Annotated in this window: 98 protein-coding genes, 1 other RNA gene and 1 pseudogene (2 of these 100 only partly in view); 32 read left to right on the top strand and 68 right to left on the bottom strand. The window is 57.6% G+C overall.

The features are described 5' to 3' along the window. The 7 genes from ETAA8_RS19310 to ETAA8_RS19340 form a co-directional block, all read left to right on the top strand. A protein-coding gene (locus tag ETAA8_RS19310) for a HEAT repeat domain-containing protein (RefSeq protein ID WP_145091978.1) crosses the window boundary here: on the top strand, positions 1-1,412 show its 3' portion. Its footprint begins 850 nt before the window's first position; the window shows 1,412 of its 2,262 coding nt (coding positions 851-2,262); its start codon lies off the left edge, out of view; the stop codon is at positions 1,410-1,412. After that, positions 1,412-2,251 (top strand): CheR family methyltransferase, encoded by an 840-nt coding sequence (locus ETAA8_RS19315; protein WP_145091981.1) that lies wholly within the window; start codon positions 1,412-1,414, stop codon positions 2,249-2,251. The genes ETAA8_RS19310 and ETAA8_RS19315 overlap by 1 nt, the downstream gene beginning before the upstream one ends. A gap of 20 nt (positions 2,252-2,271) precedes the next feature. Further along, entirely contained in the window at positions 2,272-3,342 is a 1,071-nt protein-coding gene (cheB, locus tag ETAA8_RS19320; protein ID WP_145091984.1) for a chemotaxis-specific protein-glutamate methyltransferase CheB, read from the top strand. Continuing rightward, positions 3,342-3,719, top strand: a complete 378-nt coding sequence (locus tag ETAA8_RS19325; protein WP_145091987.1) for a response regulator — start codon at positions 3,342-3,344, stop codon at positions 3,717-3,719. Before cheB ends, ETAA8_RS19325 begins: the two co-directional genes overlap by 1 nt. After that, a complete protein-coding gene (locus ETAA8_RS19330; protein WP_145091990.1) occupies positions 3,710-4,348 on the top strand; it encodes a chemotaxis protein CheC in 639 nt (212 codons plus the stop codon). The genes ETAA8_RS19325 and ETAA8_RS19330 overlap by 10 nt, the downstream gene beginning before the upstream one ends. A gap of 40 nt (positions 4,349-4,388) precedes the next feature. Next, entirely contained in the window at positions 4,389-5,948 is a 1,560-nt protein-coding gene (locus ETAA8_RS19335; RefSeq protein ID WP_145091993.1) for a hybrid sensor histidine kinase/response regulator, read from the top strand. An 819-nt stretch (positions 5,949-6,767) separates the two neighbouring features. Continuing rightward, positions 6,768-7,751 (top strand): universal stress protein, encoded by a 984-nt coding sequence (locus tag ETAA8_RS19340; RefSeq protein WP_145091996.1) that lies wholly within the window; start codon positions 6,768-6,770, stop codon positions 7,749-7,751. Between the two features lie 137 nt (positions 7,752-7,888). Here ETAA8_RS19340 and ETAA8_RS19345 read toward each other — a convergent pair whose 3' ends face one another. Continuing rightward, positions 7,889-8,377, bottom strand: coding sequence for a macro domain-containing protein (locus ETAA8_RS19345; protein WP_145091999.1), 489 nt, complete (start codon positions 8,375-8,377; stop codon positions 7,889-7,891). 752 nt (positions 8,378-9,129) lie between these two features. Here ETAA8_RS19345 and ETAA8_RS19350 point away from each other — a divergent pair. The 3 genes from ETAA8_RS19350 to ETAA8_RS19360 all read left to right on the top strand — a co-directional run bounded on the left by ETAA8_RS19350 (position 9,130) and on the right by ETAA8_RS19360 (position 12,774). Continuing rightward, complete coding sequence (locus ETAA8_RS19350; protein ID WP_145092002.1) at positions 9,130-9,804, top strand: zinc metalloprotease; 675 nt, start codon at positions 9,130-9,132, stop codon at positions 9,802-9,804. 937 nt (positions 9,805-10,741) lie between these two features. After that, complete coding sequence (locus ETAA8_RS19355) at positions 10,742-11,134, top strand: Imm50 family immunity protein (RefSeq protein WP_145092005.1); 393 nt, start codon at positions 10,742-10,744, stop codon at positions 11,132-11,134. A gap of 110 nt (positions 11,135-11,244) precedes the next feature. Next, entirely contained in the window at positions 11,245-12,774 is a 1,530-nt protein-coding gene (locus tag ETAA8_RS19360) for a WD40 repeat domain-containing protein (protein WP_202921095.1), read from the top strand. Positions 12,775-13,439: 665 nt separating this feature from the next. On the opposite strand, the gene ETAA8_RS34745 is transcribed toward ETAA8_RS19360, so the two are convergent. Further along, a complete protein-coding gene (locus ETAA8_RS34745; RefSeq protein ID WP_202921096.1) occupies positions 13,440-13,586 on the bottom strand; it encodes a hypothetical protein in 147 nt (48 codons plus the stop codon). A 217-nt stretch (positions 13,587-13,803) separates the two neighbouring features. On the opposite strand from ETAA8_RS34745, the gene ETAA8_RS35935 reads away from it, so the two are divergent. Both ETAA8_RS35935 and ETAA8_RS35640 read left to right on the top strand, forming a co-directional pair. After that, positions 13,804-14,154 carry a GNAT family N-acetyltransferase gene (locus tag ETAA8_RS35935; protein WP_202921097.1) on the top strand — a complete coding sequence of 117 codons (351 nt, stop codon included), beginning with the start codon at positions 13,804-13,806 and terminating at the stop codon, positions 14,152-14,154. Further along, positions 14,051-14,404 carry a GNAT family N-acetyltransferase gene (locus tag ETAA8_RS35640; protein ID WP_202921098.1) on the top strand — a complete coding sequence of 118 codons (354 nt, stop codon included), beginning with the start codon at positions 14,051-14,053 and terminating at the stop codon, positions 14,402-14,404. Before ETAA8_RS35935 ends, ETAA8_RS35640 begins: the two co-directional genes overlap by 104 nt. 73 nt (positions 14,405-14,477) lie before the next feature. Here ETAA8_RS35640 and ETAA8_RS19370 read toward each other — a convergent pair whose 3' ends face one another. Beyond that, positions 14,478-15,446 carry an alpha/beta hydrolase gene (locus ETAA8_RS19370; RefSeq protein WP_145092007.1) on the bottom strand — a complete coding sequence of 323 codons (969 nt, stop codon included), beginning with the start codon at positions 15,444-15,446 and terminating at the stop codon, positions 14,478-14,480. 687 nt (positions 15,447-16,133) lie between these two features. On the opposite strand from ETAA8_RS19370, the gene ETAA8_RS19375 reads away from it, so the two are divergent. After that, on the top strand, positions 16,134-16,595 hold the full coding sequence (locus ETAA8_RS19375; protein WP_202921099.1) for a GNAT family N-acetyltransferase: 462 nt from the start codon (positions 16,134-16,136) through the stop codon (positions 16,593-16,595). A 155-nt stretch (positions 16,596-16,750) separates the two neighbouring features. On the opposite strand, the gene ETAA8_RS19380 is transcribed toward ETAA8_RS19375, so the two are convergent. The 7 genes from ETAA8_RS19380 to ETAA8_RS34760 all read right to left on the bottom strand — a co-directional run bounded on the left by ETAA8_RS19380 (position 16,751) and on the right by ETAA8_RS34760 (position 26,724). Continuing rightward, entirely contained in the window at positions 16,751-19,924 is a 3,174-nt protein-coding gene (locus ETAA8_RS19380; protein ID WP_145092013.1) for a type I restriction endonuclease subunit R, read from the bottom strand. 18 nt (positions 19,925-19,942) lie between these two features. Next, positions 19,943-21,190, bottom strand: coding sequence for a phospholipase D-like domain-containing protein (locus tag ETAA8_RS19385; RefSeq protein WP_145092016.1), 1,248 nt, complete (start codon positions 21,188-21,190; stop codon positions 19,943-19,945). Between the two features lie 39 nt (positions 21,191-21,229). After that, the gene (locus tag ETAA8_RS19390) at positions 21,230-22,582 is read right to left on the bottom strand and encodes a hypothetical protein (protein WP_145092019.1); all 1,353 of its coding nucleotides are present in this window, start codon (positions 22,580-22,582) and stop codon (positions 21,230-21,232) included. Positions 22,583-23,019: 437 nt separating this feature from the next. Then, entirely contained in the window at positions 23,020-24,297 is a 1,278-nt protein-coding gene (locus ETAA8_RS19395) for a restriction endonuclease subunit S (protein WP_238397425.1), read from the bottom strand. A gap of 43 nt (positions 24,298-24,340) precedes the next feature. Beyond that, positions 24,341-25,906, bottom strand: coding sequence for a class I SAM-dependent DNA methyltransferase (locus tag ETAA8_RS19400; RefSeq protein ID WP_145092025.1), 1,566 nt, complete (start codon positions 25,904-25,906; stop codon positions 24,341-24,343). A gap of 305 nt (positions 25,907-26,211) precedes the next feature. Next, positions 26,212-26,442 (bottom strand): hypothetical protein, encoded by a 231-nt coding sequence (locus ETAA8_RS19405; protein WP_145092028.1) that lies wholly within the window; start codon positions 26,440-26,442, stop codon positions 26,212-26,214. A gap of 105 nt (positions 26,443-26,547) precedes the next feature. After that, entirely contained in the window at positions 26,548-26,724 is a 177-nt protein-coding gene (locus tag ETAA8_RS34760; RefSeq protein WP_202921100.1) for a hypothetical protein, read from the bottom strand. Between the two features lie 143 nt (positions 26,725-26,867). On the opposite strand from ETAA8_RS34760, the gene ETAA8_RS19410 reads away from it, so the two are divergent. Further along, positions 26,868-30,278, top strand: coding sequence for a DUF4132 domain-containing protein (locus tag ETAA8_RS19410; protein WP_145092030.1), 3,411 nt, complete (start codon positions 26,868-26,870; stop codon positions 30,276-30,278). A gap of 49 nt (positions 30,279-30,327) precedes the next feature. Continuing rightward, complete coding sequence (locus ETAA8_RS19415) at positions 30,328-30,738, top strand: hypothetical protein (RefSeq protein WP_145092033.1); 411 nt, start codon at positions 30,328-30,330, stop codon at positions 30,736-30,738. 86 nt (positions 30,739-30,824) lie between these two features. Here the strand turns inward: ETAA8_RS19415 and ETAA8_RS19420 are convergent, their stop codons facing one another. The 3 genes from ETAA8_RS19420 to ETAA8_RS19430 are packed head-to-tail and all read right to left on the bottom strand — an operon-like array spanning position 30,825 to position 33,261. Continuing rightward, positions 30,825-31,217 (bottom strand): hypothetical protein, encoded by a 393-nt coding sequence (locus ETAA8_RS19420; RefSeq protein WP_145092036.1) that lies wholly within the window; start codon positions 31,215-31,217, stop codon positions 30,825-30,827. Then, the gene (locus tag ETAA8_RS19425) at positions 31,214-32,770 is read right to left on the bottom strand and encodes a recombinase family protein (protein ID WP_145092039.1); all 1,557 of its coding nucleotides are present in this window, start codon (positions 32,768-32,770) and stop codon (positions 31,214-31,216) included. Before ETAA8_RS19425 ends, ETAA8_RS19420 begins: the two co-directional genes overlap by 4 nt. Beyond that, a complete protein-coding gene (locus tag ETAA8_RS19430) occupies positions 32,767-33,261 on the bottom strand; it encodes a DUF2924 domain-containing protein (RefSeq protein WP_145092042.1) in 495 nt (164 codons plus the stop codon). Before ETAA8_RS19430 ends, ETAA8_RS19425 begins: the two co-directional genes overlap by 4 nt. A gap of 495 nt (positions 33,262-33,756) precedes the next feature. Here ETAA8_RS19430 and lexA point away from each other — a divergent pair, with 495 nt between their 5' ends. The 6 genes from lexA (at position 33,757) to ETAA8_RS19460 (ending at position 39,352) form a co-directional block, all read left to right on the top strand. After that, a complete protein-coding gene (gene lexA / locus ETAA8_RS19435) occupies positions 33,757-34,413 on the top strand; it encodes a transcriptional repressor LexA (protein ID WP_145092045.1) in 657 nt (218 codons plus the stop codon). A gap of 1 nt (position 34,414) precedes the next feature. Beyond that, a complete protein-coding gene (locus ETAA8_RS19440) occupies positions 34,415-35,638 on the top strand; it encodes a hypothetical protein (RefSeq protein ID WP_145092048.1) in 1,224 nt (407 codons plus the stop codon). Beyond that, positions 35,571-36,524, top strand: a complete 954-nt coding sequence (locus tag ETAA8_RS19445; protein WP_145092050.1) for a hypothetical protein — start codon at positions 35,571-35,573, stop codon at positions 36,522-36,524. Before ETAA8_RS19440 ends, ETAA8_RS19445 begins: the two co-directional genes overlap by 68 nt. Positions 36,525-36,708: 184 nt before the next feature. Next, complete coding sequence (locus tag ETAA8_RS19450; protein WP_145092053.1) at positions 36,709-37,308, top strand: sigma-70 RNA polymerase sigma factor region 4 domain-containing protein; 600 nt, start codon at positions 36,709-36,711, stop codon at positions 37,306-37,308. 76 nt (positions 37,309-37,384) lie between these two features. Then, positions 37,385-37,681, top strand: coding sequence for a hypothetical protein (locus ETAA8_RS19455; protein ID WP_145092056.1), 297 nt, complete (start codon positions 37,385-37,387; stop codon positions 37,679-37,681). Between the two features lie 78 nt (positions 37,682-37,759). Then, positions 37,760-39,352, top strand: coding sequence for an AAA family ATPase (locus ETAA8_RS19460; RefSeq protein WP_145092059.1), 1,593 nt, complete (start codon positions 37,760-37,762; stop codon positions 39,350-39,352). Between the two features lie 1,363 nt (positions 39,353-40,715). Here ETAA8_RS19460 and ETAA8_RS19465 read toward each other — a convergent pair. The 3 genes from ETAA8_RS19465 to ETAA8_RS19475 all read right to left on the bottom strand — a co-directional run bounded on the left by ETAA8_RS19465 (position 40,716) and on the right by ETAA8_RS19475 (position 41,525). Continuing rightward, entirely contained in the window at positions 40,716-41,195 is a 480-nt protein-coding gene (locus tag ETAA8_RS19465) for a winged helix-turn-helix domain-containing protein (RefSeq protein ID WP_202921101.1), read from the bottom strand. A gap of 23 nt (positions 41,196-41,218) precedes the next feature. Continuing rightward, positions 41,219-41,283, bottom strand: an RNA gene (locus ETAA8_RS19470) — hammerhead ribozyme type II. Next, entirely contained in the window at positions 41,283-41,525 is a 243-nt protein-coding gene (locus tag ETAA8_RS19475; protein WP_145092065.1) for a hypothetical protein, read from the bottom strand. Before ETAA8_RS19475 ends, ETAA8_RS19470 begins: the two co-directional genes overlap by 1 nt. 181 nt (positions 41,526-41,706) lie before the next feature. Here ETAA8_RS19475 and ETAA8_RS19480 point away from each other — a divergent pair, with 181 nt between their 5' ends. Next, positions 41,707-43,848, top strand: a complete 2,142-nt coding sequence (locus ETAA8_RS19480) for a terminase gpA endonuclease subunit (RefSeq protein WP_145092068.1) — start codon at positions 41,707-41,709, stop codon at positions 43,846-43,848. A 115-nt stretch (positions 43,849-43,963) separates the two neighbouring features. Here ETAA8_RS19480 and ETAA8_RS19485 read toward each other — a convergent pair whose 3' ends face one another. From ETAA8_RS19485 to ETAA8_RS19535, 11 genes are all read right to left on the bottom strand, one after another. Continuing rightward, positions 43,964-46,318: an arylsulfatase gene (locus tag ETAA8_RS19485; RefSeq protein ID WP_202921102.1), complete on the bottom strand. Its 2,355-nt coding sequence runs from the start codon at positions 46,316-46,318 to the stop codon at positions 43,964-43,966. Between the two features lie 9 nt (positions 46,319-46,327). After that, positions 46,328-48,733: an arylsulfatase gene (locus ETAA8_RS19490; RefSeq protein ID WP_202921103.1), complete on the bottom strand. Its 2,406-nt coding sequence runs from the start codon at positions 48,731-48,733 to the stop codon at positions 46,328-46,330. A gap of 52 nt (positions 48,734-48,785) precedes the next feature. Then, the gene (locus ETAA8_RS19495) at positions 48,786-50,429 is read right to left on the bottom strand and encodes a haloacid dehalogenase-like hydrolase (RefSeq protein ID WP_145092071.1); all 1,644 of its coding nucleotides are present in this window, start codon (positions 50,427-50,429) and stop codon (positions 48,786-48,788) included. A gap of 78 nt (positions 50,430-50,507) precedes the next feature. Then, entirely contained in the window at positions 50,508-52,109 is a 1,602-nt protein-coding gene (locus ETAA8_RS19500; protein WP_145092074.1) for an arylsulfatase, read from the bottom strand. A gap of 29 nt (positions 52,110-52,138) precedes the next feature. Then, a complete protein-coding gene (gene aqpZ, locus ETAA8_RS19505) occupies positions 52,139-52,843 on the bottom strand; it encodes an aquaporin Z (protein ID WP_145092077.1) in 705 nt (234 codons plus the stop codon). A gap of 62 nt (positions 52,844-52,905) precedes the next feature. Beyond that, positions 52,906-54,294, bottom strand: coding sequence for a hypothetical protein (locus ETAA8_RS19510; protein WP_145092104.1), 1,389 nt, complete (start codon positions 54,292-54,294; stop codon positions 52,906-52,908). Positions 54,295-54,296: 2 nt separating this feature from the next. Continuing rightward, entirely contained in the window at positions 54,297-54,905 is a 609-nt protein-coding gene (locus tag ETAA8_RS19515; protein WP_145092107.1) for a hypothetical protein, read from the bottom strand. Between the two features lie 40 nt (positions 54,906-54,945). Continuing rightward, positions 54,946-55,332: a response regulator gene (locus tag ETAA8_RS19520; protein WP_145092110.1), complete on the bottom strand. Its 387-nt coding sequence runs from the start codon at positions 55,330-55,332 to the stop codon at positions 54,946-54,948. A 198-nt stretch (positions 55,333-55,530) separates the two neighbouring features. Continuing rightward, positions 55,531-56,169 (bottom strand): response regulator, encoded by a 639-nt coding sequence (locus ETAA8_RS19525; protein ID WP_145092113.1) that lies wholly within the window; start codon positions 56,167-56,169, stop codon positions 55,531-55,533. Further along, positions 56,166-57,998 (bottom strand): sensor histidine kinase, encoded by a 1,833-nt coding sequence (locus ETAA8_RS19530; protein WP_145092116.1) that lies wholly within the window; start codon positions 57,996-57,998, stop codon positions 56,166-56,168. The genes ETAA8_RS19525 and ETAA8_RS19530 overlap by 4 nt, the downstream gene beginning before the upstream one ends. A 422-nt stretch (positions 57,999-58,420) precedes the next feature. Beyond that, positions 58,421-60,331 (bottom strand): pyruvate kinase, encoded by a 1,911-nt coding sequence (locus tag ETAA8_RS19535; protein WP_145092119.1) that lies wholly within the window; start codon positions 60,329-60,331, stop codon positions 58,421-58,423. A gap of 542 nt (positions 60,332-60,873) precedes the next feature. On the opposite strand from ETAA8_RS19535, the gene ETAA8_RS19540 reads away from it, so the two are divergent. From ETAA8_RS19540 to ETAA8_RS19555, 4 genes are all read left to right on the top strand, one after another. Beyond that, entirely contained in the window at positions 60,874-62,280 is a 1,407-nt protein-coding gene (locus tag ETAA8_RS19540; RefSeq protein WP_145092122.1) for a sulfatase, read from the top strand. A gap of 229 nt (positions 62,281-62,509) precedes the next feature. Beyond that, positions 62,510-63,919, top strand: a complete 1,410-nt coding sequence (locus ETAA8_RS19545; protein WP_145092125.1) for a transposase — start codon at positions 62,510-62,512, stop codon at positions 63,917-63,919. A 269-nt stretch (positions 63,920-64,188) separates the two neighbouring features. Next, positions 64,189-64,590, top strand: a complete 402-nt coding sequence (locus ETAA8_RS19550) for an ATP-binding protein (protein WP_145092127.1) — start codon at positions 64,189-64,191, stop codon at positions 64,588-64,590. Positions 64,591-65,386: 796 nt separating this feature from the next. Continuing rightward, positions 65,387-67,768, top strand: coding sequence for an arylsulfatase (locus tag ETAA8_RS19555; protein WP_145092130.1), 2,382 nt, complete (start codon positions 65,387-65,389; stop codon positions 67,766-67,768). A 337-nt stretch (positions 67,769-68,105) separates the two neighbouring features. Here the strand turns inward: ETAA8_RS19555 and ETAA8_RS19560 are convergent, their stop codons facing one another. The 12 genes from ETAA8_RS19560 to ETAA8_RS19615 form a co-directional block, all read right to left on the bottom strand. Continuing rightward, the gene (locus ETAA8_RS19560; RefSeq protein WP_145092131.1) at positions 68,106-69,296 is read right to left on the bottom strand and encodes a hypothetical protein; all 1,191 of its coding nucleotides are present in this window, start codon (positions 69,294-69,296) and stop codon (positions 68,106-68,108) included. A gap of 27 nt (positions 69,297-69,323) precedes the next feature. Beyond that, positions 69,324-70,745: a DUF2252 domain-containing protein gene (locus ETAA8_RS19565; protein WP_202921104.1), complete on the bottom strand. Its 1,422-nt coding sequence runs from the start codon at positions 70,743-70,745 to the stop codon at positions 69,324-69,326. Between the two features lie 60 nt (positions 70,746-70,805). Beyond that, on the bottom strand, positions 70,806-72,497 hold the full coding sequence (locus tag ETAA8_RS19570) for an FAD-dependent oxidoreductase (RefSeq protein WP_145092134.1): 1,692 nt from the start codon (positions 72,495-72,497) through the stop codon (positions 70,806-70,808). Further along, the gene (locus ETAA8_RS19575) at positions 72,494-72,823 is read right to left on the bottom strand and encodes a hypothetical protein (protein WP_145092137.1); all 330 of its coding nucleotides are present in this window, start codon (positions 72,821-72,823) and stop codon (positions 72,494-72,496) included. The genes ETAA8_RS19570 and ETAA8_RS19575 overlap by 4 nt, the downstream gene beginning before the upstream one ends. Positions 72,824-72,912: 89 nt before the next feature. Further along, positions 72,913-73,245, bottom strand: coding sequence for a rhodanese-like domain-containing protein (locus ETAA8_RS19580; RefSeq protein ID WP_145092141.1), 333 nt, complete (start codon positions 73,243-73,245; stop codon positions 72,913-72,915). A gap of 69 nt (positions 73,246-73,314) precedes the next feature. Next, entirely contained in the window at positions 73,315-74,139 is an 825-nt protein-coding gene (locus tag ETAA8_RS19585; RefSeq protein WP_145092143.1) for a carboxymuconolactone decarboxylase family protein, read from the bottom strand. Positions 74,140-74,168: 29 nt separating this feature from the next. Beyond that, complete coding sequence (locus ETAA8_RS19590; RefSeq protein ID WP_145092146.1) at positions 74,169-74,828, bottom strand: rhodanese-like domain-containing protein; 660 nt, start codon at positions 74,826-74,828, stop codon at positions 74,169-74,171. A gap of 30 nt (positions 74,829-74,858) precedes the next feature. Then, the gene (locus tag ETAA8_RS19595; RefSeq protein WP_145092149.1) at positions 74,859-75,542 is read right to left on the bottom strand and encodes a hypothetical protein; all 684 of its coding nucleotides are present in this window, start codon (positions 75,540-75,542) and stop codon (positions 74,859-74,861) included. A gap of 82 nt (positions 75,543-75,624) precedes the next feature. After that, positions 75,625-76,023, bottom strand: a complete 399-nt coding sequence (locus ETAA8_RS19600) for a cupin domain-containing protein (protein ID WP_145092152.1) — start codon at positions 76,021-76,023, stop codon at positions 75,625-75,627. A 227-nt stretch (positions 76,024-76,250) separates the two neighbouring features. Further along, on the bottom strand, positions 76,251-76,895 hold the full coding sequence (locus ETAA8_RS19605; RefSeq protein WP_145092155.1) for a response regulator: 645 nt from the start codon (positions 76,893-76,895) through the stop codon (positions 76,251-76,253). After that, a complete protein-coding gene (locus ETAA8_RS19610) occupies positions 76,892-78,274 on the bottom strand; it encodes a GAF domain-containing sensor histidine kinase (protein ID WP_145092158.1) in 1,383 nt (460 codons plus the stop codon). Before ETAA8_RS19610 ends, ETAA8_RS19605 begins: the two co-directional genes overlap by 4 nt. 421 nt (positions 78,275-78,695) lie before the next feature. Further along, a complete protein-coding gene (locus ETAA8_RS19615) occupies positions 78,696-79,769 on the bottom strand; it encodes an integrase core domain-containing protein (protein WP_145092161.1) in 1,074 nt (357 codons plus the stop codon). 416 nt (positions 79,770-80,185) lie between these two features. Between ETAA8_RS19615 and ETAA8_RS34765 the strand changes: the two genes are divergently transcribed. Next, positions 80,186-80,731 carry a hypothetical protein gene (locus ETAA8_RS34765; RefSeq protein ID WP_202921105.1) on the top strand — a complete coding sequence of 182 codons (546 nt, stop codon included), beginning with the start codon at positions 80,186-80,188 and terminating at the stop codon, positions 80,729-80,731. 751 nt (positions 80,732-81,482) lie between these two features. Here ETAA8_RS34765 and ETAA8_RS19625 read toward each other — a convergent pair. From ETAA8_RS19625 to ETAA8_RS19690, 13 genes are all read right to left on the bottom strand, one after another. Further along, a complete protein-coding gene (locus ETAA8_RS19625; protein ID WP_145092164.1) occupies positions 81,483-82,286 on the bottom strand; it encodes an SGNH/GDSL hydrolase family protein in 804 nt (267 codons plus the stop codon). Between the two features lie 3 nt (positions 82,287-82,289). Then, positions 82,290-83,684: a DUF1552 domain-containing protein gene (locus ETAA8_RS19630; protein ID WP_202921106.1), complete on the bottom strand. Its 1,395-nt coding sequence runs from the start codon at positions 83,682-83,684 to the stop codon at positions 82,290-82,292. A gap of 4 nt (positions 83,685-83,688) precedes the next feature. After that, a complete protein-coding gene (locus tag ETAA8_RS19635; protein ID WP_145092170.1) occupies positions 83,689-86,298 on the bottom strand; it encodes a DUF1592 domain-containing protein in 2,610 nt (869 codons plus the stop codon). Positions 86,299-86,778: 480 nt separating this feature from the next. Further along, positions 86,779-87,672, bottom strand: a complete 894-nt coding sequence (locus tag ETAA8_RS19640) for an alpha/beta hydrolase (protein WP_145092173.1) — start codon at positions 87,670-87,672, stop codon at positions 86,779-86,781. Between the two features lie 59 nt (positions 87,673-87,731). Further along, positions 87,732-88,397 (bottom strand): SGNH/GDSL hydrolase family protein, encoded by a 666-nt coding sequence (locus ETAA8_RS19645; RefSeq protein WP_145092176.1) that lies wholly within the window; start codon positions 88,395-88,397, stop codon positions 87,732-87,734. Between the two features lie 73 nt (positions 88,398-88,470). Beyond that, the gene (locus tag ETAA8_RS19650) at positions 88,471-89,709 is read right to left on the bottom strand and encodes a sialate O-acetylesterase (protein ID WP_145092179.1); all 1,239 of its coding nucleotides are present in this window, start codon (positions 89,707-89,709) and stop codon (positions 88,471-88,473) included. A 126-nt stretch (positions 89,710-89,835) separates the two neighbouring features. Then, complete coding sequence (locus ETAA8_RS19655) at positions 89,836-91,359, bottom strand: arylsulfatase (RefSeq protein WP_202921107.1); 1,524 nt, start codon at positions 91,357-91,359, stop codon at positions 89,836-89,838. Between the two features lie 93 nt (positions 91,360-91,452). Then, entirely contained in the window at positions 91,453-92,919 is a 1,467-nt protein-coding gene (locus tag ETAA8_RS19660) for an arylsulfatase (RefSeq protein WP_145092182.1), read from the bottom strand. Between the two features lie 518 nt (positions 92,920-93,437). After that, positions 93,438-94,877, bottom strand: coding sequence for a sulfatase (locus ETAA8_RS19670; RefSeq protein ID WP_145092188.1), 1,440 nt, complete (start codon positions 94,875-94,877; stop codon positions 93,438-93,440). A 72-nt stretch (positions 94,878-94,949) separates the two neighbouring features. After that, entirely contained in the window at positions 94,950-96,380 is a 1,431-nt protein-coding gene (locus tag ETAA8_RS19675) for a sialate O-acetylesterase (RefSeq protein WP_145092191.1), read from the bottom strand. Between the two features lie 153 nt (positions 96,381-96,533). After that, positions 96,534-98,087, bottom strand: coding sequence for a sialate O-acetylesterase (locus ETAA8_RS19680; RefSeq protein WP_238397426.1), 1,554 nt, complete (start codon positions 98,085-98,087; stop codon positions 96,534-96,536). Between the two features lie 53 nt (positions 98,088-98,140). Further along, entirely contained in the window at positions 98,141-98,683 is a 543-nt protein-coding gene (locus ETAA8_RS19685; protein WP_145092194.1) for a cysteine hydrolase family protein, read from the bottom strand. A gap of 131 nt (positions 98,684-98,814) precedes the next feature. After that, entirely contained in the window at positions 98,815-99,294 is a 480-nt protein-coding gene (locus ETAA8_RS19690; protein ID WP_145092197.1) for a TspO/MBR family protein, read from the bottom strand. Positions 99,295-99,487: 193 nt separating this feature from the next. Between ETAA8_RS19690 and ETAA8_RS19695 the strand changes: the two genes are divergently transcribed. Beyond that, complete coding sequence (locus ETAA8_RS19695; protein ID WP_145092199.1) at positions 99,488-100,987, top strand: FAD-dependent oxidoreductase; 1,500 nt, start codon at positions 99,488-99,490, stop codon at positions 100,985-100,987. 292 nt (positions 100,988-101,279) lie between these two features. Here ETAA8_RS19695 and ETAA8_RS35940 read toward each other — a convergent pair whose 3' ends face one another. From ETAA8_RS35940 to ETAA8_RS19750, 12 genes are all read right to left on the bottom strand, one after another. Further along, positions 101,280-101,504 carry a putative signal transducing protein gene (locus ETAA8_RS35940; RefSeq protein ID WP_145092203.1) on the bottom strand — a complete coding sequence of 75 codons (225 nt, stop codon included), beginning with the start codon at positions 101,502-101,504 and terminating at the stop codon, positions 101,280-101,282. A 296-nt stretch (positions 101,505-101,800) separates the two neighbouring features. After that, positions 101,801-102,232 (bottom strand): alpha/beta hydrolase family protein, encoded by a 432-nt coding sequence (locus tag ETAA8_RS34770; protein WP_202921108.1) that lies wholly within the window; start codon positions 102,230-102,232, stop codon positions 101,801-101,803. After that, positions 102,205-102,633: an alpha/beta hydrolase gene (locus ETAA8_RS34775; protein WP_202921109.1), complete on the bottom strand. Its 429-nt coding sequence runs from the start codon at positions 102,631-102,633 to the stop codon at positions 102,205-102,207. Before ETAA8_RS34775 ends, ETAA8_RS34770 begins: the two co-directional genes overlap by 28 nt. A gap of 63 nt (positions 102,634-102,696) precedes the next feature. Beyond that, complete coding sequence (locus ETAA8_RS19710; RefSeq protein WP_202921110.1) at positions 102,697-103,521, bottom strand: tRNA(His) guanylyltransferase Thg1 family protein; 825 nt, start codon at positions 103,519-103,521, stop codon at positions 102,697-102,699. Further along, on the bottom strand, positions 103,466-103,912 hold the full coding sequence (locus ETAA8_RS19715; RefSeq protein ID WP_145092206.1) for an AAA family ATPase: 447 nt from the start codon (positions 103,910-103,912) through the stop codon (positions 103,466-103,468). Before ETAA8_RS19715 ends, ETAA8_RS19710 begins: the two co-directional genes overlap by 56 nt. Before the next feature lie 104 nt (positions 103,913-104,016). Next, positions 104,017-104,109 carry an SEC-C metal-binding domain-containing protein gene (locus tag ETAA8_RS35355; protein ID WP_315851575.1) on the bottom strand — a complete coding sequence of 31 codons (93 nt, stop codon included), beginning with the start codon at positions 104,107-104,109 and terminating at the stop codon, positions 104,017-104,019. 183 nt (positions 104,110-104,292) lie between these two features. Then, complete coding sequence (locus tag ETAA8_RS19725; protein ID WP_145092209.1) at positions 104,293-104,754, bottom strand: TfoX/Sxy family protein; 462 nt, start codon at positions 104,752-104,754, stop codon at positions 104,293-104,295. Positions 104,755-104,760: 6 nt separating this feature from the next. Continuing rightward, the gene (locus ETAA8_RS19730; protein WP_145092212.1) at positions 104,761-105,357 is read right to left on the bottom strand and encodes a methyltransferase family protein; all 597 of its coding nucleotides are present in this window, start codon (positions 105,355-105,357) and stop codon (positions 104,761-104,763) included. Next, complete coding sequence (locus ETAA8_RS19735) at positions 105,357-106,106, bottom strand: oxygen-binding di-iron domain-containing protein (RefSeq protein WP_145092215.1); 750 nt, start codon at positions 106,104-106,106, stop codon at positions 105,357-105,359. Before ETAA8_RS19735 ends, ETAA8_RS19730 begins: the two co-directional genes overlap by 1 nt. A 19-nt stretch (positions 106,107-106,125) precedes the next feature. Continuing rightward, positions 106,126-107,943, bottom strand: coding sequence for an alpha/beta hydrolase family protein (locus ETAA8_RS19740; RefSeq protein ID WP_145092218.1), 1,818 nt, complete (start codon positions 107,941-107,943; stop codon positions 106,126-106,128). Next, complete coding sequence (locus tag ETAA8_RS19745; RefSeq protein WP_238397428.1) at positions 107,940-108,500, bottom strand: DUF1653 domain-containing protein; 561 nt, start codon at positions 108,498-108,500, stop codon at positions 107,940-107,942. Before ETAA8_RS19745 ends, ETAA8_RS19740 begins: the two co-directional genes overlap by 4 nt. Next, positions 108,497-108,946, bottom strand: a complete 450-nt coding sequence (locus ETAA8_RS19750; protein ID WP_145092221.1) for a hypothetical protein — start codon at positions 108,944-108,946, stop codon at positions 108,497-108,499. The genes ETAA8_RS19745 and ETAA8_RS19750 overlap by 4 nt, the downstream gene beginning before the upstream one ends. On the opposite strand from ETAA8_RS19750, the gene ETAA8_RS19755 reads away from it, so the two are divergent. Further along, complete coding sequence (locus ETAA8_RS19755; RefSeq protein WP_202921111.1) at positions 108,929-109,621, top strand: class I SAM-dependent methyltransferase; 693 nt, start codon at positions 108,929-108,931, stop codon at positions 109,619-109,621. The genes ETAA8_RS19750 and ETAA8_RS19755 overlap by 18 nt on opposite strands. A 136-nt stretch (positions 109,622-109,757) precedes the next feature. Here the strand turns inward: ETAA8_RS19755 and ETAA8_RS19760 are convergent, their stop codons facing one another. Then, positions 109,758-110,057, bottom strand: coding sequence for a GYD domain-containing protein (locus ETAA8_RS19760; protein ID WP_145092224.1), 300 nt, complete (start codon positions 110,055-110,057; stop codon positions 109,758-109,760). A gap of 168 nt (positions 110,058-110,225) precedes the next feature. Here ETAA8_RS19760 and ETAA8_RS19765 point away from each other — a divergent pair, with 168 nt between their 5' ends. Then, on the top strand, positions 110,226-111,536 hold the full coding sequence (locus ETAA8_RS19765) for an outer membrane protein assembly factor BamB family protein (protein WP_145092226.1): 1,311 nt from the start codon (positions 110,226-110,228) through the stop codon (positions 111,534-111,536). A gap of 23 nt (positions 111,537-111,559) precedes the next feature. On the opposite strand, the pseudogene ETAA8_RS35945 reads toward ETAA8_RS19765, so the two are convergent. Further along, a pseudogene (locus ETAA8_RS35945) lies at positions 111,560-111,778 on the bottom strand (TspO/MBR family protein); the annotation flags it as partial. 136 nt (positions 111,779-111,914) lie between these two features. On the opposite strand from ETAA8_RS35945, the gene ETAA8_RS19775 reads away from it, so the two are divergent. Together ETAA8_RS19775 and ETAA8_RS19780 are read left to right on the top strand one after the other, a co-directional pair. After that, positions 111,915-113,306 carry a sulfatase family protein gene (locus ETAA8_RS19775; protein ID WP_145092229.1) on the top strand — a complete coding sequence of 464 codons (1,392 nt, stop codon included), beginning with the start codon at positions 111,915-111,917 and terminating at the stop codon, positions 113,304-113,306. Between the two features lie 15 nt (positions 113,307-113,321). Continuing rightward, positions 113,322-114,239: a ThuA domain-containing protein gene (locus ETAA8_RS19780; RefSeq protein WP_145092231.1), complete on the top strand. Its 918-nt coding sequence runs from the start codon at positions 113,322-113,324 to the stop codon at positions 114,237-114,239. A 59-nt stretch (positions 114,240-114,298) separates the two neighbouring features. On the opposite strand, the gene ETAA8_RS19785 is transcribed toward ETAA8_RS19780, so the two are convergent. Together ETAA8_RS19785 and rbsK are read right to left on the bottom strand one after the other, a co-directional pair. Next, positions 114,299-115,204, bottom strand: coding sequence for an aldo/keto reductase (locus ETAA8_RS19785; protein ID WP_145092234.1), 906 nt, complete (start codon positions 115,202-115,204; stop codon positions 114,299-114,301). Between the two features lie 24 nt (positions 115,205-115,228). Next, positions 115,229-115,343, bottom strand: partial view of a ribokinase gene (gene rbsK / locus ETAA8_RS19790; protein WP_145092236.1) — the 3' portion only. It continues 818 nt past the right edge of the window; only the last 115 of its 933 coding nucleotides appear in the window; its start codon lies off the right edge, out of view — the gene reads right to left on this strand; its stop codon occupies positions 115,229-115,231.

A 115,343-nucleotide genomic window follows, 5' to 3' on the forward strand; every position in this document is an offset into this window, starting at 1 on the left:
CAAGTTTAGTGCGTTGGCTCGACATTCCCGCTGCCTATGAGGCCGCATTGCAAGCTCTCGCTCGGCGGCATTCGGCAGCGACGACTTTGCTGAAGCAAAGATTGGAGCGAAAGGGCGAGACGCTCGAACCTTCGTTCGTAAAACTATTGGGCAAACTGGGCGATCGTTCTTTCACTCCGGGCCTGCTTCGTTTGCTCGCCGCAACTGACGAAGATATTGTCAACGCCACTCTCGAAGCGCTCACGCACATTCGTGATCTCGAATCGTATGCTCCAGCGAAGAAACTGCTTGGCCATCCGAGTTTGGTAGTACGCAGCGCCGCGGTGGAACTGATCAATTCCTTAGGGCATGACGCATTGCCTGCTGAGCTGACTCAACTGCTGCACGACGCCAACCCATTGGTGCGCGAATCGGCGGTTAGAGTAGCCGCCTATTGTGGGGCGAGCGAATGCTTGCAGGCATTACTGGTGTGTTGTGATGACACGAACGAGCATGTTCGCCGTACGGCCGTTGCTCATCTTCCCTGTTTGGACAACGTTCGTATCTTGGAAGTCTTGAAACGAGTTGTGGCCAGCGATACTCCCGCAATTCGTGCCGCAGCTGTCGGTGCGCTCGCGGAGGTCGAGGATCCTCAAGTCATCGACTTACTCAAGCGATCGCTCACAGACACTGATGTCTGGGTCCGTTACAACGCGGTTGAATCGCTGACGCGAGTGGACACTCAGCGCGCTCTTGCGGATCAATTCAGCTCCCTGGCAATCAACGATCCGGGAATGCAGGTTCGCATTGCCGCCGCCAGCGCGTTGGGGCACTATGGTCGCGCGGGATACTCGCTGCTCGAACAAATGGCGGTACATCCGAACGCCGACTTATCGCAAGCCGCGCTTCTAGCACTCGGCGAAATTCGATGCCCTGAGCCTGCACAGGTGTTGATTAGTGCCCTAGATTCCGAGGACAGTCTTACCCGCATAACTGCCTGCCGGTCGCTGGGTCAGTCGGGACAAACCTGGGCTGTCTCACCGCTCGCCGAAGCTGCCAGTTCACCTGAACACCTCCTGTCGGAAGCGGCGATTTGTGCTCTGGGAAGACTGCATCAAGCAGAAAGTCTTGATGTCCTTCTGCGGTTGGCCAGCTATCCCAAACATCGGGCGGCGGTCGTCGCGGCGCTGACAGCTGTCAATTCTGACGAAATTCAGAATTTGGCCTCGCATTTGCCGTCCTTGCTGCTTGATGTCCGTCGCACCCTCATCGAAGCGCTAGTTCGCATCCGAACGCCCGCCGCAGTCGCAATTTTGGAGACCGCTGTGGAAGATGCGCAACCAGCGGTTCGGCAGGCAGCGGTGGCTGCACTCAGCCATATTGCCAGTGGACGTCCCTCACCTCCATTCCTGGTCGATGAAGGTGTGCGCTGATGTGGCCAGCAACGTTTCCGATCGATCTACCCCCCACCGTGTTCAAAATTCTTCGCGACCTGATTCATGATCACGCCGGCATCCATTTTGACGATGCGAAGCGCGGCATCCTCGCGGAGAAATTGTCGCCACGCGTAGTCGAGTGCGGGTTAACCACGTTTCTCGACTACTACTACTTGCTCAAATACGGGCCGGGCAGCGAGCAAGAATGGCCAGCCGTCACCGATGCGCTCTCAGTGCCAGAAACCTATTTTTGGCGGGAGATCGATCAGATTCAGGCGTTCGTCGAGCAATTGCTGCCCGCATATGTGAAGATGTTTCCTGGGCGAACGATTCGGATTTGGTGCGGGGCCTGCTGTACCGGAGAAGAACCGCTCACCATTGCCATGGCGCTGAACGAAACGGGCTGGTTCCAACGAGCCAGCTTTGAGATTTTCGCCAGCGATGCCAGTCCGGCGGCGATTGCCAAAGCTCGGCAGGGGATCTATCGCGACCGTTCTTTCCGCGCCTTATCTCCGGAACTAAAGGAGAAGTATTTTTTGGCGACAGCTGGCGGATGGCAGATAAACCCAGAATTGCACTCAGGAGTTCACTGGTCGGTTGCTAATCTCATCAAAAGCGCCGAGATTGCTCCGTTCGTTGAGTCACCATTCATCTTCTGCCGCAACGTATTCATCTACTTTTCGACCGAGATGATTGCCCGCACGGTCGATCAGTTCGCCTCACAGATGGCACGGCCGGGCTATTTATTCATCGGTGCTGCGGAATCGCTCCTCAAAGTCACTGATGAGTTCGATCTTCAACAGGTTGGCGATGCGTTTGTTTACACTTTGAACTGAACTGAGAAGTGAGAAATTCCTTGTCGCAAGTTTCTTCGCCAACCAGCCCACGCTCGCACATCATTCGCGTGCTCATCGTCGATGACTCTGCTTTTGTGCGTAAGTTCGTGAGGCAGATGCTGTCGCGCAGTCCCTTCATCGAAGTGGTCGGTGCTGCCCGCGATGGCCTCGAGGCGTTGGAACTTGTCGAGCAACTCAAGCCGGATGTGGTGACGCTCGATCTGAACATGCCGAGTGCCGATGGGCTCACATTTCTGCGCGCACAAATGGAGCGTGCCCCCCTTCCGGTAATCGTGGTTAGCATGGCCAGCAAGGATGGCCAGCAGGTGCTCGAAGCACTTGAGGCAGGCGCGATCGACGTCATTCAAAAGCCCACTGGTTTGGCGACCGAACGATTATTGGAGATCACCGAGGAATTGCTGGCGAAGGTTAAAGCGGCAGCCGCTACGCATCTGTTGAAGCGACCAGCGGTCGAAGCTGGCGCTCCGCTGGTTCCTTTGGCTAGTCGGATCACGAATCGCCAGGTTGATGTGGTCGTTTTGGGCGTTTCTACCGGCGGTCCGCAGGCGCTAAAGTACTTGATTCCCCGATTACCAAAGACGTTCCCCGTTCCGATCGCCATGGTTTTGCACATGCCCGTGGGATACACGGAGCTATTCGCCCGCAGTTTGCGTGATGTTTCCGAACTCGACGTGCGGGAAGCTCGGGAAGGTGACATCCTTCGCGCCGGCCAGGTACTACTGGCACCCGCAGGGTTTCATCTTTCGCTCTTGCGTAAGCCTACAGGTGAGGTAGCTTCTCACCTGGACTTGCTGCCAATTGATACGGCTCACCGCCCTGCTGTCGATGTCCTATTCAAATCTGCAGCCGACGTATATGGTGAAAGGACGCTCGGAATAGTGATGACCGGCATGGGTTCTGACGGCACTCCCGGCTCAGCCTGGATCAAGGCTGCAGGTGGCCGAATTATCGTCGAATCGGAAGAGAGTTGCGTGGTTTACGGGATGCCTCGGTCTGTGGTCGAAGCGGGCTTGTTCGATCGCAGCGTTCCCCTGGCAAAAATGGCTGCCACGATTCTGGAGATGCTGTAATGGCAAAAATTCTGATTGTCGACGACTCCAATTTGGCGCGTCGAACTACACGCAAAATCCTGGAGGAAGCGGGCCACACTGTGGTCGATGCGGAAGACGGCTTCACCGCGCTCGAACGTTACTTTATCGAGAAGCCAAACCTGGTGATGCTCGACGTGACGATGCGCGAAATGGACGGCATCGAGGTGCTTGGCCGCTTGCGGCAGATGGATGCGAATTGCCAAGCGATTATTGTGACGGCTGACATTCAAAGCTCGACTCGTCAGATGGCCGCCGATGGCGGCGCTGCTGGGTTTGTCGTCAAGCCAGTTACATCCGCTTCGTTGCTGGCGGCGGTAGAGACGGCTTTGCAAGGAGGGATTGCGCCGTGCAATTAACGCCGCTCCAGAAAGACGCCGTCACCGAACTGATCAACATTGCCTTTTCGCGCTCCGCTGCCTCTCTGTCTGACCTCACAAAAAGCCGCGTTGACCTGGAAGTTCCAGAGGTCAGCGTCCATGAAATTCACGAGGTTGTCGATGCACTTAGCAAGTTCGTGAGTGGCGATGTAGCAACCGTTCATCAGGTCTTCACTGGCCCAGTCGCTGGCGATGCCTTTCTGCTTTTGAATTTTGACGGCGCAGTGCAACTCGTCGATTTGCTGACGGGAGAACGAAGCCTCGGCGGCACGTTAGGCGCATCATCACGCGAGGTAATAACCGAGGTCGGTAACATTATCATGAATGCCTGCCTGGGGGTGTTCGGAAATCTGCTGCACGTTCGGTTCTCGTTTTCGATTCCTCGCTTGAGCCTTGATGTGCTCGCCGAGAAGGTGCAGTCGCTGGTCGTGGATGAGTCGGTTCCGCAACACGCACTCGTGGTCGGTGCTCGATTCAGGATGCGCGGAAGTGAAGTAACGGGCTGCCTGATCTTGGTACTAGGTATCGCTTCGTTTGCCCTGTTTCTGCAATCCGTTGAGAATTGGGCTGAGGCGGAGATGGGTGGCGCCGCTGGTATTGCTGTCTAGTCGAATTTTTTTCGGTGAGTCTTAAGAGTCTGGCATCGCGATGGAAGTCAACAATACACTCCTGAAGAACCTCGATCACTTGGGTTCGTGGGGGATTCTGACGACCGATGTTGACTCGAAAATCACCGGCTGGAATCGCTGGCTGGAAAAGCATACTGGCCAGAAGAGTGAGCAGGTCGTCGGGCGTACTCTGTTCGACGTCTTTCCTGAGTTGGTGATTCGCGGCCTGGACCGCTACTATTCTCAGGCTCTCACCGGCCAATCGGGAATTCTGTCACAGCGGTTTCATGCGTACCTGCTCCCGATGCCGCCCACGGTTGCATCAGCCTCGCTGATGAATATGCAGCAAACTGCAAAAATCAATCCGCTGATGGAAGGTGAGCGGATTATCGGCACTTTAACTCTGATTGAAGATGTCACCGAACGAGTTGCCACTGAATTTGAACTCCGTCAGCAAGCCCAAAGCTTGGAAGACGCCAATCGGCACAAAGACGAGTTCCTGGCCATGTTGGCCCACGAATTGCGCAATCCTTTGGCTCCAATTCGCAACGGCATTCGCCTGCTGGATCACGTCGCGACCGAGAGTAGCGAAGCTCGCGATACACGCCAGATGATCGAGCGGCAAGTCACGCACATGGCGCGCCTGATCGATGATCTGATGGACGTGTCCCGAATCGTCCGCGGTAAAGTGCGTCTGCAAAAAGAACCGTGCGATTTAGTGCAGATTCTGCGCGACGTCGCCCACGACTATGAGGCCATTCTCGCCGACAACGGCTTAACACTATTTGCCGAACTCCCCACCGAGCCTTGCTGGATGGAAGGCGATGTAACGCGACTGTCGCAGGTCATATCGAATCTGCTGCACAACGCGAACAAGTTTACGAACAAAGGGGGGAGAGTTTGGCTGAAAGCCAAGATCGATGCTGCTGCATCGTTAATAACCATTAGCGTGCAAGACGACGGCATCGGCATGAGCGCGGAAACTGTGGCCAAGGTCTTTGACACCTTCAGCCAGGCGGAAAGCAGCCTCGCGCGTAGCAAGGGAGGCCTTGGATTGGGTCTGGCGCTCGTCAAGGGTCTCGTCGAACTACACGAAGGTCGCGTTGAAGCATACAGTTCGGGGCTGGGGAAAGGTTCGGAGTTTCGCGTTCGCTTGCCACTGAAGAAGGCCGCGCCGCTCAAAACCCTTACTGCACCAGTACCAACAACAGAAAAGCTACAACCCAAACGTGTCTTGGTCATTGAAGACAACCGCGACACGGCCCTCAGCATGAAGATGCTTCTACGTCACATGGGCTTTGATGTGCAAATCGCCCATTCTGGACCCGATGGCGTTGAGTTGGCAAAGCGTATCCTGCCGGACGTCATCTTGTGCGATCTAGGCCTGCCCGAGCTTGACGGATTCGGCGTCGCCCGCACGTTGCGGAGTGACGCTGCCACGTGTGACATGCTCCTGATTGCACAAAGCGGCTACGGTCAAGAGAACGATATCCTGAAATCGCGAGAAGCGGGCTTTGACCTCCACCTCGTGAAGCCCATCGATTTTTTGCAACTCCAGGGCCTGATTACTTCGGCGGAAAACCGTCGTCTCAAAACCTAAACAGCAATCGCAGCCCCACTTGCGAGGAGTCGGCGATTGACCTCAAGCGGCCAACGATTGGTTTTCATCCCGTCAGCCAATAGTTTGAACGGTCTCCCGATCGTTGCGTCTCCCACGTACCGGTCGTTCGTTCCCACCGCTGTTCGCGTAAATCTTTGGTTAGAACCCTACAGAATCGAGTCGTGATGACCGATGGTGCAACCAGGATTTGGGACCTCGCCACGGGAAAGACAACAGTTGGTGCAAAGGCTGGCAGCTATCCTCAAAGGTCCGCGATCATCAGCCCGGACAATTTGCGTCTTGCGATTGCGTCGGGCGGTGCTTCGGTTGAAGGGAGGAACATCGAGGAGAGTTGCATCTCTATGACTTGAAAGACAGGCGGGGAGATAGCCGGGATCAAGCTCGGGGGTGACGGACACTTGATTGGATTTTCTCCAGACAGCCAGACGCTTCTCACTGTTGGCACCGAGTTTGTGTTCTATAGCTCCGAGACTGGCAGAACGATTCGCGCCCTCAAGGTATCGGATGAATGAGATTTGCATTTCGAGGAGGAACGAGTTGGACCGCCTGGTGCATGAGTGGTATTTGCCTTCCTTTCCGACTATCTGAAACTGCCCACCCGCGCACTGAGCCAGCGCGCGCTATTTTGACTCTGGGCGTGCGGATTCAGGCCTCCGTTAGGTCCGGAGGTTCGCAATCATCCGCGTTTGATGGCGAACGTCGACGGCATGGTGTTTGCTTCATCCAGATGCCAAGCGAAGCGGGGTTGTCCGCTGCCTGCAGTGTCGTCTTCACAAACGCTCATCGATACTTGGAACCATGTCAAACCATCTCCAGTTTCATAAGCTTCTAGTTGCTGTCGATTTCTCACCTGCGTCGTGTGCTGCGATACAGCAGGCGGTGTGGGTTGCAAAACAAACAGGTGCGGCGCTCACCCTGGTACACGTGCTGCCTAACATAAGAAAATCCATGCACTCGGCGTCAATCGACGCCAAACTCGACTTGCTGTACGGCGAAGGCAGCGTGTTCCATCGCGAAGTACTAAGCGCGGCCGAGTTGCGCCTGCAGCAATTGGCCGAGAAGGTCGCCGATCCCGATCTAGTGATCAAGCACAAGGTTTTGCTGGGGGAGCCTTTGGCTGAAATTTGCCGCATCACGCAGGTTGGAGAATACGACTTGGTGCTCGCCGGTGCTCATGCGATGACTGTCTGGCAAGAGCTCTTTGTCGGCAGCACCGCCAAAAGGCTCATTCACATCTGCCCAGCTCCTGTTTGGATCGTCCGGCCCGAGCACGTCAGTCAACCTGCTGCCATTCTAACGGCCACCGATTTCTCGCCCGTCAGTCGCCGCGCAGTCGATGTAGCCAGCAGCCTAGCTCACGTTGCAAAAGCCCCTCTGCACATGTTGCATGTCGTAGATTCAATGGATGTACCCGAAGATATCTTCAGCAAATTGTCTGAAGGGAAGTCACTTCGTAACGAGATTAACGAAGCCGCGAAACAGCGATTCGATGAGTTCATATCCGCACTCGGTGTCCAGGGTGATCTTAGGCCGCACCTGACTTGGGGCACGCCCTGGAAAGAAATCAATCGCATTTCCGATCAGCTACAAATCGACTTACTCGTTGTAGGCAGCATCGGCCGTAGTGGGATAACCGGCATGTTCATGGGCAATACTGCTGAGCGACTCCTCGCATGTTGCCGGAGTAGCTTATTGACCGTTAAGCCCGCGAACTTTCTTTGCCCCATTCCGCTCGGCGAAACGGTTACTGAAATTGCCGGCCAACCGGCCTTCATTGGTTGATGGTGGATTGCGTCCTTTTCGTCAAGCAGTCCGCTAAGAATAGATCTCGCAGGGTTGAAGTGATCGCCATTATTCTGACCACTTGCAACCGCGTTAGGTCTGCGTGAGCGGAGAAATGTTCGTTGAACCCGTGGCTACTACGCACCGACTTCAGTTGCCTGCACGCCCTTCTGACAATGTGTGTAAACGAACACCGAAATGGAGAGGTCGCCTAAATGGGTATGGATCAGCGGCAGCACTACCGTCCAGTCCAATCCACCTACTCCGGTCGCCAGTTTCGGCAACGCGACGCTTTTAATCTTTTCTTTTTCTAATTCATGCCGAAGCCTCTTCAGGCTGTGGTTCACATATGCGGTGGTGGCCCTGCCAGGCTTGGCACCGTGACCGTGTTCCCCCTCTTGGGTCAGCAAATTGAACACCTGCACTCCAGTTGCGTCCCAGAACCAAAACTCACCCGGCTTCGGATGAGTTTGATGAGCATAGTGGCGAAAGTCTTTGACCATAGTCGGCCACCTTTCGTGCAACGCGGCAGCTAGGCCATGGTCGAAGTGGTCGTTCGGAGCCACTCCATGGGCAATGGCTTGCGCTTTGGTCAACAGGATATCACCAGAGACTTCATGAATCATTTGGTTTCTCGATGGGGCACGACGAAGCTGATCGGTAGCAAAGTTGCTGGCAAGGGTTTTTGAGTCATTCCGATGTGCGGGTTCGCACACATCTGCCCAGTTCGCACGATTTAAATGACGAATATGCCTGCTTACCGACGTTCGCAATCGATGTGCCAACGAAGCTACAAAGCCTTCCGGATATAGCTCTTCAGCAACCCGCCCAGCCGCTGCGAGCAATGGATCTCATCCAGCGAGACGATCACGGCGTTTGCGGTCCTCTTCTTCCGTCTGACGACCAGTTCATTTTGGATCTCCCTGTGCGGTAGTTCCTTGCCCCCAGCTTCTGCGTGAGCTTCACGAGGCGGACGCGTTCCTTCAGCGTCACCCTGATGTATTTCGTCAACTTTGACCTGAGAATCTGTTTCTGTAGCTCCGCCTGCAAGGTTGCAGCAAGGGCCGCCCCACTCGGCCCAGAATCAACGAGCACGGCGACTGCTCGTATTCCGATCCTTGCCGCTCGCCCCCCTGGTGCTGACGGAGTGGGGCATTAACCTGGCCAGACGCGGCAGGCAGCAGGGTCGGGACGTGACCGCGGGGCGTTGACGGTGATGGGGCGCCGGGATACCGTGACGCCCACGGTGCACGCTTCCTTCTATGTCCGAGGCCCCCCTTATGGCCGCCGACACATCGGTCCCTTTTAACAAGCTGACGGACGATCCCATCGGCTTCGACATCTTGGAAGCCAACCCGACCGTGGCGACGGCTACTTCGTGGCGATCACGGCCGGGCACCCCGGCCACGCGCGGCTCAAGTTTAACCCGGTCGGCCGCCCAAACGAGCCGATTCAGGACTCGCTGAAGGTGCTGGTGTATGCACCGCTGGAGGTGTTGGTTTACGTCTACCTCGTGACCGACGGCCAGGGTCGCACCTCCGCCCTTTCATTCGCCGCCGTCGCCGGCCGGCTGAAAGACATCAACGAATTCCTAACCCCGCAAACGGGCATCTCGTTCCGGCTGAACCTCAACGAGCGGTTCACCGTCGCCGCCGACCTCGGCCAGCAGGTCACGACAGAACCCGAGGTGTGGGCGATACTCGACGAGTTGAACGCCAACGCGGACCGGTTCGCCCCGACCCTCGCTAACATCAGCCTCTATGTCGTGCAACGCTGGTCGGCACTCGACGAATGCGCTAGCGTAACCTGCACGAAGGACGTCCGTGGCCTGGCCGACCCGCGGTCGGACGTGACCGGCGAGCGCCGGTGCATCATGGAGGACGATACCAGCGTGAAGCGATACCTCACGAGGCTCGCCCACGAGTTGCGGCATACGCTGGGGGCCGAACACGATGACGACCACGGTGACGCCGCGTTGATGGCGTTCCGCAAGGGAGAGGACGGCCTGTACATCTACCCTAACACCGTGCGCGAAATCCGCGGGCTGCCATGAGCGGTGCGGCTCCGGTCCGCCGCTGGACATGGGAAGGCATTCGGCTCGCCTGGCCTAGTGGAGTTCGGGGTGACTCATGATGCATTTCGGCAACTTGGATCTGAGAATCTGGTTGTCGACCTTCGGATATTTGACCTGGCGGGCTAGTTCCTTCTGCGCGACGCCGGCAATCACGAGTTGCAAGGACTGAAAGATGTTGGGCTTCGAATTACATTGGGTTTGACGCAGCGAATGATGGGAGTGCGTTCTTTTTTGCACCCCGCCGGAACCGTCGGCCATCTGAAACCTAACTCGATCACACGTGAGTTTCGGTTAGCGGAATTCGACGACCTCGCGACGCTGAAACTTCTCACGATGGTTTGGTTAACAGCCCATCTTCACAGACGGCTTTCGAATCGTTCTCGAAGCTGTTAACCAGAGTTCAAATCTCGCGATTGGGGTATCCGGCCGAACTCTCCTCATAACTGCTTAACACAAAACCGCGTCCCATTCTGAGACGAAAAACAGAGAGCGCGGTTAGTAGGAGAGTCCCGACCAGGGAGCTTTTCTTTTTTCCCCGGAAACGGGATACCCTGCGGTTAACGCAGTTTGCCGGCCAGAGAGTCCCTCTAGCGGCTTGCGTTTACTAGAGAAACCGCAACGGGTTACGACGACGGCACGACTCTCTGCCAGTCGCAGAATTGGTCCTTCAATTCTACTTCGACCACTCTCCCGCCGCTACCTTTCTAAGAACTCTCTGCGCTCTCTTTCCGCAGGGCCGAACGGGTTAACAACCCGGTTGCTCTCGCACCCCGAAGGCAACCGGTTCGGAAATTTGTCCAAACCACCGCAGGAGAGTTTGCGATTGATACGAGTTCTTTCCCTTGGCCACCCCTCAGATTAACCTGACGGCTGTGCAAGAGAATAAGTAGTTAGGCGGCTCGACCCCTTACCCATCATGGCCTGGTACGACGAGTGCGATAATCCGAAAATCATCAGCGGTTACTATTCCACGCTGTTGCCGCTCAACCGCATTGACCTACACGAGGTCGTGCTTCATCGCGATGGCCCACTGCTCAAGTTGCGCGGCAATCTGCCAGTCTTTCCTGACCGACCAAGCAAGCGATGGCCAGAGCAAGCCAACACCGCTCAGGTCACGATTGCACTTTGGGGCGTTTCTAGCGTCAGCATCAGAGAGTGGGCGACTACTATTGAGGGCACTTTTGCGTTGGAGCGTCTCGGCCCGCAGCGGCTTTCGTTCAGCTTTTGTTCCGATGCCACTACGATTCGTGGCGAGTGCGACTCAGCACGTATTGATGAGATCACAGCATACATCAAGGGCGCGGCCTAACCATGCGCTGCAGCGAACCGGACCTTCGTTGTGAGTTCTGATAAATTGAGAGCCGGTCGGCACAGTGTCGGCCATCGAACATTGGTTCGTTTGGCAATTGGAGAAAGGTCATGAACGAATCCAGCCAGGGCGTGATCACTATCCGGAGGCCAAGAAGATTTGTTGCCGCCGCTTTGAGTGACTTCATCGTGCGAAGCGATGGCCAAAAAATAGGGCGGGTGGAGTGGGGAGCGCGAGCTGACTTCACCGTCGCTCCGGGGGAACACATGGTGGACGTATCGATGGACTGGGGCTGGTTGCGCCCGCAACGAGTCGTCGTCGATCCGGGTACCAGAACCGAGTTGATAATCAGCGGGCGGTCAGGCGCGGCCTGGAAGATATGCTTGCCGGCGTTTTTCGCAATCGTGATCGCCATCGCGTTTCTCGCGGTGTTGCGGCAGTTCACATCGTTCACCGACGCGAACTGGTTGCTGCGGTCGGCAGTGGGCTTCGGTGGCTTTGCCGTGATCTGCGCCGGTTATTGGTTCGTGACCCGAAAACTTGGCAGCGAATACTGGGATTACTGGGCTGCCTACACCCTGGAATTGGCGGGAGCGACCACGGCGAATGTGGAGCGAGGACGACGGCTGGCGGCGTGGCTGGGCGTGGCCTGCCTGGGACTGGTGCCGGTGTGGTCCCTGTCGGCACAAGAACCTAAGCTGCGGGCCACTCTCCAGGGGCATACCAATGCGGTTGTGTCCGTGGCATTCAGCCCGGATAGCAAGACCCTGGCATCGGCCAGCTATGATGGGACGCTGAAATTGTGGGACATGACCACAGGCAAGGAGCGAGCAACCCTGGGCGAGTACAAGGGCTGTCTCGGCTGTGTTGCGTTCTCCCCCGACGGGAAGACCCTGGCATCGGGGGCAATCGGATCGCCTGTTCCCTTACCCGATCTCAAGCAAGTCAAGTTGTGGGACGTGGCCACCGGCAAGGTACGCGCCACCCTCGAGGAGGATGCTTACTTCGTCCACTCCGTGGCATTCAGCCCGGATGGCAAGACCCTGGCATCGGTGAACGGCGACGTCACGCTCTGGGATTTGGCCACCAACAAAGAGCGAGCCACCCTCCAAGGGCATACCGAAGAGGATCAGACCACGAGCGAACCTGCCTACGGTGTCGAGTCCGTGGTGTTCAGCCCGGATGGCAAGACGCTGGCGGCGGCGAGCCATGACATGACCATCAAGGTCTGGGACGCGGCTACCGCCAAGCGGTCGACCCTTCAGGGACATACTCATGCGGTCTATTCCGTGGCCTTTAGCTCGGATAGCAAGACTTTGGCATCGGCGAGCGGCGACAAGACTGTCAGGCTTTGGGACTTGGCCACCAATAAGGAGCGGGCCATCCTCAAGGGCCATACCGAGTCCGTAGTATCCGTAGCGTTCAGCCCGGATGGCAAGATCCTGGCCTCAGCGAGCCACGACAAGACCGTCAAGTTATGGGATGTGGCCACCGGCACGGAGCGAGCCACCCTTCTAGGAACGGAGTCGGTAATGTTTGTGGCGTTCAGCCCGGACGGTCGGATGTTGGCTTCTGCCGGTGGGACGACCGCCAACGCACCGGGTGAGTTGAAGGTCTGGGACATCGCCAGCGGCATGTAGGCTGCGGGATAGTCCTTGTTCAATCGCGGGCGGAACAAGCCGCTGCAGCAGACCGGCCGGGGCTGTTGCAGTTCGGGAGCTGGTGCATGCCGGCCGCTCAACGATCTTCGTTTGCCGTATCAGAATCTCGCACTCAAAGCGTCGCTTTCGCCAGAAGAGAAGGAACGGTTGTACTCGGTGCTGTGCGTTATTTCGGCAGGCGGCGTCAGCCCCGAGTTGGCTTCAGCGCTCCCAGTGGGCAAAGGAATGCCGGATTTGGAATGTATAACCATGTTGTACCGCGAGGCCCGGCGGTCTAGCAGTCGCCCGTAGCTGATGGTGGCCAGTGTGAGGTGCTGCATCTGGCCAGGCCACGGTAAGCGTTCTAATTAACTGATAGCCGGTCGGCACGGTGCCGGCCATGGAACGTTGGTCCGTCGGCCGCCTGGATCTGTGAGATGAGATTCTACATCCTAGCCGGACTCGTCATATTCGCCTGGGGTTGCTCGGAACGTAATCCCTCGAATCCGCCAAGTCCCAAGACAGTCGTAGACGCCGCCCCCGACTCCAAAGAGGCCCGGTTTGTTTTCGTGGCGCCAGACGGATTTGAATGGAACGATAAACATGGCATTTGGTACAACAAACGCACAAGGATGAGCATTACGGTTGCCCATGCGCCTGGAGAGTCATTTCAAGCCGTAGTTGATGACTTTGTTGCGGATCGCATGTTGGCAACGAACATGGAGTTGCTCAGCAAAGACACTCGTGACGTTGATGGTCGAGCCACCCTTCTCGTACATGGCAATCGATTGAATGCGAAGTACCCGCAGCAATTTTCTACGGTCGCATACGGTACGAGAACGGGGTGCGCGCAGCTAACCGCGATCTATCCAAGAGACACGGCAGGGCACTTGAAGACCCAGATTGAGGATTCATTGCTTACCTCGCGGTATGAAGTTCCCGATTGACGGCGAATCAATCGTTGCACCGGATCGGTCGGCGCGTTGCTCCCCAATGGAAAGAAGTAAACCGTGAGGAAGACGAGCTCCGATGAATGCTACGTTCGAACTGTTGTCGCCACGTCTACGCCTGCGACGTCTCCAACGAGATGATGCCGCAGCAATTTTCCAATATCGGTCGTTGCCCGAGGTTGCACGCTTCCAGTCTCGGGAGTCGTTCACAGCCGATGACGCGGCAACCTTGATCGCGGCTCAGGAAGGTATCGCTCCGAATACACCCGGCACCTGGTTGCAACTACTGCTAACGCTAAAGGATCAGAAGACAGTTGTCGGCGACTGTGGGATCCACTTTCTCCCGGGCGACGACCGCCAGGTGGAATTGGGAATCACCCTGTCGCCCGAGTACCAAGGCCGAGTACCAAGGCCGAGGACTAGCGGCTGAGGCCATAGCGAACGTGCTGCGGTACCTCTTCGACTCGCTCGGTAAACATCGGGTGTGGGCCCTCACGGACGCCGAGAACGGTAAAGCAGGGAATTTGTTTCGGCGTTTGGGTGTTCGCCAGGAGGCGCACTTCGTCGAGAACATCTGGTACAAGGGGGCGTGGGGTAGCGAGTTTGTGTTCGCCATCCTGCGCCGCGAGTGGCTCGAACGGGCTGGGCTCGTGACGGCCGACGAGCGCAGCGCCGACTAACCCGCCGCTCAATGGCATTACGTTAGGCGCTGCAGATGAATTGGATCGCCAATTTGCTCACCATCTAGATGACCTATTTCTTAGCCGTCAATTTGCCGATCAGATACGAGTGGACGGTCGCGGGCTTCGCGTCGGGCGACTTGGGGTAGTTCAACTCGCACTCGACGCCGACGCTCTTGCACTTTTCTTGTAGCGGCAGGCCGTAGTTGGCCGAGTGGGTCGGGTCTTTCGTTTCTTTCCCCATCGCCGGCGCGGAGCCGTAAAAGAGAGCGACCGGCGGATCGTCGGCCGTCACAAGCGAGTACGGCGAATACTCTTGGATCCACGGCATTAGCTTTTCGCGCTCTTCGAGCCAAGTCGCGAACGCCGGCACTTTCTTGTCGCCGCCGCTCGGATAGAAGGCGTGGGCTCCATAAGTCCCGTTCGGCATCCACTCGCGAATTTGCTTGGGGTCGAGCGACGTCTGCGCTCCAACGACCGCAGCGCACGTCAACCGCGTTGATTCACGAGCCACGGGGTCGCTGCTTTTCGGGTCGGCCAGATCGTCGTGAAAAGCGAGCCATAAACTACTGCATGCTCCGGCGGAGCCACCAGTGGCACCAATTCGCTTCTTGTCGATATTCCACTCGGCCGCCTTGCTGCGGACGAATTGCAAGGCTCGGGCCGCATCGTGCAAGGGCGCTTTCACCGGCGGTGTTACGTCGCCAGCCTCTTGCACAAAACGATATTCGACCGACACGACGGAAATGCCCTCGGCGAGGTAAGTCTTGGCACCGAACGCGTTTTTTGAGCCGCCGCGCCACCCGCCGCCGTGGATGTAGAACACCACCGGCGTCGGCTCCTTCGACTCGGCCTTGTAAAAGTCGATCACCTGCTTCGGATGTTCGCCGTACGAAACGTTGGCCAGTGTCGGCGGATCGACCGGGGCCTTCGGTTTCTCGGCAGGCTTTTCTGCGGGCTTGTCGGCGGCACACAACGTGGTTGCCGGAAGCGTAGAAAGGGAGAACCCGAACACCAGGCCGAGAAGGAGAAGTCGGAACATAGTAGTTTCCCAAAAGAGGCGGGAGCGGCGACGCGACGACGTCTACGTTAGCCGCTACGAGCGCCACAATCCAGCATTGCCTGCCGTTCAAGGCCGTTCGGAATTCGCCGAGACGCTGCGGCTAACTGGAAGCACTTTACCGCCCCCGGTGCGCAAGGATTGCTGGATCAATTTTCAATTGACATTCGGAGCGTAACCCACCTAACCTTCGCTAACGGTCGTTTGGTCGCATCAATGAACGTGGCGAATATAAACCGGAGTGCGGCATATGTTCTTGATACTGCTGCTAACGGCTCTGTTAGCGGGTTCTGTTGCGCTCGGTTTGCTGTGGGGCGCATGCCTAGGACGCCGGGATTATTTTTCCTTTCCCATACTCATGGCGGCCCCGATTTTTTCAGGCGTATTGATTGTCGGGTGTTTGGCCGTAGTCTGGACAGCCGGCGAGCGCGAGCGTGTGATCAATCCACTCGACTGGAGAGGTCTAATCACCACAATCGTGGTGTATGGGAGTTTGTGTATGCTTGGCGGGGCCGTACCTGCTCTCCTGGGAAGCTCCGCAGGCCAGTTGGTAAAATTGTGGCTACTTCGCCGCTATGCGCTTAAGCAACCGACCGAAAGAGCGAAAACACACCAGTAAAAGTCAGCGCCGTCGAACCGGGCTCACAGGCGTAGGTGGGGAGGGGGATCGTGGGCGACATTCGCGATTACCTGCCGGACGATGAGTCGAACTGCTTAGACATCTTCGACAGCAACCGCCCGAAGTATTTCACCGGGCCGGAGCGTGATCTCTTCGCCGCCTTCCTTCGGCGGATGGATCAGCCGTACTTTGTGGCCGAGGTCGCAGGGAAGGTCCGCGGATGCGGCGGGTTCCGTGTCGATTACTTCGGCGTGGGCTACCTGGACTGGGGCATGGTCCACGCGAACTGGCACCGGCAGGGCTCGGGAGCGAACCTGCTCCGATGGCGTCTCGAACGGATTCGGCTGATCGCCCATGCGTGGTGCGTTTTGATTGACACCAGTCAGCACACCGCTCCGTTTTTCGCCCGGTTCGGCTTCGAGGCGTTTCGGGTGATCGCCGACGGGTATCAGCCGGGCCTGGACAAAGTGTTCATGCGGCTCGTCTGGGCACCAGGGCACGTCGAACCATGACCTGAGCCTGACCGGGGCCGCAGGTAGTCCCACATCACATGGTCCGTTGCTTGGCGTGAACCACTCGCGATCTCGTTAACAGGCGCAACGGGTTAACAACCCGGTTGCTCTCTGGGCATCGATCGAGACCTTCACGGAAAGTTCCAGTGCGTGCTCTATTCCGATGCCCAGTCAACGCAAAGCAGTTCCGCCTGCATAAGGACTGTTTTCACCGCCTCTTCCTGCAGGTCAGGTGGGTAGCCGAACCTATTCAAGATCCGCTTCACCATCACGCGGATTTTCGCGCGAGCGCTCTCGCGAAGCGTCCAGTCGATCGTGACGCTTTTCCGCACCTGCGTAATCAGTTCCGCCGCGATCACTTTCAGTTGGTCGTTGCCCATCGCCTGAACGGCTGACTCGTTCGCCGCCAGCGCGTCGTAGAAGGCTATTTCGTCGTCGCTCAGGCCCGTTTCCCGACCTGCTTTGGTCGCGGCGTCGAGTTCCTTCGCCAACTTGATAAGCTCGTCGATAACTTCCTGGGTTGCGATTGCCCGGTTGTGGTACGCGTTCAGCGTATTTCGCAGCTTCTCGCTGAAGAGCTGCGACTGAACGAGATTCCGCTTGGCGCGGACCTTTAGCTCGTCCTTCAGCAGCTTTTCCAGTAGCTCCGCGGCGACGTTCTTGTGCTTAAGATTGCGAACCTCCACAAGAAACTGATCCGACAGAATGCTAATGTCGGGCCGCGGAAGCCCGGCCGCGGTGAAGACGTCGATGACCTTGCCCTCGGTGATGATCGCTTTCGACACGAGCTGGCGGATGGCGGCGGCGAGCTGCTCCGGCGTCCTTTTGCTGCCGCCGGTGGTTTGTTTGTTCAGAGCAGCTGAAATCGCCTGGAAAAAGCTGACGTCGTCCCGCACAGCCACAGCTTCGTCGCTCGCGGCGCACAGCGCATAGGCACGCGACAGTTCCATCACGACCTGAACGAATCGGGATTTGCCGTTTTCCTGCTGCAGGATGTGCTCTTGGCCGGCGGGAATCAGAGAAAGCTGCTCGATCGGCGTCCCCGTTGACCACTTGGCCCAGTTAAACCCGTGCAACATGTCCGCGGCGATGCCATGCTTCTCAAGCATCACGGCGATCGCCTTCTTCGTATCGATGGTCGGCTCGCCTTTACCACCGCTCTCGGTATAGGTTGCGAGCGCCTGCTTGAGCTGATCGGCAAGTCCGAGGTAATCGACGACCAGGCCGCCGGGCTTGTCGCGGAACACGCGATTAACGCGAGCGATTGCCTGCATCAGCCCGTGGCCGTGCATCGGCTTGTCCGCGTACATCGTGTGCAAGCACGGCGCATCGAAGCCGGTGAGCCACATGTCGCGGACGATGACGATCCGGAACGGGTCTTTGCTGTCCTTGAACCGCGTCGCCAGCTTGCGGCGCCGGTCTTTGTTACGGATGTGCGGCTGCCAATCGGGGCCGTCCTCGGCGCTGCCAGTCATTACGATCTTTACAACGCAATCTTTGCCCTTCTCGGCTTCAACCTCGTCATCCTTGGCGCTCGCCCAATCCGGCCGGAGCTTGATGATCTGGTCGTACAGATCGACGCAGATGCGGCGGCTCATGCAAACGACCATGGCCTTGCCGTCCATCGCCTCCCAGCGTTTCTCGAAGTGAGCTACTAGGTCGGCGGCGATTAGCTTGAGCCGGTTGGGGTCGCCCACGAGCACTTCCAAGGCGGCCCACTTCGCCTTCAGCTTCTCGCGGTTGGTAAGTTCCTCGCCTTCGGTGATCTCCTCGAACTGCTCGTCGATCTTCGGCAGCTCAGAGGCATTCAGGGCCAGCTTGGCGATGCGGCTTTCGTAGTAAATCGGCACGGTCGCCTTGTCGGCCACGGCCCGTTGAATGTCGTACACGCTGATGTAGTTGCCGAACACCGCCCGGGTGTTGGCATCTTTCAGTTCGATCGGCGTACCCGTGAAACCAATAAACGACGCGTTGGGCAGGGCATCCCTCAGATTCGCGGCCAGGCCGTGTGCGACGTAGCTCGTACCATCCTTACGGTTGACTACGTGCGAGCCAAACTCGTACTGGCTGCGGTGAGCTTCGTCGGCGATGACGATGATGTTCTTGCGCTCAGAGAGGGCGTCAAATCGCTTGCCCTTGGTTTCCGGCACGAACTTTTGCACGGTGGTGAATATGACGCCGCCGCTGGCGACGGAGAGCAGTTCCCGTAACCGTTCCCGGCTTTCTGCCTGCACCGGCATTTGGCCCAGTAGATCGTGGCAGCGTTGGAATTGCCCGAAGAGTTGCTGATCCAGGTCGTTCCGGTCGGTAAGCACGACCAACGTGGGATTCTGCATCGCTGGGTGACGGACGACTCGGGCGGCATAAAACAGCATCGAAAAGCTCTTGCCGCTTCCTTGGGTGTGCCAGACGACGCCGGCCCGCTTGTCTCCAGGTTTTCCGCCAAGCGCACCGGCAGTCTTGCCCATGCCACTGGCGCGGATCGTCTCATCAACCGCGGCGTTGACCGCGTGATACTGGTGGTAGCCAGCAATCACCTTTTGAACCACGCCAGTGTCGGGGTCTTCATCAAAAACGATGAAGTGCTGCAGCATGTCGAGGAATCGGCGGCGCTCAAACACGCCGCGAATCATGACCTCCAACTCCAAAACCGATGCGGGCGACTCACCTTCACCTTCGATCGTCCGCCAAACCTTGAACCACTCCTGATTGGCGGTCAACGACCCAATCCGGGCCTGCAATCCATCGCTGGCGACCAGCACCGCGTTGTAATGCACCAGCGACGGTATTTCTGCCTTGTAAGTCTGCAGCTGTGCATAGGCGGACCAGATCGTGGCGTCTTCATCGGTGGCGTTTTTGAGCTCGATAATCGCCAGCGGCAGTCCGTTGATGAAGATCACTAAATCGGGCCGGCGATTCGCCTGCCCCTCGACGACGGTGAACTGGTTCACGACCAGCCAGTCATTTTTGCTGATGTCAGCAAAGTCGACTAACTTGACATGATCACCGGCAATCGTGCCGTCAGGTCGCGCGTACTCAACCTCAACTCCTTCCCGGAGCATTTTGTGGAAAGCCCGGTTCGTTTGCACGAGCGAAGGCTTTGCAACCAACAGAACCTTGCGGATAGCGTCCTCGCAAGCATCGCCCGGAATACTCGAGTTCAATCGGATAATCGCATCGCGTAGTCGACCTTCAAGCGTTACATGCCCGAACGACGACCGTTCAGCGGCGGGCTCGCCTGGTGCTAGTTGCCACCCATGGCCGACGGTATACCCAAGTTCCCGGAGCCAATCCAAGGTCACAGCTTCAATTGCGGATTCGTTTAGCATTGACTTGCCGCCTAGCTTCTAACGGAGCCGGTATTTCGCCCGAAGGATGAATGGATGGCGTTTTGCGTTGCTTGAGTAATCTTCGTCATCGAACTCCAACTGTACTAGTCGTTCAGGGCTTCCGATCTCTTGCTGGAGCTTCTGCATGTCGACTTCGCGTACCTCGTCTCCCTTGACTGAAATTTGCTGATCTCGCCCGATGATCGGAATATGCAACAGGTGGTTGCCCTGGACATGCTCGCGGCTAAAGAATCTAGCCATGTCAGGATCGACTTCAGTCCAATATTCTTTGCCGAGCACTGGTACTTCTATCGCTTTGGGCTTTTGCGAGAAGAAGCACTCCCTGCCGCTCGCGCGACCATCAATGAACAGGACCGCCTGGGTGGTCACGTCGGGGCCAGGTGGACCTGGTCTCGTAACTCGAAGCACGCCGCCGGATTCGATGATGTTCAGGTTCGCAGCAGCCCAAGCAGCGTCCGTGCCCGCGCGCCTTGCGGTGGGATTTCGCCCGGTTAGGTTTTGGCCCGTAAGGTAACCTGAAAGCGCGATGAGTGGATTCGCATTGACCCAACCGGACTGAAGGGAATGCGAAGGATAGATGAACAACCTAACGTCAGCCGGCGGTGCGAGAAGCGAGTCGAAATCCGCGGAATTGAGGCAAAGATGGACGCGCAACGGGAAGGTAAGCCCGTTAACGTCGTCAGCTTCTGCGTGAATTACAAGTACGTTTGCGCGTTCGACGTCGCCTGGCGGCGGCGCGTCGGGATCATAAAGCGTAGCTTGGTCACGGCAGGCAACTAGATGTGCAAATGCGTCCTGAAAGGGTTGGGCGTCTGCGTCCCCGTGAAGCAGCACAGCAGCTTCGCAATTTCCGCCCTGTGTCGCATTACCGGTAAGATTGTGGCTGCCAGTCCAAAGCCAGCACTCCTGTCCGCTGCGTGCATAAAATACCTTGCTGTGCATCAACGCAGCACCGTTCTTTGCCTTTTCCTTTGGAGCCAGCTTTCCCCAATGCACAAACAGATTGTTTGGAATATGACTGTGCAATTCCCCGAGTCCAGCGTAGTCGGTAGGAGGCGATACCGAGACAACGACAAATGAGCCTGGATTCTGCAGTCGGGGAAGGTGATTCAACAAAACCTGGATCCCTGCTCCTGTGCAAAATGCGCACGCAACTGCGAGGACATCGGTACCGCTTGCAAGCACTTGTTCCAGAGCACGGCGAGCCTTCGCTTGAGGATCTGATGCAAAGAATTGAATATCCACGTTACCCCCGAAGCACTGTCTTGCTCCTGATGACTCAGATCAGGTCCGCTTGATGCGGTAAATCGGAATGCCGTCGCGCAGAATGGGGCGGCCCAGAGCGGTTGTTGTTCCAACCCGCGATCCTTGCGGGGCGTGGTCGATTTCCTTCTTATCGATCTGAAGAGAAGTAATGTCCTGTTCTTCAAATTCGACGTCGAGCTCGAATGAAATCCGGTCACCGATTCGCAAGTCGCCAGAATCAAGCTGGATACTCACTGCTCCCGTCCAAACATGTGCCACTTTCCCGACAAGCTCGTAGTGGTCAGGGATCGGATTGATCCGTCCAATTCGCGCTAACGCCGCTTTTGTGGCTTCCTTCGGCCAGTTCAGTTTGATTGCGCTTCGCACTAGCCGATAAAAATCCCAGCCGGTGACTAGCCCAAACTTCATTTCACTTGCATAGTCAAGAATTTCCTGCCGGAATGGCATCACGTTGTCGCGCTCAAGAGGTGGCAGGTGACGCTGATGGTTAATGATTGTCAGGCCCTGCACTTCAAACTTCCTCCATTCTTGAACTCGAAGTGTCGCGTGCTTCTGCGACTGAAACGCGTCGCTGTCAGCCGGAAATCCGGAAAGACCTTTGACATCGACGATCAACACCGGAGAAGAATCGTGAATTTGGAGATCTTCCCGTCGATCCTTCCCCACGCTATCGCGCTCTTCGTCGACGTCGCGAACTTCGTTGAAGCCAACTGCTGCTAGTCCTTTCTTAACGGCCTCGACAAGGGAGGCGTCGGTCCCTGTGAGCAGATTTTTGATCCAGCCATTCTCACGGATTTCCGAGTCGATCTCAGCAGAAAGCCTATGTGACTCAGCCTCAGCTTGTCGGATCACCTCTACCTGACGATTTCTTAGCTCAAGCACCCTCGGCAACTCGTAAAGCTCTCCCTTGAGCCAAGCACCTTGCTCGATGTGAGGAAACAGGCCAGGACAAAAGACTGGCAGAATACTCGTCACGAATTTAACAATGAATGTAGACTTATCGGTAAGCTGAGGCACAACCACCACGATGCCTTCAGTCGATCCTGGCGCGCGGACCTTCCGGATTGCGGCTACCCCGACGCCATATTTGTTCTTGGCCAGAACTTCCCAGTCTTCGTCGTATAAATCAAACGGAGATAGTGTGCAATTGAATCCTCCTTCGGGGATATGCTTGTTAAGCAACTTGGTTAGCTCACCGAAATCGCCAACGCACACCATTTCTCGGCCATGGTCGGATGTCGTCGCCAACTCATCCAGAGCAGGTAAAAACGCCCAGTTGCTGACTGAGATTTTCTCTTCGATCTTCACTTCATTTGAGTACGGCACATGTCCCCAGAACATCTCCCGCTTCTGGGGATCTTCGGCGAACACGATGAAAGCTCCGCCGTGCTTTAGTATTCGGTGAAAGTCATTGCGAAGTGCCGCAGCGACGCGGCATCTCGGGTCGATTTGACCGGATTTGCAGCTAGACCAAAGGTCTTTAGTGCCTGGCGGTACGTGTTTCTCACCCTGAGGTTCATCGGCGACATCGTCGACTGACAAATCAATTACAACAACTTCTTGTTCCTTGTAATCTGGAAGAGTTGCACTCGCGATGACTGGTCGGAGGCTATCAGATTTGGGGACTCGATAAGGCCGGCCAAAAGTCCCAGAGGTGACATTGAATCCGCTCTTAGCGAGCTGGTCGCCAGCCTCGGGTGGAGTGTCTACAAGGAGTATCCGAGGTTTAGGGTACTTCAATGCCACCGGAGCCGGCTGTGGCGGAGTGGCGAATTTTTCGAGCGCAGTTTTCTTTGCCACTGGAGGATTCACTTCACAGATATTTCGCCGGACAACAGCTTCGGTAGAAGCGTGTCGCGTAAGGCGGCGAGGGTGCGGGACTGCTTGGCGTTCTCGTCGATAAGCTCGAAAAGTGGCTCCGCATTCCGTGCGAATACGGCGGCGAGTTCCTGGTTCGGAATTACGCACTTAAAGGAGGGAATCGCAGTTGGGCTTAGGTGCAGAACGGTCGTTCCGGTCGCATGAGAGTATGTGTGTGACTGAAACGCCTCCGTGAGAAACAGGCAGTAAAGGAACAGGATTGAAACGCAGTCAGACTTTGGTCGGACAATGCCAACATCCAGCGAAGCTACCAATGTCTCGAACCTTTCGTCGCTGCGAACGAGGGCTGGTTTCCCGATTACATCTGCGGCCTGAGTCACATCGGTGAAAGCTACCACGAGGTCCCCAGCGGCAACTCTCTGGTTGGGTTTGTATTCGCCTGTGAATGGCTTTAATCCATCGGCACGGTAGCCCCCACCTCGAAGGAAGGATTTCAGCGTCACGAGGGCGGTCTTTGAATCTGCAAGTTCCTCGCTCCGATATGAGCGTCCTTTGACTACATCTACCAAGTCGCCAATCCGCTTCACGCTCCATCCCTTCGGTATGTGGCCGAGGGCGGAGTCTTGGAAGGAGTCGGGGAAGAGGGCGGCTGTGGCGGGGTTGAGGTTGGGGGGGTGGCGGCCGTCGAGTTTGGCTCGAACGGGGTCGAAATCCACGAACCAGCTTTGGAACAGCGCCCGCGCCATCGCCTCCAGCGTCGAGTTCATCCGCCGGTTCAACTCAATCTTGTCGTCCAGCGCTCCAAGCACCGCCGCGATGGCATTTTGCTCTCGAATCGGAGGAAAAGTTAGCCTGAAATCGCGCTGGTCCGTCATGCTTACGTAGTCAGCTACCATCGAGCCGTGCGTCTTGACGGCATCAAGGTTCGCCCGAAACTCTGCTGAGGTGAGAAGATAGAAGAGGAAGCGAGGCTCCAGATGGTCGGGATCGAGCGAACGCCAATAGCATACCTGTGGCGCAAAGACTGACGCAGGCTGACCGGGGCGAACCAGTCCAACGCGACCAACGGTCCCCTTCGAGATAAATGCCACGTCATAAGGACGCGTTAGTTTTGACTGGACGCGGTCAGCGAACTCAGGCCGAATATGGTCTTCGACTGCCGTGTTGATTCCGCCATCGTTAATATCACCACCACGAACGAACGGTATTCCCACCGGGCCAAGCTCGACGTTGCGAACTCGGTATCCATCGTTCACCGCGAGCACGCCGCGACGAATCATTTCATCCACTTTGGTTTGCTGCCAACTTCTAACCGCCATTCCCCACCCTCCTCAGGTTTGCTTTGATGGCCTGTTCCAGCTTGGCGGACTGGGAGAACTGGGCGTGTAGTTCGGCGACGAGGCGTGGCATCTTTTGCTCGAAGGGGTCGCCGTCGTCTTCGACTTCCTCGGCACCGACGTAACGGCCGGGCGTGAGGACGTGGCCGTGCGCGGCGATTTCGGCCGTGGTGGCGGACTTGCAGAACCCGGCGATGTCCGCGTACTTGCCGGCACTCTTTTCGCCACGCCAGGCGTGGTACGTGCTGACGATCTTCTGGATGTCAGTGTCGGTCAGTTCCCGATGGACGCGGTCGATCAGCGTGCCGAGTTTGCGGGCGTCGATGAAGAGGGTTTGCTTGCGTCGGTCGCGACGCTTGCCATCGTTTTTCTTCTTCGCCAGGAACCAGAGGCAGACAGGAATCTGCGTACTGTAGAAGAGTTGACCAGGCATGGCGACCATGCAATCGACCAGGTCGGCGTCAATGATCGCGCGGCGAATCTCCCCTTCGCCCGATTGATTCGATGACATGCTGCCGTTGGCCAGGACGAACCCGGCCAGGCCATTCGGCGCCAGATGATGGATGAAATGCTGCACCCAGGCGTAGTTGGCGTTTCCCTTGGGCGGGACGCCGTATTGCCAGCGGACGTCGTCGTCCTTGCGGTACCAGTCGGAATCGTTGAACGGCGGATTGGCCAGGACATAGTCGGCGCGGAGGTCGGGATGGAGATCGCGGCGGAAGGTGTCGGCATGTTCGGGGCCGAAGTCGGCCTCGATGCCGCGGAGGGCGAGGTTCATCACGGCCAGGCGGCGGGTGGTGGAGTTGCTCTCCTGGCCGTAGATGGCGATGTCGCCGATCTTGCCGCCGTGGACCTCGACAAACTTTTCTGACTGCACGAACATGCCGCCGGATCCGCAGCAGGGATCGTAGACCCGTCCTTTGTACGGCGCGAGCATTTCGACCAGTACGCGGACCACACACGACGGCGTGTAAAACTGCCCGCCGTTCTTCCCTTCCGCCGACGCGAACTGCGTCAGGAAGTATTCATAGACCCGGCCGAGGATGTCCTTGGCCCGGTTTTCTTTGTCGCCGAGCCCGATCGTGCCAACCAGGTCGATCAGTTCGCCGAGCCGGTGCTTATCGAGCGCCGGCCTGGCGTAGTCCTTCGGGAGCACCCCCTTGAGTCGCGGATTGTCGCGCTCGATGGCGACCATCGCGTCGTCCACCAGCTTGCCGATCGTCGGCTGCTTCGCACTGTTCTGCAGATGCGGCCAGCGAGCCTCCTTCGGCACCCAGAATATATTATCAGCCCGGTATTCGTCGGCATCTTCGGGGTTGGCGCCCTTGTAGTCCCCTTTGCCCTCGACCAGCCGGGCCCGCATCTCCTCGAACGAATCGGAGATGTACTTCAGGAAAATGAGCCCAAGCACGACGTGCTTGTACTCCGCCGCATCCATGTTGTTGCGCAACTTGTCCGCAGTGAGCCAGAGCTTGGCCTCGAACCCGAGATTTGCCGAGGAGTCTTTGGAGGAGGAGGCAGATTTTTTCTTGGCCATTTAGAGAGGCAGGTTCTAACCGCGCAGGCTCAGGAGGGACGAGAGGATCGGAAGAGAGACAGACAACTTCCAAAGTGTCGAGATTCTATCATCTCGCTGTGAACATACCAAATTGCGGTGATCCCCGACCAGCCTGCATTTGTTTCATTGAGTTCCCGGGCCGCTCATTCCTAGTCCAGGCTTCGCGCATTCCATATTTGGCGATGTTTTTTCCAACACGGCGTCGCGGCAATCGGCCTCAGTAACTTCTCCGTGACCGAAGCACGACCGCTTTCGAAAGCTGGCATAGTTTCTGAGTGCTCAAGTCACTCTTCGGCAATGAAGACTGTTCCATCTGAAGTTCGTTTGAACTTGCCGTTACCCAGGTCTTCGACGGTACTCCCATCCGCATCAACCCATCCCCTGGCGGCAGGTAGATTGTTGGGACCATCATGGTCTGGCCGTACCCCGGCCGAATCTATTACATACTGAATCTCTAGTCGCGTGTCTGTTCCTTGGATTCGTACCCGCTTGGCTTTTTTAATTGAACGCGTCATTGCACACCCCTTCGGAAAAAGCAGCTCCCGCGGCGGGAATGATTTACCGTCACACCTGGAACTGTTCTCCATTCTAATCTCAACTTGCCAATAACTTACTGAGAACTACGATGCGCCAGACGCACCGAGTAACAGCTGCCACATCCGCCGTTGCTTCTTCCAGCACGGCGTGGCCGCGATTGGCCTCAATAACTTCTCTGTAAGTGGCGCACGACCGCGTTCGACCGTCGGCAGCAACAGAAGTTCCTCCTGCAGATCGGGCGCTAGGCAGAGAAAGTTCATGATCTGAGCCAGCCTCGCTCTGGACGTGACCAAGTCGGGCCGGCTTCGCGACTTCCTAAGTCGACTAAAAGCCACCGCACAACTTGATTGGACCCCACGAGCATGAAATTCGCACGTTCCCACTCTTAGAGTGGCAAAGCTGAATGGCCGCAGTAGAATCTTACCGGGCGTCTTATCAAAAAGAATGGACTTGCGCTATACCTCAGGAAATCATCGTGGTTGAGCCGAAAGTCACAAAGGTCTTTCCTGTTAATTCCGGAGAACCGCTGGCCCCAGAACATGGTGCCATCTCGACTTGGATTGATGATGCCCTGCAACATCTAGGCGAACACTCCTATTACAAAGACCTCGATCTGAAGGAGCTGCCAAGCGGTGCGGCGCTGCTCGCCGGCGACCCGGAGCAATCGAGGCGTTATTTGATGGCGGCGGTAGCTCAGGTGATTCATTGGGATCGCCTCGCTGCCGAGGTGCGAGCCAGCGGTGAGACTGAGATGCAACGCATCAACGCCCATATGCTTCCAGGCTGGGGTGACGTTTGGGGGCGGCGGAGGAAAGCAGAGGCGGTGATCAGCGCGCTGATGCGACGCAATCTTCCACTTACATCGGGTGATTTAATTGCAATAACGGACTGGTGCAGTGCGGGTCAGAACCTTTCCAGCTACTTTGGGCCATTAGGTGCCATTACGAAGGCGTTGCAGCGATTTGCGGAAACAAACGCTCTCGACCCAGAACTCCACGCAGCGGCAACGCGATTTGGAATCGCTCTTCGCTCAAGTCACGACAAGAATGCCAATCGATTAGGAACCGCGATCGAGCAACTGTGCCCAAACACATCACAAAGCGTAGGAACAGAACCGTCTTCACCGGCCCTCGCGTCACCGCAGCCTGCTCCGGCAGGAGCGTCGCTTGTGATGATACAGCTCAAAGATCACTTTGACATGATTACGGGCAAGGATGAACGGGAGACGTTTGTCTTGGAACCTGATATTTTTCCAATCCAAACGCAATCACCCCTACTCATCGAGCACGACCTGCTGAGTACCGTGCTTGGCGAGGTCGTTGGCAAACCTGGTTATCATCAACCAGAGCTCGAAAAATTGAAAAGCGGTCCACTTCTGCTTACTTTGCCGCCAGCGGAAATGGGAAGGGCCATCTTGGCTGCAGCGGAACGGCACGTCAACGCGCTCATTTCATCCTCGGTTGACTACACACAACACGCGGTCTGGCAATCGCGCTATACGGTTACGTCGCTATGCACGCTACTGGCCAATTGCAACTTTGAGTTCGACCGTGATGGCGCATTTGATTTACTTCTGTATTTATCTGCGATCCCCGTGCACCAGCGCGATGTCATTGTGAAGTTGGGGTCAAGCGTATTGCGCACGATTCGCCTCGAAGCGGCGAAGTCACCGTTGTCTGAAGGTGAGCGATATGTTCTCTCGCTTTATCGAGCTGCCCGGATCTCCGGTCCCCCTTTGGGTGTGCCCTCGGAGGAGGTGATATTGCTGACGAGCTTAATTCAAGACGGCGCAATGTTTGTTTTGACGCCCGGAGAAGCTTGGTCAGATGCCGTCAACTCGCAAATTTCGAACCTACCCGCTGAACGCCAAAAGCGGTGGATCGAGCTACTCAGGCACGCGCTTTCTGCCACCGCAGCCCGTCCCTCCGCGAAATGGATTAAGTCAGCAGATGCACTGATTCAAGCACTTGGCGGCAAAGAGGTTCGGGAAGCCTTTGCCGCTTGGCTTCCTCTCGTAGCGAACGGCCAAACGATTCGCAAGATTGGATCCTATGCTGGTGATACTCGTGGCGGTAGCGACACGATGCACGTAGAGAATGCGAATTGCCTGCGCGGTCTCCTTTGGTGCATTCCGCTCTTGCCGCAGCGTGACGAATTGGTTCGGACTGTGACCAATGTGGCACTTTCGGCTTATAGAAAGGTCCCTGGCGTCGGCCCACGAGCTGTTAAAGTTGGTAACGCCGCGGTCTATGCCCTATCCGAGCTCGCATCCAAAGACGCCGTAGGTCAATTGGCGATGCTGAAGGTGAGAGTGAAGTTCGGTACAGCCCAAAAGGAGATTGAGAAGGCGTTCGATGCAGCTGCCGCGTCCCTGTCGCTGCCACGCGACCAGATCGAAGAGTTGGGTGTTCCATCTTATGGTCTCGAGGAGGTTGGCCACCTTTCTGAAACGCTTGGCAATTACCGCGCAGAGTTGCAAGTAACGGGCTCGGACGCGCGACTGTCGTGGTTCGATGCTACGGGAAAGGCACTCAAAGCCGTACCTGCCAAGGTGAAGAGCGAGTGCAAGGATGAACTGAAGGAGTTGCAGCAATCTCTCAAGGACATTCAGGGGATGCTGCCAGCCCAACGCGATCGAATCGACGGTCTGTTCCTTTCGCAAAAAAGTTGGCTGTTTACGGAATGGTTCGAACGCTACCACAATCATCCACTCGTTGGCACGATCACCCAAAGGTTGCTTTGGTGTGTTGACGGTGCTCCTGCGTTGTTCCAGAGCGGGGTGCCAACCGATGAGCGCGGCGTTACCATCGAGCACGGCAAAACTGCAGAGGTGACGCTCTGGCATCCCGTAGGTAGAACTGTCGAGGAGGTCATTTCTTGGCGACAAAGGCTGGAGACGCTCGCCATTACCCAGCCGTTTAAACAGGCTCACCGCGAAGTCTATTTACTGACTGACGCAGAACGTAACACAAGAACCTATTCCAACCGTTACGCCGCACACGTCATTCGACAACACCAATTCAACGCACTCTGCGCTGCCCGGGGCTGGAAGAACCGGCTGCGGCTGATGGTCGATGACTCTTACTTGCCCCCGACAAAGGAGCTACCCCAATGGGGATTACGGGCAGAATACTGGGTTGAAGGCATCGGCGAGGGACACGGTACGGATACGAATGATTCGGGGGTTTATCTTCGATTAGCAACTGATCAGGTCAGGTTCTATCGTGTGGGGGCTGCAGACAATTACGTTCACGCGAGCGGTGGGCAATACCAGAGCCACGCGCAGGGGCCAGGAGCCGAGAATATCAACGAGCCTGTGCCGCTGGAGCAAGTTCCCGCGTTGGTGTTTTCCGAGATCATGCGCGATGTCGATCTGTTTGTCGGCGTATCCTCTGTGGGGAACGACCCAAATTGGCAGGACGGCGGGCCGGAAGGCCGGTATCGAGAGTACTGGCAAAGTTATGCATTCGGTGAGCTTTCTGGAACTGCGTCGACACGCAAGCAGGTTCTGGAACGCCTGATTCCTCGGCTCAAGATTGCTGCTCGCTGCTCGTTCAATGATCGCTTTCTCGTCGTCCGCGGTGACCTGAGAACGTACAAGATTCACCTGGGATCCGGAAACATTCTCATGGAGCCAAATGATCAATACCTGTGCATCGTTCCCGATGCTAAAAGTCGGTCATCTGAAGACGCTCTTTATCTGCCGTTTGAAGGAGATGCCACGTTATCCATTATCATTAGCAAGGCCTTGCTGCTCGCCGCGGATTCGAAGATCAAGGATCAAACGATCGTGCAACAAATCAAGATCAAATGATCTTCGCCAGCTGGCAGTCAACCAGAAACATCCTCAAAGGACTGAATTCATGTCAGTTGTTGTTACGGTCAGAGACGAAGCCATGTCTGGTGCCGCATACCACGAGTTGCCCCTCGAATTTCCAACCGAGCGGATTACGGTACGCGAACTAATTCGTGCGCGCGTTTACCAGGAAGTTCAAGACTTCAACCTCAAACAGGGGGAACTGGTCTTCTGCGGTTTGGTTCAACCGTCTGACGCAGAGCGAGTGTTAAACGGCTCCCGCAGCGAATATCGCCTCAAACAGCATCGCCAACTCGAATGGAAACCGCAGTTTGAAAAGGCGCTTGAGGCGTTTGATCGGAATGGCTTTTTCATCCTGATGGACGATCAGCAAGCTGAAAGCCTCGACCAAGAGTTCGTGCTCCATCATCAAGCCAGGATCAGCTTCGTTAAGCTGACGCCACTTGTTGGGGGTTAATTCGCGTTGGCGTATGCCGTGAGGTGCCGACTGTTAACCTGTGACTTCGGACAAATCTGCTTCGGTCATATGCGGGGCGAGCCAGTTTAGCTCACTTTGAACCCGTTTAGCCACATTCGCCTCTGTTGTTTCCAGCACGGCGTGGCAGCAATCGGGCGAAGTTGTTTTTCTGTGAACTGGGCACGACCTCTCTCAATCGATGGAAGCAGCAAGATCTGCTCCTGCAGATCAGGTGCAAGGTGAAGCAGATTCATGATCTGCGTTAATCGTGCTCTTGTCACATGCCCCAGACGGGCTGCCTCGGCACGGTCGGCTACCTGGCCGTCTCGGATCAATTGGTCGAGACGAATGGCCAAGGCCATCAGCTTCGCCACGCGAGGCACGCGAGCTTGCAGCCCTGTTGTCCTCCGTGCATCAGTGCCCCTGTTTCGATCTCGATGGCTGGTTTGGAACACAACCTTCCGTTCAATCGTCATCATGCTGCATCATCCTTCCGTTCCGTAAACTCGCGGTCCAGCGCCTCAATGCCACTCGGTCTAAAGGTAATCGAGATACTGCCGGCATCTCCGTCGTAGAGAACGCATTCAATCAACAACTCGAAGATGCGAGCCTGTTCGCGCGGCGTCAATCCATCCCACACCTCGTCGAACCGAAGAAGGGCTTGAGCTATTTCGGCGTCACGGACAGTCATCTGCTCGAGCATTGAGAGTTCAGCGTCGATGGCCGAGATTTGCTGTTCAGCGCAATGAATGCGCTCGTGGAGCGTAGCGAGTTGCGAATCGCTGGGACGAGGTTGCGAAGCGAGTTGAACAAGTTCGGCATGATCGCTGCGGAGTTGGCCTACTAACCGCGCGCGTTCTGCCTGTAGCTTGCGCACCTGGCTTTCAATCTGCTCGCGGGCCTGAGCCAAGGTCTCTCGAATTAGTTCCGGGTCGCGGCCGATTGCCTTGATCTCGCCAACCACGAACCTCTCGATCTCGGCCGCAGGGATGGATGGTGCGGGACACGTTTGCCAGCCGCGTTTCTGGGCACGATTGCAAACATAGTAGCGATATTCGCGCTTGCCACGTGTCGTGTAGGAGTGGCTCATGCCGCACTTGCAAGGCTTGCACTGGAGCAGTCCGCGTAGCAGCGCACCATGCTTGTTCCGAACACCGCGTCCACCGCTGCGGCCATTTCGCTCGAGCAGCGATTGGACGCGGTTAAAGACGTCCTCCGGCACGATCGCCTGGTGTTCGCCCGCGTGGACTTCCTCCTTGTACCGGACCTTGCCGATATAGGTTGGATTCGTCAGCAGCTGATGCAGTGAGTTCTTGTCGACCAGTCGACCGCCCCGTACCGATCCCTTGCGCGTATTCCACCGCTTAGTTCGCCAGCCTCGCAAGTTCAATTCGTCGCTAACCGCGAGCAGGGACTGGCGTTCCAGGTACATTTCGAAAATCTGCCGAACTATCTCGGCTTCACCGGGATCCACCACAAGTTTCGTGTCGACCACGTTGTAGCCGAGAACTGGCATGCCGCCTGACCATTTTCCTTTACGCCGAGCCGCGGCGATTTTGTCGCGAGTTCGCTCGCTGATCATTTCCCGTTCGAACTGAGCGAACGAGAGCAGCACATTCAGAATGAGCCGACCCATCGACGTCGCCGTGTTGAATGCCTGCGTCACGCTGACGAACGAAACCTTGTGCCGTTCAAACACTTCGATGATCTTGCCGAAGTCGAGCAGGCTCCGGCTCAAGCGGTCGACTTTGTAAACGACCACGCAGTCAATCTTGCCGGCCTCGATGTCGGCAATCAGTTGACGCAGGCCGGGGCGATCCATGTTGGCGCCGGTGAAGCCGCCATCATCGTACTGCGTCGGTGAACAAACCCAGCCTTCATGCAGCTGGCTCTTGATGTACGCCTCGCCCGCCTCGCGCTGCGCGTCGAGCGAATTGAATTCCTGCTGCAATCCTTCCTCGGTCGACTTGCGTGTGTAGATCGCGCAGCGAATGTTCTTCGGCGCTGGCGATTTGATTTGTTGGCGTCTCATTTCGCACCCGCTTTCTCGCGCAGGCCGAAGAAGTGAAATCCGTTCCAGTGTTTGCCGGTGATCGCTTTTGCCACCGCGGTCAGTGACTTGTAGCGCTCACCTTCGCATTCGAACCCCTCGTCGAGCGCTATCACGCGGATGGTCCGCCCCTTGTACTCGCGCTTAAGCCTCGTGCCCGGCAGCAAGTGCGTGGCTGCGGTGATCTTTGCTGGCACCGTCTTCGTGCGTTCGTCGACACCGTCGGTTGATCGCCGTGGACGCGGTGCGGTGACGCGGAGGTCGGCATCGTTGGCCAGCTCCATCGCCCGCCGGCGAGCTCGCTCCGACAATCCGCCTTCCGCGTTCGCCTGCATTCGCCAGGCAATCCGCTTGATCAGCCAATCTTTGTTGCGGCCGGTGGTCGCTTCGCCAAAAACCTCGGCGAACTTCCCCCGCAGTTCGTCAACAGTCATCCGCTGCATCGCGGTGACCTCTTTGTCAATGTTCAGCATGTCTGCTCCTAGGTTTAGAAACTCTCGGGACCGTTAACCCGTGTGGACACTGAGCACGGTTTCTTTCCGAAGCTCAAGGCCTCCGGCTGAGAATCGAGGAGAGTTTTCGTCGATGCCGGTGGCCTGGCATTGCCTGCCGCACGCTGGCGATCAACCAGCCGTAACAAGCCCCGCGCCAGGATGTTAGCGAGTTCGTGCCGGCGTTCTTCGGGTGATAGATCGTCGGAGTTGGTGGCGTTACGCATGGGCTTTCTCACAAGCAGTTCTTTGGATCCCGCGAAGCGATTCCACGGACGTTCGAATGCTTGTTAACAACCCGGTCGACGGCGGAACTGACGAATTTGTCCAGAGAGAATCCTGCGGCTAAAGGACGTATCTCTAGGCCAGCAAGGCACTTAAAAATGCTAGCAAAAATCTGCTTGCGTTAGCCCGTCAGTCTCGATATAAATCCCGTCAGTGGTATTCTTAGTCTGTTAGCGCTAATTGGAATTGCTCATGGCCAAACGTAAGCGACCTGGTCGGCCCTTCGTGGAGAAGATCACGGATGCCCAGCGAACAACGCTGCAGGCGATCCGCGATTTCATCACGCAGCACGAGTTTCCGCCGACGATGCAGGAGCTCGGTCAGAAGCTGAAGATCAGCGGCGCCAGCGCTCATCAGCTGGTGCGGCAGCTCGAGCGTAAGGGATACGTCAGTCGTATCCCGAAGCAAGCTCGCAGCCTCAAAGTCCTGCGGGAAATCGAACAGCAGCCCGCTTCGCTCGTCTCGGTCGAACTGCTCGGGATGGTGGCGGCGGGCCAAGAATTGTGGGCCGACGAAAACAGGCTCGGCGAGGTCATGGTGGAAAGCAGCCTTATTGGTCGTGGCAAGCACTACGCCTTGCGGGTGAAGGGCCAGAGCATGATCAACGCTGGCATCCGGGAAGGCGACATCGTGATCGTCAGGCAGCAGCCGGTAGCCGAAAGCGGCGAAATCGTCGTAGCGTCGACCAGTAAGGGGACCACGGTGAAGCGGCTGTTCATGCAAGGGGACCAGATTGAGCTGCGCCCCGAAAACAAGCTGTTCAAGCCGATTCTCGTATCCGAAGAATCGGATCTCAGAATTCTAGGAAAGGTGATTGGTATCAGACACTCTGCAGTAAAGGAAGGATGACATGACTGTGCGACCGTTTTCAGTTCCGACCGTACTTCGCTCGACACCCAATGAATTGCTCCAACAGTGCTTCCAGGAATTGGGACACGGCGACAGCAGGATTCCCTGGTTGTGGCTGAAGCATAAGGAAATCGACCCCATTCAAAACTATCTCGACAGCTTGCCCCTCGAGGAGCGGAACGCGATCGAGGGTGTGCTCCGCAATGTCTTCGAGCTCGCCAACGAGCCTGGTTACCGTGCCATCTTGGAAGCGGCTCCGCATTGCGCCGTGTACAACTTGCCGGCCCTGGTGCCGGAAGACTTGAGCATCTCCGGCCGAGTGATGTGGGTTTGGCTGCACCAGCGGCCGACCTTCGAGAAAGCGCTCATCATTAACCAGGTCGAACAGTTGTCCTGGTGGCGTAAGCGAAATGATCTTCCCAAGGAGGAGCCGGATACCAGTCCCAGCGCGAAACGTGCCCTGGCCAACGACATCTCGCATCTGTTCAAAGATCAGGGACGGGGGAAAGACTGTAGCGTCGAAGTCATGTCGCGCGACTGCATCGATTACTTCTTCGTGCATCCCGACGATTTCGTGAAGAACGTGACCGTTCACGATCAACACGGCAAGCTCACCGACGAACCCATTCGTCAGACGTTCCTGGTCGTGTTTGCCTACAATCGTTCGCAAGGCACCCTCGAGACGTTTGCCAGACTGCCGAAAAAAGAGAAAGAACGGCTCGAATGGATCTTTGCCAGTAACATTCTGGGTGTAAATCTCCCGCCGCATGAGCCCGAGCCGGCCTATGAACTGGACCACCTCAAAGATCCGATGTTCCTGCTCGAAACGGACGCGGCGGACTTACTGAGTGTCCACATTCGCAAGATGCGACTCGAACCGCCGAATGGCCGTCGGACTTTGATCGAAATCAACGACCAGGACTCCGAGGACAGCATCCACTGCGCCATCCATGACTGCTTGAATCTGGAATACATTCCGCTCGAGCGGTGGGCCGTTTCGATGGTCACCATTTGCTTTGAATTTCGATTCAAGGATGGCCGTAAGCCGGGTCAGGTGAGCGTTGACATCAGCTATCCGCACTCGGCTGGCCTACGAGGCATTCGGCCCGAACGTCTCGAACTCATCCAAAAGTATCTGAAGCGCTGGGGAATCGAACGTGTCGCAGACGCTGACGAGGATGATGATGACCTGGGAGATCAATCACCCAGTTCTAAATGCGCATGAGGTCGTCGGCGATCTCGCAGCGCTCGTTACTACGCTGCAGAAGCAAGGGATCTTGCTTCCCACGACGCCCGCGGCAGCGTTCACTTGCACGGAATGCGGTGAACGCCAGCGGTTGATCTACATCACCGGTCAGAAAGATACGACGCACGCTTACATCAACTGCCGTGACTGCGGGCCGTCGAGAGTCGAAGATTCGCTCCTCTTACGCTGGCAAATCGACTCTCGCAAGTTCATTGGCGCGATCTTCCAATCGTTCGACCTGTCGGTTCGCGAGCACCTTCCGCGGCAACTGTGGCATCTGGGCCGGGCCAACCTGGCGGGCCGCAGCCGCGACGTCTGGTTCGTCCGGAACTATCAGCCCTCACAGGTTGATCCAGTCGTTACCGCGCTGAAAACGCGCCCGAAGTCGATTGTGTTTGCTCCGCTCGAATCGAGCGTCTTGCGTTGGCAGGCGAAGCTGCCCAATCTGGTCTTCGCACTGGAATCAACACTTGGCAGCGACGGAATCAGTCTCGATATCGAAGCTATCGAATCGCGAATTGCCGAGCTTGAGCCGAAGGCTAAGGTGAGCAAAACGACAGACAAGGTCTCCGCCAGGCGAGCGCTGCGACTCTCGCATATCGAGTTACTTCGCAACGAACTGATCAAGCATCTGCGCTCTGCCCGCGATCACGCGTATGCCCAAAAGGAGTTAACGGGCAAGTCGAAGCTGCTCAAGCGACCGTCCAAAAAGAAGCTCGGCGAGTTGGTTGGCTTACGAAGTGACACAGTGACTCGCTGCTTTCAAGATCGCTCTGCCAAGGAACTCGGCCTCCTCTGGAAATTGGCCGTCGATCTTCCTCGCCTCATCAAGTGGACCGGCTCGATTTCGAAAGTGAGGACCTAGCGTTTTTGCAGTTGCCCTGATTTGCTGCAACGGACGATCTGCAATTTAATGCTGCCAACAGCCTGTGGCCCAACGACTTGCGTTGAGCCACAGGTTTTTTCGTGCGCCGTGCTGCAATTCGGCCGGCGGGTGTTGCTGTGCCTAGTAGTGCACAGCGGGTTCAACACCCGTCGGAGTCGCGCACATGGATCGTTCGAAGCAGTCACACGGCACCTCAGCAGATCAGCTGGATTCATTCACTCAGGGATTCGTTCGCAAGTGTGCGCGCAATCTCATCGGCAAATTCGGATTTCGACACCAAGACCGGGATGACATCGAGCAGCGGCTCTATCTGAAGCTGGCCAAGCACTTACCTGCTGCTCAACCCGATGATCCGAAGTGGAAGGCATTCGTATCCCTCACGGTCAAACGGCACATCGTCAATATGGTCCGGGACCGTGAGGCGGCAAAGCGCGATGATCGAGGAACCTGTTCCATTTACGTGCGAATCGGAGCGCCCAACGATGCCGTCGAACTATCGGCGACGCTGATCCACCGAGAGATTCCATCCCGTCGCGGTCGGAGCAATCGCACGGAGCAGGAACTCTTGGAACTGCTGATCGACGTAGCAGACAGTATCTCCGCTGTCGCGGACGACAAGCAGCGCGAGCTGTTGGAGCGGTTAGAGAGCACCTCGATCGCGCAGATAGCCCGGGAAATGGGTGTCCCGCGCACCACACTCAACTCGTGGTTACCGAGACTTCGGGAGCACTTCGAAAAACGCAGTCTCAAGGAATATTTGTAATTGGTTTCGTCAGTTCGTTCCCGAACCGGGTTTTTAATAGGTATCTACTGCTCGTCTCAAGGAGTTCACTGTGGTCATGAATATTTATCGGTATCGGTTCAACGAGTCGGTTCCCGCCGAGGAGATCGAAGCGGCTATCTTGCTGGCGATTTGGGGCTGCGAAGCGCTACATGGCGAATCCCAGACGCGTCTCGATGCAGCACATTTCTTCGATCTGGAATCAAAGACTTGCATCATTGATGCGGGCACCGACGTCGGCCGGGACTTCTGCCGGTTGTTCGTGAATTTCGTTCGTCGTGAATGCGGAGATGACTCGTTCGAAGTAGAGCGGGCGACAACCGCTGACGCATTAGCACCTTCAAAACCTTCGTGATGTTGTCGAGCTAAATACCGATTCTTTCCCCAGACGGAATGAATTGCGGAAACCATCCAACAAGTCTCTGGTGCCACTGTGAAGTCTCCCACCGCGAACGCTCGACGTCAGGCAACAACGCCGCCGACGAATGGCCACGCGAAAGAAGCGCCTGTGCTTTACGAGCAGGCTGTCGAAAACTGCGCGCTAGGAACCTTGGTGCTCGCTTCCAGTAACCCTGCTCAGTGGCAATGGATCGTCGATCGAATGATGGCCAGACTGCGGCCATCACTCTTTTTCGACTTAGCGAATCGGAAGTTGTTCTGTCACCTCAGCGAGTTGCACAAGAACAGCAAGATCGATCCGACTTTGCTGGTCGCCAGTCTGAAAACTGCTGGGGATTACGGCGAGGTGGGTGGAAGTGCGTTCCTCAGCAAGATCTCCAATGCTGTCCCCAATGTTGCTCATGCCGATCACTACGTCGACATCCTGGAGGAATACCACGACTTGCGTGAAGCTTGGCAGCTTACCGAGCAAGTACGCGACTGTATTACCGCGGGCCAGTCTTCGACCGACGTCTGGGGCAAGATTGAGCAGCAACTGGAACGCGAGAGGACAGGTGGATTCGGAGTGGGATCGATTCGGAGCTTCGCTGATATGAAACGTAAGAAGGGTAATCAAACGCTGATGCCGTCCGTGATCGATCAAATTGGTCGCCAAGGCGAGACGATGAATATCGTTAGTGCTACGAAGATCGGCAAAACGTGGTTCACTCACATGCTTGCTCTGTGCATTGCGGTGGGACGTGAATGGCTTGGTTTTCCCACGCACAAAGGTCGTGTGCTGATTCTCGATAACGAGCTGCATGAAACAACGCTCGTGCATCGCATCTCTCAAGTTGCTGATGCACTCGAGATTCGAGAAGCGGAATATATCAACCAGATCGACGTTGAAGCGTACCGTGGGCGGCTGGTCGACATCCACAAAATCGCGGAACGAATCAATCGTATTCCCCCCAACACGTACAAAGCGATCGTGTTTGACAGCCTCTATCGTTTCTCGCCCAAGGGCTGTGATGAGAACAGCAACTCCGACACGACTGAGATCTACAACGTCATCGACGCGCTCGCCGCGCGAATGGGCTGTCTGGCGATTTGCGTTCGGCATACGAGTAAAGGTAGCCAAACCGCCAAGGACGTAGTCGACGTCGGGGCTGGTGCTGGAGCTCAATCACGGACCGTTGATGCTCACTTAGTATTGCGGCACCACGAAGAAGAAGGCGCCGTTGTCCTCGCAGCGGCGCTCCGCAGCTGGGCACCGTTGGAACCGATGACTCTTCGTTGGACGTTTCCCATCTTCGTTCCCGCGACGGACCTCGATCCCCTCGCACTTCGGCCGGACCGACCACGGAAGCTGCCCAAGTCAAAGGCTGAGGTCGGCAGTCCCCTGGAGCCTGGCTGGACCGCCCAGAGCTTTGTCGCTGCATTCCTGAAAATGGATCCGCAGCCTCGAGTCAGCATCATTGCTGCAGCGTTGGAAAAAGGGATTTCGGAACGCCGGTCCTCCGCCCTTTTGAGTGCTGCTGAGTCAGCTGGTCTGGCCTTCCTTTGGCAGGGTGGTGATCGCAGGCAGAAGGCGTTTGCTAATCGTCCGCAGACAACATTGGGAATCGTTTCGGAGTCCGCTGAATGAGGGGAGATATATATAACGCGCGCACCCCCCACACCCCCCAATACAAAGCGAGAGGTATCTCGCAGTATTGGGCTGGGGGTGTGTGCGTGATTTATATCCGAGCAAGTTTCAAGCAGGTGAACTGCAAGTTCACGACGCAAGAAGGTCCCGTTGTGAACGCCAGTTGGCTTGGTCGGCAGAAGTTCATCAAACCAAATCCGAGCAATGTGACGTTTGCAACTTGCGGAACGGTTTGCCAACACGCCGGACACGGTTGCGATACGGGCGTTGCACCGGCGGTTGGAACCCACCACGCACCCGTCTCCTGGCCCCGAACGTGGGCCACACGGTGCGTCTGCCAAAGTGGCACGCGCCGACCGGGGGCAGGCTACCCCGGGGGTATTGGTTCCTTTTTCGCGAGTTTCTCATCGCTGTTTCCCACCCCCACCTCGGCCGTCACACACAAACTCCCTCTGATTGAACGTGCGATCCGATTAAAGCCAAGGACATCAGCAGTTTATGTCATTCCGGTTGTTAACCCAAAGTTGATTGCGCGGACATTCGCGTCTCAAACCGAAGAAAGCACGCCATGGCTGAAGAGCCCCCTAAACCGATGCCCACTTCCTACAGCCGCCACGTCCGAGAGGAGACTGTCCTCGTTAACGGTGCGTTGATTGTTTTCTTTCGGGATCGGAAGAAACGCCGTTGGAACTGGCGCGTCGTCGATGGGCAAGTAACATTTCCCTGCCCTCCCAATTCAGGTAGTTCGAGCAAGGGCAAGAGTGATGCGTCCGAATGATCAAGTCGCTCACGGGCCGGACCAGGCTGGATTCCTAGCGCGACTCCATGTCCCGTTGAGAATCCAACGGCCTGACGACGATGTGCTGCTTGACGACTCGTGGCTACGGTCGGAGGGGCATTTGGTCCACATCACCAATGGTGTCATTGTCTCGTTAGACAATGAGGATCCGCAGAATGGAGCAGTTCTCGTTCGTACCGGTGACGGCTGGTTGTTCGAGAGCCCGTGGCCGAAGTACGAGTCGGTGCTGCTCGTTCCTCAGCCGAAAACTCGTGGCGACCTACGGCCGCTAATAGTCCGCTTCAAAGCGTTGCGCCGGCTCATCCACTCGCTTGACATTTTTGATGCCCTTCGCCTAGGATTCATCACACACGGGGAGCACTCTCCGTTTCTATAGCGCCGGGTTTTCTGGCGCACGTCAACAGCCACAGCTGCGCGTGCGCGTTCTCTCTCTGAAACCGGCCACGCTGCGGCTTTTACCGCAAGCGTCTCTAAATGAACATCCACAATGCGATTGGCATCAACGAGAAAACGCCCCAACGTGCGAAACGTGGGGCGTCGTGGAGCCGAATCCGCCGGGGTGCGCTACCCGTTGAACGCGAAGTTCCCCCGGTCGGTCTTCTTGAACCGGGCTTCCTGCCCCTTCGTGTTGATCTCTCGCAGGATGGCGCTGTAAAGCGTGGCGTGTGGTGTCTTACCACCGGGGCTCGTCCAGTAGCCCTTCGCTGCGATGGTCTCGATCATCGTCTTGGTGTTCATCGGCTCCTTGGTCTCGCCGAGCAGCTTGGCGGCGGCATCGAGGGCCGACATTTTCTTGTCGGTTGTTGCCTTGGTGGCCTTGGCCTTCTTCGCCCGTTTGCTCTTCGTCACCTCTGGTTCTTTGCACTTCGCACAGAACCGTTCGGCACCTTCTTCGGTCCATTCGTGATCGCCACCCTTCGGGCAGGTACCGGTGGGCTTCGTTTCGGGTGCTGCGGGCTTGGCCGTGGTGGCCTTCGCCTTCTTGGCGGCTTTAGCCTTGGCTGGCTTCGAGGTAGGTTTTTTCGTGCTGGTCTTCTTGGACATGGTCACTCTCCTGGTTCGCAATGGGTTGGCTGCCATCCTCAGGCCCGGCGAACCACCGCCGAGCGACGCCCGCAAAGGCGTTTCGGCTTAGAACCCCAGCTCATCCATCTGCTGGTTAAAGGTCTTCACTCCGATCATGTCGAGCAGCGTGCTGCGAAACCAAAGCACCTGCTGCACCGCTTGTTCGCCTTCCGGCGTAGTAGCCCGGATCGATCCCGCGGGCTGCAACGCCATCACCAGCGCCGCCACTCCCTCCGGCGAAAGGTTGTCGCGAATTACCTTCTCGAAGGCCTCTTGGTCCACCGCGCCGCTCGTTCGTTCGCCGCTCATCGTTCGTTCTCCGGGTCGTGGGTAATCCATCTGCCGACAGACACACATCAGCCATGCGTCGGCAAACAGCTCAAGCTATTCAGGCCGAATTTCAGCCGGAATTCAGCAGGTTTTCTCGCTCCGAGGTTTAGGTCGACCGAAATCGTTCTGATCGCAGGCACCAACAACGGATAAACCAGCTGTGGAGAAGATTCCCGAACTACGCAGCAAGGCCAAGAAGCTGCGGCAACTGCTGCAGCAGGTGGAATCGGTCCCGGGCGTCGGCAACGTCGCGGAACGGGATCGTGATATTCGCCGTAAACGCGAGCGGAGCGCTTCTAGCAAAACCGTTGTCGTTCCCGCCTGCGGCGATCCGGAGCGACGCGAGCGTCTGGAGGCCGACGATGAAGCCTGGTTGCGCTGGTACTTTGCAATCGAGAGCGGCTCGGAGAATCCCTTCTGGTATGACTTCACAGATCAGCAGAAAGAAATGATCGCGGCGATTCGGAACGCCATTCTGCACGGTGGCGATCAGTCGATCGCTGCCAGTCGTGGCGAAGGAAAGACCACGTACTTCGAACGGATGCTGCTCAAGTACACGCTGCAGGGACTCATTCGCTTCGCCGTGCTCTTTGCGGCCACCGGTAGCGCCGCCCAGGATTCGCTGGAATCGATCAAGCTGGAGATCGAGAACAACGATCGACTGTGTGCCGATTATCCGGAAGTCTGTGTTCCCGTTCGCGCCCTGGAAAACACACCTCAACGCGCGCACTTCCAGCTGGTGACCGGCAACCGCCGGGCCAACGGCGAGCAGTACTTACCCACTTCCAGTCGCTTCTCCTGGTGTGGCCAGGAAATCTACCTACCGAAGGTACCCGGTTCACCCTCGGCCGGGGCAATCATTGCCACGCGGGGTCTCGATGCCGCCATCCGCGGTGTGAAGAAAAAAGGCCGCCGCGTCGACGTCGCCTGTATCGACGATCCGGACACCGAAGAAACAGCTCGTAGCCCAGAGCAGGCGGCCAAGCTCGAAGACCGCATCGATCGAGCGATCGCCGGGCTTGGTTCGCAGCAGCGGCGACTCGCGCGGGTCATGCTGACCACCATTCAGAACCGGGCTTGCGTCTCATTTAAATATACGGATCCCGATCAAAAGCCCAGCTGGAAGCCAAAACGGTTTCGCTTCCTCGTGAAACGGCCTGACCGCGCCGATCTGTGGCAAGAGTTCGTCGCGCTCAAGCAGGCCGACTGGGTGAACGGCACCGACAAGGCCCATGAACTTTATCTGGCTAACCGTGAAGTGATGGATGCCGGCGCCATTGTGGCGAATCCCAACCGGCACACACCCGCGGAAGCTTCAGCGCTCGAGTTCTACTATTCGGAAGTCGCGCGGTTGGGTCCGGAAGCGGTGGCCACTGAGTACGACAACGACCCGCCGGTCGATGAATCGAAGCAACAGATCGTCCTCACCGCTTACCACATCCAAAACAACTGTCTGAGCGGCCTCGAGAAACGCGAGGCTCCCGAAGAGACGGTATGCATTACCGTCGGTGGTGACGTTCAAAAGCTGGGTCTGCACTGGGTCGCGATCGCCTGGAATGAACAGGGCGCTGGATCGATCATCGATTACGACTTTTTCCCGTTCCTCACCGAAGGCCGAAAAGCGGCAGACTGTGAACTGCTGATTCTGGAAGGTCTGTTCGCCTGGTATTCAGCGCAGGAAGAGATTCCCTACAGTACTCCCGCTGGCGAGAAGCTGATCGCTGACCTCACGTTGATCGATCAGGGCTGGAAGGAAGAATCATGGAACATTCAGCCGGTGCAGCATTTCTGTGCCCAAGTTGGGTTCCAATCGTTCATCCCTTCCAAGGGTGAGCCGAACTACCGGCGGCCGCTCGATTCACAGCACATACTGATCGGTGACAACTGGCACATCGTATTTCGTGGCGGTCTCCCACTCGTGATGACGAATGCCGATCACTGGAAGCTGAAGGTGCATGAAGGTTTGCTGTTGGATGCGGGGCAACCCGGTGCGCTAACCTTGTTTAATCCGCCGCGGATCGAGGGCCGTCGCAACCACACCGGCCATTTGAACTATTCGAAGCATCTATTGTCCGAAACCTGGGAGACGCGACACAAGCCTGGCTTTGGCGGAGCTCGGACGGGTTGGTGGAAGTCACCCAAGCCGAATCACTACTTCGACGCGACGTATCAAGCCATCTGTGCTCGATCAATGCGGCGGATTTCTGTTCTCGCTCCTGCCGCGCCTCCAACGATGCCGGTCGAACCATACCTTCCTGTGACTCACTACGATTCGACCGATGATCGACGGAATCGCTGGTAAATGTGGGCGCGTATGCAACTTCGACGTGTCGGGCCGAAGCAGTTTATAGCCGGTAATTGGATCGACATTTGTATTTGGATTGCGGAGGATGCGAAGCTGTCGGCAACCAGCAACTTCATTTCAGTTCGACAGTCACTTTCTTGATCAGGCCATCAAACTTGAACGGACGCCGTTCGTAGTAATCGCGGGAGACCGTTGAGCCAAGGTCGGTGCCAACATCGAAACTTTCGCTGGCAGTGAACGCGGCCGGTACGGTCATCTTCGCCGTGGTTCGAGCGACTTCCTTGCCGTCAACAGTGAGCACGATGTCGGCGGGCGCACCGGATTTGGCGGCCTTGAGTGCGGTGTTCACGACAATGGTGTGCTTGCCGGGGGCGACCTTTTCTGCCGACTTCGCAATGGACCGGTCGATGATCATGAGATTGTATTCAAAGATCAGGTGACCCTTATCCATGTAACAAGTGAGGCCTCCGCCCGCTCCGCCCATCGCATAGAGCACGCCACTGGCATCCGCACCGCATTCGAGATCGATGGTGACTGTGTTGTTGTGGTTGCCCAACGCGGGCGCAGTGAACTCAGGCATGCGGGTGGTCGTGTCGTCGAAAATCCAACTCGTGTAAGGTGATTTGATCCGATCTTCGGGATGAATGCGCAGCCAGATGCCAGCTCCGATGGGAAATGCCTTGTTTTCTTCGGCCTGTGCCAGAAAGAGCTTTTTGATTTCTTCGACTTTCTCCGGATGCTGTTTGGCGAGGTCGTGCATCTGCGTGAAGTCCTTGGTGAGGTCATAAAGCTCCCAGACGGCTTTCGAGGAATCCCACTTGTCGAGTCCGGGCTGGGCATTCAGCCATGGGCTAAGCGGTCCGAAGGTGCAGGCGTACCAACCATCCTTGTAAATGCCGTCGCTGCCGTTGTTGTCGAAATACTGGACGTGTTTATTTTCGGGTGCTTTCGCATCGGTGAAGCTGGCGGCCATGCTGACGCCGTCGATGGGGTCCTGTGGGAAACCGTTAACTTCCTTCGGGGCCTTGATGCCGATCACGTCGTACAGCGTCGGAACGATGTCGTTGACGTGATAGAACTGCGAGCGTGGAGTCTTATCGGCCTTGATTCTCTTCGGCCAAGATACGACGAGAGGGTTGCGCGTGCCGCCAAAATGAGCCGCGACAAGTTTCGTGGAACGGAAGGGTGTGCTGCCAGCCCAGGCCCAGCTCGCATTATAGATGTTGTCGGTCAATGGGCCGCCCAGCGCGTTGAGGCCGCCCAGTCCGTCGAGCGCCTTGATCTGTTGGGGAATGGTGTTGGGGATCTGGTTCTGCGCGAGGAGTTCGCTGATTGAACCGTTCTGACCCTCGGCCGACGAACCGTTGTCGCCCCAGAGATAGAGGATGATCGTGTTGTCGCGCTGACCGGATTCATCGAGGAAATCCACCAGCTTGCCAACCTGGGCATCCGTGTGTTCGCAGAATCCGGCATAGAGTTCCATCAGCCGCGTTTGGAAAGCACGTTCCGCTTCAGGGATGTCCGCCCAAGCAGGCATTGTCGAGTCGCGCGGCGTGAGTTCGGCATTGGCGGGAATCCACCCGATCGCTTTTTGGCGAGCGAAGACTTCCTCACGCAGTTTGTCCCAGCCCTGATTGAACTTGCCTTTGTATTTGTCAGCCCAAGACGCATTGACGTGGTGCGGGCCGTGGACGCCGCCGGGTGCCCAATACATGAGGAACGGCTTGTCCGGCGAAAATGCCCGGTGCTTCTTCAGCCAGGTGATTCCCTGGTCCGCCATGTCCTCGGTCAGGTGGTACTTCTCATCGTGCGGCGGCTCGATGGCTGTCGTGTTCTCGACGAGGCGCGGCTCCCATTGCGATGTCTCGCCGGCCAGGAAGCCATAAAAGTACTCGAAGCCGTACCCCGTGGGCCAATAGTTGAACGGCCCCATCGCTGTCGTCTGGTCGGCGGGAGTGTTATGCCATTTGCCGAAGGCGGAGGTCTTGTAACCGTAGTTCTTCAGGACCTCAGCCATCGTTGCGGCTGTCTTCGGCATCACGCCGGTGTAGCCGTCCCAATCCACCGCGCGCTCGGCGATGGTGCCGTTGCCAACTCGCTGGTGATTGCGCCCCGTGAGCAATGCAGCGCGGGTCGGGGAACAGATCGACGTTGTATGGAAGCGGTTGTAGCTGATTCCCTCATTGCAAAGCTTCGAAAGCGTCGGCGTGTGTGCGAAACCCCCGAAGGTGTCCGGGACGCCGAACCCGGCGTCGTCGATGAGCACGATCAGCACGTTCGGCGCGCCTTTCGGAAACCGATTCGGCTCGATGCGACGTTTGTGGATGGATTCTTGCAGCGTTGGCCCCGCCTTGCTGGCGGTAGGAGCTGGCGGAAATGGCAGCACGGACCCGTCGTCGGGCGTGGCGGCGAAGGCCGCTGGGACAATGCAGCATAGGGCGGCGAGGAACGCGAGCTTAGTTTTCATCGATGGTACCTATTTCTTGGGATAGGCGATCTTCGTCTTGCCGATCGTGCCATTGAACTTGAACGGTGCCTGATCGAAGTAATCGAGCGAGACTGGGGAATCCAGGTCGGCACCGATGTCGAAGGTCGCATTCGAAGTGAAGTGCAGGGACATGGCGGCCGGAACTCGCCCTTGTGCCACGTCTTTACCGTTCACTTTAAGCGTGACATCCATCGACCCGCCGATTTTACCGACCAATTTGGATTCGACTTCAATCTTCACCTTGCCTGTCGGCAGCTTGTCATTGGACTTGAGCTTGGTGCGCTGAATCTCAAACAGGTTGAACTCGTAGCACAGAAAGCCGTCTTTTACGTAGCAGGTGATGCCGCCGGAAAACCCAGCCAGCGCATAGAGCACGCCGTTCGCGTTTTTCGGAACGTCCACCTCCATGCTCACCAAGCTGTCTTGTTTGCCGAGCTTGGGCGCGGCGGATTCTGGCATGCGGGTGATGGGGACATCAAAGGTCCATTCCGTGAGCGCGGAGGCGGGCGCGTCCTCGGGATGGAACATGGCGGTGGACCACAAGCCGCCACCGATGGGCAGGTTCTTGTTCTTCGTGGATTCGAGCAAGAAGAGCAGTTTCAGCTCTTCAAGTTTCTTTGGATTCGTGGCAGCGAGATCATTCGCCTGGCTCCAGTCTTCATTGAGGTTGTAAAGCTCCCACTTGTCCGTCAGCGGCGACCATTCCTTGATGCCCTTCGGCAGCCCTCCGACCCACGGTTCACGCGGGCCGGGAGCACTTGCGAACCAGCCGTCGTGGTAAATGCCGCGGCTGGCCATGATGTCGAAGAACTGCGTCTTCCGCGTTCCCTGCGCATTGGCATCGCCCAACGCGTAGGTCATGCTGACACCGTCGATCGAATCCTGCTCGAACCCATTCACGACTTTCGGTGGCGTGATCTTGGTCAGCTCGTAGATGGTTGGCACGATGTCGATGACGTGATGGAACTGCGGTCGCGCCGTCGGGTCTGCCTTGATCCGCTTCGGCCAGGAGACGGCCATCGGCTGGCGAGTGCCGCCGAAGTGGGCTCCGACGAGCTTGGTGGATTTGTAGGGCGTGCTACCCGCCCAGGCCCAGCCAGCGTGATACATGTTGTCGGTCTTCGGACCGCCCAGCGCGTTGAGGCCGCCGAGTTCCTTCAGCGCCTCAAGGTGCTGTGAAATCTTGGTCGGGATGCCATTCTGCGCGAGCTGCTCGCTGATGGTGCCATACAGCCCTTCAGCAGAAGACCCGTTATCGCCCCAGATGTAAAAGATAAGCGTGTTATCGAGTTTGCCCTGGCGTTCGATTTCATCAATCACGCGTCCCGCGTTGTAGTCGGCGTGCTCGGTGAAACCGGCGAAGACTTCCATTAGACGACGCTGGAACGGCTTTTCCGCTTCGGGAATCGAATCCCACGACGCGAGCGACTCGGGGCGCGGCGTGAGCTGTGCGGACTGCGGAATCCAGCCCTTGGCCTTCGCCTTGGCAAAGACGCGTTCGCGATACTTGTCCCAGCCGTCGTCGAACTTGCCCTTGTACTTGTCAGCCCAGTCCTTCATCACTTGATGCGGACCGTGCGAGGCGCCGGGTGCCCAATACATGAAGAACGGCTTGTCCGGGGCGTACGCCTTCTGTTCCCGTAGCCAAGTGATCGCGTCCTGCGCGATGTCATCCGTGAGGTGGTAGCCCTTGGGGAGATGATCGGTAACCGGAGATGTGTTGCGGGTCAACGTCGGATCATACTGCGAAGCCTCGCCGGCGAGGAAGCCGTAGAAATACTCGAATCCATAGCCGGTGGGCCAATACTCGAATGGCCCTTTGGAGGTGATCTGCTCTTCCGGCGTGTTGTGCCATTTACCCCAGGCGCCGGTGTTGTAGCCGTAGTTCTTGAGCACTTCGGCGACCGTGGCTGAGGACTTCGGGATCGTACCACTGAATCCGTCGAAGTCGTTGGCGATCGCCGCGATCTGACCGTTGCCGACGCGGGTGTGATTGCGCCCGGTGAGCAGTGCTGCCCGCGTGGGGGAGCACATGGCCGTGGAGTGGAAGCGATTGAACGAAACACCCAACTTCGCCACGCGATCGAGCGTCGGCGTATTGATTTCGCCGCCATAGGTCGAGGCTGTACCCGGTCCTACGTCGTCCATGAGGATGACGAGGATATTCGGCGCACCTGCGGCCAGCCGCTTTGGCTCGACGCGTTTCTTGTAGGTGGAATCCTGGATCGTCAGGCCAGGAGTGGAGGCGGAAGGCGTTGGGGGAAAGGGAAGGAGCGAACCATCCACGACGAGGACGGCCTCCTTCACTTGGGCCTTGTTTTCCTGGGCTATCGCATTGGTCCATTGGCCAGAAACGGTCATCGATCCGAGCGCAGCCTCGACCGTGCCAAGCACGGCCAGTAGCAGGAGTCGCGTACGCATGAGAGCTCCTCTTTGTAGGTTTCAATTACTTCTTGGTCGGGAAAACCGTCTTCCAGTCGTCCTTCATGTTCACTACGGTCCAGTTCCGCTTCGACGCTTCGTCGAGGCCTTTGTCGAGTCGGCCGAGTCCGGCTTTTCGGTCGTAAGCGTACTCCCGCTCCGCGTCGGTGTGATGAATGATGAGCCCGAACCGCGGCCCTTTCGCGGTCGTGGTCCATTCGATCATTTCGAAGTCGCCGTCCGAGTTGCCGAAGGCCATGATCGGTCGCCGCCCGATGAATCTGTTGATGGCAACTGGTTTCCCGGCCTTGTCGTCGTTGAAGTCGAGTTGGGGCAACCGGACCAACACCGGGTTTCCATCGCGGAGTTCGTACTTCGTCTCAATGCTGCTGCCGATGATTTGCTCGGGAGGTATGCCGTAGACCTTTTCCATCCACGGCCGCATAAATTCAATCCCTCCGCCGGAGACAACATACGTCTTAAAGCCGTTGGCCCGCAGATAGGTGAGGACTTCGAGCATCGGCTGGTAGACGAGTTCCGTGTACGGTCGCTTGAACTGCGGGTGCTTCGCGGTGGCGATCCAATCCTTAACAATGGCCTCGAACTCGTTCGTGGTCATGCCTGCGTGGCTGGCCATCATCAGTTCGAACAGTCCGCGCTCGCCGTTGGTGAAGATGGCTTTTATGTCGTCTTCGAGGGCACCCTTGAACGGCTGCTTCTCCTTCCACTCCGGGTGCTTCGGGGCGAGAGCCTTGACTCGGTCGATGGCGAAATAGAGTTGGACGGGAATCGGCATTTCACACCAAAGCGTGCCGTCGTTGTCGAAGGTGGCGATGCGCTCAGCCACCGGAACGAAGTCCGGTGAGCCATCCTTGGTGACTTTCATCACGAAGTCGATGATCGACTGTTTGGAATTGGTGTCATTCCACGATGGCAACGGATCGGCGGGGGCTGAAGTCCACAGTAGTTTCTGGGCCGTGCCGAAGTCACCGAGTTGATACACGGCGACGCCACGAGCCTTGAAGGTGAACGACTTAAACGGTTCGGCCTTGAGCTTGTCAAGGAACTCGCGGGTGCCGAGACCGACGGTGACGTGCGGGTTGAAGTTCTTGCCGCTGGATTTGGAAACAAATCCCGTGACGTAGTCGATAAGTCCCGGAACCATCGCGCCCCCGTCCGGCTTGGGCACAAACGCCGCATCGGTCCCCTTGTCGGCTGTGTACAGACCTACAGCGTCGATCAGTTTCTGTTGAAGTCGAAGCAAGTCCCTGGTCGGTTCGATCACGATTCCGGCGACCCCCAGATTCCCGCTAGGGATGTCGTAATACCCCTTCGTCTTCAACTCCCACTCCGTCGGGTTTTCGTCCTTCGTTACCTTGGCGACAGCCGCATACACCTTGTCCAGTTCGCTGGTGCGCACGAACGTCTGGATAATAGTGATGTGTGGAGCGTGGTCGGCATCGAGGGCGAAGCTTTTTGGGTAGTCGACGCGCAATCGGTCGTTTGCCGCCCGTGCGTGGTCGATCATCACTCGATCCGGGTTGAGCAGGATGTCGATCGCCGTCACTACGGAAGCGGCTTGCGGGCCTTGCCCCCACACGAGCCTTGGAGAGAGAAACGCGAGGCCCCAGATCGCGAATGCAAGAAGCGAAAGGCGAATCGTTGTCATCGCGGTCTCTTGAAGGGCACTATTTTGGGGAAATGGAGCGGCCGGCAAGATGGCCGACCGCTCGGAGAACGGAGTAACCTACTTTGCGGGGACTTCCTTCAGCTTCTGCATGACCTCGTCCAGGTTGAAACTGGCAGCCTTTTGACGCTGCGGGTAGTCCTTGAACGTCAGCAGGAACTTGCCGATGTAGTCCTGCGCGGGAACGAGCAAAAAGGCGTGGCTGAACAGCCAATCGTAGTAGGTGTTCGAGGTGACCTGTGCTCGCTCGTAAGGATCCATTCGCAAGTTGAAGATCAACGGTACGCGGAGCGTCACGAAGGGGTCGGCCCAGACTTTAAGCGTGCCTTGCGTGCGCTGTTCCATGAAAACCAGCTTCCAATTGTCGTACCGCATGGCCACCACCTGCTGATCGTCGTTGCAATAAATGAACGACTCGCGCGGGGACTTCTCCGTCTTGCCGGTCAGGTAGGGAACGAGATTGAAGCCATCGAGATGCACTTTGTAGGTCATGTCACCGACCTGGTGCCCTTTGAGCAGTTTGTTGGTGACGTCGGTATCGCCGGCCATTGCCAGAAGCGTCGGCAGCCAGTCGTGATGACCGACGATGTCGTTGGAGACGCTGCCAGGCTTGATCTTGTTCGGCCACTTGACCATGCAAGGAACACGATAGGCTCCTTCCCAGTTCGTGTTCTTCTCGTTCCGGAACGGAGTCATCGCGCCGTCCGGCCAGGTATTCATATGCGGTCCGTTATCGGTGCTGTACATCACAAAGGTATCGCCAGCGATTCCGGCATCATCGAGAGCCTTGAGTACCGTTCCCACATTCCGATCGTGGTCGATCATCACGTCGTGATACTCGCTCTGCCAGCGGCCCGACTGTCCCTTGCTCTCCGGCTTCGGATACGTCCGAGCGTGCATGTGCGTGAAGTTCACCCACACGAAGAAAGGCTTGTTGGTCTTGGACTGGCGTTGGATGAAGTCGGCGGCGCGACCAGCGACGTCGTCGTCGATCGTCTCCATCCGCTTCTTGGTCAGCGGGCCAGTGTCTTTGATGATTTGCCTGCCGACCCGGCCGAAGCGCGGGTCGATGGTCGGGTCATCGTTGAACGTGGCTTTGCAGTCCATCACGCCGCGGGGTCCGTACTTCGCGCGGAAGGCTGGATCCTTGGGATAGTCGGGATGCTCGGGTTCCTCTTCCGCATTCAAGTGATAGAGATTGCCGTAAAACTCGTCGAAGCCATGCACGGTTGGCAGAAACTCGTTCCGGTCGCCCAAATGGTTCTTGCCGAATTGGCCCGTCGTGTAGCCCAGCGGTTTGAGCAATTCGGCGATGGTTGGGTCTTCCTTCTGCAGGCCCAAGGTGGCTGCTGGCAGGCCGACTTTGGTCATGCCCGTGCGCAGACCATGCTGCCCCGTGAGAAACGAGGCCCGCCCTGCGGTGCAACTTTGCTCCGCGTAATAGTCGGTGAACATCATCCCTTCCTTGGCGAGGCGGTCGATGTTCGGCGTCTTGTAACCCATCACGCCATGAGAGTAGGCGCTGACGTTCGACTGCCCAATGTCGTCGCCCCAGATGATGACGATATTCGGCCGCTTGCTCTGGGCCGAAGTGAACAGCGGCGAGAGCAGCGTGATCGTCAGCAGTGCGATAAACGCGCCGCACATTCGCTTGAGATTCATGGTGTTAGCTCCTGCGGGAAACAAAAGAGTTATTTCGCGTCTGTGACTTCAAAGACCGACCGATACACGACACCCGCGACTGCCGCGCCCAGGATCGGTGCAAGCCAAAACAGCCATAGTTGACTCACGGCCCAACCCATCACGAAGATTGCGGGGCCAGTCGATCGTGCTGGGTTGACCGAGAGATTCGTGACGGGGATGCCGATCAGATGGATCAGCGTCAGGCCCAAACCGATAGCGATCGGCGCGAAGCCTTGCGGCGCTCGCTTGTCGGTCGCGCCGAGGATAATCAGCAAGAACATGAAAGTGAGGACGAACTCGGCGACGAATCCTGCCAGTAAGGAATAGCCGCCAGGCGAATGTTCGCCGTAGCCGTTGGAGGCGAATCCGTCCGCCAACTTGAAGTCGGCTTTTCCTGAAGCGATCAGATAGAGCATCCCAGCACCGGCAATTCCTCCCACCACTTGAGCAATGATGTAAGGGGCAAGCTCAGCGATCTTAAAACGCCCTCCCGCCACCAAACCGATAGAGACGGCGGGATTCAAATGGCAGCCCGAAATATGGCCAATCGCATACGCCATCGTGAGGACCGTTAGCCCGAAAGCGAATGACACGCCGAGCAGTCCGATGCCCACCTCGGGAAAAGCCGCCGCCAGTACGGCACTGCCACAGCCCCCGAAGACGAGCCAGAACGTGCCGATAAACTCCGCAGTACAACGTTTACTGAGATCCACTTATGGTTTCCTATTGTGAACGCCTGTGATGTCCAAGTGGACATTGAGATGTGATGCGTGAATTACTTCTGCTCTTCTTCTGGGGCCTGCAGCCGCACAAGCAGCACCGGACCGGAACGCTCCTTGCCTTGATGAAGCAAAGCAGGGGCTTCATCCTGCGTCAGATTTTGGATGCCCGTTTCCAACACGACATCGGTGTTCTTGCCGTCGGCGAATCCGATGGCCGCGCGCTGACTGGCCTTGTCCAGCATGCCCTTCAGTGAACGGGAGACTTGCGTTGCCTCGTTGTAGTAGGTGCCGGCAACCACTCCCTGCTTATTCACGGCCAGTTCGAGCATGGCTTGGGAATCATTCACTCCTTCGCGTGTCAGCGCAAAGGTTCCCAGCGGAAGCCACTCCGTGTCCGTTACCTGCGCGGGAGCGGAAGCAACTAACGCTGTCGATTGCGCCGCATATTCCTCCGGTGTGCCGGCCGCCTGGCCGTCCACATAAACGATATTGTTCTCGTAGTACACATTGCCACCGGTACCGTAGGCGTAGTACCGAGGCTGAGCGCTGACCCATGCGGTTCCCATAAACGTACCGAAGCTGGCATAGGTGACCGGACGCCAACCGTAGTAGGCGCCCCGGTTGCCCCAGCCACCGTAGTAGGGATACCCGCCGACCGCTCCGCGACGATAAGCCCCATTGTTGTACGCCCCTGCATATCGGTTTCCGGCGTTCACGCGAACCTGATTACCGGTCGCGTGATGGTTATCCACCCAGGCCTTCTGGTTCTTCGAGTAGTCGACCGAATTGCCGACGTTGACATTGCCGACGTTGATGTTCGTCGAATTGTTGCCCCGATCGCCGACTTTCGGAAAATTGTCGTTGCCCAGGTTGGGCCGCCCTTGCTTACCCAAGTCTGGGCGATCGACGCCTTGACTGCCGCCACCCAGAAAGTCATTCAGTTGAGATGACGAAGGTCCGCCTCCCGGTCGCGCAGCGACATTCGGCCGATCCGTTTTGCCGGGGACGTTGGGGCGCTCGACTCCGACCTTGGGCGGGTCGGTCTTGCCAGGACCGCGAGGCCCATCACCACCCAACTTTGGCGGCGTATGGTTTCCAGCGGTTGGACGCTCAAATCCGCCATTCGGCTTTCCACCACCAGCGCCGATGTTTGGCCGCGATGCGCCACCACCCGGGTTCGTTACGTTCGGTTTGGAGATATTCGGCGCGCCACCGCCGGGCTTGCCGATGTTCGGCGCTCCTGCGTTGCCATGTGCCTTTGGAGCGCCACCGCTCGGCCTGGACATGGCCGGTCCCGCATTCCCTGGCCTGGGCGCGCTTGGCGCAGCATGGCCTCCACTGCGGCCACCTCCACCTCGCTGCGAGTATGCTTCCGTCGTTGTTAGAGCCAGGGCGGCGATGCCACCCAGATAAAGAAACATGACCTTCATTCGCTGCGTCATGATTACTTACCTCCCGCGGGTTTGAGTTCAGATGTCTTGCGAACCAGGACAACTTCGTCAGTGTCAGGCTGCAGTTCGCCATCGATTTCCCGGCTAACCGACTTCCAAGTGCATTTGTTGTCATCGACGAACGTGAAGACGTTGATCGCCGACGCAATCCCACCGTCGGGGAGCGTATAATGCGCGCGAATGGTGTAGCGATTGCCTGATTGAGTCCAGGTGTCTTCGCCGAAACCGCCATCCGAATCAAACGTCCATGAACGAATCGATTGTTGCGCCGGATCCCAGGCAATCACCTGCATGCCCGACATGCGAACATCCTTCTCGGTAATGATTCGGAACGAACGAACAAGAAACGATCCATTCTTCGTAAAATGGCAGTTGAACTCGATCGGACGGTTCTCATCCTCGTTCACCCAATCCCCAACGAGCCAATCGAGGGTGTCGAGCGGGCTTTGCCGATCTGTTGCGACTGCCGCCTGAGTCTCCGCCGGGGGTGATTCCGAGCTCGCCTTGGGCACATCCTGCCCTGCGAACGATAAGGCAACGACCCACCCTGCTGTGATTAGCACAGCAAGCAGTCCGAATGCCGCAAACCAACTTCGTCTCATGGTCAGGGTCCTCTATTGAATACTGGAACGATCAATCGATTTATGCTGGCGCGGAACACTGGCGATCGCACCCTAGCGCGTCCAAGGCCGGGCCGAGACCTGTCACTGCTGAACTTTTCTGTACGACGGCGATTGCCCCGCTGGCCAGGATTCGGTCGGTCAACGCTCGGTCGCTGTACGCACTGAGGGCAATCAGGTCCGTGTTGGGCAATCGCTCGTGAATCATTGCAATGACGTTCTTTCCAGCGTTGTGCGGAAGTGACACATCAACGATCACCAGATCGGGCTTGAGTCGGTCCATCGTCTCTAGCAGCGATCGTACGTCGGCCACCATCACAACCGCTTCAAATCGTTCGTCGAGCAGGGTGCGGATGGCTTCCAGCATGGGTGAGTGGCTGTCTGCGAGTAACACGCTTCCTCGACGCATCGATTGGTCCAGTCATCGCAGCACGGCCCCGACCAATCGTCGGCGGAATGTAACGTCGCGACCGAGTATAGAAAATCGGCTGCCTGGAAAGCGATGAGTAAAACTACTCAAATCCAGTTAAGATTTGACTGTCAAAATCCGCAAAGAACGTAGACCACCGTCTCGGGTGTGCGTGGGAATGGGAGGTCCGCACAGCGCTCAGTCTGTCGCGATAATCCCGTGGCGCAAGGCATACTGCACGAGATCGGCCGTTGTGGAGATGCACAACACATCCATGATGCGGGCCTTATGGTTCTCGGCGGTTCGTGTCGAGATATGTAGTACCGTGGCGACTTCCTTGGCCGATCGGCCTTCGGCAAAGAGTTGGAGAACTTCGCGTTGGCGCGGTGTGAGCGCGGGTGCTTCCAGCGACGCAGTTCGCGTCTCAGCCGCTCTCCGCATGCTTTCGGCGATTTCGCTGGTAACATACGTCCCACCCGACAAGGCAGCGCGAATCGCCATCAGCAGCTCTGTGCTCGCAGAGTGTTTCAGCACGTAACCGGACGCACCCATCTCCAAAGCCTTGGCCGCATAAGTTGCGTCCTTGTGCATCGTGAGAAACACTACCTTGGCCGGGCAACCTTCCTTCCTCAGTTGAGCGACCGCATCGAGCCCATTCAGCCGCGGCATGGCGATGTCCGCAACAATGACGTCTGGTTTCAATCGTTTGGCCGCGTCGACAAGTTCTCGGCCATCCTCAACAATCCCCACCAGCTCATACTCCGGAATGAGAATGCTGCGCAGCCCTTCCACCACGATGCGATGGTCATCCGCTAACAAGAGACGGGGGTGGGTCATGCTTCGTGCTCCGGCAAGGGAACTTGCACAGTAATCTTCGCCCCTTTGCCAGGCGAGGAATCGATAATGATCGTCCCTCGCACCAAGCGAGCGCGCTCCTTCATGCTTGCCAATCCCAGGCCGTGGCTTTCGGCCACTTGAAGCGGCTCAAATCCTCGTCCGAAGTCACGGATCTCCAAATGGACGAATTCGGGATCGGCGTTTAGCTCGACCACAACGCGCTTTGTGTGCGCATATTTCGCGGCATTCCAGAGCGCCTCCTGGGCAATCCGGTAGAGACACAGTGCTATCGCTTTGGGCAAATTCGCTGGCAGTTCACCTGAGCGAAACTCCACGATGACTCTCTCTCGGTCCGCGAAGTGATCGCATTCCGAGTGCAGTGCGTCCGCCAAACCAAAGTCGTCGAGGATGGCAGGATGGATTTGCCGCGAGAGGCGATGAACATCGTCGCAGATCGCGATCAAGTTCTTTTTCAACTTGCCCAGCGATTCACATGACTCAGGCGATTCCTGAAACCGCTGTTCCAGGTTGCCAGCTTCAATCGCTGAGGCGGCAAGTCGCTGCGACAAGTCGTCGTGCATTTCCCTGGCGAGATAGCGCCGCTCGTCTTCTTGGGCCGTTAGAATCTTTCCCGCCAGGTCGCGTGCTTCGTGCTCAGCCACAACTCGTCGCGATCTGTTCACAAGCAAGGTAGTGATGATCAAGCTCTGAAGTACGATCGCCGCGCCCCCCAGCAGCACATACGCGCCAAACTGTTCCCAGAACGTCGGCTCGCGAAAGAGTACGCGCGAATCGGGAGGCAGGCTGCGCATTGAAATATTCAAACGCCTCAATTGTCGGGCATCAAATACCATTCGAACCGTGTCGAGGCCGACAATGGGCATGTCCTCCGGGCGCTCGCCCTTCAGGACCCGAACGGCCAATCCGCCGGCGAGTTTGCCCTGTGCCTCAGCGGATTGGAGGCTACCCCCAACGATGCCGTGGCCAAGCAAGGTATCGTACAAGCCGTATACCGGCACCGAACTCTCGGTCGACATTTGTTCGACGATCTCGACGGTCGAGTAATTGTTGCCGACCGTGTCCTCCTCGTAGGTGAGCATCAGAATCGATGTGTTTCGATCCGCGGCCTCCACCTTTTCCAGCAACTGGCTTCGTGGCAACCCTTCGACAAAGTCGATCTCCATCCCCGTGCTCATGACGCGGATCGCATCTTGCGTTGCACGTTTCAATGCGCGTTCCGGTTCCGAACTGCCGCTCAATACCATCAAGCGGTTGTGCGCCGGATGCAATCGTTGGGCGGTCTCGACAGTTCCGGCAATGTCCAATCGAAACGCTACGCCGGTGACCTTCGGCTGGCCGTGCGCTCGTTCCGCCAACTTCGCCGGAGCAGAGCAAAACACGATGGGAACATTGGGAAAGATGGTTTCCCGGTATTTGAGCGTAAACTCAATTGCCGGCATATAGACGGGAATTACCAAGTCTGGCGGCTTGGCAGCGTACTTGGTCTTGAGCAACTCAATCCAGCCTCGCAGGTAATCCGGGTCTTTATGCCGCACAAGATTCAAGTACTCGATCTCGATATCCAGCGGTTCGTCGAACCCAGTTGTCAGCGCGCTGCGAATTCCGCGATCCCAATCGGCGTTGATGGGAGTGAGTGTGCGATGCGTATACAGGATGACGATCTGTTTCGCACTTCGCGGACGTTGCTCATGGGCGAAGCTCGGTATTGCCACCGACCAGATCACGCAGGTGAAGGCCAGATTGCGAATACACCAGCGATCCCTGGAGTTCTCCGCGAATGACTTGAGTAGCGACACAATGAGCTTCAACTTCTATCAGTGACTGCCAGAAACTGGCTGTTATCTTAAGCGAATGTGAATCCGCTGCCATCACTCGCCGACAAGTCAGCACCGCCGCGTGCCGAAGGTAAGAAAACCCGTCACTGGCATGGTTGCAACCATTCAGGACTCGAAGTGAGCGGTCACGGAGGGCCCGTGATCCTATGTCGCACCCTTCGAGGTAAACCAAATTGGCAGAGAGAACACGCCTACGTGTCTAGTTCCCAAGCTGGGCAGTCTAACCCGACGCCTCATTGAAGCAATACACGGTTGCTGCCGAAGTCTTTGACGAACAACTGCGTGCTTCGGACACATCGTCCCAGGGCGCGAGAGCGGGAACAGGCTCCCTAACTTCGACGTGTCGGTCCTAAGCAAATTAATCAGTGCCCAAGGCGAGCACACGCGCAAAGCGATCAATCACAGTCAGATGGAACTGATGTGGCCGGCAACGTGTGGGCTAGCCGTAACTCTCGAAGCATCGCCTGTTTCTTGGTCTGATGAGCATGCATTCGCTGCAAAATATCGTTCAACATGCGCACCGCGTTCACGACATACGGACCCTTATTAAGCATTACGCACTCGGCACGATGACCCATCGCCGCATCCGTGATTTCCGCGCGTGACGGCATTCCATCCTTCGCGAGACTTTCCAGAACCTGTGTTGCCCAGATCACGGGGATGTGTGCGGCCTCACAGATCCAAAGAATTTCTTCCTGAACTTCCGCCAGTCGCTCAAACCCGCATTCCACCGCGAGGTCGCCGCGGGCAATCATTACCCCGCACGACGGCGCCCGCATGGCCGTTAACAGCATTTCCGGCAGGTTGTCGAAGCCGCGCCGGGTTTCGATTTTCAGCACGATGGCTGGTTGCCGGCTTCCCTGACGCGCCAGTTGCTGCTGGAGTGATTCCACGTCATGGGCGGTGTTGGAGAACGACAACTCGACAACGTCGGCATGCTGAGCCACGAATGCCAGGTCTTTCAGATCCTGGGCTGTCAAAGCCGTTAGCCGAAGCTTGCTTTCAGGAAGATTTATCCCTTTGTCGCCGCGCAATTTCTCACCACGCACGCGCGCCTGAGTGATGCGCACGAAAACTTGGGTGCTTTCTATTTTCTCGACTATTCCGCCGATCCTACCATCGTCAAACCAGATCGGATCCCCCGACCGTACGTCGTCGAACACTTCAGGAATTGTGCAGCCAATGGTCGCTCCGGTCAGCACTTGCCCCTCACTGTCGTATCTGAAAGGGCAGCCCGGCTTGAGATCCCGGGTCACAATCAGCAGGTCTCCTTGCCGCAAGAGGATCGCCTTCTCGCAGTTCGCCAAGCGGCCAACTTGGGTGTTACGTAAATCTCCGCCAACGGCATCTCGCTCGTGCTGAAGCGTCGTGGCGGTGACGATGTACGCTGTTTTGGTCGCCTCCGCCCAGCACCCGCCATCGGACACATCCACGACTGTCCAGGTCCTCTTGGCGCCCCTCGCGTCAGTCAGTTTCACACGATCCGCTGGACGAAGGCCAGCCAGCCACTCGGCGGGTACGGGCAGGCAGGCCGTCGCCGGGGATGGAGGGAGCCGAGGACCCGACTCCGCTGTTAGCCAGATCCGGGCCGCTGCTGTCACGTGACCGTATGCATCCCGCTGCGGGCGAATGCGAACCACTTCCGGACCGGGTTCTAGTGGTCCCGTTCGCAGTTTGGGACCGGCCAAGTCCATCACGATTCTGCAGTGCCGCCCCAACGATTGCTCGGCCCGCCGCAAGTGCTCGATCATCTGCAACCAAGCGAGGGCATCGTCATGCGAGCAATTGATACGCATGCAATCCATGCCTTGCTGCAACAACTCGTGAACGACTGTGTAATTCTTCGCCGCCTCGCTCGGGATAGTGACCATAATTCGCACTCCATGCTTGGCTGCGGAGACGCCAAGTAGGGCGGTTGTATGTTCGGAAAGCAGTCGCAAGCCGGCAGCAAAATCGATCTCGGTAGCGTCCTGGGAGGAGGGCTGCCAAGTGCGATGCACCAGGCGGTGCAGGGCTCTCAATACCGCATCGATTGTGGCCAGAACGTGTGACTCGGCTCGGCCGAGTGAAGATAAACCCAACTTGGCAAGTTGGAGTTGCAACGGTCGAAGATCGCGCCGACGAAGCGCCAAGTAGTGCAGCAGATTCCGGGCGCTATCTCGAAAGTTCGGATGAACCTCGGCCAAACGTGGCTCGGAGACGGCCGCGGCGGCGACCAGCTCCGTCCGAATGGCCATGAGTTCTTCCAAGACCCTCTCGATGTCGGCGCTATCAAGATCAATGGCGATGGTGTTTTTCGTGGTCATTGGAATGTGAACAACTCGATCAGGACATCGCTGGGACAGCAGATCCTGAGCCACGCGTCTTGCTGCCGTCCAATACGAGTTGAGTCACTGCTCATTGTCGCGGCCTGTTTGCCGCCTCGGAAGGTACGAGCAACTACCTTTGCCAGAAATTCACAATCCTCGCAACACTCGTGTGCGTGCTGAAAACGCGTACAACGGCTTTGCCGTCTGGCTCTGCAAGGCTGGGAGCCAGCTCGATCAACTCGGCATCTGCGCCCGCTTCGAAGAAACAAAACGAGGCCAACGACGCTGCGTGGCACGGCGACCTGCCGCAGTTTCATCGCATCGAATGGCACGTCGCCACCAAGCCCTTCTCTGCCCAAACAGAAAAAGAATCCCCATGCATCAAAACGGACATCAAGTGTTGAGGGGACTGCTCCATGCGGCGTGTTTCGCGGCCCCACAGCTCGCGCGGCCTTCTCGATTGACTATGCTGCTTCTACGGCAAGGTTGAGTTCGCTGCTCGAAGAGTTGAGGAAGAATTCGCTGAACACGGAGAAGCCATGAAATACGCTCTCGCGCTCTTTGCCGCCCTGCTGCTCGAACCGCTGGCCGATATCCACGCTGCCGAACGAGCACCTTCACCGAGCAAGCTGAACGTCCTGCTTATTATGGCGGACGATCTGCGGGACTTCGGCGGGGCGTTCACGAAGGAGGTCGTCAAGATGCCGAACCTCGACCGGCTTCGTGCTCGCGGCACGACCTTTGAGCGTGCCTATGTGCAATATCCCGTGTGCAATCCCAGCCGCAGCAGTATGCTGGCGGGACTGCGGGCAGAGCAGACGGGAATCGTCGGGAATGACGTTCCTCTGCGGAATAAAATGCCGGACATCATCACGTTGCCACAGCTGTGCAAAGACGCCGGTTGGCAATCGCATGCGTTTGGGAAGATCTTTCACCTCGGCGGCGGCAAGAACGCCGAAGCCAGGCAGGGCTGGATGGACGCGGGCCGCTCGTGGCATACCGCTCAGGCGTTTGAAGCGACTCCGCTAGGTCGCAGCATGATCGAAGGCCGCAACGTCACGGGCGGAGCGCTGAACTGGTGCAGTTGGGGAGCCGCGGATGGTGGTGACGAGGATCAGCCGGATGGACAGATCGCCGCAGCCACGGTGGAGATGATCGAGAAGCTCGGCGATGCACCTTGGTTCATCGGTTGCGGCTTCATGAAGCCGCACGATCCCTTCATCGCGCCGAAGAAGTATTTTGATTTGTATCCGCCCGGGTCGCTGAAAACTTGGCGCGACCCCGCCGACATAACGCCGGTCCGCAAAGACGCCGTAGGCTTCGGAGCTTATGGTGAAGCCTTCGCTAAGTTCACCGACCAGGAATGGCGGGAACTGTTCCGCGCCTACTGCGCGGGCACGAGTTTCATGGACGCGCAACTCGGTCGTGTGCTCGATGCCCTCGACAAACACAAGCTATGGGATAACACCATCGTCATCTTCGTCGGCGACCACGGCTACCACACCGGCGAGCGGCAGTGGTGGAACAAGAACACGCTCTTTGAGCGCAGTTGCCGCGCGCCGCTCGTCATCGCCGCGCCGGGCATGAATGGAGCACAAGTCAGCCGCTCACTCGTCGAGTTCGTCGATCTCTACCCGACCATTGCTGACTTCTGCGGGCTGAAGATGCCGCATGCCGCCGCGGGAACCAGTTTGCGGCCTGTTTTGGCCAAACCGGACGCGACCGTGAAGGACGCGGCCTTCACGGTTGTCTTCCGGGGCCCGAAACTTTCCGCCCAGAGCGTCCGCACCGCACGCTGGCGTTTCACCCGCTGGAGCGATGGCCAAACCGAGCTCTACGATCATGAACGGGACCACGAAGAGCTGCGCAATGTCGCCGACCAGCAAGCGGCTGTGGTCAAAGAACTCGCCATCCGCCTCCAGTCGCTCTCTAAGCTCTCGCCATGAAATTAGCCATCACCTGCCTCGCCGCCCTGCTGCCTGCGGCGCTTGTAGTGTTACACGCTGACGGCCAACCTGCTGTGTCGTCTAGCTCTAGTTGGGACCGGGTGCCACTCAACGCCGTGAACCCTTTTTGGCGAGAGTGAAAAAGTCTTGATGCGATTGAGGTTAGTGGCGATGCTTTCGTTTCTCACCGCGAAAGGATCGTTCACCGCTCACCCGAAAGGATTCGGGAATGTCGCATCAAGACCCTAGTCGAAGTCAGCAAGGTCGAAGTCAGGTTGTCGTTGCCGAGTTCCAAGCGGATCAGCTCAAGCAGTCACTGGAGCGATTGCTCGGCGAGGGGGACTGGGGTGCGATTCGGTTTCGTGACGACTGCACGTGGGGCCCACGGCAATTGGCGGCCACGGCGTTGCTCTGGGCTTGGTCGGATGAACTCACGCTGGGGGACCGCTTCTTTGCTGCCCGCAGATTAGCTCAATTTCTGTTTGCGCCGCAACAGGAGTTTGCCAGTTCGGTGCAAGCCTTCATGAAGTTGCTGCTGCGTTGGACGGTGCTGCTGGTCGGCGTATTGCAGGTGACGTTTCGACGGCAGATGCAGCGTGCATTACCCACCCTTTGGCGAGTTCATGGCCTGGTCCTCTTCGGCATTGATGGCAGCCGAGTCGACGTGCCGCGAAGCAAGTCACACGAGGCGGCACATGCTCCGGTTCGCGATGGTAAGGGACGAAAACTCAAACGCAATCGTCGCCAGAAACCGCGCACCGCGATTCACTCGCGCAAGGCAAGCGTCCCGCAAATGTGGTTGACCCTGCTGTTTCACGTCGGCACAGGACTGCCTTGGTCGTGGCGAATCGGTCCGACCGGCAGTAGCGAGCGCGAGCATTGGTTGGCGATGCTCGACGAACTTCCGAGCAATGCCCTGATCACCGCCGATGCTGGCTTCGTGGGTTACGATTGTCTGCGCGCCGTTGTTAACAGTGGTCGCCATTTCCTGGTGCGAGTCGGTTCGAATGTGCGTCTGCTGTACAAGCTGGGCTTCTCCCGCGAAGTCGTTGGCACGGTGTATCTCTGGCCCGATCGTGCTGCCCGTCGCAGTCAGCCGCCGCTCGTGTTACGCCTCGTCGTGGCCACTGGTGGAAAGTATCCGGTCTACTTGCTCACCAGCGTCGGAGAAGAAGAATTATCGCGCGGACAAGTCCTCGACGTTTACCGTCGTCGCTGGGGCGTGGAACTCTTCTTTCGCCACTTGAAGCAAACGTATCAGCGCCGCAAACTTCGCAGCACCAATGCCGCGCATGCGCGTTTGGAGTTGGAGTGGTCGCTGCTGGGACTATGGAGCATGGCGCTCGATGCTCAGGTCCAAGCGACGCGCGTACAACTAGATCCTCCTCAACTCAGCCTAGCGGGCGTCTGGCGCACGTATCGGCGGCTGATGCGCGACTATCGACATCCGCTGGCTCGGCAACAATCGCTCCCCCACCAACTCCCTCAAGCAGTGCGCGACACCTACGAGCGAGCCAACAAATCCAGCCGCAACTATCCTCGCAAAAAACGTCCCGACCCGCCCGCTGGCTCTCCCGAGTTCCTACTCGCCACCAAGTCCCAAATCCATCGCGCCCGCTACCTCACGACCGCTGCCTAAAAAGGGTTCACGGCGTTGGGTGCCACTCTAGGCGCGAGCAAAGGACCAATACCGGCCCGCTCCGTCCGCTCCGATAAGCCGAGCGCCGCCGCAGCCTCGGCCAGACTTGTTCGAGCAAGCCTGCTGCTCCGTGGCCGTCGGGCGAATGCACGCCGACGTAAGCATAGCTTGGCAGCGCGAAACATACCGTCACTAGCACAACCGCCAATGCCGCTTACGGGGCAAGGTTGCTGGCAGTCGCGACTGCCAGAGAAGGCAAATAAGCCAGCGTGCTGAAGCCGTCCAGGCCCACCAAGCCGCATGGAGGGCTTGGCATCGGTCTTACACTAGTTAAAACAATGGTCGAATTGCATGGCGCGACCGTGGAAGCCGTAAGCGAAGGTCCAGGTCGCGGAAGCGAGTTCATTGTGCGATTGCCGGCGACAGCAAAAAGCATCGCAGCGACCTACGGCTCCGGATTTACCCTAGGTCGTTCCGTGCCTGTTCCGCGCCACCGAGTTCTGATCGTTGGCGATGTCAGACCATCCGCCAATACGCTTTCGATGATGCTGAAGGCCCTTCAACAAGACGCGCGAGCAGAATATGACGGTCCATCGGCGCTCGCAGCCCCAGTTGATTTTCGACCGCAGATTGCATTTCTCGATATTGCCATGCCCGGAATGGATGGCTAAGAAGTGGCGCAGCGAATGCGAGCAATGAAAGCATGCCCGAAAATCCTGGTCGCTCTCACCGGATATGGTCAGGAAGAAGATCGTCGGCGCGCTTTTCTGGCCGGGTTTGATCACTATTTGGTGAAGCCGACAAGTCCAGATTCGCTGAGAGAAGTATTGATGTCCATCCCGACGCCGAAAGCATAGGAACGGATGATCCGCCCCCAATCCGATCCTTGGTGGCGCGTAAACCGGCATTGGCCATATAATCGCTGACGATGTATCCCGGCTGGATGCGCACAGACATGGGCGGGCCAAACGCTACCCGTTCGGTGGAACTAGGAGCCGATACAGCTATTTGGGTTGCGGACGAAGTTCCCCACGAATCTACCGGCAAGTTGTTTCGCGACCGCCAAAAGATTTCCGGGCAGCTTCGCTCACATCGTCCGCGTTAAGTTAAGAACTTCGAAGTGTCCGAAGCAGGCTGCGAGCCGTCGACCTTATCGCCCTTGCCAGTCATTGCCATCGTTCGAGTCATTTAGAGGGAGTTTCTTAGCTCAACTCGCACCCGTTGCGAGATGCAGTTGTAATCTCTATCAGTCTTGCGACCTGCTATATTGGCGAGCGAGGCCGCTTTCTCCCCGCACTTGTCAGTGCTCCTGCAGTCCAACACCTTCCGAGGCGGCAGGATAAGTCGCCAGTTAGAGACAATCACGGATCGGTATTGTTGCCTGTGATGACTCTCGGTTGGCTCTTGGTTATCCCGATTCGCAGCCCTTAACTACGTCAGGCAATTCGCCTCAAGGAACAACAGACCATGGAATCCAGGACACGATCCGTTACCGGATGGGTCATCGCTGTCTGCGTCGGCTGCTTCACGCTGCCGGCAATGGCGCAGGAGGAATCCGAGTCGTTCAAAAAGTACGGCCAGGAGTTCAAGGGAAAGATCGGCAGGACCTACGAAGAATCGCAGGAGTGGTATCCCGAGGCGAGTAAGCCGAAGCCAGGCACTCCCAACGTGCTCACCATATATCTGGATGACGTCGGCTTTGCCCAATACGGCTGTTTCGGTGGCCTCATCAACACACCCAACATTGATTCGCTGGCCGCCGACGGCCTTCGCTACAACAACTTTCACACGCCTGCCTTGTGCTCGCCTTCGCGGGCAGCGCTGATGGCGGCCAGGAACACGCACAAAATTGGTCTGGGTTCCCACGCGCTTACGGCGATGGGCTTCCCCGGCTACAACGGCACGCCGCCCGAGAGTGCGAAGTCCATCGCTAAGCACTTTCAGCACGCCGGCTTTGAAACCTTCGCGCTTGGCAAGTGGGATCACACGCCTTTGCCGGAAGCCTCCGGGAGCGGCCCATTTCACCACTGGGCTAGTGGCGAGGGGTTCGACCACTTCTACGGCTTCATGGCGGCCGACGCCGACGATTACCGCACTCTGCTCTGGAATGATCATCGTCCGTCGGAGACCTGGATGAACAAGCCGGGGTATCACCTGACGACTGATTTGGCCGACCGGGCGATCGAAAACATCACTTCGCATGTCTCGATTGCTCCTGACCGTCCGTTCTTCGTCTTCTGGGCACCCAGCGCGATGCACTCGCCGCATCAGGTCGAGAAGAAGTACATCGACATGTACAAGGGCAAGTTTGACATGGGCTGGGACAAGGCTCGGGAACAAATCTTCGCCAAGCAAATGGCAATGAAGATTCTGCCCGCCGGCACCAAGCTCTCGACCGGCATCCCGGAGATTCCGAAATGGGCCAGCCTAAGCGACACTCAGAAGAAGCTCTATGCCCGACAAATGGAAGTATTTGCGGGCCAGATGACGCAAACTGATGAGCAGATCGGACGCCTGATCGCGACACTTAAGCGCACCGGCCAATACGACAACACGCTCCTCATGCTCACCGCCGACAACGGGTGCAGTGGTGAAGGCGGTTTGAACGGTTTGTACAACGAATCGTTGGTGCTCAACGGCATGCAGGCGTCTCTCGAAAAGAATATGAAGCATTACGAGGAATGGGGCGGCCCCGACACCTACCCGCACTACCACGCGGGCTGGGCCATGGCCGGGAACACGCCGTTCAAGTATTGCAAGCAAATCGTGCACAACGGCGGCATCGCCGACAGCCTCATCATCACCTGGCCCAAGGGGATCAAGGGTAAGGGAGAGATCAGGAGCCAATACAGCTACGTCACTGACCTCATGGTCACGGCGCTGGAAGTTACGGGCACCAAATTCAGGGAGGAAGTAGACGGCGTGAAACAGATGCCGGTGGATGGGATCAGCCTCGCCTATTCCTTTAACAAGGCCGATGCGCCCTCCGCCCGGACCGAGCAGTATTATGAACAGCTCGGCAGCCGCGCAATGTACAAGGATGGCTGGAAAGCCGTGACGATTCACGGCAACCGTATGCCTTGGATCACGGCAGGAACCTTTCCGTTCGAGAAGGACGTGTGGGAGCTATACAACCTCAACGAAGACTTCGCCGAAACCAATAATCTTGCGGCCAAGAATCCCGAGAAGCTGGAAGAGCTGAAGAAACTTTGGGATGAGCAGGCCTGGAAGAACAACGTCTATCCTCTCTACGACGACGCTGCCGCCCGAGTGGCCAAGCAGTTCAGCCGCGCCTTTGGTGACCGCAAAAGCTTCACCTATTACGCGCCGGGTGCCGAGCGAATTGCCGAGGCGGTTTCCGCGCCAATCAAGAACAAGTCGCATACCATCGAGACCACCCTCGATCTGAAGGGCGACGAAGAGGGCGTCATCGTGGCCTGCGGCGGTGTGAACGGCGGCTATACCCTGTTCATCGCCGATCACAAGTTGCACTACGGCTACAACCACTTCAACGCGGAGCGCTATGAGGTCGTCTCGCCCGTCCTGCCCAAAGGGAAGGTGGATCTGAAGTTCAACTTCATCAAAACCGGAACGCTCAAGGGCACGGTCGAGCTGTATGTGAACGGCAAGAAGGTAGCGGAAGGCGTTCTCGACAAAACCGTTCCGGGATCTTTCTCGCTGAGCGAGACGTTTGATGTTGGCGTCGATAACGGCACGCCCGTCTCGAAGAATTACAAGCAGAAGGATCACTTCCGGTTTACTGGCGAGATTGACAAAGTAGTCATCACGCTGGTTCCCGACGCCGCGAACAAGGCGAAGGAGCCCGCCACTCCTGGAGCGAAGGATTAAGGTCCACCCGTACGCGTTGTTTGTAAGGCGGCGGGCCATACCCGGCGCCCTCAATACTCCCGATACCGACCTCATCATTGGCGGGCGGTTCATCGGGTTGGGTAATGCGAGCACAACTCCGTGTGCACGCTTCTGCCGCTTTGGCAGGCGAACTTTTGGAGCTTCAAAGCAGGTGACGATCGCAGTTCGACGAGCCTACCTCGGCGTGTCGGGCCGAAGCGAGTTCGCAGAAGTTGTCGAGCGTGCTTCGTGCTACTAAACCCGCGATCGCCGGATCCTTAGTCGGAATTATGACGTCGTCCGGTAGAAACCTCCAGCGTGAACCCGATTAGCGATACTAAAACACAACCTTGGTGAGTAGTTGAAGAATCTGATTGATTGGTACAACCAGGAGTATCAGTGGCAAGCTAGGGAGGCTCGTCACCAAGGCCAACTGCCTGGCCGCACGCAGGCTGAATGGTACGACCTTCATCGCCCGAAGGTATTCGAAGCTGCTGCCCAGATCGGCCAGTGACTGAATGTCGGCGGTACCTAGCAGCCGTTCGTCGGCCGCGGCCTGCCCCATGATCCACTTCTCGTGGAATGCTCGATTGTACCGGGTCACAAGCAAACCGTACTCGCGCACCCATGCCAGTCGTGTACGGATTAGAGTCGGAGTAAAAATCAGCAGGGGCCCGAGGAACATCAGTTCGACGATGACTACAACGACGACATAGGGAACCTGAAATGTGGCGATGTCGGCTTTCTGAAAGACGATGAGAAAGGCGGCCTCTGCGCTCAGAACGGAACTCATCGCAAAGGCAAAGACTCCCAATGACGTGTGTGCTACGCCAAGGAACCCCAGACCACCCGCCTGATCGGCGTGCGTGCATACCAAGTTCAGATTAAGTCGTGAGACGCTCCAGAGGAAATTTGCCCAAACCAATAATCGCCAGAGCCAGCGATACCAGAAGAACTGCAAGATGGGAACTGCGACGAGGCGATACCAGAGTGCGGCAAACGAAATGCTCAGAGGGGCACCGGGAAAGTTCGGCGAACGCCAAGAGGCAATTACATCCCCTGTCAGCGTTTCGGGCGTAAACAGCCAGGCACCGGTCACCGCCAAAGCCAGGATGATGATTTCTGCCCAGACAGACTCACGCCATTTCGCGGCGCGTGCGATGGCCTGGTCGAAGGCTGGGTAGTCGTCCTGACGAACGAAGCCGCCCTGCACGAACTGCAATCCAGCAGACCTGAGGTGCGGCCCGACAATCTGTTCTGCGGCAAGCAAGAGCGGCACGCCCAAAAAGAATCTCGCATAGGTGCCAAAATCCAGCAGCAGAGATTCCTGGGGTGACGCCCCCAAGGCGCGGCCCTCCAGCGCGGCCAACACGACTAAAGGAAGCCACGTAATCGCAAGAAAGCCGACAATACGAGTACCGAGTGAATGGCTGGCCCCACAATGCGCAAACAGTCGCTGGGCAAGCCGTTGAAGCGGCCCGCCACGCTCAAAATAGAGTTCATCAAGATTGTGAGGTACGACGTCCACGCTATCCTGTCCATGTCAGGTGATTGGCTATTGCCCTTCGATCTCAACCTCGAGCTTGCCGGCACGCGCCGCGTTCCTGAGAACTTCGTAATCGCGCTCGGTTTGGTCGGCATACGCCTTTGAGAAGTCGGCGATGGCCTTGTCGAAGCTGTCGTTCTTTCCCAGATATCCACTGATCTTAGTGGGCTCGCCCGAACGTCCGTGGGCGTGGGCCACCGCCCAACCACAAAGCTCCGCATACTCCCGCATGACGGCGGCTGTGAATACTTCCACCATCGGCTTGATCTTCATGTCCCGGAGCTGACGGATGTAGAAATGTCGGCCGGCCTCTCCTTCGACCCAACCGAGAAAAATGTCGTTGGCCGATTGCATCATGCGGCAGCCATGTACGATTCGCTCGCCCTGGTTCACATGCGGGCTCGCGCCGGCATAGGCTTCGAGGACGGAAGGACGTGCCTGTTTGACCTGCAGAAAAAGGGGATCATCCTCACTGGCCATCAGCAGCAGAATCGCGCAGTAGGTCCCGACGCTGCCAACTCCCACCACTTTCAATGCCGCGTCCACCAGCTGGAATCGGTCGAGCAGTAATCGCCGGTCGGCCTGCAGTGTCTCGCGATACTGTGCAAAGTGGATGTGGACGCGGGACATGAGCTCCTCGCGTTCCTGCTCCTGCGGATGAAAAATCAACGGAGGGTTGTCTCTGATCGTCGGTGCTAGTCCGGCCGTGGTCGCGAGTTGCGGAAAGTCATGTTCGAGGACGCTGTGTTCGCGGGCTTTCGCCAAACGTTTCTGCATCCGCTTGACGGTCTCTTCATCCTTGATCGTCTCCATCAGGGTGTCGACATCGATGCTGGCGTACCACACTTCCAGCACGGACATCCTGCTGTATTCCGCCATGTGCTCTCGATACGATCGTGCGCAACTCAGCACGGCATCGCGGGCGTCGTCTTCGCTGAGGCCATTATCGCGGCAGGCCAAGACAAAGCTCGCGGCGAGGCGCTTCAGATCCCACTCCCACGGGGCCGAAAGCGTCTCATCCAAGTCGTTGATGTCGAAGATGACACGACGTTCGGGAGTGGCGAATGCGCCGAAGTTCATGAGGTGACAGTCGCCGCAGGCCTGCACGCGGATTCCCGAGGTGGGAGTGCCGGCCAAGTCTGCCGCCATGTTGAGCGCCGACCCCCGATAGAAGGCGAATGGCGACTGCAGCATTCGCCCGTGCCGGATAGGGATGAGTTGAGGCATGCGCCCCTGGTTTGACTCCTCGATCAGTGCGACGGGATCGCGCCGATGTTCCGCCGGTTCCCATATGGAGTGATCCGAACGCGGGCACTTCTCGCGCAGGCTCTTTCCCAGCGCGCGCAACTCGTCTCGCGATGAACGGGGCGACACCGTTGAACTCGTTTCGACCGGCACGGGATTTCCGGACAATGACTGGTTCTTCTGCAAAGTATGCTCTCCAGATGCACTTGGTCTCAAAGCTGGGATTCTGTGCTGGCTCTGGTTATATCAGTGTGATGATGCTGCGTGAGATCGTGAGAGCATGCCACCCGAAAGGTTCCGAGCCTTGAAACCGTTCTGAAGCAGGATGCGCGTCGCGAAGTAGGCGCGCCCGCCGGAGCGGCAGATGACGTGAATCTCGCGGTCGCGGGGCAGTTCGTCGAGACGATGACGAAGCTGCGGTAGTGGGATGTTGAGCGCCCCAGGAACCGACTCCACTTTCAATTCCGCAGGGTTACGCACGTCGAGGATAAAGACGCCGTCCAGCGAACTCCAGTGGCTAAGTGGCATGTCACCGTGGAGCACGTTTGCCGCGACCATCCCCGCGAAGTTAACTGGGTCCTTCGCGCTGCCGAATGGCGGCGCGTAGCATAGCTCTGCCTCCTCCAGATCGTAAATCGTTGCTTTCATCTGGATCGCCATCGCAAAGGCGTCGATCCGCTTGGCGACGCCGTCCTCCGCGAGCACCTGCGCGCCAAGAAGTAGTCCATCGGATTTGCGAAACATGACCTTGATCGCCATCATTTTGGCGTCCGGGTAATAGCCGGCGTGCGAATTCGGGTAGAGGTAGATCTTCTCGAAATCCGTGTCTCCGAGCTGCAGCAAGGTTTTCTCGCTGACGCCAGTCTGGCCAATGGCGGCTTCAAAGACCTGACAGATTGAAGTCCCCTGCGTGCCTCGATAGCGCGTATCGCGTCCGGCAATGACATCCGCCGCGATCCGTCCTTGCCGGTTGGCCGGGCCGGCGAGCGGGATGAGCGTCCACTGGCCGGTGACGTAGTCTTTCACTTCGACCGCGTCGCCGACAGCGAAGATGTCGGGATCGCTTGTCCGCATGTGTTCATCGACGCGGATTCCCCCGCGCTGACCAATCTCGATCCCGGCGGACTTCGCGAGCGCTGTCTCCGGCCGCACGCCGATCGCCAGGATAACAACGTCGGCCGGATGCGCCTTGCCGGAACCCGTGAGCACTTCCAGCGAACCGTCCGCTACTTGTCGAAACCCGGCCACGCCGTCATTGAGCTCGAGCCGCACGCCGTGTTTGATCAAGTAGCGTTCGACAAGCCTCGCCATTTCTGGATCGAGCGGTGGCATCACCTGGTTCAGCTTCTCGACGAGCGTCACCTCCAGCCCGAGATGGGAGAGGTTTTCCACCATCTCTAAGCCGATGAACCCACCGCCGACGACCACGGCGCGCTTTGGCTTCGTCACGACCTGCAGTCCCGTGTATGAGTCGAGCCCGGTCCGGGGCTCGGAACCGCGGTGCAGCCACTCGCGGATGGTCCGGGCGTCCGGGACGGTCCTCACGGAGAAGATCCCCGGAAGATCAATACCGGGAAGTGGCGGCCGGATCGGGGCTGCGCCTGGCGACAGCACCAGCTTGTCGTAGGACTCGGTCGACACCTCGCCGGTCGCAACATTTCGCAGATCTACGGTCTTTTTCTTCAACGAGATTGCGATAGCTTCGCAGCCGGTACGCACACTCACGTCGAACATGTCGTGAAACGTCTGCTCGGTCGCAACGAGGAGACTGGACTCCTTCTCAATGATGCCGCCGACGTGGTAGGGGAGCCCGCAGTTGGCATAGGACACGTACGGTCCCCGTTCCACCATCAGGATCTTGGCCGTTTCGTTGAGCCTGCGGAGCCGTGCTGCGCACGACGCGCCACCGGCAACTCCGCCTACGATAATCACTTTCATGGAAGAGCATCTTTCACGTGGTCAGTCGTTTGCACACCCTTGAGGGCCTGCTCCGCACTCGCGAGGGCCGCCACGACCAGTGTCCAGGCCGGGAATATTTGCAGGCCAGGCACCACCTCGATGGCCAGTGCCGGTAGCAAGGGCCAGCGGAAGCCCAGCACCGAGAACAGGAGTATGGCGGTTACTGCATCCAACACCCACACCGCGGGCGGATAGAACGTCAGCCAGAATCCAATCACGTCCGATGCCAACGCCATCAGCAAGGCCCAACGCCAGCGGGGATACTTCCACGCCAAGAGGAAATTGTGAATCAGGTTCTTGAACATGGTGCGCTACATGCCGGCAAGCGGTGTGATCGTGAAGTGTGTGAAGGCGGTTCCGTTGAGAATCGCCTTCTTCCATGATGGAGTCCGGATCAAGTCCCAGTGATCTTCACGATGTCCTTGTAGCCGCCGCCGTTAAATGCCTTGAATCCTGCGGCTTCAAGTATTTGTTTTGCCTTGGCGGCCCTGCCCCCTGTACCGCAATAGAGGACGATGCCCCGGTCACGCGGCAGTTCGTTCATGCGGCGCTTTAAAGTAAAGAGGGAAATATGCGTCGCACCCGGAGCGATGCCCATTCTTGCCTCAAGCTTTGTTCGTACGTCAACTAAAAACGCTCCCTTCTTTAGCAGCTTCGCGACTTCTTCTGGCGGCAGCTTGGTGTTCGCCAGAGCATCGTGCTTTTCTTTTAGCTTACCTAGTAACATTGGCTTCCCCCTTCATGAGACAGGCTTGGATTTACGGTTGAACGGCGTCGTTGGATTCCTCATTAATGGTCATGACACTCGCTTTTCAGATTGGTCTTCGAGATCCGCAGCGTTCAAAACCTTGCTCGGGCTGTCGCGGTGTGGCGGCACATCCTCAGAGACGCGATGCCGTGCCGCTCGCCTCTTGTCGGTTCCGAGGACCTTTCCCAGCTTCACCAGCGCCACGAGAGCAAACAAAATCGGGGCCAACGCAGCGCCTGCAACTCCCTCAAAGAACGTAATGGGGCGACCCCGGCCGCGAACTCGATCCAGCAGTGCATCTACGGTGTTACCACTGAGATTGGTGAACGTAATGAAGTACACGTACCCGACGATCTCTCGCACCTGCGCCGAACTGAAGTAGTTGTGCAGATTCTTCACCGATTCCGGATCGATCTCATCGAGTTGCTCGGCGTAGTGTTGGCCAAAGAGGATGGCCGCCGCTTCGGCGGGATCGCTCGCCGCCAGTGAGTTATCCTGATTGCTGAGTATCTGGTTTACTTCCTCCAACGAGACGCCCTGGGATGCCGCCCAGTGAGAATGGCCCCATGCGCAGAATCGGCAATCATTGATCGCAGTAACTCCGAGCATTACCTTTTCGCGAAGAGCTTTGGAGGTTTTCGGACTGAATACGGATCGGATTAAGATCGGGAACGAAATTGCGCAATTCGCAGTCGTTTTCAGAAAGTTGGCCGCGGTGAGGGTTCGCTTCGGTTTACTTGTCTTCTTCGGGGTCGCGGGCGACTCATACTTGGTGGACGAATCATCGGCGGCGGTTGTCGCTTCATTCTTCTGCACCAAAGAGGAACCGGCGGGATGTTGCTCGCTGGTATGTTCAGGAGATCGTGTTGTCATCGTCGCACCTTGGTTCGCGTCTTGGTCAGTCACTGGGGTCTCTCGGAGCTGGTTTCCTCGAGGATGACTTTCTCGGGGTCAATGCTGTAGACCCACGGAGCTGAGTTCTTCCAGCCGTTCTTCATCCGCTTGCCGTTAAAGACACTCTCAGAATCCTGCACGAGATCTCCCTCCACTCCGTCGACGATGTTGTAGGACTTCGTGAACCCGGCTGCCGCCAGTTGGTTCACTGCCATCGCGCTACGGCCGCCCGATCGGCAGGTGAGCAATAGAACGTCGGTCGGCTGGGCGATCTCTTTGACCAGGGCGACGAAGGCTTTGTTGGGTTCCGCCTTGTACTCGAACTTGCCATCTTTTCGCTGATAGGAAACGAACGCGACGGGAATATTCCAAGCAATCTCCGGGTGGCCCACAAAGGCAAACTCCTCAGGAGTCCGCACGTCGATAACCTTGACTTTGTCAGGTGACGCCTTCCACATTTCGTAGGCCTGTGCCGCAGTCACGTACAGGCCGAGGGTCGTCTGCTTTGCCTTCGGAAGCTGGCCGGCATCGACCGTACCGGCGCGCTTGTTGGTGGCAGCTGGCTTATCCGTTTGAGCGCCCACAGGGCTTGGCGCGGAGGCGATGAGAATCCCCGCGACGAAGAGCAGTGCCGAGATCCTGGTGCAACAGGCGTTTCGGTTCAACATGATGAGCATCCTCGTTCTCTGATTCTCCAGCTACGGCACGTAGTTGGCGCTGGTGTCTTTGCCGTAGCCGCATCCCTGGTAGGTGCAATGCAGTTCGTCTCGGAGGATGGCCGCCCAGCCGTCGCAGCGGGAGGTGTTGAGCGACAGCTCCTTGGTCAGCACCTTGGTCTCGAAGGTCCAGCCCTTGGGCAGGCCCTTCAGCTTGCTGCCCACCTGGTGCAAGTTTTCGAGCGTCAGGCTCGGGTCGACGTCCTTCGTGTACTCCTGCATCACCCACACCGTGCCGTTCGGCTCGCGCAGCAGGTGCACCGGCTTGCCGGCGTGCCAGACCCAATTGGTGTTGCGGTAGATCAGGTTGGGCGCATACGGCGTCTGCATCTGGGCCGTCATCTCGGCCCCGGTCATCTCGCCGCCGTAGAGCAGATTGACGCCATCGAAGTTCACGACGTCACCGCCCTGGACATCCTGCTCGTCCATCAGCCAGTAGCGGCCACCGTTGACCATGCACATGTCGACCTCGAACTGCTTGGCCAGTCGCGCCCCGTCCATCTTCTTGTGGCTGTCTATGGTGATCTCGTCGAGATTGGCCGCCGTGTAGACATGGGCCCGTAGGGTCGCGCCCATCCCGACGAAGGCACCGAGCCCGCAGAACGGCCGTCCGCGCGTGTTCTTGGCGGTGCGGCGATCACCGTGTAATCCGATCCTGAGTTTCATAGAGATTCTCCTTTGGGGTGATCAGGGCACGGGAACACCGCGTCCGGATCATTTGTTTAGGACATATAGGGCGCATCAACACTTACTTCTTCATATGTTTCGCAACAAACTCCTGGATTCTCTTGCCTTGCGCAGCCAACCCTCCATCGGTGCTGAACTGGAGGATCTCGGCGCCTTCCTTCGACTTGAAGTTGTGCGGAGCCGGCCAGAAGCAAGCGTCCCCAGCGCGGCAAACTTCAATGGTCCCGTCAAGGTAAATGACCTCCACCGAGCCCTTTATGACGTAAGCCCAGTGTTCGACCCCGCACAGATCGTGCTCCAGTCCCTTTCCTTTCAGAATGTCTGTGAAATCAGTGCCCGGGGCAAAGACGTGGAAGGCGCACTGCATGCCGCCCCATCGCTCCTCCCAGATCTTGAGGCCCGGGGTGTTCTGGGTGACGAAGTCGTCTACCGGGTTCATATCCATCATTTTCTTGTGCATGCTGTTTCTCCGTTTGTGTTGTGCCTCACCGGATCTGCGGCGATGGCGATTTGTTCAAGGCCAGGCCCGGGCGACTGGACAGACTTGGCTCCGCGGTGGGGAGACCGCCGGCCCAACAACACCAATTTTGAAGAATGGTGGGAAGAGAGCACCATTCGCAAAACTACGACAATGGCATTGCGCTTTGCGCAATGCGTCGTCTAGCACCTAGACGAGTCGGCTTCGCCTTACTCGATTGAGATGAGTCCGCTGCGAATGGCGAATTGGACCAGTTCCGCGGTGCTCTGGAGCCCGAGCGACTCCAAGATGCGTGCCTTGTGAGCTTCCGCCGTTCGGACGGAAATCTTTAGCGCGGCCGCAACTTCTTTGGCAGAAAGGCCTTCGGCTATCAGCTGCAGAACTTCACGCTGACGCACGGTCAGCCGCGTCGTCGAATCACCTGATCGTGCATCACCTCCGCGATAGGAATCCAGCAGTTCCCCTGCAATTAAAGGGGTGATGTAGGTCTTCCCCTGGAGTGCCTCCCGAATGGCGGTCACCAATTCCGAAGAGACGGAGTGCTTGAGTACGAATCCTGCGGCCCCGGACTCCATCGCACGGCGAGCGTAGGCCACGTCCTTGTGCATGGTTAGAAACACGATCTTGGCTGACACACCCGCCGATCGCACGAGCGCGGCAGCCTCGATGCCATTGAGCGACGGCATGCTGATGTCGGCCACGATTGCGTCGGGCAGATGCTCTTTCGCAGCGGCAACCAGTTGGCGGCCATCGGAGACGACGGCGACAACCTCGAACTCAGGTTCGAGTAGGCTGCGGATTCCCTCGGCCAGAATCTGATGGTCATCAGCGATTACGATGCGGGCACGGGTCATCGAGGGCATCCCTTCAACGGCGCATGAACATCGACCGATGTCCCCCGACCGACGGCCGTCGTAACCGAGAACTGTCCCTCAATCAACGCCACTCGCTCCGCCATGCTGGACAGGCCCAACCCCGGCTGACTGCGTTCATTTTCCCGGTCAAAGCCAATGCCGAAATCCTCGATCCGCATTACGACCTCTGACTCGACGACGTCCAGGGTTACGATGACCTCGGCAGCGGCGGCGTGCTTGGCGACATTTCTGAGGGCCTCCTGTGCGACACGATAGAGGCACAGCGCGACGTCGGCGGGGACCGTTTCTGGCAGTACGCCCGGGCAGTAATCCACCTCGATCTCTTCGCGCCGCGCGAAGGCAGCACACTCGGAACGCAGGGCCTCGACCAGACCGAGATCATCCAAAATGGAGGGGTGTAGCTGACGTGAGAGGGCATGCACATCTTCGGAAAGGGCAACCAGCTGTTGCTGCATTGCGTGCAGCAATGGCAACGCCACTTCTTGCGTGCCGAGGTGCCGTTCCAGCTTGGCGGCTTCAATCCCCAAACTCGCTAGTCGCTGCGTCCAGTCATCGTGCATTTCTCGAGCGATCCGGCGGCGTTCCTGCTCCTGGGCTTGTAGGAGTCTGGCGGTCAGTTGCCGAAGCCCTTCTTGGCTTTGCCGGAGCGACAGTTCCTTCGCACAAAGCGCTTCATCCGCCCTTTTGCGAGCCAGGGCATTGGTGAAGATATCCCCCACGAGACGCAGGCGCTTCACCAATTCGTCCGGCCAGGCGAGCTGCGTGCGGAAGCTGGCGAGGCCCAGTGCGCCAACCACGGAGCCCATTACGGTCAGAGGAATTGTCAAACTGGATCTTAGCCCAGACTGAAGCAAATACTGTCGCTCTGTGACCGCGTCGGCTGGCAAATCCTCCGGCAACCGGATAATCATGCCCTGGCGAATCATCCGGGCGTAGGCGGGGAATTGCTCCTGCAAGATAAGACCAAAACAGGAAGGGACGGTCGGCAGTTGGTACGAGTGCGTAACCACGAACTGCTTCCCGTCTCCTAGCACCTCGCCGAAACCGCATCGGTCGATTCCAAGCTGCTCCACGACCAGGCGCATGCCCCATTCGATTTGCGAATCGACTCGGTTGGCTGGAATATTGACAAACCTGGACGATAATTCCGTCAACAATGTTTCAAATGCCAGACGATCTCGAATACTCGCCCCCACTGGGCAACCAGCGTCCTCGAGGGCAGCGCACAAACCGGCATCCAGCGATTCCATCTTTCTGGATGGCGTCACCGAAACAGGACAGGTGATGGCCTCCTGGGGATCGGTGCCCGGCGTCCTTCGTTTGGCAACGTCGTCTCCGGTCAAATCGCGGTCGTGCATCGTATTTGGCCGCTTTTGGGTCTTAGTTTTCTGCCGACTTGATCAGTCAAACGAGATGAGAAATTGGAAACGAAGATGATTGGGCAATGCATCTCCAGCACGCTCAAGGCCTCACAACTTAACTAGTCAACTCGATTATACCGCAGGTCCTAACAAATCTCCTGTCCCTGACTATAAATCGTCTTAGCCGAGTGGATTCGTTGGGGATGCCAGCTCGCTTGCGGTCGACGGCCCCAGCCCCGCGGAGTCCAGTGGACTTGGAATTTGCGTTGGCGGTTGCTGATTTCGAGTAGCATTGGAGAGTCACATCAGCAAGGAGCTTGAGCGCGCAGGGCGAATCTTCCGATGTCAGGAATGGTCAAGATTGGAAGCTGCGTCGGACACATCGACCGAGGGTATTAAGTGGCCATGATGATCTTGATCATGCAGCCTTGCTCGAGTAGCTCTTTAGTAGCCCGCCTAATCGCTCTGAGCAATTAACCTCGCTGAGCGATATCGCTGCCACTTGCCGTGGCTTCTGCTTCCTGATCAGCAATTCATTTTCGATCCCCTCGCCCTGATGCGGCCTCTCTTGGTGGTAATGCTGGAGATACTCCTGGCAAACGTGGTTCATGTGTTTCTCGCCGAAGATCACAAATCGGTCGAGGCACTCCTGTCCGATCGATTGGACGAAGCGTTCCACGAAAGCATTGGTGTTTGGCGAACGAAATGCGGTCCGTCGAACTCGTGCTCGTCGCTGACGTAACGCTTGGTCGAATCCTTGGGTGAACTTTGTATCGCAGTCGTGCTGTACGGTCGCGACTCGCAATCCCTGTCCTCTCGCTTGCTCGACGAACACGGCTGCCTGCGCGACGATCCAGTTTTCGTTTGGATTGAATGTCGGAGGTGACAAAATCACTCTGCGAGTCTCGACGTGCAGGAAGGCGAGGACAAAGACCTCACGGATGCCGCGGAGTGTCAGGATCCGCTTCGAGAAGAAGTCGCACTGCCATAGCGACGCGGCGTGCTGCTTGAGGAAGTCATCCCACGTTCCCTCACCGCGCCGCGGCCCAGGTTCGTAACCAGCAGCCTTAAGAATGTTTTTCACGGTGTTCCGGCTCGGCGGCTTGATCCCGAGTTTCTTTAGTTCCCCCATGATCCGGGTGTAGCCCCACTCGTTCTCCCGGGCCATTTTTAGGATCAGCCGCCGGAGTTGTTCCGGTGTTTTTGGACGGCCCCGTTTCCGCTTCTGCGGTTTGAGTTTCTTCTCGGCTCGGATCCAACGCAGGATGGTCGACGGTGCGACGATGGTCGTCAGTTGACGGAGGACCTTGCCACCGAGCTTCTGAGCGAACTTGACCAGCCGAACCCGTTCTTTCGGGGTAATCGTGATTCGCTTCGGTAACTTCGAGCGGAGGACCTGGTTCTCGACCTTCAGATATTTGACCTGGCGGGCCAGCTCTTTCTGCGTGGCGCCGGCAATCACGAGTAGCAAGGACTGAAAGATGTTGACCATCGAATTACACTGGATTTCAGGCAGTGAATGAGGGGAGTGCGTTCTTTTTTGCACCCCGGGGCACCATCGGCCATCTAAAACGTACTTCGATTTCCATTGATGCGTCGGTTGGGATTCTGGCCTCGTCAGCAACTCATGAGAAAGTCGCAAGCAAACAGAGAGCGCGCAGAGAGGGCCAGAAAATTCTCTATTCTGTTAACCGGTTCGCCCCAAATGCTAGTAAAGCGTTGGGTTCGTTAGTGACACCGAACGGGACTCGAAATCAGCAAGTTCTGCCCTCAAAAGCAGTTACGCAGTTTTCAAAACAGAGAACTTGTTCGAAGAGGGTTGTGCACGGGGAGGTCTTTGCCCTTCTCGCAGACCGCTGCACATTCAGTGCAGACCTTGGCACAAGCTGCCTTCACTACATCTTCGGAATGTGTGCCATCGAGAGCCGCACATGCCGTGCAAAGATGGTGGCAAGCCATGCACATCTTTGCGCATTCGGGATTGTCCTTTTCACAATCCGCAGCGCACGTTTTACACGCCTCCGCACACGCCTTGCACTTCGCAACGCAATCGTCGGCCTGCTGCGCTCCTTGGACGACCGAGCCAATAGCGAACAAGAGAAACGCCGAAGCACACCTAACGAACCAATTGGCAAACATGGTTATCTTCCTGTAGTTGAAATCAAAAACAAAACGAGACTGCTGACCAGTCTTGGATTATTTCCGCCAACAACAGAACGCTTGCTGCAGGTTTCGCTGGGGGGAAATCTCAACGCAGCAAACGCAAGAATCGTTGTTGCCGCTGAGAATGAAGCCTGTCGGAATTGGGGTCGATTCAACGGCCATTATTTCGGCTTGCTTGATCGGCAGATTGCCGCATTGGCATTCTTGCTTCGGCAAATCAGTTGGCCGTTGTGGTTTGCCTTCATCGTGACAATCGGTGTCAGCACAAGCAGGGCAACATGCGACCGGTGAAGCAGAAAATGCACGACACCAATGGGGCGGCAATGCCACCATGAGGGCGAAGAGAATCGTCAGGAGTTTCGAGCTTGGCCACATGAAACAATTTTCCCACCAATGGCCAACGAATCAAGTTGGCGTTGGTCAGCAACAATGTCCGAACATCGATCATCGGTCGTCCCTCTTTGCGACAACACCCCCACACGCCTTCAGCATCGCCATCAGTGGCTCCGGGGCAGCCAGCCGATGATCGGTGCCGACTTTAACCAACATGGCCCCGCTGTTCACCGCCAATTCTTCCGAATCAGAACAGAGAATCACGTCGTCGGACCGGCTGTGCAAGATCACGGTGTCTGGCCTCACCGTCTGAGCCTTGGAGTTCACAGGTGCAACGACTACCGTGCCCTAGGCTTGAGTGCCGAGTCATCGCGTTTGAAACAGTGGACATAGAAACGCTTGTCAACCTTGGCTTTCTCGCCTTGTTGCACTACCAGAACATCCAGTTCGATCACGTATTCGATCTGTCGAGTTTCGAAGGCGGTGCCAGCGTCCAACGTTCTTGTCCGCATATAAACTGTTTCAACCAAAGCGGTCACGACATGGTCGGACTCGTCCTTGCTCTAGGGTGCTTTCTCTGCAAAAAGATCAAAAGAAGCGATGAGCACGCGGAGAATCTGGGCGATGAAAAGTCCAGTTTTTCGAAGCAGAGGTTATCTGCTATCGGCAAATTTGACTCCGGGCGGGCCGTAGTGAGTGTAGCGAGGAGTCATTTTGAAGTTTGTCCGGCTCCACGATCGAGGCTCGCTGGCACAGAAAGCCCTTCGACCGGCTTCTTGATGGGCATATTCAGCTCGCGTGAAATTGCATTTATGATCGGCGCGACGATGGGCTTGCCGTCGAAGTGGAATGGGTCCACTCCGTGGGCCGCAGGCTTGTCCATGTCAATGATCGATCTGGCGTAGCTGTACATATCATTCACCGGCACGCTGTGCTTGGTCATCACTTGCTCGGCGATCCGGTTGTATTCAACCTCCGTACCTAGTTTGAACACGTTTTCACGCGAGTGACGGATCGGTGTTGTGTTGGCCCAGACAATTTTTGCATGGGGCGCTTTCTGCCTCAGCAGACGAACCAGCGTGTCCAGATTGTTTTCGTACTGCTTCGCGCCCGTTCGGATCACCCCGCCAGCATTATGCGGTTGGGCACGGTGCGATTTGAGGTTCGGCACACAGTAGATCAGATCGCCGAGCCCGACATTGAAGTGGATCAGGTCCCACGCCGAGCGTTTGTCTTCGGGTACCGCTTTGCCGGCAGAGTCCTTGATCCCCAGCAACAGGTCGAGGTGCTCAATCGCGTTGGTCGAACTAGGAAGCACACCTTTGGGCCATTTGGCGAACTGCACCTTCGCTTGGTCTTTGAGTTCGTTGATTGTCCCCCCCGCGTGCTGCTGATAAACAGCGTCGCCGATGATCAGCACGCTGGGTAGAGCGGGCTTGCCCTGCTGCGCGTACAGTGGCGCGCAGAGCAGGGCCAGCAGGACCACCGCGATGTTGCGTAACTCATAGAACATCAATCACGACCTCAGTAGTTGGTTCAGTGTGCCGGTGCTGTCGGCAAACTTGTCGGTGGGGATGTTCATCGCCTGGAGCAGCGTTACAAACAGATTTGTCAGCGGTACCTTTTTGTTATCGACAAACTCGTGCAGATGGCCGTGCTGGAATCCCATGTTCTTGCCGCCCGCGAGCTGCAGCGGATAGTTATGGCCGCTGTGCGCGTCGTGTGGATGGGCCGAGCCATAGAGGACCAGTGTGTTGTCGAGCATCGTGCCGTCGCCCTCTTTCGTATTGGCAAGTCGCTTGAGGAAGTAGGCGTGATTGTCGTTGCGCCAGCGGTCCCACTGGCCGGAGAAGTCGGCAGGCCGCTTGTGCGAAATGTCGTGGGTCGCGCCCTTGTAGCCCAGCGCGTAGTTGGCGTAGTTCCAGAGCTCGCTGTCCTGGGAATATTCGCTCTCGGTCATGAAGGTTGCCAGGCGAGTCTGGTCCGTGACGAACGCGAGATAGGCCAGGTCATACATCACGCGGATATAATCAGCGGGGCGTCCCCCGTGGTTGACTTCCAGGTTCAGGCCTTTGGTGTCAACTCCCGGCAGCGGCGTGTGGGTCCACTGGCTATTGCGCTCGACCCGCTGCTCGATTTCGCGGACGGATTCGAGATACTCATCCATCTTCCGCTTATCTTCAACTCCCAGCTGTCCGTGGAAGCTCTTGCTGTCTTCCGTGAGCAGGTCGAGGATGCTTGCGTCGCGCTTGAGGCCGGCCCGGACCTGTTCGATTCCCTTGTCGCCGTAGGGGTTGAACAGGCGGTTGAAGATCTCCTGCGGTTTGTGCAGCGAGGGGATCGCCTTGCCCGGACCGCGGTGCGAGAGCGTCTTGGATCTTTGATACGACCCCGTGCCGCCTTCGGTACCCATGACCAACGAGTCATGGCGCGTGAGGTGGCCCAGGTGTTTGGCCATGAGCTGATCGATGGAGATGTTGTTGGTCGTCTCGACCTCGGCCATGTCCGCGCCGGTCAGGAACACATCGCCGCTGCTATGTCCACCCAGCTTGTACCCGCCCTTGTGGTCCAGGCCGCGCAGGTAGGTGACATGGTCTTTCAGCGGCTCGAACGGCTCGGAAGATTTATTGAAAGATTCGATCTTGCCCGGCGATCCCTGAGGCCACCAGCTCCACTCGTGGTGATCGTACGTGCCATCCGGCTTCTTGCGCGAGACGCCACTCTGACCATCAGGCATGTACACGCCGTAGGAGATGTACGTCGCCAGGAAGCGTTTGGGGGCCTGTTTGCCCGTGACGCTGGTAGCTACTTTAGCCACGCCTTCCATCGCACTGAGGTAAGGCAGCGCCAGCGCCACGCCCGCGCCTTTGAGCAAGCCTCGTCGGTTGAGGTGCCAGGATTTCTGTGCCATGGGTTTAGTCTGCTTTCGTTGGTATTGAATCTCGAAAGACATTGCTCTTGCAGATCGAGATGAGAATGTCGCGCATGCCAAAGTCTTTCGCTTTGGCCTCCTCAAATAGTTCTTGCACTGCGAACCGATCACGGTACGTCAGGTGCCTGCCGATACCGTAGGATAACAAACGGCGGATCACGTTCCTGGCGATTTCATTTTTCCGATCCTTAAGCAAGTGTGCCTTGAGTTCGCGCATCCCGTTGACTTCCGGGCCGTGCGGAACGCGGGACTTAGCATCGACCTCGACGACGTTGATCGAGTTGAGATAGGCGTGGTAGCCGGCGAGGTCGATGTGCTGTTGGGCGTTGAAGCCGTTGACGCGCATACCGTCCTTGGGCACCTTGGGCTGATGCCTGCCGATGGCGTTGTACTCCTCGAACGGGATACCCCAAGGATCGAGTCGGAAGTGACAATTGTTGCAGGACTCGACTGTGCGGTGCTTTTTCAGGAGTTGGGCAATCGAGAGTGCCTGCTCCAGCGACGCCCCGGCTGAGTCGCTAAGTGCCGGGACCTCGGACGGGGGCGGTGCAACGGTGTCGCCCAGGATCGCCTCGCGCAGCCAGACCGCGCGGTAGATCGGGTGCGGAGCCGTGCCCGTGCCGTTGCCGATCAGCACTGAGCCGTGCGTAAGCAAGCCGCCGAGCTGATGCTCGGGCTTGATCGGAACCGGGCGCATGTTCATGCCCTTGACTCCCTCAACGCCGTAGTGCTTTGCGAGCCGTTCATTGAGGTAGGCGAAATCCGAGTCCACGACATTGAGAACACTCGCGTTGCTACGGATCAACTCGCCGACGAAGCCGACGGTCTCCTGTAACATGTAGTCGCGCGTCGATGGGCGGTAGGGCATCTCGGTCCCGGCCGTCTCGCCGATCGGGACCCGATACAGGAACCGTGGGTAGAGCTGGGTGTTGATCGGGACGGTCAACGTCTTTTCGATGCTCAGCCACTGGAGCGTGAAGTCCTCAACAAACTGCAGCGCTCGCTCGTCCTTGAGCATCCGCGACACCTGCCGTTCGATCACGGCAGGGTCAGTGAGCTTTTCTTGCGCCGCGAGCTCAAGCAACTCCCGGTCGGGCATCGACGCCCAGAGGAAGTACGAGAGGCGGGAGGCCATCGCGTAGTGCTCCTCCGTCGCCGGGTCCGACTCCGTGTGATACAGGAACCGCGGCGCGATGAGTACCTTGGCAAGGGTCTCGCGCATCGCCGCCTCAAACGTCTCCATGCTCGGGCGGATCAGGCTGTAGATTTTGGCGAACCGCTCGACCTCCTGCTCGGTGACAGGCCGCCGGTAGGCCCGGGCCATGAAGCGCCGCAGCACAGCACGGACGTAGGCGAGCTCGTCGGTGTCTCGTAGCGGCGAGTCGAACAAGATTTCGGTGTGGTGCTTGGGCGGCCACACGTCGGTCACCGGCGCTTCAAACTCGATCCAGTTGACCACGGCACGCGGCATCGTCATCTGGCGGGTAAACGCATAATGTTGGCCATCGTTAAGCGTACCGTCGTCATAGATCACGTTTACCCTCATAGTCCTCTTATCAATATGCTTGCCCTTATTGACTCCCTTAGTTTCTAGTTCCGTTGAGAAGGGGTGGTTCTCAATTCGGCCGCGGAACTCGAAGTTCTTAGGCTCATCGGGGCTGTTATTGAGCGTGAATGTTGCAATGTTTTTGGATGCTTTTTCGTTGTGGTCTCCGCCCTGGTAATCGCCCATATTCAATTGAAGGGTCGCTTCGTCGTGCCCGGCCGGCGGGATCGCAGATGCCGAGAACCGAAGACGGAACTCGCCGTGCCTTGGAGCGCCACTCAAGCTAATTGCTTTACCCGAGAAGGCGGTTATCTCGTCCTCACCAAGCCCCTTATCACTACCGACGGCGGTCCACTCACCGCGCCACTTGAAGACCTCCGGCTTCTCGCGATCAACGATTGCAGCACGCATCGCCTTGCGCGCAACCTCCAGGTAGCGGTCCAGTTGCTCCGGGCCGATCCGCATCAGCTCGGCGGTGTTGTTAAAGTGGTAATAGTGCTTTGGGTCTTCGGGCAAATCGTCGATGACGTCAAACTCGAAACCCAGCAGATCGCTGATCGTGTTCTCGTATTCGACGTTGGTCAGCCTGCGCGTTCTCGCTTCGCGTTTCTCGGCGCTGGCCTTGAGTACGTAATCGCGCATCCCCGACTCGATCCAATGCTTCACCGCTTGGGTCTGGGCCTTAGTGGGCTGAGACTCGTCGATGGGCGGCATCTCACCGGACTCGAGCATCTCCAGCACAGCCTCCCACTTCTCGAGCTCCTGCCCCTTCGACAAGTCGCCATCGAGCGAGTGCAGCGTGATCTTGCCCTTGCTTTTCTCCGGCCCGTGGCACTTGACGCAGTAGGTCTGGAAGAACGGGCTGACGCCGTCTTGGAATCCCGGCAGACCTGGGGCGATGGACTGAGCGTCCCCTTCCTTGGCAGCGACGGCGCGGTTCTTGCCCAGCTCGTCCGCAGCCTCGGACTTGGCTTGCCACGCAGTTCCGAGGCAATGTGCAAGGAAAAACAGGACTGCAGTAGTTGCAACGTGTGTTTGTCGGTTCATGAAGGCATTGTAGTCTACTGATGGCCTAATTGATCGACCACGGACAAGCGGCTCCCCGAGGGGAACAGATTGCGCAAAAGCATTCTCTTTTGCGAGTGCTGTAACCGTTTTCTGAAAGACTAGTTGCTGCGTTCGAGACCCTTTCGGTCTAGAAAATCGAGAGGAACCGTCCACGGAATGAACCTCGCGGAACTAGCAGTGATGACGACGACGGACGTTTATATGGATTGTTCGCTGGCTGCGCGAGGAACTTAAACGGCGCCGACCGCTCCAAATTGGCGGTCTGAACTCTTCCAACATCGGGCTTTCCAACAAGCGTTAGCTTGCGCACGCCCGAACCTTCCCTTAGGTCGACTTTTCGAGTCTGACCCAAATCAAGCTGGGGCTGGCGGTGCTCTCAAAGTAGTAGACGCGGTTCGCCCCGATGGTGACTCCGACGCTCGGGTTGACCATCTTGTTCGGCTCGTTGGTTGCGAGACTTCACTTCTTGAACCAGCCGAGATCGACAAGGAAACCTTCGGCATCAGCGAGCGTCTCGTCGTAATACTCGGCGCGACGGAAGAAAGTGTGTCCCGCACCGTCGTAGCCGACCAGTTTGCACTGCCTTTCTGCCTTCTTCATCGCACTCTCGAACGCGACGACGGAAGCGTAGGGAACCGTGGTGTCCTCCCTGCCATGAAGGACCAGGGTCGGCGGCGTGTGCGGGCCGATGTGATGTGTCGGCGAGATCACCTCTGCCGCCACGCCAAATCGTTTGACGCTGAGCTTCCCTGGCCTGACCCCTGTGGGTTGCCAGCCCGCGATGGGAGCGAGCGTGGTGGCAGGGTTGAAGAGGATCATGGCGTTCGGACGTTCGTCGCTGCCCAAACCAGTGATCGTGCCGGTGGCGGCGGCGAGGTGACCACCGGCGGAACCTCCGGAGGCGGCAATCTTGTCCGGATCAATGCCGAGACGCTGAGCATTTTCCCGGACCCAGGCGATGGCGGCCTTGGCGTCTTTCACGCATTCCACCACTTGTACGCCATGCCGGGACTCCACTCGGTAGTCGGCGGTGATGGCGATCATGCCGCGATTGGCGAAATGCCGGGCCTGCTTTTCGAACTGATCCGGTGAACCCCCATGCCAACCACCGCCAAAGAAGAACACAATCGCGGGCTTCGGCGTCTTGGGGTCCGATTCCCCGAAGATCCAAAGCTTCAGCTCGGTGGAGCCGATCTTTCGGTACGTCTCGACGCGGGCGTCTTTCAATATAGGAGGATAAGAAGACCGAGCGAAAAGCGGCGCGGCGACGAGGCAGAGCACGAGAAAGACGATGGATTTCCGAGGGTATCGGTGTTGAAGTATTGGAGTTGGGTTCTGTTCACGATCATTCATGGTGGTCCCTCGGGTTTGTTGCCAGTGAATTTACGTTGGCGAGTGTTGGGGCTTGCGGCTCACGGTGTGGTCGGTTTCGGCAGCGCGGGCTCAATGCTGGCAACCACTTGTTTGGCCAGCACGGCGGAACCTCCTGGCGAGAAATGTACGTTGGCACGCAGTTGGATCTGCTTCAACTGCGGCAGTGCAAACGTGTAGAGATCGTCAATCGCGACGCCGTTCTCGTCCATGATCTTCCTGGCGATGGCGTTGTAGGCGAGGACATCGCTGTTTTTGCGACCGGGTTTCAAGTCGCCGTCCGGCACGGGCGTTGTGGCGCACCAGATCAGCTTCGCGTTGGTGGCCTTAAGTCGGCTGACCAGTTCGCGGAGGTTTTTCTCGTAGTCTTCGGGAGACACAAAGTTCTTGCCGTCAGTGCCGAACTTGAGATCGTGGAGACCCCAGTTGAAATGGATCAAATCCCATTTGCCGTCACCGAGCCAGGCCTTCAGATTCTCCAAACCTTTGGTCGTCTGCCCGCCGTTTGTCGGGATGCGATGGACGTTGGCCTTGCCCGCCAGCAGCTTCTGCACTTCGGGTGTGTAGCCTTTGGAGATGGAGTCGCCGATGAGCAGCACGCGTGGCAATTTCGGGTCGCCAGCCGGCTGGCCGCGCTTTCGAGCATGGGCGGGCCCCGCCAAAAAAACGGCGAGGACTAAGGGGATAATCAGCGCAAAGAGTTTCATGGTTCTGGGTTTCATTGTTGGGCTTTTGATTTTCTCTTCTGCTTGGCTTTTGGAGCCCTACTTATCATCGGTATCACTGGTCTTTCAACATCGCGAGGTTCGCTTCCGCAAACGCCTGGCCCATGAGCGCGAACGTCTTCGCGCAGCCGAGGTAGTGATAGCCAGCGTTGGAGGCTCCGCGTGTCCACTTGGCGGCCTCCTCTGGCGAGATCACTTCGGCTTCATACTTCTTGAGATATTCCTTCTGCTGCGCGTCGGTCATGGTGCCGTCCTTGTTCGGGCCATTCTTGCCTTTGTTTTTGAGAGTGGCGGCCATCGCTTTGATTTTGCCGCGTTTTTCATCAATGGCCGCAAGTTCCTCGGCCCAGAACGGCGCGGTCTCCACGGCGGCAACGTTTCCTTTGAACTCCGGTAACGCCGTCGGCGCAGCCATCGCCTTGCGGAAGGCGATCGTGCTTTCGTTGGCCTTCAAGCCGCCAACACCGAGCACGCCGATGACGAAGGGCATTTTCGGCGCGGACAAATCCTTGCGTACATCGCGGATGAAGTCTGCCATCCACTTGCTGTAATTCGTGTAGTCACGCGTCTTGCCGTCCTGGCCTGTCGGATAAGTGTTGCCGTCCACGAGGTCGTTGAAGCCTTGCAGCCACACGAAGCCCGAGATTTCGTAGCCAGCCGCAGGGTCATAAGCCGGGCAGACGCGCTTCGGGTCTGCGAGCACTGATTTCACATGCTCGACCATGTAGCGGTAGAAGCGTCCGGTCTCCTTTGCCTTCAACGCTTTCTCAGCGGCGATGTCCTTCCCCTGTTTCTGCATTTGCGCGAGCTGCGCCTCGCTGAACTCGTAAGGCCCCGCGCTCGGCGGGCGAAACTCGGTGTTCAGGCTCCTGCCGCCCCACGCCGTCTTGATGATGAGCACAGGTTCCTTGAGCGCGGCGTCCATCGTGAGGCCAAAGGTAAATTCCGGGCCGATTTTCCCGCCGTCCTCCGTCGGCTTATCGCCTCGCGCGCCGAAGCCTGCGGTGAGCTTGCCGATTCCCTCGCCATTGGCGCTGCCGTCATACCTGCCGGTGAAGTAGGAGATCCAAACGTGATCGCACACGCGCGGTTTGCCATCTGCACCGCGCATTTGCTGCAAAAGCGGTGCGGTGGCCGGATCGTCGCCGATGTAGTCAAAGGTCTCGATCTTTGCATGCCCCTCCATGTTCGATTGACCGGCAAGAATGAAGACCTTCAGAGGTTTTCTTTCAACCGCGAGTAATTGGCCGCATACGAGTACAGAGAGCACAACGAGAGTGGGGATAAGTTTCATGGTCTGAATGGCTATAACTTGTTGAAACACGAGGAAAACTATCTCTTCACCGCGCGAACCAGTCGATCGAGATTGGGAGTCTTGAACTCCGAATCGGCAACAGCCCGAGCGGCCATAGCAGGTTGCTCATTTCTTCCCTTTCCCTTTCTTCTTCGGCGAGTCGTTTTTCGTCGGGTCGTCCGGCCCACCGCCGAATTGCTTCCAATACAGTTCTTTGTAAGGATTGACCTTGGGCCCAACGGCGTCTTCATTGACCAGTAGCGGCTGCACGTCGGTCCACCAATCGTCGTAGGCCGAGCGGAGCTTCGCAACCTCGTCAGGATGCTTGTCGATGACGTTGGTCGTTTCGCCCCTATCGGCTTGCAGATCGTATAGCTCCCGGTCTTCCACCAGCCGGAAGCGGCTATCGCGGATTGACGAGCTCTTGTGCTTCGACTGGGCCACTTGCCCTTTGGCCCAACGGCCGACATGGGTGACCAGCGTAAGATCCGCCCATTGGGCATTGGGATCTGCCAACAACGGCAGCAGACTTCGCCCCTCCACTTGTTTCTGCAGGTCGGCGCTTAGCTTAACGCCGGCGAGTTCAGCCAGCGTGGGGAGGATGTCGATGTGCGCGGTCAGTGCGGAGCAATCAACACCTGCTGCGAGCTTACTCGGCCAGCGCCAGAACGCCGGCGAGTGCGTGCCGCCGGAATACATCGAGCCTTTGCCGGCGCGATAACCGCCGCTATACAGTCGTGTGTGCGTGCCGCCATTGTCGCTCATAAAAATCACGAGCGTGTCGTTTTCGATGTCCAACTCCTTGAGCTGTGCCAGCACCTTGCCGATGTTGTCGTCGATGTTCGTGATCATTGAGTAGTAGGCAACATCGCCAGCGGCCAGTTGCTTGCCGCCGATTTCTTTTCCTTCATAGAGCTTGTCGTACTGCGCTCCGGGACTAACCAGCGGCCCGTGCGGAGCATTCGGCGTGATGTAGGCAAAAAACGGAGTGCTCTTGCTCTCGCTGCGATTCGCCTTGATCCACTTCATCGCTTGCGCGAAAAACAGATCAGTGCAATAGCCCTTCGTCTTCACAAAAGTGCCGTTGTGGCGAATAGCGGGATCAAAATACTTGTTGTTCGGCGCATCACCGCAACTGCCGGGATAAGACTGACCAATGCCGCCGGCGCCATGAATGAACACTTCGTCGAATCCGCGATTCTGCGGCTGATAAGGCTCTTCGTCGCCCAGATGCCATTTCCCGAAGATGCCGGTCGTGTAACCGGCCGACTTCAGAACCTGAGCTAGGGTGATGGTCGTGAGCGCCATCCGCTCGCGTTCGTTGATCGTGTGCGTGACACCATTCTTGAATTCATGCCTCCCGCTCAAGAGCGACGACCGCGTCGGAGCGCAGGTTGGGCTGACATGAAAATCCGTGAAGTGTGTGCCCTGGGCATACAGCCGGTCAAGGTTCGGTGTTTTGATCAGTGGATTGCCATGCGCGGCAATGTCTCCCCAGCCCATGTCGTCCGGCATGACCAAAACAATATTCGGCTTCGAACCCGCCATGGTCGCGCGATCGGCGGAGGCCGCGCGGTTATTCGCGCCGAGGACAACACTCCCTACGAGGCAAGCGAGGAGCAGATGAAATGACATTCCTTGCCGAAGCATAGTTGTCTCCCAAAGAGTTAAATGCGATTTCGGAATGGTCCCAGTTTAAGCAACGAAGATCGTCGACGGAGCGATGGACTTACGCCGGAGCGCTCACTTTGCTGCTTTCTTTTTGTTGCCTTTCTGGGGCGCTCCTTTGGCAGGTTCAGGTTCATCGTGCTTGCCGAATTTGGCACGCCGATCGCGTTCGTGACGGTCCGTCGCAGCAAACGTCCCTTCCTGAACCGGCTGGTGAGCCTGCCTGGCCAGGTCAGTCAACTTAGCGAGCACCGCGGGCTGCGCAGCTGCCAGATCCTTGGATTCGCTCGGGTCGGTGGACAGGTCATACAGTTCCCAAGATTGCGCTGCGCGCGGACGAACCGCGCGCCAATTGGCTTGCCGGATTGCGGTCCAGCCGTTGATCTCCCAATAGAGATAATCGTGCGTCGCCTGCTTGCGGCCTGCGGCTGATTCACCGATCAACTCGGGTAAGATCGAGAGGCCATCAATACCAGCGGGTGCCTTAGCTCCGGTAACTTCGGCAATCGTGGGTAACACGTCCGGAAAATAGCCCAGGTGTTCGCTCACTCGCCCGGCCGGCATTTTGCCGGGCCAACGAGCAATGAAGGGAACCCGAACGCCACCTTCATAGAGCGTCCCTTTGGTGCCCCGATACTCGACTCCAGTCTGGGGGTGCTTGTTGGCCAGATGCAGGCCGCGAGGATGTTCCGCGGATTTGAAGTAATCGTTGCCGCCGTTGTCGCCACTGAAAAACACGAGGGTATTCTGCTCGATCCCGAGCTCCTTCAAGAGCGCCAGCACTTCACCGACCTGCCGGTCCACGAGCGTGACCATGGCAGCATAGCGGCGGGCCAGCTCGGACCACGGCTTGTCTTTGTAAATTGACCAGGCGGGATCTTCGTCCGGAATGTCGAAATTACCGTGCGGAGGCGTATAGGGCAGGTACGCCAAAAACGGCTGCCGGCTATGCTCACGGATGAACTTCATCGCCTCGCCGTGAATGACATACTGCGAGTAAGTCTTCCCTTGGCTGCCGCCGTTGTTACCCGCCAACGGGACCTCTTCGCTATTGCGGATCAGATAGGGCGGGTAATAAGTGTGCGCGTGGACTTGATCGTAGTAACCGAGGAAGACATCGAATCCGTGCTTCTCAGGCACGCCGGTCGAGTCGCGGCCGCCGCAACCCCACTTGCCGAATCCGCCCGTCGCATAGCCCAGCGGCTTTAACATCGAGGCAATCGTTTCCTCCTCGCCTCGCAAGGGAGTCCCGCCGCCATTCGCGCGCACCGACGTATGTCCGCTATGTTTGCCGGTCAGAAAGCAACAGCGGGTTGGCGCACATACAGAGGAACCAGCGAACAAATTACGGAAGATGATTCCCTCGGCCGCCATCTTGTCGAGGTTCGGCGTTTGGATGTTCTTGCCACCCATGAAGCCTGGTTCGTAGTAACCGAGTTCATCCGCCATGATGTAAATGACGTTAGGTGGGGAAGCTGCCGTGGTGTTTAGCGCGATGACAGCGCAGAGCGTAATCAGGAAGAGTGAGGAGAGCGTTTTCATTAGTCGTCCTGTTTGCTGGACCAGATGAAAGTGAAGTCGAATATCGATGAGCTGTGAAGGGATTTGGGCGGAACACCACGTAGACCCAGTTGCAACCGACTTGTCTGATCGACGGTGGCTAGAAATTCCAGCTTCGTTTGCCGCTTTGGGAGTTCAGTTCAATCCAGTCGACCTCAACCGGCTTGCTACCAGCCGGAAGATAGAGGCGCAAGACTCCGGATTCGCCGCGCCGGGCGGGGATCTTCAGTTCGCGCTCCGTCCAGGTATGCTCCTCTGCTGCAAAGGCTTCCGACTTCCTCGCAGTTTTCGCATCGCTACCTGGAAGCCATTCAACCCAACCTTTGCCACTTCCACCGCGCATGCGAACCACCAGTTTCGCCTCGCCATCGAGAACGCCAGGAGCAAAACCGAAGAAAGGGGCTTCGCTCGTACCGTTGACCGTCGCAACCCCGTCTGCAATACGGACATCGCACCCCCGTGCTTTCCAACCTTGTAATCCAGGGATCGCTCCTGGGTCGTTACGCTCGTTGACCTTTTTGGGTGCTGTCCGCTGGTCGCGGGCTTTGGGTTTCCCGATGTCCTCTGGCCGATACATTGCTAGGCCCCGGTTTCGCGTCGGCGAGATTGTTTGTCTCGCTGATGTCAGCACGCAAATCGTACAGCAGATGATGATGCGACTCTTTGTCACCACCATGAAAGATGCGAATCAGCCTCCAATCGCCGCGATGCACCGAGACTGAAGGTGGCAGCCAGTCTGGCACGGGTGGTGAATGGGGAAAATACTGAAAGAGCGGGCGATCGGCGAACTTCTCACCTTTCAAAACTGGCAGGATGCTCATGCCATCGAACAGCTGCTCCTTCGCGGGCGAAATACCTAGGCCATCCAACAGCGTCGGATAGTAATCTTCACTCTGGAGCGGAACGGCGGTCTTCGAGTTAGCCTCGACCACACCGGGCCAGCATACGACACATGGCACTCGTGTCCCGCCCTCGAACATCGTTGCTTTCCCGCCCCGCAGCGGCGCATTGCTGGTCGGCACCGTGTCGTCCAACTCGCTATACATGTTGCCGCCGTTGTCGGACGTGAAGATGATGATCGTGTTATCGGCGAGCTTGAGTCGATCGAGCGTGTCGAGCAGCGTCCCCACGGCATCATCCATGCTCTCCACCATCGCGGCATAGGTGGGACTACGCTGAGGATCTTTCGGATTCACCCGGCCACGATGTTTCTCAATCAAATCCCGCTTGGCATCAAAGGGGGCATGAACACTGAACATCCAATAGTTGAGGAAGAACGGCTCATCTTTGTGCTGTTCGATCCACGCCGTCGCCTCCTTGGCCATGCGGTCTTCAATATGCTGATGGGGCACGTTGGGATCGGGGTCGAAATCCTTGAACTTCCAAGGCGCTACATAGCTCCCAGCAGGTCCAGGCCCAGGATGATGAGGAATATCGACGTCGAATCCATGTTCCCGGGGCGAATAGGGTTCGTGCCCCAGATGCCACTTACCGAAGTGCCCCGTCGCATAGCCTGCAGCCTTGAGCGATTTTGCCAGCGTGGCATAGTCCGTTTTCAGTCGCGTCACTGTTTCCGGCTGGACTGACTTGGCAGAGGGCGGCGCTGACACTCCCGCAGTGGCCTTCAAAACGACTTGGGGAAGATGGCAGTTCGGTGTCGTGATGCCGGTCCTGGCCGGGCTCAATCCAGTCAGAATTGCCGAGCGGGTCGGCGAGCAAAGTGGACTGGCCGAATATGCGTGCGTAAACGTCATCCCGCGTTTGGCGAGTCGTTCAAGGTTCGGTGTGTTGTAGAACTTCGTGTGGCCGTAGAGCGTCGTGTCTGCCCACCCGAGATCGTCCGCGAGGATGAAGACAACATTCGGTCGAGCAGATTCCTGCGCAAGGCCTACGGCGGATTGAAACACATACAGGGCGACGGCAAACAAAACATGTTTCATGGCAGGCTGCAAGGAAATGAGGCTAACGGGTTCGGACGCTGGTCGTAGCTAAATGAGTGTGGGACAACGCGTTTACTTCTTCTCCTGCTTCAGCAGTTCGACCATCCCCTTACCTAACGCCTCACCCACAAGCATGTAGGTCTCGGCGTTCTGGTTGTAGTGGTAGCCTTGGTTCTTCGGCGATATGTCTGCTTCACGCCAAAAGTCGCGTGACTCGACCGTCAGCACGTTCCCCTTGAACTCCGGGTACTTCCCCTTGTCGCCGCTGACAGCAAGCTGGGCCTCGGCGACGATTTTGTGCGGCCCCGCTAATTTCCAGCCGTCGAAACCGATCGTGGCGATGACGAACGGAGCCTGCGGCGCCGCAAACTCTTTGCGCAGTGCTTTGATGAGGTGCATCAAATTCTGTTCGTACCGGCTCGCGTACGGTTCGCCGCCATCCTTGTGCCCCTGCCACCAGACGAAACCGGCGATCTCGTAGCCGCGCCCCTTCCAGTGCGGGAACTCCTTGTCGAAGTTGTTCAGCACCCGGTGAACTTCGCCGAAGCAATCGTCGTACTGCTTGCCTGCGTACCAGTTGATGGGCTGAGGCTTCGATCCTGTTTCCCACTTCGCAGGTGAGTCCTTGTACCCCGCGTAGACATAGCCGTCCTGCTCAAACTGCTTGCTGCCGGGCGGCAGATAGTCCCAGCCCAATGAGCGGTTACCCTGCGATGCCTTGAGGAGAAGTACCGGCTCATCGTGATGGTCGCCCACCATGTGCCCGAAGCCAAGTTCAGGGCCGATATTGTTGTCACCGGCCCCACATCCAATGCTGAGCCACTTGTTCGCCGTCGCCGTGACCACGCCCTTGTACCAGACGTCGTCGCGCTGAACCCAGTTACCCTTCTTGTCGACAAGGTAAGGAAACTTGCCATCTTGCTTCACGACAGTTGCAAGTGTTCCCGAAATATCCGTCCGCGCCAGCCAGCCGAGTCCGTTCGCGTGTTCAGTCAGGTACGTAATCTTGAAGTGGACTTTCTTACCAGCCGTCAGCTTGAGATGCGTATAGACGGCATCCTTGCCAGGTTCATGGCGGTGAACTTCCTTGCCCTCCACTTCCATAATGTTGTGGGTGGACTCCACGTAGCCGGGGCGAAACTCGTAGACGCCGGTTGTCGTGATCTGAATGTCCCCACGCACGATCTGCGTTCCACCACCTGGATACGGCGTAGGATTGGTGCCGCCGAAGCTCTCCAGCTTGAGCGTCTTGACTGGTTCGAGCTTGTCGTAGTCGGTCTTCGGATCGTACTTACCGGAATACACCGACAGGATTGGGTCGATGAACTCCGCTCCCCAGCGACTGCCGCCACCCGTCACCTGGCCGATGCCAACCATGTTGGACTGCCCAGAGAGGATGTAGACCTTGACCGGCTTGTCAGTGGCAAAGACGGACGCTGTCGCCCAGGCCGAGGCCCAGAGGACCGTTTGCGTGACGATGAGACAGCAACGCTGGATGTTCATGGTTGTGACTTTGGGATTAGTGTCGATCGGAGGTCAATGAGAAATTCGATAAGCGATTTTAACATGACCGTGGTCAGAACTTGGTGAGTTGGCATTTCATCCAGCATTAAGCCGCCACAGCGTGAAGTTCAGCATGGCCGCGAACCCGAGCGGCTATTCTCGCGGCAAATCCGGTTCAAACTTCAGAAGCTCCGGATGCGAACAGAACGGCGATGCGGGTAGTCCGTCGCGATTGTAGAGGCGGCAGTGCTGCGGATTGATTGCGTAGGCGTAGCGCACGGCTGCCGGACGTGGCACACGCTCGTTGCGGACGATGACTGTCGTGCCGCGAATCGTCGCGTCGGCTGGATGCCAGGTTCCTGCCTGGTCCGCCAACTCGAAGTGCGTTAGCGAGATCGCCCGATCTTCTTTGGGTTCCGCGAGACCGTCCTTGCTCGCCGTCATTAGGCCGCTCTCTGCGTACATAAAGAACACAACGGCCCGGCCGTCCGCGATTTCCACACGGTCAAACAGCGGTCCGCTGGAAGGGACTTTTCGTCCGTATTCATCGACCAGAGCCAACCGCGCGAGTCGCTCCCCTACATCGAACTTGTTCGGCGGGTGAATGTCCCCGTGAAATAGATCAATGGACACCGCCATTCCCGTGTGCGGCAGACCCATGCTCAGACGCTGCTGTTCGCGCAGATACGGCCAACCGGCCCGAGCGCCGCTGCCGGGAAGCTGGACGAAGTAGACGGGAAGAGCGTCGTTCCCCAATTCGGTTCGCCAGCCGGTGATCAGCGCCCGCATCTTGTGTCGGTAGTCGCGTGGATCTTCGCCATCGCCACAGTTCGATTCCCCCTGATACCAGATTGCGCCGCGCACCGCGAACCGATTGATCGGCGCCAGACGCGAATGAAACAGTCGTCCCGGCAGCCAATTCGCATCGCGGGCTCGAACGCCGCCCGGCAGTTTCCAGATGCCGAGCAGATCTTCTTGATCCCCCAATTCCAACTCTCGCAGCAGTGTGGGGTGGGACTTGAACGCGGCGCGGGGGATGAACGGTTCGATCGGAGTTCCTCCGCGCGACGTATCGACGATTCCGATCGGAACGGCCAGTTCCAACTGCAATTTTCTCGCGAAGTAGAACGCGGCCGCTGAGAACCCGCCGACCGTATTCGGCGAGCAAACAGACCAACCGGCTTTGACCGGAATATCTTTGGTTGGCACCACTGATTGCGGCTCGTCGATTCGCCGGAAGCGAATGGTGGGAAGTTTTGCGGCTGCGATGTCCGCTTCAGCCTGTGAGAAGTGCTTGGCCACTGCCTGGACGTTCATAGCCATATTGGATTGGCCGCTCGCGTGCCAAACATCCCCGACAACGACGTCGGCGACGACTACGGTCTCGCCATCACAAGCCGCAACAAGTTTCCGGGCCTCGTCACTCGCTGCCAACGGCTTGAGGATCGCCTGCCACGTGCCATCGTCGTTCACTTTCGCTGTGATAATTTGGTCAGCGAACTGAACCGTGACGACTCGGCCTTTGTCGGCCCATCCCCAAACCGGGACGGGGCGTTCTCGCTGCAACACCATGTGATCGCTGAAGATCCCGGCCAACTTCAGTTCCGCGTGCGCAACCGGGTAGCCGCTGATCCACACAAGGATGGTCATCGTCGCGAGGCAAACGCGAATAGCCCGGTGCCTGACTGTTTTCGAGATCGTGTGCATAAGACGTTTCCTCCCGGTGTGCGTTCTCTGGAAAGCGAATACGAGTCGATGCCTCAAAGTCGCTTGATCCACGTCGAAACGTCGAGCACTTCGCTCAAGAGCATCTGCTGAGCGCATAGGATGGACCGGTGGAGTTCCTCGGCCGTCACCTCACCCGCCGAGTTCGATAGCGCGAGCGTTCCTGTTGCGTCCCGTAAAAACTCCACCTTCAAGCCGAGGTGAACCGCTTGTCGGGCTGTCGTATCGCAGCACATGTGCGTCATGTAACCTGCAACCGTGACAGTGTCGATTCCCTGTTCCCGTAGCCAACTTTCCAGTAGCGTGCCCGTGAAACTTCCCGGCATAGTCTTCTCGACCAGGAGTGCATGGGGGCGTCTTTTGACCTCTGGATGCAGTTCCCAGCCCGGAGTGCCCTTCTGGAAGAACGGCATGGCCGGATCCGGAAAGTGATGCTGCACGACGATCACGGGCACCCGGCCTGCCGCTGCATCCATCGCAGCCAGTATCTGTTCCAAGTGCCCTGCGGGGTGCGTGATCGGCAGCGCGCCGGTGAAGTATTCGTTCTGAACGTCGATCACGAGGAGAGCGCGACTCATTGGAGGTTCCCGGGCCGCTTCGATGGCGGCGAATAGGCGTTGGACGGAACGAACGTGTGGGCGATCTTGCGTCGAACCAGAGTTAATAGCAAGTCGCTGGATTGTAGCCTGCCAACTCGCGACCATTCCTTTTAGGAGTTGATTCGCCAAATCGTGAAGTTCAGCACGGCCGCAAAGCTGACCCAGGCTAGGTACGGCAGCATCATTGAACCAGCGACGAGAGATGACCGAAAGAACGCCGCCGTCGTCGCCGCGATCGCTAGCCACAGGAGCACGATCTCTGCAAATGCCCAGCCAGGCTGATGAAGTCCGAAGAAGATCCACGACCAGGCGATGTTCAGCGCGAGTTGCAATGCGAACAGCGTCAGTGGCGTCGAGGCGGCCGCGAAACCTGCCGGTCGCCAAACGAGCCAGGCAGCGACCCCCATCAGGATGAAGAGCATCGTCCAGACCGGCCCGAAGATCCAGTCGGGTGGGTTCCAGGACGGCTTCTCAATCGTCCGATACCAGCCGTCAATTTCAGGCGTGGTTGCGATGGCTCCGAGAGCAGCCGCACCGAGGCAGATCGCGATGAAGATGACGAGGCCTATCCAGCGGGTGCGGTCCGTCAACGCGTTCTCCTTGGTCTCCGGCTAGTTTACTTCTGAGCCCGATACTAACTTACCTCGTTGCCGTTCGCGATGTTTGGGGCTACGTATTGTCGGTCAGCCTTAGCTCAGCGGGAGTCGGTGCTAACTCGTCGCCGATCCAAACTGTGGCGTCACACCAAATCAACTTACCCAATTGCAGGATGGATCAGGCCCGATGAACTGGGATGTTATTGTCGTCGGAGGCGGCGGCAGCGGGTTGGCGACGGCCGTCAGTGCGGCTGAGCATGGCCTGCGGGTACTGTTGCTCGAAAAGCAGCGAAGTCTGGGTGGAACCACCGGCATCGCGGTTGGGTCGTTTACTGCGAATCACACGGAGTTTCAAGCGCGTGCAGGAATCGAGGACACTGCCGAGGATCACGCACACGACGCCGGTCTCTTTGCTCCGGCCGAGATCGAAGAGCGAAACAATCGTGAGCTGAGGCGGTACTTTCTGGATCACGCTGCGGAGACGCTCCAGTGGTTAACTCGCCTCGGCTTGAACTTTCATGGCCCGAGTCCAGAGCCGCCCAATCGAGTGCCCAGGATGCACAACGTCGTGCCAGGCGCCAGAGCCTACATCACCACTCTGCAAACTCGCTTCCAGCAACTCGGTGGAGTGATCCTGTGTAACGCCGGTGTGGAGCGTCTCGTTTGCCAAGATCACCGGATTGTGGGCGTCGTTGCAATTCAATTCGGGAAAGAACAAGAGTTTCAAGCGAGACGGGGCGTGGTCCTCGCGGCAGGGGACTACGCCAACTCGCCGGAGCTGATCAAGAATTTCAAGGGAGATCGGTTCGCGGAGATCGAGGGAATCAATCCCTTCTCAACCGGCGATGGCCACCGTCTAGCCGAGCAGGCAGGGGCGCGCCTGATCAACATGGACGTGACCTACGGTCCCGAGTTGCGTTTTGTTCCCCCGTCCCGTCGATCCTTCCTCAACCTGCTGCCGACCGGAGGTATTGCGACGAAGCTGACGGGCTGGTTGATGCCCTACGTGCCCAAGTTCGTCGTCAACGCTCTTATCCGCTGCCTGTTAGTCACCTGGCAGCACCCGGAGAACGCCCTGTTCGACGACGGCGCAATCCTCGTTAACCAACTCGGACGCCGATTCTGCGACGAACGGGACTCACCCAGTCGTGAAGTCGCCATCGCTACACAACCGGGAAAGTTGTGCTACATCCTGCTCGACCAGCGATTGATTCAGCGGTACAGTGCTTGGCCGCATTTCATTTCCACGGCCCCACAAATTGCCTATGCCTATGTCGATGATTACCTGCGGTTACGTTCCGACATTGCGGTCCGCGCTGGAACGCTAGAGGCTATAGCGAAGCGGCGCGGTATCATCGCGTCGTCGTTACAAGAAAGTATTGACTCACTCAACACGCAGAGGCGCGAAAGCAAGATAGCCCCCCTGGAGGGCCGCGATTGGGTATTGCTCGGACCGGCCAAAGCCTACTTCACTACCACCGAGGGAGGCGCGGCGGTCAATGAGCGATTCCAAGTGCTGAATGACCAAGGGACGCCGATCGAAGGCCTATACGCAGTGGGACAGAACGGTCTCGGCGGTCAAATCCTGTGGGGACACGGTTTACACATTGCCTGGGCAATGACCAGCGGAAGGCTGTGCGGCAGAGTCTTGGCAGGGCTGGCTGAACCACAAGAAGCACGGGACTAATGGATTCGTGATGGCACATCAACAAGCCGCTACTCGTTCTCAGCAGAGCGCGGCACCGGTCGCACTTTCCAACTACCGCATCCGGACATTATGTCCGGATGCAAATACATCAATGGGGTCACTCGTGGCAAATCAGGTCAGCGGAAGCAACACAAGAACGTCGTCCCCGCGATTGCCAGCCATAGGATCACGACCTACGCAATCGCCCAGTCACCCGGGAAGAACCAGGGGGACGCTGGCCACGACTACAAACGCGAATTCCCTTTTCCTGGCGTGCATCAGTTGAATCGCATCAGTGTTCGTGATGATGCTGCTCCAGGTATTTGCGAGCGCGGTCAGAGTCTTCGGCGCGGACCAGCAATCGGATTTCCATGCTGATAATGCCTGTGAGCCCCGCCTGGTTCTCCCCGTCGATTTCGCATTTGATTCCCTCACTATGCAATGCAGTCCGTAGAATTTCTGCTTCAACGGCATTATTGGTCGAATAGACGGACACTAGTTCATTTGGTGCTTGCATGATGGGCGATTTCGCTGCTTGGTGAAAAGGATGATAAGAGTACCCGCTGGAAATCCCAGAGGGTCGGGGTGAGCAAAGGAAAGCCCCGCGTTACGTGCCTGTCGTTCATTTCCTTAATCGGTGTTTCACGCCGGACGGGACATCTGCGGCGACCCAATGGGGCGGACTCCGCGCTGGCTTGGCGAGCGTCTTGTGCCTGGCTTCGATTTCCGGTGGCGTTGCAACAGCCCCGCCGCTCGCGCCGAGGCAGCCCACGATGAGCATTGCAAGGCGCAATTCCGGCGACCTGAAACAATTCACTTCTTCCTCAGCCCCTCCAGAAACTCAAAAACTGCCTTCGTCGGCTTGTCTCCCTCCACGCCCAAGTCTCGGTTGATCGTGCCGTGGTTCTTACCCTCGCCCGGCACGACCGTAGCATCGACGCCCACATCTTGAAGCGCCTTGGCGAACGCTTCCGATTGCGCTGCTGAATCAGGGCGATCGCCCACATGTAACAGGCAGAACGTCGGAATGCTCTTATCCTTGGCGACGTAGGTGATTGGAGAAAACTCCTTCTGGCTCTTCTCGTCAGCTCCGAAGACGCTGGTATAGGTCGCTGCTTGCTGGCCCCCGACACTGGCGACTTGCTTGGGCACATCGTAGGCCGCCGTATCGACCGGAATGCAGCCCTTGATTTTGGCGAGCGAAAGACCCTCGGATTTCAGATAGCGGTCGTCTGTGCAAACCAACGCAAATGTGCCCCGGCAGAATGCCCAGCCACGAAGATCGAGTCTGGATCGCCGCCATTCTTGGCAGCGTGACCGTGAACCCACTTGATCGCCTTGGCGATGTCGGCGGTCATTTCCTTGACCGTAACCTGCGGGACGAAGCGGTAGTTCACCGACACGAAGATGAAGCCCTTGTCCACGAATGCCTGCGGCTTAGTTTGGACGTTGCCCTTGTCGCCATTTCGCCAGCCACCACCGTGAATCCAGACAATGATCGGGTGGTCCTTGCCCTCGGCCGGAGCATAGACATCGAGCGTGTGCCGCTCGTTCTTCGGCTCGGCATAAGCGAGGTCACGATGGACCTTGGGTTCGGCGGCGAGGAGCGGGGTAGCGAGAAGGATGACCAGGGCGGCGTATTTCATGGTGAAGTTCCTGTGCCGGGATTCTAGCACGGCAACATCAGACTCGCCCCCGCAGAGGACGCGTCAGGCAGCAACTTCATCGCCTTTGACGACGACCAATCGCCGCACGAATTCCCCATACTCACCCTTCATCGGCAAGTCGAAGTCGCTCTTGATCCGGCGACGACGTGCGACAACCTCGGTCCCGGTGATTGGGTTGCGGGCAGGCTTATCGTATTGCTCCCAATACAGGCCGACGCCCCGCTTCTGCCAGTTGGGGACATCATTGAAGTTAAGGCCATGCTGGAAGAGCAGTTCGTTCTTCGCACTGACCGACAAGCCATCGAGCCGTGATGTAGCCTGCTGCTCACTCTGGCCCTGCTTGCGGAGCGTCCAGTAGCAGTAGGCACTGAGTGCATTGCGAGCCGCATCCTCGTTTCGCCAACGGAAGTAGTCCACCACCAACTCGACGTTGGGAAGTTGCGAAATGCGGCAATCGAATGTGGCGACCTGACCGAGCAGCAGGCTGAACTTGGCGCTCGCCTCAGCGGCTAGGGTCGAGTTGTACTTGCGGAGCTTCCTTCCAAACTGCCTCTCGTTCAGGGCAAAGAGCAGCGAGATTTCGTCACTCTCCATGTACCCGTAGATCACCTGGAACCCGCTGATCATCAGGGATTCAGTCGTGGCGATCATCATGTCTCGAAACCGCTCGTCGAAAGGGGCCTCGAACTTGCAGACCTCCTTCGTCAGCCGGGTGAAACTCCGACCGTCGAGCCGAGCGACCATGAAGATGCCCGGTAGCACGCAGTAATCGGCTGCCGTCTCGAAGACACGCATTTTCTCATCAAGCTCGTCAAACGTCATCTCGCCACCCATCCACGGTGAAACCGCCTTCCAGCAGTCGGACATAGAACAATTGGTCGAATCCTTCGTCAAAGGTTGGCAATTCGAGCTTTTTCGCCGAAGACAGAATCGCCACATCGGGAACCCGCTGATCGTCAGGCCGAGCAGCGTTGCGCCGTAAGCATTCCTCAACCTTCGAGCAGAAGTAGTAGCCCGTGATCGTGAACCGATTGGCTTTCGCAGCTTCGATGTAGGCGAATCGCTCTTGCTTGGCTGGGTTGGTGTTGTCGATTACGAAACGCTGCTCGGTCGCCAAACACAGGTCGAGCAGGCGTTTTTCCCGGTGACGGGTCCTGAGCAAGTCGAGGCTGATGCGGACATGTGAGTTGAAAAGCCGCTCCTTGAAGAAGGACGACTTTCCCGATCCCGGCACGCCGATGAAGAGGACCGCTTCCATAAAAGCTCTCGATCTGGAAACGAAGAAACCCACCGACTTATCCAAAGAGGACGGGTCGGCGGGTGAGGTTCATTCCCTAAAAGTATTCGTCCCGGTTCGCCCCGTCAAAACCGGCCTGACGTAAGGCAGCATCGCTTGAACAACTTGCTGCTGCCGCAAGGGCAGAGGTCGTTGCGACCGAGCTTTTCCTCCAACAAATTCTCGCCGTGGACGATGCGGACGCCTCATTTCACCTTCGATTCCGAAGGGAATCCTCGGCGGCGTTTACTCATGTGCGTGAAAGGAGTGTGCGTCGTTGTAATCGTGGTTCTGCATGGCGCACCTTCCTTTCTGGAGTTGGGTTGTTCAGCAGACACGGGTTGGGCGGGAAAGGTTCGGTGTCACCCTTCCTCAGCTTCTGCCCGCAATTTCTCCTTCTCCTGATCCGACAATTCTCTCCAATCGCAATCCTTCAACCCCGCCGCCATCGCCCACAACAGGTTCAAGCTGGCCTTAGGCTGATTTGCTTTCAACAGCCGATAGGCCAGTGTTGGTCCAAGGCGTTCGAGTTCCGAAATCGTCGTGATGCCGACCTCACGCAGCCAAACGCCGCTTGTGGGGCCAAGGTTACGCAGGTTCTCGATTGGCTCGCTCAGGTCGCTCTCGGTGCAGGAGAATCCAACATCCGAGAACTTGGACTCCAATTCAGAAAGATGCTGTCCGGTTGCGGTGTGGACAATGACTGCCTGATTCCGCCCGTCACTTTGAATCTTTCTGACACCGTGACCGAATCCCTTGAGCCGACGCCGGGCCTCCGATGGGCTGACGTTGACGAAGAGATGAGTACCTTTCGGAGTGGCCATCGTTCGTCACCTTCCAATCCTCGGCAAAAACCTTCCCGTCCTCGCCATGTAATCTCGATACTCCTGGCCGAATCGCTCGATCAACATCTGCTCTTCCTTGGGCGTCCGAATGGCAAGTAGAGCCAAGACCGCCACGCTGCTGACGCCGATCAACCAGTTGGCGGTCAGCAGGGTCACTGAGGCCATGAGCAGGGCCGCTGTAACGTAGAACGGATGTCGAACCCAGCGATACGGCCCGTGCGTCACCAGCTTCGCCTCGGCCCTCGTCACCACAGTGTCGGTGAGGTTCTTGCCCAGGCTCGATAGCGTCCAGTACATCAGCAGCGAGCAGAAAACACCCGTGCCGACACCAATCCAGCGCAGCCATTCCGGCAACGGTAGGGCTGCCCACTGAAAGTACGCAGGGAAGAACAGATAGCCGAAGGTGCTAATCCAGAGAACTAGACCAGCCAATCGCAAAACGGTGGCGAACAGGTAGCCTTCATCCTTACGGGAAATCTTCTCGCCTGACTTCGCTGCCTGGAGCCGGTAATACACGGTCACCGCCATCGTGAGGACGATCACGATGACCAGGGAGATGCGGAATGGGTTTTCGTTTGGCATCAGCCCAACTCATCCCTCAGTTCTTTGTCGAGGATCGCAGCAAGTTCCCGAAGCAGGCCAGCACCATCGCCTCGGAAGGCGCTGCCGTGCTGGCACGCGAGCGTTGTGGGGTTGAGCGCTGCCAGACGTTCCAAGATCACAGCAGTCTTGGTGGAATGGGCGTAGTAGTCCATCGGTTTTCGCATCGCTTCGCTGGCCGTGAGGATTTCGGACTCGGTGACGGGTAGGGTTTCTGCACCGGGCTGGGTGAAGAGGTCGCCGCACAGAAGAGTCCTGGTCGTCTGGTCGAACAACACGCCGCAGTCCCAGCCGTGGGGAACATGCGGCGTGTCGATCCACTGCCATGTCTTCTGGCCGGTCGAGAATGTTTCGCGATCGGCCAGACCTCTGCCTGGGCGGTCAGCAAGATCGTTGAGCGAAGTCATCACGCTGACGTGGCTGGCAAATGGAACGGCGCTTGGCGCAGCAGCCAGGAACTCGTTCATTGCACCGGCTTCATCGCCTTCAAAGTGCGAGTAGCCAATATGACGGATGCGGTCGAGTGGAATTACCTTCGAGATCGCCTCCGACACGAATGGGAACAATCGCCGCCATCCCGTGTGGAAGATCATCGGCTCGTCGTCAACGATGAGGTACTGGCTGAGATTGAAACCGCCCGGAATGGCGTCGATCCGCATCGGCGTGTTGATGCGGTAAATGCCCGGCGCAACCTCGTCGATCCTTGTTCCGGTGTGCGTGTTCGTCAGCATCCGTCTTCTCCTAAGAACGTCATCGGTCGTTGGCCTGCCACCACAGCTTCTTGAACACCGGCTGCGGCCCTGCCCAACTCTTACTGCCAATCAGCTTCTCGCCCTTGTCGTGATACGCATGGAATGAGAGCAAATCGACGTTGCTCCAAGACGAAAGCGCTTCGCCGTCGATGGTCTTGAAGTCCTTTGGTTCCCACATGACCGTCTGCGACTCCCTGCCGCCAGTGAGTTTCACGACCGCAGTGAATTCCTTCTGTTTGCCTCGGTATTGCCGGAAGAAGTTCTCTGTTAGCACGATCACGAGTTCGTTTGGCTTCTCGGCTTGGACCTCGACCGTGAGGCGCTGCCCTGGCTGTCCTTGCCACTTTGGATCGGTCAGCTTTCTGGTCGAGAACTCCCAATGATGCGGGTTGTCGGGCGACAACCTATACCAGTCCCGCCAGCCATGCGTGAAGTCGTCAATCACCGGGTCGGCCTTGTCGGTGGCGGTTGCACCGTTGGCAGCGACATCCTTGGGAGCAACGGTATGCAGCATGGAACTGAGCGCGAACCGCTCGGTCGGTCGAGCGTGAGGTTCCGACTCGAACTGCTTCAACTTGTACACGACGTTGGCGAAGGCGAAGAGTGGCTTATCGACGCTCAGGATTGGCAGCTTGCCGGTCCAGAGCCGTTTACCGGCCTTCTTCGTTTCCGCTGACCGCCAGAATCTCGCTCTTGGATCGGGATCAACCGAGTAGTAGATGTGGACCTCGGCCACGTCCTGGGAGGAATCCGGCATGACCTTTAGCATGGGGATGGCATCTTTCGTCTCGAAGATCAAGTGCGTCTCCGGCGTCTTCGGGAAGGTAAAGCTCCCCTTGAGATGCTGATCGAACCAGAGTGGCCTGGTGACGGCAAACTCTGGTGTGAACCGATGATTCATGTGCGGTGTGAAGGAATACCGCACGTTCTTATGCGGGATCAACTCGCCGGTGCGGTAGGTATCGTCCATGATGCCGTGGAAGTCGTTCGTCGCACCCAGCCAAAGCAGTGGCGCCGTGATGTGCGGGGCGTAGGACTCGAAGCCAATGGTCGCATCGAACAGCTTCACGTCGCCGTTTGGTGTCTGCGGCCTGTACTGGGAAAGCAGAGGCCAAATTTGAGTGCGAAAGCCTGAGCCACCGACCGATGGAGCAGCGGCCTTCACACGGTTATCGCTCCCGGCAACGTACACAGTGAGATTCCCGCCCATCGAATGCCCATACACGCCGAGTTTGTCAGGATCGACTTCGGGTTGCTGCTCCAGAAAAGTAAGTCCTCGGCGGCAGCCGAGCGTGCGGAGATACCAGTTGTTGTTGCGGGGAGAGTCGAACGGATCGAGATACTTCTCGCCCGGCTTGAGATTGAAATATCCCGGTACGTTCTCCTGCGTCGGATCGACGGCTCCCCAATCAGTGTTCGGATCACCTGCCTTTGCTTCCTCCATCTCTCGCCCGCCCCAATTGATTGAGAGGCACGGATAGCCACGCCTGGCATAGAACTCGACTTCGTGCAGAAAGGCCCGCTGCCCGCCGCCGTGGAGATGGAGCAGTGCTGGCAGCTTTTTGACTTCCTTGGGGAAAGCGTAGAACGCCGCCATGCGAGCCGGTTTACGCTTGAATGCGCCGATGTGGTAGGTGACGTAGCGATAAACGATGCCGTCCTTCTGCCATTCCCGCACGACCTTGGTATCGAGTGCGTCTTTCCGGGGATCGAAGTCGGCAAAGAGTTCCTTCACTGTGGCTGGAGCCTTCGGCTCGTCGGCGAGAACGAAGGCTGGCAAGAAGAAGGTGATGCCGATCAGAAAGCTCCAATTCATGCTCTATTTCCTCCATACCGCACACCCAGCCAAATCGTCGGCTCGTGCGGCGTCGTCCAATCGACTCGGTGCTTTCTGAACGCCGCAATGTTGATGAAGTCTCCGGGCTTCATCTCCACCATCTCGTCCTCGAATTGCAACCTCGCCGCTCCCTTCAAGACGATGACCCATTCGTGCTGGGCTTGGTCGTACCAAGAATCTGGTGCTGAGGCGTGACCGTGGGAGATGATCCGCTCGATGCGCACGTCGGCGGCTTGGATGAGCGTTTGGACAACTTCCTTCGGCAAGTGCTGCGGGAGGTCATCAAAGATGTTGGTCACGCTCTCGCCGATGCTCTCGCTGCTCGATCCCAATCGCTGAAACCGAAGCACGTCTTGCCCGTCGACCTTCACCATCTCCAAGAACATCTCCTTGGGGCGGACCCAGAGTCCATGTTCGCCGTACTCCTGGCGATAGACGACCATTTCTTCCAGTGTCTCGCTGTGACGGGCTGTGCCGATGACCGTGTATTTGTTCCCCTTGTAGTGTCGGTAGCGACCGGGGGTGACTTCACTCATGCTTGCACCTTTCTCCGCAGAAACTCCACCAAATTCTCAGCGTCATCCGTCCCGATCCGCAGCGTGCTACCGTTCTTGAATCGAACGACAACGCAGGTCAGGCCCCACAGGTTCCAGACCCAACCGCCACGCAGGCTCATGTGGATGCCCCAGCCATCGAGCAACGTCGTCGTGCCAACTTCAACCTGCTCGATGTCATCGTACCGCACAGTTCGACGAAAGAGCGGCAAGGGGCCGAGGCTGATCGACAGGCAATCTCCTTCATCGGCCTCCGTCAGATGGTGAAACGACGCCGCCAAAACGAGGACGATGAGGCCGGTTACGGGAAAGAGCCACGCAAGCACTGGCTCCTGTCGCAACACCCAGGTAAGCATGAGAAAGTTGATCGCCAAGCCATACAGCAGCAGGCAAAGCGGCGCACGTTGAGTGTGGTGGTAGGTGGTCATTCGACTTTCATCGGATTCGCTGGTTATCGGGACCAAATTCAACCGGATACAATCAATGGAATGGGCATCTATTCACGCTTCGTTTTCCCGCTCCTTTGCGACTTCGCTCTCGACAACACTGTCGTGAATGAACAACGCCGCCAGTTGCTTTCGCAGGTTGAGGGAGCCATTTTGGAAATCGGATTCGGCACGGGACTGAACCTTCCCCACTATCCTGCTCAAACCCGCCAGATCACGACCGTCGATCCTAATGAAGGGATGAGTAAACGAGCGCAAAGACGCATCAAGGGGGCCCGGATCACCGTTGAACAACATCAGCAACGAAGTGAAATGATGCCCTTTGGCGATGGGGCTTTCGACTGCATCGTCAGTACGTTCACTCTTTGCAGCATCGCCGATGTGACCCAGGCAATTAAGGAAGTGTTTCGAGTGTTAAAGCCCGAAGGGAAGTTCCTCTTCTTGGAACATGGAATCAGTCCAGAACCCAACATCGAACGATGGCAGCGACGATTGAATGGCATTCAGCAATGGTTCGGGGATGGCTGTCACCTTGACCGTAACATGAAGCAGATCATTTCGGCATCACCGTTTTCTACGGTTGACTCGACTGAGGGTTACTTGGAAAAAATGCCGAAAACTCACGGATATGTGTATCAAGGCGTGGCGAGAAAATGATGGCTGACTATCGCCTCGTCTTTGGCGTCGTCCGCACTGGCTATCGCCGTCATCGCCATCAGCAACGCTGCAAGGATCCAGAACCCGCAGAATGTAGTTTTGATGTTGGACCTCCACTGGCAAAGAAGTGATGAACTCAGCCGCCATGCACCTTGCTCACGATCTTGTCCATTTCGGCGGCGGTGAATGCCCGGCAGGTGGTCGTGTGGACGTTGCCCATCGCTCCCAGATGCAGGATGGCGGCAGTCGCCGTTTCATCATCCGGGGCATCCAAGATCAGGAGGCCGTCGTGGTCGCCCAAGGTCCAGTAGATGTCCTTCACCTTCACACCTAGCTTCTTCGCCTCGGCCTTGAAGATCGCTGCCCGTTTGGTGGTGTGGTCGATGTCTTTGATGCCCTGTTGCGAGAACTTGATGTTCGTGATGAAAGTTGCCATCTGGTGAGTCCTGGGTGTTGGGAAAGAGGGGCTGCCGCAATCGCCTTGATTCTACCCACGTTGGCAAAGAGTAGAATCAGCCGAGAACATGCGAAGTGACAACTGCTCGATTCACCTCTGTCAGTGGTGTGCGGCAGCTGTTATTCGGCTCCTGGTGTGCTGAGACCAATGAATTTACAAGGCCTGCGATCGTCATTACTGCTGCTGACATTTGCTACGGCGTCGCTGATTCAGCCTGCGGCGGCCGCAGAAGATTCGCCCCACTGGCGGGGCAACAATCGCAACGGGGTCGTCACTGAGAAGTCAGGCTGGAATGGCGAGCACTGGATCAACTCTAAACCGGACTGGACCGTGCAAGTCGGCGAAGGAGCGTCGTCGCCGCTGGTTGTCGGCCAGCAGGTGTTTACGCTGGGTCATCGGGACGGCCGGGACATCGTCACCTGTCTGGAGGCCAGTACCGGCAAGCCAATCTGGACGGCCAACTACAAAGCTCCGAAATACGGACGTAACGCAATCGGTGATGAAGGGCTTTACTCCGGGCCGTCTGCCACCCCTGAGTTCGATCCCGCTACGAAGCTGCTCTACACGCTGAGTGCCGATGGCGCCCTGCACTGTTGGGACACCAAAAACAGTGGCGCTAAGGTCTGGCATCGAAACCTTTACGACGACTACCAGATGCCGCAGCGCGCCAAGGTTGGTCGCAGTGCACGACGTGATTACGGCTACACTTCGGCTCCCTTGACGCACGGTGATCGGCTGCTCGTAGAGGTCGGCGGGCCCACCGGCACCATCGTCGCCTTCGACAAACTGACCGGAAAGGAAAGCTGGCGGTCCAAAGCCACGAGTGTCGCTGGTCATTCCGGTGGATTGGTGCCGCTGACCGTGGAGGGAGTCCCGTGTGTGGCGGCATTGACCTTTGATGGACTGCTCGTGATCCGAGTCGATGCGGGTCATGCCGGTGAAACCGTGGCAACCTATCCCTGGGTTACCGATTTCGCCAATAACATTTCCAGCCCGGCAGTGCATGAGGACTGTGTGCTGATCACGTCGGCCTACAACGACCAGGCGATGTGCAAGCTCCGCATCACTCTGCGCGGAGCGACGAAAGTCTGGGAACAGCCCGTCGCCTCAAAGGCTTGCACTCCCGTGATCCATTCAGGGCGAATCTACTTGGCCTGGGACCGACTCCGCGCTCTGGATTGGGAGTCTGGAAAGGTCATTTGGGAGGGGCCGGTCGTTGGCGATGCGGGCTCGTGCGTGGTCACTGCGGATGAGAAGCTCATTGTGTGGGCCAATCGAGGTGAGTTGTTTTTAGCGGAAATCAACGCCGAGAATGCCAAATACCGCGAGTTGGCCCGTGTCAGCCGCCTGGCTAAGTCAGACGTTTGGCCGCACCTGGCGGTCTCGCAGCAGCAGATCCTTCGCCGCGACCGAGTGGGCAACCTGATGCGATTTTCCCTTGGCGTTACCGATAAGTAAGGCAATGCGGCGGCCGAGAAGCCTGCCTGTCGCCAGACGAGCCAAGCAGCGACCGCCATTAGAATGAACAGCGTGGTCCAGACCGGCCCGAAGATCCAGTCGGGTGGGTTCCACGAAGGCTTTTCGATCGTTCGATACCAGCCCTCGATCTCCGGCGTGGTGGCAATGGCCCCGAGAGCCCCCGCACCGAGGCAGATGGCGATGAAGATGACGAGGCCTATCCAGCAGGTGCGGTCCGTCAATGCGCTCTCCTTTGCTTGATTCGTCTCGGCTCAAGTAAACTCCGCTAGCTCACAGTATGATCGTGGGCAACGCCGAGTGGGCGGGTTGTCAGTATCATTGGGCGGCGCGACGGACTTTCCAAGACGGGTAATTTGCATGTCTCGACTCCTTACCTTGCTCATTTCGTTCAGCCTTTCGATCAGCGCGGCAGCCAATAAGCCCAACATCCTCGTGATCGTCGCGGATGATCTGGGATACTCCGACATCGGTGTGCACGGTGGCAAGGCCGTGCCGACGCCGAACATTGACGCCCTCGCTGCTTCGGGCGTCCGCTGCACGAGCGGTTACGTATCCAGTCCGTATTGCAGCCCGAGCCGCGCCGGGTTTCTTACCGGTCGGTATCAAACTCGTTTCGGTCACGAGTTCAATCCTCACGTCGGTGAGGAAGCCAAGCTCGGCTTGCCCCTCGACCAACGCACGATCGCAGATCATCTACGTGCAGTCGGTTACGCGACCAGCTTGATCGGAAAATGGCATCAGGGCTTCGACCACGCCCATCATCCGCAATCACGCGGTTTCGACGATTACTTCGGCTTCCTCGTCGGCGGACATAACTTCCTGTTGCACAAAGACGCCAAGCCGGTGTTCGGCAGTGCTCATTCGCACGACTTGATCTATCGCGGTCGTGAGGTCCAGAAGCTCGATGGTTACACCACCGACTTGTTCACCGACGAGGCCCTTGGTTTCATGGATCGCCAGGCCGAGAAGCCCTGGTTCCTCTACCTAGCCTACAACGCAGTTCACACGCCGCTGGAGATCGTCGACAAGCACAAAAGCCGCATCCCCGCCGATGTCACCGATCCCGCTCGACGCGGTTATCTATCGCTGCTGCTGGGACTCGACGATGCCATCGGCCGCATCACCGCTCACCTTGAAAAAACAGGCCGGTCGAAGGACACGCTGGTCTTCTTCTTCAGTGATAACGGTGGCTCGGGCCGCAAGCCCTACTTCGCTTACAACACGGGTGTGAACAGTCCGCTGCGCGGCGACAAGGGGCAGACGCTCGAAGGAGGAATTCGAGTGCCGTTCTTTGTCTCCTGGCCCGGCAATGTGCCTGCAGGCAAGGTATATGATCATCCGGTTATCACGCTGGACGTTTTGCCGACAGCTTTAAAACTGGCCAGAGCGCCTTCTCCTGCCGACTTGGACGGCGTCAACTTGTTGCCGTTCCTGCGAAGCGAGGCCAAGGGCTTGCCACACGATTCACTCTACTGGCGATTCGGTCCTCAGAAAGCGGTTCGTCGTGGGCAATGGAAGTTGGTGGACTGGAGAGATCACGACGCCAAGAAGAATAGCGGCTGGCAGTTGTTTGATCTGAGCAGCGACATCGGTGAGCAACGTGATCAGGCAGAAAAAGAGCCTGAATTGGTTGCCCAGCTCAGCCGGGACTGGGAGCAATGGAATGCCAAGAACATTGCGCCCCGTTGGCATGGCAGTCCTGCCGAAGATCCGACCGCCCCGCCCAGACCGGCGACCAAGAAGAAGTAGCTCCGGGTTCCTCCTATGCCTGCGGTAATCATCATGGACCAAATGATCATTCGATGTCTGTTATCCCTGACGCTGTTTTTTGGAGTGCTGGGAGCCGCTCGGGCTCAATCGCCCAAGCCGGTTCGGGTGCTCATTTGGGACGAGCAGCAGCCCGAACAAGCCAAGGTTTACGAAAACTTTCTCGGCAACGCGCTGGCCGATCATCTCGGCAAACGCCCCGGCATCCGGGCGTTGTCAGTCAATCTCAGTTCGCCCGACCAAGGACTTGATTCCGCCACGCTCGAAGCGACCGATGTCATCGTCTGTTGGGGCCACCGCAAGCATGGCGAGATCAAAAACGAACGTGTCGAGGAGACCGTTCAACGAGTGCTCGACGGCAAGCTCGGCTTCATCGCGTTGCACTCGGCACACTTCGCTCAACCGTTCATGCGTCTGATGCACGAACGAGCCAAGGCCGACGCACCCAAACTGATTCCTGAAGCAGAGCGAGCGACTGCCAAGTTCGATTTTTCGGTGCCGCTCAAGCGCAACCTGGTCAAACGAGACGCCAAATTGACGCCGTCGCTGGAAAAGGTGGACGGAGTGTGGCGACTTACGCCGCCAGCCTGCGTGTTTCCGGCCTGGCGGGCCGACGGCGCGCCGAGCCACGTCACCACGTTGTTGCCGGACCATCCAATCGCCAAGGGACTGCCCGCGAAGTGGGACATTCCGCAGACCGAAATGTATGACGAGCCGTTTCACGTCCCGACACCGGACACCGTGGTCTTCGAGGAACACTGGGACAAGGGGGAGAAATTCCGCAGCGGGTGCGCTTGGCAGGTCAAGCAAGGACGAGTCTTCTACTTTCGGCCCGGACACGAGACTTATCCGGTCTACCGGCAAGCCGAGAATTTGACCGTGATTGAAAACGCAGTTCGCTGGGTTTCGCCCTGATAGACTTGTTGCGATCCCCTCCGCATTGCAGATACTAGGCAAACCACGAGTCGCATTGTTCAAGGGGGTAAAGCCGCGAGCGACGCAGCGACTCTCTCGGCAATCTCCGCGTGCAGTTCCGCAGGTAACGGCCCACGGGCAGCAGCGGCCAGATTCTCCGCAAGGTGCTCGGCGTTACATGTGCCGACGATCGTTGTGTGGCAATGCGGATGAGTTACCGTGTAACGCAGGATCAGTTCAGCCCGGCTCATATTCGCGGGCAAGACTTCGTCGAGCTTAGCCCCCGACCAGACGTCGTTGAGCGCCGGACGCTGAATCTCGGCGTCCGGCCCGCCCTGGGCTACGCCGCCGCGCAGGATGATTCCGGCTCCCGACTCCGCCGCCTGTGTGATTTGGTCGCGGTGCTGCGGGGCGAGGCAAGAATATGGGATTTGAAAAGTATCGAAGACGTTCAGCGCGATCAGCCCGGGCAGGTTTGGCATGGAACTGGATGCACCGATGAACCGCACGAGGCCCTGCTTGCGGAAGCTCAGAAGCAATTCGATCAGCCCTTCACGCTGGAGGGTTTCGGCGTCGCCGCCGTGGAATTGCAACAAGTCGACGAAATCCGTTTGCAAGCGTTTCAAACTGGTTTCGAGATTACGCTGGATTACGTCCTTCTTCCAAACATGGTCGATCTCTAAGTGATCATCGTGCTGTGCATAGACGCAGCCGCATTTGGTCGCGAGGTGATACTCTTTCCGCCGACCACCGATGTACTTCCCGATTCGCTCCTCACTCAGGCCATAGTCGGGCGCAGTGTCGATGAAGTTGATCCCGCTATAGAGCACGCGGTTCAAGAACGCGTCGGCAGCCTCATCGTTCACCACTCGCATCCCCCAAGTCCTTGGCCCGCGCAAACCCATACTGCCGTAGCCAAGTTGCGTCACTTGCAGGCCGGTGCGACCGAGCGTCTTCTTGATCATGGTTTTACCTGAGCTGTTCTTCACTCACGTCCTTGTTCTCAACAGTGCATCGACTTCCTCTCGCGAGGGCAGAGCAGGCTGAGCACCATGCCGCGTTGTGGCAATGGCACCTGCCGCGCAAGCAAACTGCACAGCCTCG

Origin of the sequence: Anatilimnocola aggregata (assembly GCF_007747655.1) — a bacterium.
Lineage (GTDB): Bacteria > Planctomycetota > Planctomycetia > Pirellulales > Pirellulaceae > Anatilimnocola > Anatilimnocola aggregata.

What these genes read in the sequence shown, in the direction of transcription:
- ETAA8_RS19380 (WP_145092013.1), bottom strand. Translation starts at nt 19,924, where the DNA reads ATGCTAAACGAATCCGCAATTGAAGCTGTGACCTTGGATTGGCTCCGG.
- ETAA8_RS19455 (WP_145092056.1), top strand. Translation starts at nt 37,385, where the DNA reads ATGAATATTTATCGGTATCGGTTCAACGAGTCGGTTCCCGCCGAGGAG.
- ETAA8_RS19400 (WP_145092025.1), bottom strand. Translation starts at nt 25,906, where the DNA reads ATGGCCAAGAAAAAATCTGCCTCCTCCTCCAAAGACTCCTCGGCAAAT.
- ETAA8_RS19625 (WP_145092164.1), bottom strand. Translation starts at nt 82,286, where the DNA reads ATGTTCTATGAGTTACGCAACATCGCGGTGGTCCTGCTGGCCCTGCTC.
- ETAA8_RS19425 (WP_145092039.1), bottom strand. Translation starts at nt 32,770, where the DNA reads ATGAGACGCCAACAAATCAAATCGCCAGCGCCGAAGAACATTCGCTGC.
- ETAA8_RS19670 (WP_145092188.1), bottom strand. Translation starts at nt 94,877, where the DNA reads ATGAAACATGTTTTGTTTGCCGTCGCCCTGTATGTGTTTCAATCCGCC.
- ETAA8_RS35935 (WP_202921097.1), top strand. Translation starts at nt 13,804, where the DNA reads ATGAATGCTACGTTCGAACTGTTGTCGCCACGTCTACGCCTGCGACGT.
- ETAA8_RS19495 (WP_145092071.1), bottom strand. Translation starts at nt 50,429, where the DNA reads ATGACAACGATTCGCCTTTCGCTTCTTGCATTCGCGATCTGGGGCCTC.
- ETAA8_RS19430 (WP_145092042.1), bottom strand. Translation starts at nt 33,261, where the DNA reads ATGCTGAACATTGACAAAGAGGTCACCGCGATGCAGCGGATGACTGTT.
- ETAA8_RS19520 (WP_145092110.1), bottom strand. Translation starts at nt 55,332, where the DNA reads ATGCGTCGAGGAAGCGTGTTACTCGCAGACAGCCACTCACCCATGCTG.
- ETAA8_RS19610 (WP_145092158.1), bottom strand. Translation starts at nt 78,274, where the DNA reads ATGCACGACCGCGATTTGACCGGAGACGACGTTGCCAAACGAAGGACG.
- ETAA8_RS19315 (WP_145091981.1), top strand. Translation starts at nt 1,412, where the DNA reads ATGTGGCCAGCAACGTTTCCGATCGATCTACCCCCCACCGTGTTCAAA.
- ETAA8_RS19735 (WP_145092215.1), bottom strand. Translation starts at nt 106,106, where the DNA reads ATGCTGACGAACACGCACACCGGAACAAGGATCGACGAGGTTGCGCCG.
- ETAA8_RS19745 (WP_238397428.1), bottom strand. Translation starts at nt 108,500, where the DNA reads ATGAGTGAAGTCACCCCCGGTCGCTACCGACACTACAAGGGGAACAAA.
- ETAA8_RS19740 (WP_145092218.1), bottom strand. Translation starts at nt 107,943, where the DNA reads ATGAATTGGAGCTTTCTGATCGGCATCACCTTCTTCTTGCCAGCCTTC.
- ETAA8_RS34765 (WP_202921105.1), top strand. Translation starts at nt 80,186, where the DNA reads ATGTGTGCCATCGAGAGCCGCACATGCCGTGCAAAGATGGTGGCAAGC.
- ETAA8_RS19545 (WP_145092125.1), top strand. Translation starts at nt 62,510, where the DNA reads ATGTCGCATCAAGACCCTAGTCGAAGTCAGCAAGGTCGAAGTCAGGTT.
- ETAA8_RS19655 (WP_202921107.1), bottom strand. Translation starts at nt 91,359, where the DNA reads ATGCTTCGGCAAGGAATGTCATTTCATCTGCTCCTCGCTTGCCTCGTA.
- ETAA8_RS19640 (WP_145092173.1), bottom strand. Translation starts at nt 87,672, where the DNA reads ATGAATGATCGTGAACAGAACCCAACTCCAATACTTCAACACCGATAC.
- ETAA8_RS19410 (WP_145092030.1), top strand. Translation starts at nt 26,868, where the DNA reads ATGGCCGCAGTAGAATCTTACCGGGCGTCTTATCAAAAAGAATGGACT.
- ETAA8_RS19370 (WP_145092007.1), bottom strand. Translation starts at nt 15,446, where the DNA reads ATGTTCCGACTTCTCCTTCTCGGCCTGGTGTTCGGGTTCTCCCTTTCT.
- ETAA8_RS19575 (WP_145092137.1), bottom strand. Translation starts at nt 72,823, where the DNA reads ATGTTCAAGAACCTGATTCACAATTTCCTCTTGGCGTGGAAGTATCCC.
- ETAA8_RS19340 (WP_145091996.1), top strand. Translation starts at nt 6,768, where the DNA reads ATGTCAAACCATCTCCAGTTTCATAAGCTTCTAGTTGCTGTCGATTTC.
- ETAA8_RS19450 (WP_145092053.1), top strand. Translation starts at nt 36,709, where the DNA reads ATGGATCGTTCGAAGCAGTCACACGGCACCTCAGCAGATCAGCTGGAT.
- ETAA8_RS19780 (WP_145092231.1), top strand. Translation starts at nt 113,322, where the DNA reads ATGCCTGCGGTAATCATCATGGACCAAATGATCATTCGATGTCTGTTA.
- ETAA8_RS19650 (WP_145092179.1), bottom strand. Translation starts at nt 89,709, where the DNA reads ATGAAACTTATCCCCACTCTCGTTGTGCTCTCTGTACTCGTATGCGGC.
- ETAA8_RS19500 (WP_145092074.1), bottom strand. Translation starts at nt 52,109, where the DNA reads ATGAATCTCAAGCGAATGTGCGGCGCGTTTATCGCACTGCTGACGATC.
- ETAA8_RS19405 (WP_145092028.1), bottom strand. Translation starts at nt 26,442, where the DNA reads ATGACGCGTTCAATTAAAAAAGCCAAGCGGGTACGAATCCAAGGAACA.
- ETAA8_RS19775 (WP_145092229.1), top strand. Translation starts at nt 111,915, where the DNA reads ATGTCTCGACTCCTTACCTTGCTCATTTCGTTCAGCCTTTCGATCAGC.
- ETAA8_RS19345 (WP_145091999.1), bottom strand. Translation starts at nt 8,377, where the DNA reads ATGATTCATGAAGTCTCTGGTGATATCCTGTTGACCAAAGCGCAAGCC.
- ETAA8_RS19355 (WP_145092005.1), top strand. Translation starts at nt 10,742, where the DNA reads ATGGCCTGGTACGACGAGTGCGATAATCCGAAAATCATCAGCGGTTAC.
- ETAA8_RS19525 (WP_145092113.1), bottom strand. Translation starts at nt 56,169, where the DNA reads ATGACCCACCCCCGTCTCTTGTTAGCGGATGACCATCGCATCGTGGTG.
- ETAA8_RS19675 (WP_145092191.1), bottom strand. Translation starts at nt 96,380, where the DNA reads ATGAACATCCAGCGTTGCTGTCTCATCGTCACGCAAACGGTCCTCTGG.
- ETAA8_RS19695 (WP_145092199.1), top strand. Translation starts at nt 99,488, where the DNA reads ATGAACTGGGATGTTATTGTCGTCGGAGGCGGCGGCAGCGGGTTGGCG.
- ETAA8_RS19730 (WP_145092212.1), bottom strand. Translation starts at nt 105,357, where the DNA reads ATGCCAAACGAAAACCCATTCCGCATCTCCCTGGTCATCGTGATCGTC.
- ETAA8_RS19555 (WP_145092130.1), top strand. Translation starts at nt 65,387, where the DNA reads ATGGAATCCAGGACACGATCCGTTACCGGATGGGTCATCGCTGTCTGC.
- ETAA8_RS19635 (WP_145092170.1), bottom strand. Translation starts at nt 86,298, where the DNA reads ATGAACCGACAAACACACGTTGCAACTACTGCAGTCCTGTTTTTCCTT.
- ETAA8_RS19415 (WP_145092033.1), top strand. Translation starts at nt 30,328, where the DNA reads ATGTCAGTTGTTGTTACGGTCAGAGACGAAGCCATGTCTGGTGCCGCA.
- ETAA8_RS19440 (WP_145092048.1), top strand. Translation starts at nt 34,415, where the DNA reads ATGACTGTGCGACCGTTTTCAGTTCCGACCGTACTTCGCTCGACACCC.
- ETAA8_RS19685 (WP_145092194.1), bottom strand. Translation starts at nt 98,683, where the DNA reads ATGAGTCGCGCTCTCCTCGTGATCGACGTTCAGAACGAATACTTCACC.
- ETAA8_RS19540 (WP_145092122.1), top strand. Translation starts at nt 60,874, where the DNA reads ATGAAATACGCTCTCGCGCTCTTTGCCGCCCTGCTGCTCGAACCGCTG.
- ETAA8_RS19570 (WP_145092134.1), bottom strand. Translation starts at nt 72,497, where the DNA reads ATGAAAGTGATTATCGTAGGCGGAGTTGCCGGTGGCGCGTCGTGCGCA.
- lexA (WP_145092045.1), top strand. Translation starts at nt 33,757, where the DNA reads ATGGCCAAACGTAAGCGACCTGGTCGGCCCTTCGTGGAGAAGATCACG.
- ETAA8_RS19710 (WP_202921110.1), bottom strand. Translation starts at nt 103,521, where the DNA reads ATGTCCGACTGCTGGAAGGCGGTTTCACCGTGGATGGGTGGCGAGATG.
- ETAA8_RS19645 (WP_145092176.1), bottom strand. Translation starts at nt 88,397, where the DNA reads ATGAAACTCTTTGCGCTGATTATCCCCTTAGTCCTCGCCGTTTTTTTG.
- ETAA8_RS34775 (WP_202921109.1), bottom strand. Translation starts at nt 102,633, where the DNA reads ATGAAATACGCCGCCCTGGTCATCCTTCTCGCTACCCCGCTCCTCGCC.
- ETAA8_RS19715 (WP_145092206.1), bottom strand. Translation starts at nt 103,912, where the DNA reads ATGGAAGCGGTCCTCTTCATCGGCGTGCCGGGATCGGGAAAGTCGTCC.
- ETAA8_RS19465 (WP_202921101.1), bottom strand. Translation starts at nt 41,195, where the DNA reads ATGTCCAAGAAGACCAGCACGAAAAAACCTACCTCGAAGCCAGCCAAG.
- ETAA8_RS19785 (WP_145092234.1), bottom strand. Translation starts at nt 115,204, where the DNA reads ATGATCAAGAAGACGCTCGGTCGCACCGGCCTGCAAGTGACGCAACTT.
- ETAA8_RS19615 (WP_145092161.1), bottom strand. Translation starts at nt 79,769, where the DNA reads ATGGTCAACATCTTTCAGTCCTTGCTACTCGTGATTGCCGGCGCCACG.
- ETAA8_RS19360 (WP_202921095.1), top strand. Translation starts at nt 11,245, where the DNA reads ATGAACGAATCCAGCCAGGGCGTGATCACTATCCGGAGGCCAAGAAGA.
- ETAA8_RS35940 (WP_145092203.1), bottom strand. Translation starts at nt 101,504, where the DNA reads ATGCAAGCACCAAATGAACTAGTGTCCGTCTATTCGACCAATAATGCC.
- ETAA8_RS34760 (WP_202921100.1), bottom strand. Translation starts at nt 26,724, where the DNA reads ATGAACTTTCTCTGCCTAGCGCCCGATCTGCAGGAGGAACTTCTGTTG.
- ETAA8_RS19485 (WP_202921102.1), bottom strand. Translation starts at nt 46,318, where the DNA reads ATGAAAACTAAGCTCGCGTTCCTCGCCGCCCTATGCTGCATTGTCCCA.
- ETAA8_RS19590 (WP_145092146.1), bottom strand. Translation starts at nt 74,828, where the DNA reads ATGTTGAACCGAAACGCCTGTTGCACCAGGATCTCGGCACTGCTCTTC.
- ETAA8_RS19420 (WP_145092036.1), bottom strand. Translation starts at nt 31,217, where the DNA reads ATGATGACGATTGAACGGAAGGTTGTGTTCCAAACCAGCCATCGAGAT.
- ETAA8_RS19680 (WP_238397426.1), bottom strand. Translation starts at nt 98,087, where the DNA reads ATGCACACGATCTCGAAAACAGTCAGGCACCGGGCTATTCGCGTTTGC.
- ETAA8_RS19580 (WP_145092141.1), bottom strand. Translation starts at nt 73,245, where the DNA reads ATGTTACTAGGTAAGCTAAAAGAAAAGCACGATGCTCTGGCGAACACC.
- ETAA8_RS19475 (WP_145092065.1), bottom strand. Translation starts at nt 41,525, where the DNA reads ATGAGCGGCGAACGAACGAGCGGCGCGGTGGACCAAGAGGCCTTCGAG.
- ETAA8_RS19765 (WP_145092226.1), top strand. Translation starts at nt 110,226, where the DNA reads ATGAATTTACAAGGCCTGCGATCGTCATTACTGCTGCTGACATTTGCT.
- ETAA8_RS19515 (WP_145092107.1), bottom strand. Translation starts at nt 54,905, where the DNA reads ATGAGACGAAGTTGGTTTGCGGCATTCGGACTGCTTGCTGTGCTAATC.
- ETAA8_RS19510 (WP_145092104.1), bottom strand. Translation starts at nt 54,294, where the DNA reads ATGACGCAGCGAATGAAGGTCATGTTTCTTTATCTGGGTGGCATCGCC.
- ETAA8_RS19535 (WP_145092119.1), bottom strand. Translation starts at nt 60,331, where the DNA reads ATGACCACGAAAAACACCATCGCCATTGATCTTGATAGCGCCGACATC.
- ETAA8_RS19595 (WP_145092149.1), bottom strand. Translation starts at nt 75,542, where the DNA reads ATGAAACTCAGGATCGGATTACACGGTGATCGCCGCACCGCCAAGAAC.
- ETAA8_RS19630 (WP_202921106.1), bottom strand. Translation starts at nt 83,684, where the DNA reads ATGGCACAGAAATCCTGGCACCTCAACCGACGAGGCTTGCTCAAAGGC.
- ETAA8_RS19660 (WP_145092182.1), bottom strand. Translation starts at nt 92,919, where the DNA reads ATGAAAACGCTCTCCTCACTCTTCCTGATTACGCTCTGCGCTGTCATC.
- ETAA8_RS19325 (WP_145091987.1), top strand. Translation starts at nt 3,342, where the DNA reads ATGGCAAAAATTCTGATTGTCGACGACTCCAATTTGGCGCGTCGAACT.
- ETAA8_RS19600 (WP_145092152.1), bottom strand. Translation starts at nt 76,023, where the DNA reads ATGCACAAGAAAATGATGGATATGAACCCGGTAGACGACTTCGTCACC.
- ETAA8_RS19750 (WP_145092221.1), bottom strand. Translation starts at nt 108,946, where the DNA reads ATGACCACCTACCACCACACTCAACGTGCGCCGCTTTGCCTGCTGCTG.
- ETAA8_RS19760 (WP_145092224.1), bottom strand. Translation starts at nt 110,057, where the DNA reads ATGGCAACTTTCATCACGAACATCAAGTTCTCGCAACAGGGCATCAAA.
- ETAA8_RS19335 (WP_145091993.1), top strand. Translation starts at nt 4,389, where the DNA reads ATGGAAGTCAACAATACACTCCTGAAGAACCTCGATCACTTGGGTTCG.
- ETAA8_RS19725 (WP_145092209.1), bottom strand. Translation starts at nt 104,754, where the DNA reads ATGGCCACTCCGAAAGGTACTCATCTCTTCGTCAACGTCAGCCCATCG.
- ETAA8_RS19605 (WP_145092155.1), bottom strand. Translation starts at nt 76,895, where the DNA reads ATGACCCGTGCCCGCATCGTAATCGCTGATGACCATCAGATTCTGGCC.
- ETAA8_RS19585 (WP_145092143.1), bottom strand. Translation starts at nt 74,139, where the DNA reads ATGACAACACGATCTCCTGAACATACCAGCGAGCAACATCCCGCCGGT.